The organism is Streptomyces sp. NPDC006544, from assembly GCF_040611715.1.
In the GTDB taxonomy this organism is placed as follows: domain Bacteria; phylum Actinomycetota; class Actinomycetes; order Streptomycetales; family Streptomycetaceae; genus Streptomyces.
Genome location: NZ_JBEXOV010000022.1, coordinates 1 through 93688 on the forward strand (window position 1 = coordinate 1; position 93688 = coordinate 93688).

The 93688-nt window shown below is 72.4% G+C and carries 70 protein-coding genes, 1 tRNA gene, 1 rRNA gene, 1 other RNA gene and 2 pseudogenes; 24 read left to right on the forward strand and 51 right to left on the reverse strand.

Translation table 11 applies throughout. From position 1 onward, the window contains the following. Positions 1 to 207: 207 nt before the first annotated feature. The gene (gene hppD / locus ABZY44_RS13165; RefSeq protein WP_356653014.1) at positions 208 to 1359 is read right to left on the reverse strand and encodes a 4-hydroxyphenylpyruvate dioxygenase; all 1152 of its coding nucleotides are present in this window, start codon (positions 1357 to 1359) and stop codon (positions 208 to 210) included. 133 nt (positions 1360 to 1492) lie between these two features. On the opposite strand from hppD, the gene ABZY44_RS13170 reads away from it, so the two are divergent. Continuing rightward, positions 1493 to 1960 carry an Lrp/AsnC family transcriptional regulator gene (locus ABZY44_RS13170; protein WP_356653016.1) on the forward strand — a complete coding sequence of 156 codons (468 nt, stop codon included), beginning with the start codon at positions 1493 to 1495 and terminating at the stop codon, positions 1958 to 1960. Between the two features lie 86 nt (positions 1961 to 2046). On the opposite strand, the gene ABZY44_RS13175 is transcribed toward ABZY44_RS13170, so the two are convergent. The 6 genes from ABZY44_RS13175 to ABZY44_RS13200 all read right to left on the reverse strand — a co-directional run bounded on the left by ABZY44_RS13175 (position 2047) and on the right by ABZY44_RS13200 (position 8848). Continuing rightward, positions 2047 to 2844: a S16 family serine protease gene (locus tag ABZY44_RS13175; RefSeq protein ID WP_356653018.1), complete on the reverse strand. Its 798-nt coding sequence runs from the start codon at positions 2842 to 2844 to the stop codon at positions 2047 to 2049. A gap of 108 nt (positions 2845 to 2952) precedes the next feature. Further along, positions 2953 to 3594 (reverse strand): helix-turn-helix domain-containing protein, encoded by a 642-nt coding sequence (locus ABZY44_RS13180; RefSeq protein ID WP_007264382.1) that lies wholly within the window; start codon positions 3592 to 3594, stop codon positions 2953 to 2955. A gap of 510 nt (positions 3595 to 4104) precedes the next feature. After that, positions 4105 to 5889, reverse strand: coding sequence for a DEAD/DEAH box helicase (locus ABZY44_RS13185; protein ID WP_356653020.1), 1785 nt, complete (start codon positions 5887 to 5889; stop codon positions 4105 to 4107). A gap of 157 nt (positions 5890 to 6046) precedes the next feature. After that, on the reverse strand, positions 6047 to 6511 hold the full coding sequence (locus tag ABZY44_RS13190; protein ID WP_356653022.1) for a type II toxin-antitoxin system death-on-curing family toxin: 465 nt from the start codon (positions 6509 to 6511) through the stop codon (positions 6047 to 6049). 140 nt (positions 6512 to 6651) lie between these two features. Further along, entirely contained in the window at positions 6652 to 6858 is a 207-nt protein-coding gene (locus ABZY44_RS13195; RefSeq protein ID WP_356653024.1) for a hypothetical protein, read from the reverse strand. A gap of 493 nt (positions 6859 to 7351) precedes the next feature. Further along, positions 7352 to 8848: an MFS transporter gene (locus tag ABZY44_RS13200; protein ID WP_356653026.1), complete on the reverse strand. Its 1497-nt coding sequence runs from the start codon at positions 8846 to 8848 to the stop codon at positions 7352 to 7354. A 319-nt stretch (positions 8849 to 9167) separates the two neighbouring features. On the opposite strand from ABZY44_RS13200, the gene ABZY44_RS13205 reads away from it, so the two are divergent. Beyond that, a tRNA-Cys gene (locus ABZY44_RS13205) sits at positions 9168 to 9242 on the forward strand. A 78-nt stretch (positions 9243 to 9320) separates the two neighbouring features. Here the strand turns inward: ABZY44_RS13205 and ABZY44_RS13210 are convergent. The 16 genes and pseudogenes from ABZY44_RS13210 to ABZY44_RS13285 form a co-directional block, all read right to left on the reverse strand. Beyond that, entirely contained in the window at positions 9321 to 9914 is a 594-nt protein-coding gene (locus tag ABZY44_RS13210) for a hypothetical protein (RefSeq protein WP_356653028.1), read from the reverse strand. A 94-nt stretch (positions 9915 to 10008) separates the two neighbouring features. After that, positions 10009 to 10323 (reverse strand): annotated as a pseudogene (locus ABZY44_RS13215) (site-specific integrase); the annotation flags it as partial. A gap of 13 nt (positions 10324 to 10336) precedes the next feature. Further along, positions 10337 to 10984 (reverse strand): hypothetical protein, encoded by a 648-nt coding sequence (locus ABZY44_RS13220; protein ID WP_356653145.1) that lies wholly within the window; start codon positions 10982 to 10984, stop codon positions 10337 to 10339. Positions 10985 to 11061: 77 nt separating this feature from the next. Next, entirely contained in the window at positions 11062 to 13395 is a 2334-nt protein-coding gene (locus ABZY44_RS13225) for a hypothetical protein (RefSeq protein WP_356653030.1), read from the reverse strand. A gap of 331 nt (positions 13396 to 13726) precedes the next feature. After that, positions 13727 to 14272, reverse strand: a complete 546-nt coding sequence (locus tag ABZY44_RS13230) for a hypothetical protein (protein WP_356653032.1) — start codon at positions 14270 to 14272, stop codon at positions 13727 to 13729. Further along, the gene (locus tag ABZY44_RS13235) at positions 14272 to 16413 is read right to left on the reverse strand and encodes a DUF6571 family protein (protein ID WP_356653034.1); all 2142 of its coding nucleotides are present in this window, start codon (positions 16411 to 16413) and stop codon (positions 14272 to 14274) included. Before ABZY44_RS13235 ends, ABZY44_RS13230 begins: the two co-directional genes overlap by 1 nt. A gap of 155 nt (positions 16414 to 16568) precedes the next feature. Then, a complete protein-coding gene (locus ABZY44_RS13240) occupies positions 16569 to 16997 on the reverse strand; it encodes a hypothetical protein (protein ID WP_356653036.1) in 429 nt (142 codons plus the stop codon). 74 nt (positions 16998 to 17071) lie between these two features. Continuing rightward, positions 17072 to 18154, reverse strand: coding sequence for a type VII secretion-associated serine protease mycosin (gene mycP / locus ABZY44_RS13245; protein WP_356653038.1), 1083 nt, complete (start codon positions 18152 to 18154; stop codon positions 17072 to 17074). A gap of 132 nt (positions 18155 to 18286) precedes the next feature. After that, a complete protein-coding gene (locus ABZY44_RS13250) occupies positions 18287 to 19777 on the reverse strand; it encodes a hypothetical protein (RefSeq protein ID WP_356653040.1) in 1491 nt (496 codons plus the stop codon). Further along, positions 19777 to 20277 carry a hypothetical protein gene (locus ABZY44_RS13255; protein ID WP_356653042.1) on the reverse strand — a complete coding sequence of 167 codons (501 nt, stop codon included), beginning with the start codon at positions 20275 to 20277 and terminating at the stop codon, positions 19777 to 19779. The genes ABZY44_RS13250 and ABZY44_RS13255 overlap by 1 nt, the downstream gene beginning before the upstream one ends. A 142-nt stretch (positions 20278 to 20419) precedes the next feature. Then, positions 20420 to 22660, reverse strand: coding sequence for a xanthine dehydrogenase family protein molybdopterin-binding subunit (locus ABZY44_RS13260; RefSeq protein WP_356653125.1), 2241 nt, complete (start codon positions 22658 to 22660; stop codon positions 20420 to 20422). Between the two features lie 116 nt (positions 22661 to 22776). Continuing rightward, positions 22777 to 24852 carry a 2Fe-2S iron-sulfur cluster-binding protein gene (locus ABZY44_RS13265; RefSeq protein WP_356653044.1) on the reverse strand — a complete coding sequence of 692 codons (2076 nt, stop codon included), beginning with the start codon at positions 24850 to 24852 and terminating at the stop codon, positions 22777 to 22779. Continuing rightward, positions 24849 to 25691, reverse strand: a complete 843-nt coding sequence (locus ABZY44_RS13270; protein ID WP_356653127.1) for an FAD binding domain-containing protein — start codon at positions 25689 to 25691, stop codon at positions 24849 to 24851. Before ABZY44_RS13270 ends, ABZY44_RS13265 begins: the two co-directional genes overlap by 4 nt. Positions 25692 to 26039: 348 nt before the next feature. After that, the gene (locus ABZY44_RS13275) at positions 26040 to 27692 is read right to left on the reverse strand and encodes a beta-N-acetylhexosaminidase (protein WP_356653046.1); all 1653 of its coding nucleotides are present in this window, start codon (positions 27690 to 27692) and stop codon (positions 26040 to 26042) included. 170 nt (positions 27693 to 27862) lie between these two features. After that, on the reverse strand, positions 27863 to 28147 hold the full coding sequence (locus tag ABZY44_RS13280; RefSeq protein WP_328298939.1) for a DUF3039 domain-containing protein: 285 nt from the start codon (positions 28145 to 28147) through the stop codon (positions 27863 to 27865). Between the two features lie 56 nt (positions 28148 to 28203). Then, positions 28204 to 28764: a YqgE/AlgH family protein gene (locus ABZY44_RS13285; protein ID WP_356653048.1), complete on the reverse strand. Its 561-nt coding sequence runs from the start codon at positions 28762 to 28764 to the stop codon at positions 28204 to 28206. A 274-nt stretch (positions 28765 to 29038) separates the two neighbouring features. Here ABZY44_RS13285 and murA point away from each other — a divergent pair, with 274 nt between their 5' ends. Continuing rightward, a complete protein-coding gene (gene murA / locus ABZY44_RS13290) occupies positions 29039 to 30382 on the forward strand; it encodes a UDP-N-acetylglucosamine 1-carboxyvinyltransferase (RefSeq protein WP_356653050.1) in 1344 nt (447 codons plus the stop codon). A gap of 193 nt (positions 30383 to 30575) precedes the next feature. Here murA and ABZY44_RS13295 read toward each other — a convergent pair whose 3' ends face one another. The 8 genes from ABZY44_RS13295 to ABZY44_RS13330 form a co-directional block, all read right to left on the reverse strand. Further along, entirely contained in the window at positions 30576 to 30857 is a 282-nt protein-coding gene (locus ABZY44_RS13295; RefSeq protein WP_007264399.1) for an HU family DNA-binding protein, read from the reverse strand. Positions 30858 to 31167: 310 nt separating this feature from the next. Continuing rightward, entirely contained in the window at positions 31168 to 32592 is a 1425-nt protein-coding gene (locus ABZY44_RS13300; protein ID WP_356653052.1) for an NAD-dependent malic enzyme, read from the reverse strand. 530 nt (positions 32593 to 33122) lie between these two features. Continuing rightward, positions 33123 to 35444: a UvrD-helicase domain-containing protein gene (locus ABZY44_RS13305; protein WP_356653054.1), complete on the reverse strand. Its 2322-nt coding sequence runs from the start codon at positions 35442 to 35444 to the stop codon at positions 33123 to 33125. 117 nt (positions 35445 to 35561) lie between these two features. After that, entirely contained in the window at positions 35562 to 36131 is a 570-nt protein-coding gene (locus ABZY44_RS13310) for an ABATE domain-containing protein (protein ID WP_356653129.1), read from the reverse strand. 60 nt (positions 36132 to 36191) lie between these two features. Next, complete coding sequence (locus ABZY44_RS13315) at positions 36192 to 36734, reverse strand: GNAT family protein (RefSeq protein ID WP_356653056.1); 543 nt, start codon at positions 36732 to 36734, stop codon at positions 36192 to 36194. 49 nt (positions 36735 to 36783) lie between these two features. Continuing rightward, positions 36784 to 37974: a uroporphyrinogen-III synthase gene (locus ABZY44_RS13320; protein WP_356653058.1), complete on the reverse strand. Its 1191-nt coding sequence runs from the start codon at positions 37972 to 37974 to the stop codon at positions 36784 to 36786. A gap of 177 nt (positions 37975 to 38151) precedes the next feature. After that, positions 38152 to 39522, reverse strand: coding sequence for a nitrate/nitrite transporter (locus ABZY44_RS13325; protein WP_356653060.1), 1371 nt, complete (start codon positions 39520 to 39522; stop codon positions 38152 to 38154). Positions 39523 to 39638: 116 nt separating this feature from the next. Then, entirely contained in the window at positions 39639 to 40661 is a 1023-nt protein-coding gene (locus tag ABZY44_RS13330) for a LysR family transcriptional regulator (RefSeq protein WP_356653131.1), read from the reverse strand. Positions 40662 to 40748: 87 nt separating this feature from the next. On the opposite strand from ABZY44_RS13330, the gene ABZY44_RS13335 reads away from it, so the two are divergent. Genes ABZY44_RS13335 through ABZY44_RS13345 form a run of 3 tightly spaced genes read left to right on the forward strand, consistent with a single transcriptional unit; the run spans position 40749 to position 42603 of the window. Beyond that, a complete protein-coding gene (locus ABZY44_RS13335; RefSeq protein WP_356653062.1) occupies positions 40749 to 42044 on the forward strand; it encodes an MFS transporter in 1296 nt (431 codons plus the stop codon). Between the two features lie 29 nt (positions 42045 to 42073). Then, positions 42074 to 42349 (forward strand): type II toxin-antitoxin system Phd/YefM family antitoxin, encoded by a 276-nt coding sequence (locus ABZY44_RS13340; protein ID WP_356653064.1) that lies wholly within the window; start codon positions 42074 to 42076, stop codon positions 42347 to 42349. Further along, positions 42346 to 42603, forward strand: a complete 258-nt coding sequence (locus ABZY44_RS13345; RefSeq protein ID WP_356653066.1) for a Txe/YoeB family addiction module toxin — start codon at positions 42346 to 42348, stop codon at positions 42601 to 42603. The genes ABZY44_RS13340 and ABZY44_RS13345 overlap by 4 nt, the downstream gene beginning before the upstream one ends. Before the next feature lie 59 nt (positions 42604 to 42662). Here the strand turns inward: ABZY44_RS13345 and ssrA are convergent. The 5 genes from ssrA to ftsE form a co-directional block, all read right to left on the reverse strand. Then, positions 42663 to 43051: a transfer-messenger RNA gene (gene ssrA / locus ABZY44_RS13350) on the reverse strand. 147 nt (positions 43052 to 43198) lie between these two features. After that, positions 43199 to 43684, reverse strand: coding sequence for an SsrA-binding protein SmpB (gene smpB, locus ABZY44_RS13355; RefSeq protein WP_356653068.1), 486 nt, complete (start codon positions 43682 to 43684; stop codon positions 43199 to 43201). Between the two features lie 18 nt (positions 43685 to 43702). Beyond that, positions 43703 to 44947, reverse strand: a complete 1245-nt coding sequence (locus ABZY44_RS13360) for a S41 family peptidase (protein ID WP_356653070.1) — start codon at positions 44945 to 44947, stop codon at positions 43703 to 43705. A gap of 67 nt (positions 44948 to 45014) precedes the next feature. After that, a complete protein-coding gene (gene ftsX, locus ABZY44_RS13365; RefSeq protein ID WP_356653072.1) occupies positions 45015 to 45938 on the reverse strand; it encodes a permease-like cell division protein FtsX in 924 nt (307 codons plus the stop codon). Positions 45939 to 45955: 17 nt separating this feature from the next. Beyond that, positions 45956 to 46645: a cell division ATP-binding protein FtsE gene (gene ftsE / locus ABZY44_RS13370; RefSeq protein ID WP_356653074.1), complete on the reverse strand. Its 690-nt coding sequence runs from the start codon at positions 46643 to 46645 to the stop codon at positions 45956 to 45958. Positions 46646 to 46870: 225 nt separating this feature from the next. Here ftsE and ABZY44_RS13375 point away from each other — a divergent pair, with 225 nt between their 5' ends. After that, positions 46871 to 47062 (forward strand): hypothetical protein, encoded by a 192-nt coding sequence (locus tag ABZY44_RS13375; RefSeq protein ID WP_356653076.1) that lies wholly within the window; start codon positions 46871 to 46873, stop codon positions 47060 to 47062. Positions 47063 to 47191: 129 nt separating this feature from the next. Here the strand turns inward: ABZY44_RS13375 and prfB are convergent, their stop codons facing one another. After that, positions 47192 to 48301 carry a peptide chain release factor 2 gene (prfB, locus tag ABZY44_RS13380; RefSeq protein ID WP_356653078.1) on the reverse strand — a complete coding sequence of 370 codons (1110 nt, stop codon included), beginning with the start codon at positions 48299 to 48301 and terminating at the stop codon, positions 47192 to 47194. Positions 48302 to 48617: 316 nt separating this feature from the next. On the opposite strand from prfB, the gene ABZY44_RS13385 reads away from it, so the two are divergent. Then, complete coding sequence (locus tag ABZY44_RS13385) at positions 48618 to 49676, forward strand: 2-oxoglutarate and iron-dependent oxygenase domain-containing protein (RefSeq protein WP_356653080.1); 1059 nt, start codon at positions 48618 to 48620, stop codon at positions 49674 to 49676. An 84-nt stretch (positions 49677 to 49760) separates the two neighbouring features. On the opposite strand, the gene ABZY44_RS13390 is transcribed toward ABZY44_RS13385, so the two are convergent. Then, entirely contained in the window at positions 49761 to 51017 is a 1257-nt protein-coding gene (locus ABZY44_RS13390) for a serine/threonine-protein kinase (protein ID WP_356653082.1), read from the reverse strand. 159 nt (positions 51018 to 51176) lie between these two features. After that, the gene (locus tag ABZY44_RS13395) at positions 51177 to 53012 is read right to left on the reverse strand and encodes a serine/threonine-protein kinase (protein WP_356653084.1); all 1836 of its coding nucleotides are present in this window, start codon (positions 53010 to 53012) and stop codon (positions 51177 to 51179) included. A 383-nt stretch (positions 53013 to 53395) separates the two neighbouring features. Here ABZY44_RS13395 and ABZY44_RS13400 point away from each other — a divergent pair, with 383 nt between their 5' ends. The 5 genes and pseudogenes from ABZY44_RS13400 (at position 53396) to ABZY44_RS13420 (ending at position 63758) form a co-directional block, all read left to right on the forward strand. Further along, positions 53396 to 57112 carry an FHA domain-containing protein gene (locus tag ABZY44_RS13400; protein WP_356653086.1) on the forward strand — a complete coding sequence of 1239 codons (3717 nt, stop codon included), beginning with the start codon at positions 53396 to 53398 and terminating at the stop codon, positions 57110 to 57112. A gap of 602 nt (positions 57113 to 57714) precedes the next feature. Then, complete coding sequence (locus ABZY44_RS13405; protein ID WP_356653088.1) at positions 57715 to 59154, forward strand: ABC transporter substrate-binding protein; 1440 nt, start codon at positions 57715 to 57717, stop codon at positions 59152 to 59154. A 109-nt stretch (positions 59155 to 59263) separates the two neighbouring features. Next, positions 59264 to 60529: an ABC transporter permease subunit gene (locus ABZY44_RS13410; protein WP_356653133.1), complete on the forward strand. Its 1266-nt coding sequence runs from the start codon at positions 59264 to 59266 to the stop codon at positions 60527 to 60529. Beyond that, complete coding sequence (locus ABZY44_RS13415) at positions 60526 to 61374, forward strand: carbohydrate ABC transporter permease (RefSeq protein ID WP_356653090.1); 849 nt, start codon at positions 60526 to 60528, stop codon at positions 61372 to 61374. The genes ABZY44_RS13410 and ABZY44_RS13415 overlap by 4 nt, the downstream gene beginning before the upstream one ends. 135 nt (positions 61375 to 61509) lie before the next feature. Continuing rightward, a pseudogene (locus tag ABZY44_RS13420) lies at positions 61510 to 63758 on the forward strand (bifunctional glycosyltransferase family 2 protein/CDP-glycerol:glycerophosphate glycerophosphotransferase). A gap of 96 nt (positions 63759 to 63854) precedes the next feature. On the opposite strand, the gene ABZY44_RS13425 reads toward ABZY44_RS13420, so the two are convergent. Continuing rightward, on the reverse strand, positions 63855 to 64508 hold the full coding sequence (locus ABZY44_RS13425) for a TetR/AcrR family transcriptional regulator (RefSeq protein ID WP_356653092.1): 654 nt from the start codon (positions 64506 to 64508) through the stop codon (positions 63855 to 63857). A 221-nt stretch (positions 64509 to 64729) separates the two neighbouring features. On the opposite strand from ABZY44_RS13425, the gene ABZY44_RS13430 reads away from it, so the two are divergent. After that, complete coding sequence (locus ABZY44_RS13430; RefSeq protein WP_356653135.1) at positions 64730 to 65590, forward strand: ABC transporter permease; 861 nt, start codon at positions 64730 to 64732, stop codon at positions 65588 to 65590. 112 nt (positions 65591 to 65702) lie between these two features. Next, complete coding sequence (locus tag ABZY44_RS13435) at positions 65703 to 66446, forward strand: ABC transporter ATP-binding protein (protein WP_356653137.1); 744 nt, start codon at positions 65703 to 65705, stop codon at positions 66444 to 66446. Positions 66447 to 66545: 99 nt separating this feature from the next. On the opposite strand, the gene ABZY44_RS13440 is transcribed toward ABZY44_RS13435, so the two are convergent. The 3 genes from ABZY44_RS13440 to ABZY44_RS13450 all read right to left on the reverse strand — a co-directional run bounded on the left by ABZY44_RS13440 (position 66546) and on the right by ABZY44_RS13450 (position 73107). Continuing rightward, positions 66546 to 71528, reverse strand: coding sequence for an NAD-glutamate dehydrogenase (locus ABZY44_RS13440; protein ID WP_356653094.1), 4983 nt, complete (start codon positions 71526 to 71528; stop codon positions 66546 to 66548). Positions 71529 to 71902: 374 nt separating this feature from the next. Further along, entirely contained in the window at positions 71903 to 72580 is a 678-nt protein-coding gene (locus ABZY44_RS13445; RefSeq protein WP_356653096.1) for an HAD family hydrolase, read from the reverse strand. Positions 72581 to 72606: 26 nt separating this feature from the next. Continuing rightward, entirely contained in the window at positions 72607 to 73107 is a 501-nt protein-coding gene (locus ABZY44_RS13450; RefSeq protein WP_356653098.1) for a hypothetical protein, read from the reverse strand. 472 nt (positions 73108 to 73579) lie between these two features. Between ABZY44_RS13450 and ABZY44_RS13455 the strand changes: the two genes are divergently transcribed. Then, complete coding sequence (locus ABZY44_RS13455) at positions 73580 to 74047, forward strand: Rv3235 family protein (protein ID WP_356653100.1); 468 nt, start codon at positions 73580 to 73582, stop codon at positions 74045 to 74047. Positions 74048 to 74157: 110 nt separating this feature from the next. Here ABZY44_RS13455 and secA read toward each other — a convergent pair whose 3' ends face one another. Then, complete coding sequence (gene secA, locus ABZY44_RS13460) at positions 74158 to 76932, reverse strand: preprotein translocase subunit SecA (RefSeq protein ID WP_356653102.1); 2775 nt, start codon at positions 76930 to 76932, stop codon at positions 74158 to 74160. A 240-nt stretch (positions 76933 to 77172) separates the two neighbouring features. Here secA and ABZY44_RS13465 point away from each other — a divergent pair, with 240 nt between their 5' ends. Both ABZY44_RS13465 and ABZY44_RS13470 read left to right on the forward strand, forming a co-directional pair. Beyond that, positions 77173 to 77808 (forward strand): GNAT family N-acetyltransferase, encoded by a 636-nt coding sequence (locus ABZY44_RS13465; RefSeq protein ID WP_356653104.1) that lies wholly within the window; start codon positions 77173 to 77175, stop codon positions 77806 to 77808. Positions 77809 to 77817: 9 nt separating this feature from the next. Continuing rightward, positions 77818 to 79008 carry a crosslink repair DNA glycosylase YcaQ family protein gene (locus ABZY44_RS13470; protein ID WP_356653106.1) on the forward strand — a complete coding sequence of 397 codons (1191 nt, stop codon included), beginning with the start codon at positions 77818 to 77820 and terminating at the stop codon, positions 79006 to 79008. Between the two features lie 63 nt (positions 79009 to 79071). Here ABZY44_RS13470 and ABZY44_RS13475 read toward each other — a convergent pair whose 3' ends face one another. The 6 genes from ABZY44_RS13475 to mtrA all read right to left on the reverse strand — a co-directional run bounded on the left by ABZY44_RS13475 (position 79072) and on the right by mtrA (position 86854). After that, a complete protein-coding gene (locus ABZY44_RS13475) occupies positions 79072 to 79800 on the reverse strand; it encodes a response regulator transcription factor (RefSeq protein WP_356653108.1) in 729 nt (242 codons plus the stop codon). 217 nt (positions 79801 to 80017) lie between these two features. Then, positions 80018 to 80749: a ribosome-associated translation inhibitor RaiA gene (gene raiA / locus ABZY44_RS13480; protein WP_356653139.1), complete on the reverse strand. Its 732-nt coding sequence runs from the start codon at positions 80747 to 80749 to the stop codon at positions 80018 to 80020. Positions 80750 to 81212: 463 nt separating this feature from the next. Further along, positions 81213 to 81989, reverse strand: a complete 777-nt coding sequence (locus ABZY44_RS13485; protein ID WP_356653110.1) for a ComF family protein — start codon at positions 81987 to 81989, stop codon at positions 81213 to 81215. A 174-nt stretch (positions 81990 to 82163) separates the two neighbouring features. After that, positions 82164 to 84059: an LpqB family beta-propeller domain-containing protein gene (locus tag ABZY44_RS13490; protein ID WP_356653112.1), complete on the reverse strand. Its 1896-nt coding sequence runs from the start codon at positions 84057 to 84059 to the stop codon at positions 82164 to 82166. Continuing rightward, entirely contained in the window at positions 84049 to 86121 is a 2073-nt protein-coding gene (mtrB, locus tag ABZY44_RS13495; protein ID WP_356653141.1) for an MtrAB system histidine kinase MtrB, read from the reverse strand. The genes ABZY44_RS13490 and mtrB overlap by 11 nt, the downstream gene beginning before the upstream one ends. 43 nt (positions 86122 to 86164) lie before the next feature. Then, entirely contained in the window at positions 86165 to 86854 is a 690-nt protein-coding gene (mtrA, locus tag ABZY44_RS13500; RefSeq protein ID WP_189747360.1) for a two-component system response regulator MtrA, read from the reverse strand. Between the two features lie 235 nt (positions 86855 to 87089). On the opposite strand from mtrA, the gene ABZY44_RS13505 reads away from it, so the two are divergent. The 6 genes from ABZY44_RS13505 to ABZY44_RS13530 all read left to right on the forward strand — a co-directional run bounded on the left by ABZY44_RS13505 (position 87090) and on the right by ABZY44_RS13530 (position 93339). Beyond that, positions 87090 to 88349 (forward strand): glycerophosphoryl diester phosphodiesterase membrane domain-containing protein, encoded by a 1260-nt coding sequence (locus ABZY44_RS13505; protein ID WP_356653115.1) that lies wholly within the window; start codon positions 87090 to 87092, stop codon positions 88347 to 88349. A 6-nt stretch (positions 88350 to 88355) separates the two neighbouring features. Then, positions 88356 to 89024, forward strand: coding sequence for a DUF4129 domain-containing protein (locus ABZY44_RS13510; RefSeq protein ID WP_356653117.1), 669 nt, complete (start codon positions 88356 to 88358; stop codon positions 89022 to 89024). A gap of 143 nt (positions 89025 to 89167) precedes the next feature. Next, positions 89168 to 90382, forward strand: coding sequence for a DUF4350 domain-containing protein (locus ABZY44_RS13515; protein ID WP_356653143.1), 1215 nt, complete (start codon positions 89168 to 89170; stop codon positions 90380 to 90382). Continuing rightward, positions 90379 to 91344, forward strand: a complete 966-nt coding sequence (locus tag ABZY44_RS13520) for a MoxR family ATPase (RefSeq protein WP_356653119.1) — start codon at positions 90379 to 90381, stop codon at positions 91342 to 91344. The genes ABZY44_RS13515 and ABZY44_RS13520 overlap by 4 nt, the downstream gene beginning before the upstream one ends. Beyond that, positions 91344 to 92654 carry a DUF58 domain-containing protein gene (locus ABZY44_RS13525; RefSeq protein ID WP_356653121.1) on the forward strand — a complete coding sequence of 437 codons (1311 nt, stop codon included), beginning with the start codon at positions 91344 to 91346 and terminating at the stop codon, positions 92652 to 92654. The genes ABZY44_RS13520 and ABZY44_RS13525 overlap by 1 nt, the downstream gene beginning before the upstream one ends. 88 nt (positions 92655 to 92742) lie before the next feature. Then, entirely contained in the window at positions 92743 to 93339 is a 597-nt protein-coding gene (locus ABZY44_RS13530) for a Uma2 family endonuclease (RefSeq protein ID WP_356653123.1), read from the forward strand. 94 nt (positions 93340 to 93433) lie between these two features. Here the strand turns inward: ABZY44_RS13530 and rrf are convergent. Then, positions 93434 to 93551, reverse strand: a 5S ribosomal RNA gene (gene rrf, locus ABZY44_RS13535). Positions 93552 to 93688: the final 137 nt, after the last annotated feature.

A 93688-nucleotide genomic window follows, 5' to 3' on the forward strand; every position in this document is an offset into this window, starting at 1 on the left:
CCGGAGAACATGCAGCCGACCACCCCGTGGGTGGCGCCGGAGCTCCCGAAGGCGAAGCCGGTGCCCGGGCCGAAGGCGCCCGCCCCGAAGCCGGCCGCGCCGAAGCCGGCCGTGCCGAAGCCGTCCGCTCCGGCTCGCTGACCCGCGGCGCGCGGCGGGGCCGGGGGCGCGTGGCGCCGTCGGCCCCGCCGGCGACGGGGGCGCGTCCTACAGGTTGCCGCGCTTCTCCTGCTCGCGCTCGATCGCCTCGAACAGGGCCTTGAAGTTGCCCTTGCCGAAGCCCATCGAGCCGTGGCGCTCGATCATCTCGAAGAAGACGGTCGGACGGTCCTGGACCGGCTTGGTGAAGATCTGGAGCAGGTAGCCGTCCTCGTCGCGGTCGACGAGGATCTTCAGCTCGCGCAGGGTCTCGACGGGCACCCGGGTCTCGCCGGCCCACTCGCCGAGCGTGTCGTAGTACGAGTCGGGGGTGTCGAGGAACTGCACGCCCGCGGCGCGCATCGCGCGCACGGAGGCGACGATGTCGTTGGTGGCGAGCGCGATGTGCTGGACGCCGGCGCCGCCGTAGAACTCCAGGTACTCGTCGATCTGCGACTTCTTCTTCGCGATCGCCGGCTCGTTGATCGGGAACTTCACCTTCAGGGTGCCGTCCGCGACGACCTTCGACATCAGTGCCGAGTACTCGGTGGCGATGTCGTCCCCCACGAACTCCTTCATGTTCGTGAAGCCCATGACCTTGTTGTAGAAGGCCACCCACTCGTTCATCCGGCCGAGCTCGACGTTGCCGACGCAGTGGTCGATCGCCTGGAAGGTGCGCTTGGCCGGGGGCTCGACCATCGGCGGGACGGCGACGTAACCCGGCAGGTACGGACCGGTGTAGTCGCCGCGCTCGACCAGGGTGTGGCGGGTCTGGCCGTAGGTGGCGATGGCGGCCAGGACCACCGTGCCGTGCTCGTCCTTGACCTCGTACGGCTCGTCCAGGCCGCGCGCGCCGTGCTCGACGGCGTACGCGTACGCCGCCCGCGCATCCGGGACCTCGATCGCGAGGTCGACCACGCCGTCGCCGTGGTCGGCGACGTGCTCGGCGAGGAAGCGGCCGCGGTCGGTGGACGCCTTGATGACCGAGGTGAGGACGAAGCGCGCGCCACCGTTGGTCAGGACGTAGCTGGCCGTCTCGCGCGTGCCGTTCTCCGGTCCGGAGTAGGCGACGAGCTTCATGCCGAAGGCCGTGGAGTAGTAGTGCGCGGCCTGCTTGGCGTTGCCTACGGCGAAGACGACCGCGTCCATGCCCTTCACGGGGAAGGGGTCGGCCTCACGGGCGGTGAGCGGAGTGGTCTCGAGCGGCTGGGTCTCAGTCATGACCGCAGAGTCCCGCCGTTCCACAAGCTGCGCAATAGTTTCTCTTTCCGCTGTACACAATGCACACTGACAGCCGAGGACGGCTGGAATATCTGCGCACTATGACTACCGACCGACCACCCCAGAGGTGATCATGGGAATCGACACACTCGACGGCCGGCTCATCGTGCTGCTCGCCCGCGAGCCCCGTATCGGCGTCCTGGAGGTGTCACGGCGGCTCGGCGTGGCCCGCGGCACCGCGCAGGCACGGCTGGACCGCCTCCAGTCGAACGGGGTCATCCGCGGGTTCGGTCCGCAGGTGGATCCGGCGGCCCTGGGATACCCGGTGACCGCCTTCGCCACGCTGGAGATCAAACAGGGCCAGGGGGCCGACGTACGGGCGCACTTGGACGGGGTGCCGGAGGTGCTGGAGCTGCACACCACGACCGGCCACGGGGACATGCTGTGCCGGCTGGTGGCCCGGTCCAACGCGGACCTCCAGCGGGTGATCGACCGGGTGGTCGGGTTCGACGGGATCGTCCGGGCCTCGACGGCGATCGTGATGGAGAATCCCGTACCCCTGCGGATCATCCCCCTGGTCGAGCAGGCGGCCGAGGACTGACGCGGCCGGCCCTTGTCCCGGCCCGCCCCTGAGGCGGCCCGGCCCTGGGGCGGCCCGCGCCTGACCCGGCCGGCGCCGGTCCCCGGTCAGCAGGACGGGACGGACTCGCCCTTCTGCAGCGCCCGGAGCGCGTCCACCGCGTCCGTCAGCGAGGTGACGGGGATCAGCCGGAGCCCTTCGGGGAGTTCGGACTGCGCGTCCGAGCACTCCGCCGCCGGTACGAGGAACACGCTCGCCCCGTCGCGCTGCGCGGCCTGGGTCTTCAGGGCCACCCCGCCGACCGCGCCGACCTCGCCGTCCGCGCTGATGGTGCCCGTGCCCGCGATGGTGCGGCCGCCGGTGAGATCGCCGCCGCTGCCGTTCCCGTCGAGCTTGTCGACGATGCCGAGGGAGAACAGCAGCCCGGCGCTCGGGCCGCCGACGTCCGCGAGGTTCAGTTCGACCTTCACCTCTTTGGGGTCCTTGTGGAGGAAGCCGAGCGCGGCCTCGGAGGCCGTCGACTGCGACTTGGTCATCTCCTCCAGGTTGTGCTCCTCGATCGCCTCGTCGCTTCCGCCCGACGGGTAGACGGCCTCGCGGGGCATGACCGAGCGGGTGGGGTCGAACCAGTCGTCGACCAGCTCGGGCAGGGTGACGGAGGTGGAGGGGCCGGTGGCCTGGATGGTGGTCATCCGCAGCTGGCCGGTGGTCTGCCGGGTCGGCGCCCCGGTGACGGCGATGACCTGCTTTCCGTCGCGGGAGCCGAGCACGTCGGCCGTGAGGCCCGGCTGCGCGATCACGAAGGGCAGCGGGGCGGCGGCCGCGACGGCGAACAGCGCGAGCACCGGCACGGCGCAGACGGCGAGGGCGGCGGGACGCGGCAGACGTGTGAGGCGAGAGAGCACCCGGTCAATCTAGCGCGGCCGTCCGGCAACGGGTCGAGCCGCGCCCCCGGCGGAGGGGACGCGGCCCGGTGTTCCGGTGCCCGGCGACCCCCGGGGGGAGCCGTCCGCTCAGCGCAGGGCGTCAGCCACCTCACGGGCGGCGTCCACCACGCGGGGGCCGACCCGCTCGGGCACGGCATCGGCGAGCATGACGACGCCCACGCTGCCCTCCAGGCCCGTGATGCCCACGAGCGGCGCGGCAGCCCCGCTGGCGCCCGCTTCGAGCTCTCCGTGGGTGAGCGTGTACCCGGGCTCGATGAGCGAACCCTGACGGGCGGCCAGGATGGCCCGGCCGGCCGCCCCGCGGTCGAGGGGGTGGCGGAAGCCGGCCCGGTAGGCCACGTGGTAGTCGGTCCAGGTCGGCTCGACGACGGCGACGGCGAGCGCCTCGGTGCCGTCCACGAGGGTCAGGTGCGCGGTGGCGCCTATGTCCTCGGCCAGCGAGCGCAACGCGGGCAGGGCCGCCTCGCGCACCAGCGGGTGCACCTGGCGGCCGAGGCGCAGCACACCGAGCCCGACGCGGGCGCGGCCGCCGAGGTCGCGGCGGACCAGGGCGTGCTGTTCGAGGGTGGCCAGGAGGCGGTAGACCACGGTGCGGTTCACACCGAGGCGGTTGGAGAGCTCGGTGACGGTCAGACCGTGGTCGGTGTCGGCGAGCAGTTTGAGGACTCGGAGTCCTCGGTCGAGAGTCTGGGAGGTTTCCGCGGTCACGACGCCTCTCCCTCTTTCGGTGAGCGGCGGTGACTCTCTGGGGATAGCGCCGCCGGTCCCTCGGCGACGCACGGAGAGGCCGCCGGTAGCGGCCATGGCACCGGCTGCGCTCCCGCGGCGGCGCTGCCACGGGGCGTTCGATGCGGGGACAGTAGCGAGCAGGTTCGCTGAGCGGAAGGGCTCGTCCAGAATCCGGGCGCGCACTGCCGGTTTATTCCGGTTGAAATCCCCTTTCGCCGTCGATTCGTGACCTGCCCGGCTCGTGGCCGGCCCACGGCCGCGACCGGCCCGGCCAGGGCCGCGGCGGCCCCGGGAACACCGGACCCCAACAGCGGTGCACGCCCGCGGACGTGACTCCCCGTAGCGGGCGGACCCACGCCGACGGGTCCACGCGGACGGGGTTCGTTCGGACGGGGTCCACGCCGACGGGGTTCGTTCGGACGGGGTCCACGCGGACGGGGTTCGTGCGAACCTCCGCACGAACCCCGTCCGACGTCCTGGAGGAAGGCCTCACCGCATCCGGGTCGCCCACTCCTGCACTTTCTTGATCCGCTCCCGCAGCTGCCCCGCCGTCGCCTCCGCGCTCGGCGGCCCGCCGCACACGCGGCGCAGCTCGGTGTGGAGCACGCCGTGAGGCTTGCCGCTCTGGTGGACGTACGCGCCGACCATCGTGTTCAGCGACTTGCGCAGTTCCAGCAGTTCCTTGTGCGAGACCACCGGCCGCCGGTCGGCGGGCAGCTCCAGCAGGTCCGCCTCCGCGTCCGGCTTGCGCCGGCTGTGGGCGATCTGCCGCGACTGCCGCTTCTGGAGCAGCATCTGCACCTGGTCCGGTTCGAGCAGCCCGGGGATGCCGAGGTAGTCCTGCTCCTCCTCGCTGCCCGGGTGCGCCTGCATGCCGAATTCGGCGCCGTCGTACAGGACGCGGTCGAAGACGGCGTCGGACTCCAGCGCCTCGAAGGACATCTGCTCGTCCTCGCCGGTGTCCTCGTCCTCCAGCTTGTTCGCCTCGTCCATTTCCTTTTCGGAGTCGGCGTACGGGTCTTCCTCGCCCTGCTTCTTCGGCTTGTCGAGGACGTGGTCGCGCTCGACTTCCATCTCGTTCGCGAAGCCCAGGAGATAAGGGATGGTCGGCAGGAACACCGACGCCGTCTCGCCCCGCCTGCGCGAGCGCACGAAACGCCCGACGGCCTGTGCGAAGAACAGCGGGGTCGAGATGGTGGTGGCGTACACGCCGACCGCGAGCCTCGGCACGTCGACGCCCTCGGACACCATGCGGACGGCGACCATCCAGCGGTCGTTGCTCGCGGCGAAGTCGTCGATCCGCTTCGAGGCGCCCGTGTCGTCGGACAGGACGACGGTGGCCTTCGTGCCCGTGATCTCGCGGATCAGCTTGGCGTAGGCGCGCGCCGAGTCCTGGTCGGCGGCGATGACGAGCCCGCCCGCGTCCGGGATGCCCTTGCGGACCTCGGTCAGCCGCTGGTCGGCGGCGCGCAGTACGTTCGGCATCCAGTCGCCGCGCGCGTCGAGCGCCGTGCGCCAGGCCTGCGAGATGGCGTCCTTGGTCATCGGCTCACCGAGGCGCGCGGCGATCTCGTCGCCCGCCTTGGTGCGCCAGCGCATGTTGCCGCTGTAGGAGAGGAAGATGACCGGCCGGACGACGCCGTCGCCGAGCGCGTTGCCGTAGCCGTAGGTGTAGTCGGCGGAGGACCGCCGGATCCCGTCGTTCCCCTCCTCGTACGTGACGAAGGGGATCGGATTCGTATCGGACCGGAACGGCGTACCGGTCAGGGCGAGCCGGCGGGTCGCCGGGTCGAAGGCCTCCAGGCACGCCTCGCCCCAGGACTTCGAGTCACCGGCGTGGTGGATCTCGTCGAGGATGACCAGGGTCTTGCGCTGCTCGCAGCGGTTGCGGTGCAGCATCGGCCGCACGCCCACACCCGCGTACGTGACCGCGACCCCGTGGTAGTCCTTGCTCAGCGGCCCGGCGGAGTACTCCGGGTCGAGCCGGATGCCTATCCGGGCGGCGGCTTCCGCCCACTGCTTCTTCAGGTGCTCGGTCGGGGCGACGACGGTCACCTGCTGCACCACGTGGTGGTGCAGCAGCCAGGACGCGAGGGTCAGCGCGAAGGTCGTCTTTCCGGCGCCGGGGGTCGCGACCGCGAGGAAGTCGCGCGGCTGGGTCTCCAGGTAGCGGTCCAGTGCACCCTGCTGCCAGGCTCGCAGGGCGCTGGCGGTACCCCAGGGCGCCCGGCCGGGAAAGGCGGGTGAGAGGTGGTGGGAGGCGGTAGTAGTCACGGTCTCCGGTTCGGGCTCTCGGCGGCGTATCCACTCACGGACAGCGGTACGTGCAGCGGTACGGGCAGTCGTACGTAGGACAACCGGGCCACCTTACCGGCCCGGACCCGCCCCTCGCGGAGGGACAGGCCCGTGACCTCGGCGCGTGCGGCGAGCGTCACATCGGGCGCGCGAGTGCGCGCAGGCGCTCCGCGATCCGCCCGATGCCGTCCTCTCCTCCGGACGCCACGTCGACGACCAGGCCGTACGCCGCGTCCTGGTCGGCGTCGCCGAGATCGACCCCGTTGAGGGCGAGGAAGGTGGCGGCGGCGAGCCAGGCGGTGCGCTTGTTCCCGTCGACGAGGGGGTGGTTGGCCGCGATGCCGTGCAACAGGGCGGCCGCCTGCTCGTAGGTGTCCGCGTACGCCGACGTCCCGAACATCCGCGCCCGCGGCCGGTGCACCGCGGACTCCAGCAGCCCGGGGGCGCGCAGCTCGACGGGCTGGTCCTGCGCGAGACAGGCACGGCGCGCGAGGTCGAGCACCTCGGGAAGGGTCAGGTGACGCGCCCCGGCGCCGGGCGCCGGCGCCGGTAGATCCCGTACCGGGTCCCGGCCCGGGTCCTGGCCGATGTCCCGAGTCATGTCCGGACCGGCTTCCCGAGCGGCTTCGGTACCGGCTTCGTGACCGCCTTCCCGGCTCATGTCCCCATCCCCTCCGTACCCGGCGGCCCGTCCCACTCCCCGACTCATCGGCTGATCCATCGCACGCTCCGTCGGCTGGCTCATTCGCCGAGCCTGCGCAGCAGCGCGGCGTGGCGACCGGCCAGGCGCCCGGCCTCGACGCCGGCGCGCGCCCGCTCGCCACGCACCCAGGCCCGTACGGCCTCCAGCACCGCCTCCTCGACAGCCTGCCCGGTGGCATCGGCCAGGTCGGCCAACTCCACCCATTCGCCCTCGGGCACCTCGATGATCAGCTGCTTGTCACTCATCTGCCGAGGGTAGCCACGCCGTGGATGGGCAACGCCCAACCATCGGGCAGAGGACGGCCCGGGGCTCGGGCCACGACAGTGGGCCGCCCCCTGGACCTGGACACGGTCCCGACCGGCGAGCCGACTCCGCTCGGGGGCGCCGACTGCAACCGGCCACCGACTCCACTCGGGCCACGGGCGACGACGGGGAACCGACCCTGCTCAGGCCACGGGCGACGACCGGGAACCGACCCCACTCGTCAACCGGCCACAACCGGGAGCTGGATCCGCCCGGGGCACCGGCTGCGACCGGGAGCCGACACAGGCTCGGGTTGGAGCGGGGCCTGCCCGGCGCGGCCACGGACCGGGCAGGCTCCACTCTGGCTCCACGCTGGCGGCAGCCCCCGTAGCCAGGGCTCGGCTGCGGCCGGCGGCCGACCCGGCGTTGGCCGCCGGAGCTCCCGCCGGCTCGGCTCGGGTCAGGGCTCGGGGAGCCCCGTCGGCTCGGCTCGGGTCAGACCTCGGCCGGCCCCGCCGGCTTGCGGGGGCCCCGCCACGCGCCCGGGACGAGGTCCACGCGGGTGCACACCCACGCGCCCACCAGCGCGACGCAGGCCATCGGCAGGAAGACCACCACGAAGGCAGCCGGGTGCGAGGCCCCGCCCCCCTCGGTCACGGAGTGCGCCGCGCCCACCGCTCCCCCGCCCAGCGCGGCGAACGCCGCGCCCCCCGCCGCCGGCAGCACGACATTGGCCAGCGCGTCCGAGATCTGCAGCGCGGCGGAATTCGCCCCCGCCTCCTCCGGCGCCGACAGCTTCATCAGCAGCACGCTCGTCGAGCCGATCACCAGCCCCATCCCCAGGCACCCCAGCGCCCACACCAACGCCAGCGTCCACACCGGCACCCACTCCACGAGCACCGCCGGCGCCCCGGCGACGGCCGCCGCGACGAGGACCATGCCCAGCACCATCAGCCGCTCCCGGTACGGCGCCACCCGCCCCTTCGACTGCACCCAGGAGCCCAGCGCCCACGTCACCCCGCCCAGCGCGAGCGAGAACCCGGCCAGCGTCGGGCTCAGCCCCCGCTGCGTGACCAGCATCAGCGGTACGAAGCTCTCCGCCGCGATGAACGAGCCCGCGGCCACCCCCCGCAGCAGCACCACCGAAGGCAGCCCGCGCCGCGCCCGGTAGGTCCCGCGCGGCAGCAGTCCCAGCACGGCGGGCACCAGCAGGGCCGCGCCCGCCAGGCCCGGCAGCAGCGACAGCCACCGCAGGTCCTGGGCGGCGTACTGGAGCAGCCCCGCGCCGGCCGAGATCCCGAGCGCGAGCCGGATCCGCCGCCGGTCGAACGCGACGGGCGGACCCTCGGGGTCCACCGGCCCGGACGCGGTCCGGCGTATCGCGGGCAACGCCACGATGAGGGGGACGACCACCAGGGCCGGTATCCCGAGGAAGACCCAGCGCCACCCGAGGTGCTCGGTCACCGTGCCCGAGGCCAGCGGTCCGACGATCGACGGCACCACCCAGCTCGCGGCGAAGGCCGCCATGATCGCGGGCCGCAGCCGCTCCTCGTAGGCCCGGCTGACGACGACGTAGAGCGCGACGATGACGAGCCCGCCGCCGAACCCCTGCACGGCCCGCCCGATCACGAACAGCCACATCGCCCCCGCCGTCCCGGAGAGCACCAGCCCGGCGGCGAAGGCCGCGATCCCGACGGTCAGCGGCCGCAGCGGCCCCTGCCGGTCGGCCCACTGCCCGGAGAGCACCATCCCGAACAGGCTCGTCGTGAAGTAGGAGGAGAAGGCGAACGCGTACAGCCCGATCCCGTCCAGCTCCCGGGCGGCCACCGGCATGGCGGTCCCGACGGCGGTGGCCTCGAAGGCGATCAGAAAGATGACGGAGATGATCCCGATGCTGAGCGTCCGGTAGGCCGGCCCGAGAATCCCGCCCTGCGAAGGGGGCGGGACGTCTATGTGGCCGGTGGTGGCGGCTTGCTCCGGAAGGACGCTCATCGCCCCAGAGTAAGGTCCGTCCCCCACTCTCGACCCTGTCCTTCCGCCCGATCCTCCGCTCGTCCCCGAGCCCTAGGCCAAAGGTCACCCCCCCCTGAGCCGGGCGGGCCGGTGGGCGGGTGGGCGGTGGCGAGTGGCCAGCGGTCGGGCGGGCGGTGGCGCGCGGGGATGGGCGGTAGCCCGTGGCACCGGCGGGCCTCCAGCGGCCGGGGGCCCGACCCCGTCTGTGAACGCGGCATGGCAGTCACATTGCGTCCCCCGCGTACCCCTTCCCCACCCCCGCACCCCGCTCGTACGGTCATACCCATCACCACCACCCAGCCGTGTGCCCGAGTGGTTGAGGGACTCGCCTGCAAAGCGAGTTACGCCGGTTCGATTCCGGTCACGGCTTCCACTGCCTTGAACAGGCAAAACGAGAGGGCGGCACCCCAAGAGGGTGCCGCCCTCTCGGTCATTCGTCTCAGTTTCCGTCTCAGTTGGGCCGTGGGGCGGAGTCATTTCCCTGCAATGACTCGCTCGCAGCATTGATCAGGTCGCTGTGCGCCCGTCCGAGTGCAGGCCTCTGTTGCTCCTCGCGCGCCTGCCACCCCACCCTGGTTTCGTCCGTAGCAGTCACGATGCCGTCGGCCCACTCCTTAATCCCTTCGTTGTACTCCTCGATCAACTGCCAGAGCACACGTGCCGCCTGATGCACCCGAGCGGGGCCGACGAGCCGCAGGGGGAAATAGGCCCTCCGAATCTCGTTCATGCTCGTGGCATAGGCGGCCCAGACATCGGGGGATGCCTCAATCTCCAGATCAAACATGCGCGTGACGTTGGATGCCGCAATGGTGAACCTGTCGTATGCCTCGAGCATGAGGACCGCCGCGCGTTTCCTCTCGTCCCTCAGCCAATGGTCGTGTTGAGCACGCTCTTGGGCCCGCGCCTGTTCGATCGTCGCGCGTGCTGTGGTCTCCGCCCCCATACGCGCTCCACGAACCGCAGCCAGTCCGCCCATGGCTGCGCCGCCAAGCCCCCCGACCAGGCCGACGCCCGCCGTAACTATCGCTACAAGTCCTTCGTCCATAGGGGCAGGATGTCGCGGCGAGAGACCGGACAGCACGAGGTTCGGCCGGATGGGCTGCACCTCTCACCTCGCGGAAGTGCAGCCCGGAACCGCCCTAACCAGCCGGCACAGACTTCCCAACGGCTGCTGCGTCACTGCCGTCCGGCCGGTCGGTGGCGGGCTTCCAGTCAGCCCATCGGCCTGCCGCGCCAACACGTTTCGCACCGCATCGACCATGTGCTGGTACCGCGCAGCCATGGCCGTGGTCGACCATTCCCTCAGGCCCATGACGGCCCCGTCGGGCACACCGAGGATGAGCAGCACCGTGCCAGCGGTGTGGCGCGCGTCGTGCAGACGCCCGTCACTGAACCTTGGCTTCAACCAGCAAGGCCTTCCACTCGGCCCGGTCCCGCCGGTGGGGTGCCTCCCCGGGGATCGTCGCCTCATGGATCGGTCCTGGCGGCCTTCTGCTTGAGGACCAGCGTCTGCGGAAGCCCCCCGTTGTCCTTGCACCCCAACTCCTCGCCCATCGCGAGAGCCGCGGAGTGCGCGAGGGCCAGGTTGGCTCCACGCAGTGCGGGTTCGTCCCCTTCCGAGCCGGCCGTGACGTAGACCTTCGCGGTGACCGGCACCGCCTTGTCGGGGCCGGCCAGCCGAGGACTCGCGCAGTCGAAGAAGAGAAAGGCCTGCCAAGAATGGGCGAGGGCGTTGCGGCCCAGGTCGTATTCCCAGTACGAGCCCTTCCCGCTCTCGCTCTGCTCCCCTGTCCGCATGAGTTCACTCTGGAGCTCGAACGACACCGACACGCGCCGCTTGTTGGCCGTGTCGGACGGCACCGCTTCACAGACCCGGCCACCCCGTGAGGAAGCGATCGCGGCGTAGCCACCGGCGAGATGTTCGGCCACCGCCGCCACGTCCTCGCTCCCTTTGCCCCGTGGATCGAATTCCTGTGCTCCTGTGAGCAGCTCGAGCGCCCGCACGGCGCCCGCATTGAGGAGCTCCCCGCCACAGACCTCGCCAGCCGTCAGCCGAACCGGTCGGGCCTCCCGCTCCGTACCGCCGCATCCGGCAACGAAAACAGCGGCGAGCACCGCCCCCACCGCGACAGCGCTCTGACGAACGGTCCCGGACCCCGTTCCTACGCGCCGACCACTCATCCGAGCCCCACCTACTTCCTCACCTGGGACTCATTGCCAGTGTGCCTCTCCAGACCCCAACCCCAGTTGTAACCGGTCATGGCCGACTGCCTCAGGGCCTCGTCCAGCGGGTCGTTCTCGCCGATCGGGTGCCGCTCCAGGAACCTGTCCACGGGCCCCGTGGCATGGAGCTCACCTTGCCGGTAGACGCTCGCCTTGTCCTCGTGGGCCTTGCCGTCCATCTTGTCCTTCTTGCGCTCGGACTCGTCTGCCGACCAGTCGCTGATGAGCCCGCTGGCAGCCTGCTCCAGCACCCCGCTGCCGGTGTCCACGGCGAGCGGCACGATCACCGCGGCCGCACCGACAGCCATCGCGGTGGCCGGCAGGAAGGCGACACCCGCCACGATGCCCGCCGTTGTGCCGAATTCGATCCAACCCGAGCGTTTCTCCATGGCCCGGTCATAGTCCTTGAGCCACTTCTCCGACTCGGCATCGATCTGCTTGGCTCGGGACTCGTCCAAAATGCCCTGGAACTCTCCGCCGGTCCGAGCCGCCTCCCTGAGACCACTCTCGTTGAGCCTTCCGTCCCCGCCCACCTGGGACTCCAGTACGGAAGCCTGAAAGATGGATTCCGCCCTCGACATCGTGATGTACGCATCAGGGTGCTGGCCCAGGCTGCTGAGGAACTTGCGGGCGTCCTCCTGCTCGAACTTCGCGTGTCCTTGAGCGAGCGCCTCGAAGACGTTCTTGTCGCGGTCGGCGTTCAGACCGGCGTTCAAGTCGTCGATGTATCCCGCCCCCATACGTCCGAGGCTGTCGGCCATCGACTCCTGGTTCTTCAGCAGCGCGGCGTCCCCTCCGTACTTGGAGACGACCTTTTCCATGATTCTCGACGAGACCTCGTCGCGCTCGAGCCGTGGTGTCGTGTCGTCCCAGGCGTGGCCGAGCGTCGCCGCCTCAAGAGCGTGGCCCAAGGCGTCCGGCATGTACTGCTGGACCTTCTTCAGGTCGTCCGGGTTCGTACTTTCCGTGTCGATCGTGCAGTCGTACTTCTCTTGTCCGAAGAAGTCGAGGTAGCTCGTGATCGGCTTCTTGTTCGAGCCCTTGCCCAGGTCCGCCGTGCCGGGCTTCTCCGTGCCGTCCTGGTCGTACGCGTGCGGGTCGCGTTCCGGGTCGAAGAACTGCTGCGCCGCCTCCGGGCTGTGTCCCAGGGCTTCGAGGAAGCTCACCACCGGGTCGTAGCCGGCGCCGTTGACGCCCGACGGGTTGAGCATGTTCCTGCCGTAGCCGTTGAGTTGGCGGGCCTGGTTGAAGAAGTCCGGGTCCTTGGCGTGGATCTGGGTGGCGTGCTCCGCGATCGGGACGAGGAACTTCGGGTCGTAGCTCCCGTACCGCATGATGCTGCCGAGCAACTGGTAGCCGTACGGAGGGTTCTGGTCCTGGCGTGCCAGCGGGATCCGCTCGGTGCCGAGCTTGCGCAGATCCAGGGCGAAGCCGTCCGACAGGTGAGGCTCGGTCGTGGAGTTCGTGGCCGTGGCGAGGTTGAGACCCAGGTTCTTCTGGAGCTCCTGTACGTCCTTGAGCCGCTGCGGATCCTGCTTCGCGTAGTCGAAGGTGTCCGTGGACATCGTCCCGAAGAACTCCAGCGCCCCCTTCGGGCCGAGTGCCCCGTAGAACTTCGTTGAGAACTCCGGCGCCTTGGCGTTGTCCGCCAGCAGCTCGTTGAGCTCGACGAGCTCCGCATGGGTCAGCCGGCGGCCCTTCTGCGCGAGCTCTACGGCGCGGCTCGCCTGTTCGGCGTCGAGGCTGCCGTACCTGGCCGGCGTGAAGTCGTTGTCGTCCGTGACGTTGGCGGCCAGCGCCCGGGACAGGGACTGGTCGATGTCGTCGCACCTGTCGACGGCCGCGTCCACCTTCGCCTGCCACAGCGGAAGGTTCACCCGAACGGACTCCATGTAGTCCGGGTCGTGGCGCGCGGCGCTGCGGTCCGCCTCGCTGGCGAAGGGCACCGCCTCGACCTTGCCCGTGGCGCTCACCCGGAAGCCGGCGGCCGGAGCCTCGACATCGCCGATCTTCCGCAGCTGCTCGCGGGAGGACTTGAAGGCCTCGTACCCCTCGGTCAGCGCCTTGTGGATGCCCTTGGCCTCCTGGGCCGCGTCGCCGAACTCCTTGGCCGTCTTGTCGACGAAGGAGCGGCCGACACCGGCCGTGACGCCGCTCCACTGAGCCTTGTCCGACTTGGCCTTCATGCCGCCCCGCGCCGACTCCGCCAGCTCGTCCAGCTTCTTGACCACCGCGGCCCAGTCGGTGATCGCGGTCTGGAGCTGCCCCAGGGGCGCGTTCATCACGTTCTCGTACGTCAGCACCTGCCGCCGCCCTACTTCAGCAGCAGGTCGACGGCGCGGCGCACGGACGCTTTGGCGGCGACCACTTCAGCCCGTACTGCGGAACATTCCTCGGCTAACCACATGGCGTGCGCCACTCCTTCTGCCTCTGCGTACATGCACGGACGCAACGGATGCAACGGATGCACTGCACTATGGGGCCTGCGGCACGTCAGCTGCGCAGGCGCCGGACGACGACTGCGGTGACGGCGGCGCCGATGATCACGCGGGCGCTCGGTCCGAGGGCGGATCGGCGAAGGCGGCGGGACAGGCACCCTCGGCGATCCGCGTGCGCAGGGGCCTCCGAGATCACCTAGACGCCGCAGCCGGTCTGCTGCTTGGCGACTTCCAGGTACTTCGTCATGAGTGACGTGAACAGGGGACGCCGGTCGGCGGGCTCCATGTGCTCCGTGGAGCCGCTGATCCCCAGCTCGAGCTCGAAGGAGTCCGCGGAGCCCTTGCAGGTGAGGGCGACGCGGGCGCCCGTGTTCCACACGATCCCCTTGTCCCCCAGCGCCAGCGGATCCGGTGCGGGCTGGCTCTGGTCCGGATGCCAGAGGAAACTTTGCCCGAGGGGCTGGCGCGTAGCCGTCACGAGGACACGGCCCTTGCCGTCGACGTCGACGGTGCACGTGGCACTGCGGTGATCCGCGGTCAGCCGGACATCGGTCGGCGAGGTCTCCTTGACTGTCTCACCACTACCCATCAGCGGTTCCAGGTCGGACCGCGCGAAGACGCCGAAGCAGCTCCGCTCGGGCAGCTGCGGGGTCGCTTCCTTCTGGCCGTCGGCACAACCCGTCATCAGCGCCCCCAGCGCGAACGTCGTGGCGCATACGAAGGGAATGCCGGTGTTGCGCATCAGGAGCCGCCGTTCGAAGTGACGACCTGGCCACGGCCCACCGCATGAGCATTCGCCGTCTCGGTGGAGGCAACTCCGGCGAGAGCATCGATGCTCCGCTGGTTCATGCCTGAGTCCTTCAATGCCCTGCGCACAGACTGCGCCGCGGATTCTCCGGCCTCCGTCTGCGCATTCGTGTAGTCGATCACCGCCTTGTGGTCGACTTCCCCGATCTTCTCCGCGTGGTCCTTCTTCGCCCGCTCGACCACGCCCTCGGTAATGTCCTCCTGCAGCCACTCCACCACGTCTCCGGCGAGAGGCATCAACTCCAGGTACTTTCCCCCTGCGGCATTGATGCCGCGGTTGATCCACTTGGCGTTGTCCTCGACGCCCTTGACGTATTCCTCCTGCTTGTGGCCGTTCTCCGTGAAGACCCCTTCGGCTCTGGCCTCGGACAGGATGCCCGCGATCTGGCCACCGGGGTGCACAGCACTCTTGATCCCCGCATCGACGTCCTCGTACTCGCTCCGGTGCGCGATCACGTCGTTGATGAGCGCCGTCGTGCACGCCCTCTGGGAGTTGGTGATGGCGCCGTACGCGTCCGGGTCCTGGCCCACAACACCGATGAAAGCCGCCATGTCGGCCTTGTGGAACGCGGCCATGTGGCCGTTGGCCTTGAGCATTCGGCTGCTGTTGTCCGCCGACGCCTGGATGTCCGGCATGTACTCCGCAGCCATCTGCCCGAAGTGGCCGGACAGCCCCTTCAACGGGCCGTCCGGATCGCCTGGTTTGGCCACTACCAGCTCCGGCTTGTCGCCGATCTTCTCGACGACCCGTTCCATGACCGCCGCCATCTCCTTGCTGTGCGCGACCGGCGGTGCATCCTCGTCGCCGGGGCCCCTGTGGGAGACCGCCGCCATCAGGGCGTCACCCACCGCCTTCTGCGCGGGGTGCAGGTCGCCCGTCTTCGTGACGTCGAAGCTGTCCATGTAGGGCTTCTTGTCGAGCATGTAGTCGACCGTGCCCTGCGCCTGTCCGTGCTGTCCCTTGACCGGCTTGTCGTCCTTGGTGACGATGCCGTCGTGGTTGCTGTCCTCGCGGACCGGCTCGTTGAAGAAGGCCGTCGCGGCGTCCGGGTTGTTGCCCAGCGCCTCCATGAGCCCAGTCAGCGGGTAGAAGCCCCGGCCGCCGTCCTTGCCCTGGTTGAGCACCGAGTCCAGGCCGTACGGGGTGTGGTACTCCCAGGCTTTCGGGTGCTTGCGGTCCATGGCGATCATGTCGCGACCGACCGAGGTCAGGAACTCCGTGTCGTACGTGCCCCCGCGCATCAGCGCACCGAGCGCCTGGTAGCCGTAGATGGTCGTCACACCGCCGGTGACCTGCATCTCCTTGTGGCCGGCCTTCATCAGCTGGGTCGTCCAGGCGGCGTCGAGGTGGTTCGGGACGTCCTTGTGCGTGGCCAGGCCCAGCATCGCGCCCATGTCGCTCTGGATGTTCGCGACCATCAGCGCGCGGTCCTTGCCGGCCTGGCCGAGGCCGGTCGCGTCCAGGGACATCGTGGAGTACATCTCCAACGTGCCCTCGGGGCCCACCGTGCGATAGAAGCCCGTCGCGAACTCCGGGTCCTCGCGGTTGTCGTCGAGCAGGTCCTCCAGCTCGCGCAGCGCCTCCGGGTTGCGGGCCGTGCCGCCTTCGCCGGTGACCTTCTTCATCAGCGCGGCAGCCCGGTCGACCTGTTCGGCGTCCAGGGTGGTGTACTTCGGCGCGGTGAAGTTGTTGTCGTCCGTGACGTTGGCCTGGAGCGCGCGGACGAGGGAGTCGTCGGCGTCCTGCGCGTTCTCGACGGCCCGGTCGACCCGTTCCTGCCAGAGGCCCTGGTTCTTGCGGACGGAGGCCTGGTAGTCCGGATCGTGCTGCGCCGCGTACCGGTCCTGCGGATCGGCGAGCGGGATGGCGGAAACCCGCCCTCTCTCGTCGATCCGGAATCCGGCGGCCGGGGCGTCCGCGACCAGCTTCTTGATCTCGTCCTGGGCCGCCTTGATGGTGGTGTGGCCGTCGCTGAGCAGCAGGTGGATGCCCTTGGCCGCCTGGGCCGCGTCGTCGAACCCTTGGCCGTCTTGTCGACGAAGGAGCGGCCGACACCGGCCGTGACGCCGCTCCACTGGGCCTTGTCGGACTTGGCCTTCATGCCGCCCCGCGCCGACTCCGCCAGCTCGTCCAGCTTCTTGACCACCGCGGCCCAGTCGGTGATCGCGGTCTGGAGCTGCCCCAGGGGCGCGTTCATCACGCTCTCGTACGTCAGCACGTGTCCGTCGCCTTACTTGAGAAGCTGGTCGATCTTGGAGGACGTGAAATCGGCGTGCAGCTGCTGCTCGTCCTTGTTGTGGGAGGAGAGGGAGTAGTTCAGGCCGTTGGAGATGTTCGCGCAGGCGGCGACGAGGGTCTTGAGCTGGCTCTCCCAGCGGGTGTTGACCTTCAGCAGGGCGGCGCCGCTCGCGAAGTTCTCGCGCGTGAGCGCGGCGGCCGCCTCGGCGGTGGCGGTGGCGGCGTGCTTGCCGTCGGTCGAGAGCCGGGTGTGGAGCTTGTAGGCCTCGGAGCCGATCTCACCGATGTGGTCCTGGTTGAGCTCGAGATCGCCGTTGCCGCCACCACCGGGACCGGGCTCCGTCGGGACGTGGTTGAGCCGCATGGACACATTGGCTGCGGCGGTGGTCCGGGCCGCGGACCATTCCTCGTCGAACGACATGGGTGCCCTACTCCTTCTGCCTCAGGTGCACTGCGCTACGGGGCCCTGCGTGGTCGGTGGTGGTGCCGGCCGGGTCAGCTGTTCCTGCGCCGGACGACGACCGCGGTGACGGCGCCCCCGATGATCACGCAGGCCCCGAGCCCGAGCGCGAGCCAGGGCAGCATGCTGCCGCCGTCCTTCTTCGCCTCGGCCTGGGGGGCGGGCGCGGGGGTGGAGGCTCCGGCCGACGGGGGCGTCTTGCCGTCTGCGGAGGGGGCGGGCGAGTTCTTCGCCCCTGAGCCGCCACCGGCTGCGGCGAGGTCGGGGAGGGGGTAGACGTCGGCCGGGCCGGGGTCGCCGGGGGTGACCACGGCGATGCGGGGACGAACCGCGCCGTAGCCGACGAAGTCACTGCGCTCGGCGCCGCCTACGGGTTTGCCCGCCGTGTTCATCATGACCCGGAGCACCTGATTGTTGGTCCACTCGGGATGGATCGACCAGATCAATGCCGCTGAGGCCGAGGCGAGAGCAGTTGCATCACTGGTGCCGTGGCTCGTGCACAGTCCGGTCTTGCCACCACAGGCTGAGACGATATCCATCCCGGGCGCGGACAGATCTACCTGGGCGCCGTGCTGCGACTCTGTCGTCGCCTTGCCGTCCTTATCAACAGCGCCGACGCCGACCACACCAGGCGTCCCGGCGGGGTAGAGGACATCGTTCGCTGCGTCTCCACGATTACCCACGCCCGCAAAGATCAGTTTCCCTTTCGAAAGGGCGTACTTGACTGCGTCAAGGCGGTCTGGATCGTCTGCACCCGAAGCCAAGGAGATATTGATGATCTTCGCTTCCGAGTCCGCTGCGTACCTAATCGCCGCAGTCCAGGCCGCGTTCTTGACGTCAACGCCCTCCGGAACACGGATCGGAAGGATCTTGGCCCCCGGTGCAAGCCCGAACGCCCCGTCACCACTGGGATGCTTACCAGTCGCGGCGATTAGCGCGGCCATGCTAGTGCCGTGGTGATTCGAGTCCGTTCGCTCATCTCCGCTGTAAGTGGTGGCGAAGTCCTTTCCTGGAACTACCTGCCCTTCCAGCTCAGGAATGGGTGCCACACCACCGTCGATGACAGCCACGGTGACGCCCATACCTGTGCTGGTCTTCCAAATGTCCTCGGCCTTCATAGACGTGAGATGCCACTGCTGCGACCGAATGGTCTCCGCATGTGCCGGGGTCGCGGCGACCCCGGCCAGCAGGAAACCCGCCAAAGCCGCGGTCGCCCTACGCATACGCATCCCGTGCAACGTCCGCTCCACTCAGTCGATCACCGGCGGAACGACACTAAGGTCGCCCTGCCACGTCTCTTCGTCTTCGGCCAGGTAGTCGGGGCGTTCGCCGCTCTGGTCCGCACCTCGCCGGCCCGGGGCATTGCCACCCGCCCCTCCGTGAGCCATGGGGCGACCAGCCGCGCTGGTACCCGATCCATCACGAACCAGCCCCGCCCCACCTTGAGTGAACGGCTGACCACCCGCGACCGAGCGACCGCCCGGAGCCGGCTGACGCCCGCCAACGACACCGCCCGGTTCCATCGCGAGGCGACGACCGGCCATGGAACCGCCGACACCGCCGTGCGCGCCACCGCCTCCAGCGCCCATACCACCGCCCATACCGCGGCCGGTCGCCTGGGCACCTTCAGCCCCGATGACCGTGCCCCGGGGAATGCTCGCATTCGGTCCAGCCGACGTCACGGGCCGGCCGCCCAAGATCCCGCTGTCGCGCGGGGGCAGCCCTGCGAGGGGCCCCGGACCTCCGGCCTTCCCCCCGATCCCGCCGGGACCGCTGGTACCAGGGACCGTGGGTACGAAATTGCCGGGGCCGAGACCGCCACCCGGCTTCGACAGGCCGCCGACGGGCGGAATCGTCGTAGGCGGAACGAAACTGCCAGGGCCGATGCCCGGAGTGCCGCCACTCGGTCCCACCGGATTTACGCTTCCGGGCAGACCCGTGGTCGGGGGCAGAGTCCTGTCCGGCAGGGTGGCGACGTTATCGAGGCCTACGCCGACTTCGCGGTCCGGGAGGAGCGAAACGGGGCCCGGCGTCGAGCCGGTCGGCGGGTGCGCCGTACCGACCGGCGACGGATGGGGTCCAGACGCGGAGCCGGATTCGTACGAAGAGCCACTGGGAGCCGGCGCCACGGATGCGTGCGAACCGCCCGATCCGGCACTTCCCGCGCTGCCGCCAGGCCGTGCGAGGTCCCCACCGCCAGCGATGGGCGGTGGAACGAACGGCTCAGGTAGCTTCGGGAAAGTCGGAATCTCCGCCATTTCCATGCCGGTAGCCGAAGCCTCGTACCCCTGCGCAAGCTTCGCCATCTGCTGGACAGCCAGCTCGTGGTCACCAACCAGCTTCGAGTTCGCCTGCTGCCCGATCTCCCGTGAGTCCGGGTCGTTGTGGAATTTGCGGGCCGCTTCCAGGTTGGCGGCCGCCCCGGTGTCGTACGAAGGCATGTTGGCCTTGACTTCGACCACCACCTGGCTGGCGTGGGTCATCTGCTTGCCGCCCGCGGCGCTGAACTCGCTCAGGCGCAGCGTGGCGTTGCCCGTCTGGTTGACCCACTCCTGGAAGGCGGTGGCCGACTCGCCCTCCCAGCCCGTCACCCGGTGGTCCTTGAGGCTTTCGCCGATCTCCTTGATTGCTGCTGCGGCATCCGTCAGTTGTGTACCACGCGTTTTGAGGGTGTCAGCATTGGCCGAGGCGAGCATGGCCAGCAGCTCCTGGTGCGTGTGCGCCTCAAAGTTGGTCGCCATCAGAGGCCCTCCACCTGCGTATCGGCCGGACCGGATCCCTGCGAAGCCGAACTGTGCGGGGGCGGCGGAGCCATCGGGTCCCGTTCGGGAACGTAGTGCACCTCGGCCTGCTTACTGATCGCCAGCATGCGCCGTTGGGTCTCCTCGTCCACGCCCCCGAACCCCTTGCCCGCCGTCTGGATCGCGATCCCCAGCGCCTCGATCTGGTCGGCGAGCCCCTTCGAGAGGGCCAGGAGCTGCGTGTGGGTGTTCGTGTACGCGGTGAACAGGCGCTTGGCCTCGGCGAAGCCCTCGCCCACCGACGCCGTCGGGAGCGTGCCGTCCGCCAGCTCCTTGTCGCTCGCCGGGGATTCGTTGAGCTTCGCGAGCAGCCCGTCGACGCGCTTCTTGTACGCGGTCATCGACTCGTACTCGACGGCCATCGCACCCACGGCCCCCGGCAGGGCCACGCCCACGCCGTAGTCCACGCCGAGCACACCCGGTCCGTAGTCAATTGCCATAACGACCTCCCCGCTCCCCGTCCCCGTTCACACCCCGTTCGCACCCGTTCGCACGCGTACGTCGCCGGTGTCCCCGGTCACCTTATCGAGAGAGTCCGACAGACCCAAGTTCCGGGTTGCAGGTGCAATCAGGGTCACAAGGTCATGAGTTGGGCACCGCGACCGCCGCCGATGGCCGGATCGGGAGCCTGTTCACCGGGCGGCCCGTGGCCGCGCGGACGGCCGAGGCCACTGCCGCCGGGGAGGTGACCACCGGGACCGCGCTGGCCGGTTTCGCCCCGAAGGGGGCCACCACGTCGCGCTCCTCGACGAGTTTGACGATGCGGACCGTCGGGGCGTCCAGCGAGGTGGGCAGGGCGTAGCCCGTCAGGTCGGGGTGGCGGATCAGGCCCGACGCCGTGCGGAGGTTCTCCGTCAGGGAGGCGCCGACGCCCTGGATGACGCCCGCCTCGATACGGGCTTCCAGCTGCCGGGGGTTGAGGATGCGGCCGACGTCCTGCGCGACCGCGAGCTCCACCACCCGTACCGAGCCCAGCTCGATGTCCACGTCCACCACCGCGCGGATCGCGCAGAAGGCGAGGCCGACGAAGGCGTCGCCCTGGCCGTCCGCGTCCAGCGGCTCCGTCGGGTGGGGGCGGCACTGGGCCGTCGCCCAGAGCTCCTTGCCCTCCATCGCCTCCGCGACGGTCGTCGAGAACGCCCCGTCGTACGACGTGATTCGGCCATCCGAGATCTGCAGGAGCTCCGTGGACATGCCGAGTTTGTGGGCCATCGGCTGGAGGAGCTGGGTCCGGACCATCTTCGCGGCCCGTTCCACCGCGCCGCCCGACACCCACGTGTGGCGCCCGTGCGCCGCCGCGCCCGCCGGCGGCTGGTCGGTGTCGACCGGGGCCACGACCACCTCGTCCACGCCCAGGACCTCCTGGACGATCTGGCGGGCGAGCGTGGAGAAGCCCTGGCCGGTGTCGACCGCCGCGCAGATGACCGTCGCGGAACCGCCGACGATCTTCACCGTGGCCGTGGAGACCTCGTCCGTGCCTTCCGCGCCGAGCATGTGCACCATGCCGACGCCGTACCCGACCCCGCGCCGCACCGCGCCCGGTTCACCCGCGCCCTCCAGGCCGCCCGGGAGCAGCCACTCCTCCTCCGGGGTGTCCTTGGGGAGGGCGGGCAGCGGGTAGTCCCGTACGGAGCGCAGGAGTTCGGCGACCGGGGCGGGGCAGGTCACCGTCTGGCCCGTGGGCAGGAGGTCGCCGGTGGCGAGGACGTTGCGCAGGCGCAGCTCGGCCCCGTCGAGGCCGAGGGCGGCGGCGAGCTTGTCCATCTGGCCCTCGTAGGCCGCGCAGACCTGCAGGGCGCCTTCGCCGCGTACGTGGCCCGACGGCGGGTTGTTCGTACGGACCGCCCAGCCTTCGACGAAGGCGTGCGGGACCACGTACGGGCCGCAGGCGAAGGCCACCGCCGCGGCGAGGGATTGCGAGGAGTCGTCGGCGTAGGCGCCGGCGTCCATCAGGATCTGGGCCTCGACCTTGACCAGGCGGCCCTCCGCGTCCGCGTGGTGGCGGTAGCGCAGCAGGGTCGGGTGGCGGTGGGTGTGGCCGAGGAAGGACTCCTCCCGGGTGGCCACGAGTTTGACGGGGCAGCCGGTACGGAGCGCCAGGAGGCCGAGCGGGAGCTGGAACGCCGCGTCCTCGCGGTCGGCGGTGGCTCCCGGAACGCCGGTGACGACCACGCGCACCCGGTCCGGGTCGAGCCCGAAGCAGGCGGCGGCGAGGTCGCGGTCGGTGTGCGGGTCGGTGGAGGCGGTGTAGATCTCCACGCCGCCGTCGGGGCGGGGCACGGCCAGCCCGGCTTCGGCGCCGATGGGAGCCGGGTCCTGGCGGCCGATGCGGTAGAGGCCCTCCACGACGATCTCGCCGGTGGCCTCCGGGTCGCCGTAGCGCAGCGGGATGTGCCGGATCAGGTTGCCGTCGGGGTGCAGGGCGGGTGCGCCGAAGGCCTGCTCGGGGTCGGTGACCGGGTCGAGGAGCTCGTACTCGACCATGATCGCGGCGGCCGCGAGGCGCGCGGTGTCGGGGTGGTCGGCGGCGACGGCGGCGATGGGCTCGCCGTGGTGGCGGACCACGTCGTGCGCGAACACCGGCCGGTCCGCGACGCGGCGGCCGTGCGTGGTGGCGCCGGGGATGTCGGCGTGGGTGACGACGGCGCGCACGCCGGGCATGTCCACGGCGGCGGAGGTGTCGATGGAGACGATGCGGGCGTGGGCGTGCGGGGAGCGCAGCACGGCGGCCCAGAGGAGGCCCTCGGCCCACAGGTCGGCGGCGTAGGGGAAGGTCCCCTCGGTCTTGGAGCGGGTGTCGGCGGACGGGACGGACGCGCCGATGCCGCGCGGGACGTCCCGCTCCGGCCCCTCGGCCTGGCCCGGCCCGTCGGAGAGTGCCGAGGAGGGGGCGGCGCCCGCCGCGCTGCCCGTCGGTACCGTCGCCGCGTCGTGGGCGCTCACGCCGTGTCTCCCTGGTCGTTGCCGTCGGTGCCCTGACGGCCCGGGCTGTCGCCCTGGCCTCCGTAGCTGCTGTGCCCGCCGTCCTGGAAGCCGTGGCCGCCCAGCGTGCCCTGGCCTCCGTGCGGGCCGTGGACACCGCCCTCGCCGGGCGGGGCCTGGTGCGGGATCCGTGCCTCGGCGGAGGCCGCGGCGGCCGCCTCGGACGCCGCCTCGCGCTCGGCCGAGACCTCGCGCACCGCGTCGATGACCCCCGCGTAGCCCGAGCAGCGGCAGAGGTTGCCGCAGAGTGCCTGTCGCGTCTCCAGCTCGCTGGGGGCGTGGTTGCCTTCCAGCAGGTCGTGGATGGTCATGGCCATGCCGGGCACGCAGAACCCGCACTGCACCGCGCCCGACCTGCACAACGCCTGCTGCACGTCCGACAGTTCCCCGTCGGTCGCCAGGCCTTCCACCGTCCGGACCTCGCTGCCCGCCGCCGTCGCGGCCGGGACCAGGCAGGACGCCACGAGCCGGCCGTCGACCTGCACGGCGCACGCACCGCATTCGCCCTGCGAGCAGCCGTCCTTGGCGCCGGCGAGGCCGAGGCGTTCGCGCAGCACGTAGAGGAGGGACTCGCCGATCCACGCGCCGGTGACGGGCCGGTCGGCGCCGTTGACGCGCAGTACGTAGGAGGCCGGCGGGTGCTCGTGATGGGCCACGGCGCCAGCGTCGGCGTCGGCGTCGGCGGCCGCGTCATCGGCGGTGGCGCCCCGCCCGCCGGGCTGGTCGGCGCTCACTTCTCCGTACGCCGCCTCCCCGGCCGGGATCCCTTCGCCCGGTTCCGCCGAGGCCGCCGCCACGGCACTGTCGGCGGTGCCCTCACCCGGCACGGGCACGTCCCCGGCTCCGCCGGAGGTCCGCACGCCGTCGCCCGGCGCCGTCCGCCCCGCGTCGGGCTCCAGCGCCCGCTCGGGCTCCCGGTCCCGCTCGGGCTCCCGCGCCCGCTCAGGCTCCTCCGCCTCCGCGTGCGCCTGCTCGGGCTCCGTCGCACCCGGGTGCGGCCGCTCCCCCGTCGTCGGGGTCCGGGCCGGCCCGTGGGCGGCCTCGATGTCCTGCGGAGCCGGGTAGGCCGGCTCGCCCTCGGGCTCGGCGTACTCCCCCGGGAGCGGTGTGCCGACACCCGGGCCGCCCAGCACCCGGGGCCCGCGCCCCGGCATCGTGCCGAAGGCACCGCCGAAGGAGCCCGCCGCTCCGGTCCCGCTTCCGGGAGCGTCCGGAAGCACTCCGGACGCCGACCCCGGACCCGCTTCGAAGCCCGGGCCGGAGTCCGTACCGAAGTCCGTGCCGGAGCCCGGGCCGGAGTCCGTACCGAAGTCCGTGCCGGAGCCCGGGCCGGCGTCCCTGCCCGTGGCCGGTCCCGCCTGCTGCGCCGCGCGATCGCGCCCGGCCTCGAAGTCCGGGTGGCTCGCCCACGGGGCCGCGGCCCCGCCCGGCAGCGTGGCGGGGGCCCGGCTCCAGTCGGCGGACGCCGCGAGCTGTCCGAAGCTGCCCGTGTCACCCGTGCCGCCCGAAACCCACACGTCGGACGCGGCGGCCTCGGGGAAGCGCCACTCGGCGGTCTCGCCCGACTCGCCCGCGCGCCCGTCCCCGTCCGCGGCGGGCTCGGCGTACGACTCGGTGAGCTGCTCCGCGTACGGCTCGGCGGGGTACGGCTCCCCGTACGGTTCCGCGAACGCCGCCGCCACCGACGCCGGCATCGGCACCGAAGCGGGGATCGGCGCCCGCGCCCCGGCCTGGGATCCGCCGCCCGCGGTCGCGCCCGTGTCCGCCGTACCGGCCTCCGGCCACTGCACCGGGATCGACCACGTCCCCGTGGCCGCCGGATCCGTGCTCACCGTGCCCAGCGGCACGATCATCGGCGGCGGCACGTACCCGTGGCCCGGCGCCGCGAGCGGCTCGCCGGTGCCGAGCGCGTCCAGCATGTCCTGCGGCAGCTTCACGAAAGCCGTCGCCTCGGAGTCGTACTCGCCGCCGTGCGGCACCGGCTCCCAGCCCCAGGCGGGACCCGCGGGCCCCGTGTTCTCGTTCTCACTCATGAGCTCAGCGCCCTCCCCAGGGCCCTCCGTGCCAGCACGGCCACCGTCCGCCGCAAATGCAGTACTGCGGGAGCCACCGGCTCCCCCTGGTCGGGCACGCAGGCGGCCGCGACGTACTCGCCGAAGGCCTCCAGCGCCTCGGGGGCCAGACTGCGGTCCCCGTCCCAGTCGATCAACGAAGCCACCCACTGCTCGGCTTCCAGCGGTCGCAGCGGCATCGGGGCGACCGCGCCGATCGCGCAGCGCACGCCCCGGCGCGCGGGATCGAGCACGAGCCCGACGGACGCCACCGCGCGCCCGGGCCCCGTACGCCCCGTGGCCTTGAGGAACACCTGCGGCGCGTGCAGCAACGGCACCCGCACGAAGCCGATCAGCTCTCCGGGGCGGAGCATGTCCCGCCCGGCCAGCAGGTGGGAGACGGGGATCTCGCGGCGCGCTCCGCCCGGTCCGACGATGACGAGCACGGCTTCCAGCGCGGCGAGCACGGGCAACGCGTCGCCCGTGGGCGCGCCGGTGGCGATGTTGCCGCCCAGCGTGCCGGCGTTGCGGATCTGCGGCGGCCCGGCGGCGCGCGCGGCGGCCGCCAGGGCCGGGATCAGGGCGGCGAAGTCCGGCCGTCCCATCCGGGCGTGCGTGAGGCCGGCTCCGAGCAGCGCGTGGCCGTCCTGGTACTGCCAGCCGCGGATCTCGTTGATCCGGCCGAGGCCCACGAGGGCGGCGGGGCGCAGCAGTCCGGCGTTGACGGCCGCCATGAGGTCGGTGCCGCCCGCGACGGGGACGGCGGCGGGCATGGCGGCGAGCGCCGCCACGGCCTCGTCGAGCGAGGTCGGCAGCGTCACGGACTGCGTCGCGGACTGCGCCGCGGCGCGCGTCGCGGGCTGCGCCGCGTTCCCCGCCTGCGGGTCGCCGCCGGGACCCTGAGAATCCCGTGCCTGCGGTGTGTGCGGTGCGTGCGTGGTCAACCCAGCTGCCCCTTCCCGATGTCCCGGTACCGGCCCTCGCGCCTGTCCGCCGTACGGTACGTGCTCACCGCCGGGACGTGGCAACTCTGGCACATCTTCCGGAGCACCGGACGCGAGGGTCGGCCGCCCGCGCCCTCACCGCCCGGGCGGTGTCACCGCGACGTCCGCGACGCCGCTCCGCGGCCCGCGGACCCCGGTCCCGGTCCCGTCCGCGGGGGCCCGTCGTCACACGTTCGGGGGCGCTCCCTCGATCGGGCGTCCGAGCACTCCGGGGCGGAGCTGCCGGGGCAACGGGCCGCCGGGCGCCCGGTAGTCGACCCCGAGCGCGTCCAGGCGGCGGTAGTGCGTCCCCATACGCCCCTCGAAGTCCGCATAGTCCCGCTCCGCCGGATCCGGCAGCGGCGACCAGACCACCTCGGCGAAGGCCGCGAGCCGCGGGAACACCTGGTAGTCGACCCGGCTCTGGTTCTCCATCACCTCGGTCCACACGTTGGCCTGCGCCCCCAGCACGTGGGCCGCGGCTTCGTCCGACAGCTTCGGCGGAACCGGCTCGAACCGGTACACATCCTCCAAGGTGCGGACGTACCCGATCGGCATCGGCTCGTCCTCGCCGCCCGCCTGACGGTGGTCCAGGTACACCTGCTGCTCGGGGCACATCACCACGTCGTGGCCGGCCTCGGCGGCGGCGATTCCGCCCGCGTACCCGCGCCAGGAGGACACGGCCGCCCCGGGGGCCAGCCCGCCCTCGAGGATCTCGTCCCATCCGATGAGCCGCCGGCCGCGCTGCGCGAGCCATCCGTCGAAGTGCCGGACGAACCAGGACTGCAGCCCGTCCTCCCCGTCCACCCCCAGCTCGCGGATCCGCTCCTGTGCGGCCGCGGAGGCCTTCCACTGCGCCTTGGGGCATTCGTCGCCGCCGATGTGCACGAACGGCGAGACCTCGGCGGGGAACAGCTCGAGCAGCTCCTCGAAGACGCCTTCGTAGAAGCGCAGTACGGCCTCGGTGGGCGCGAGCACGTTCTCGTTGACGCCCCAGTCGTCCCACACCTCCAGGGCGGCCGTGTCCACCACGTCCGTGTTGCCCAGCTCCGGGTACGCGGCGATCGCGGCCTGCGAGTGGCCCGGTACGTCGATCTCGGGGACCACCCGTACGTGCCGCTCTGCGGCGTACGCGACGATCTCGCGGATGTCGTCCCGGGTGTAGAAGCCGCCGTGCGGGGTCTCGTTCCACAGCGGCGAGGCCCGGTGGCCCCACCGGCTGCGGGCCCGCCAGGCCCCGGTCCCGGTGAGCTTCGGGTAGCGCTCGATCTCGATGCGCCAGCCCTGGTCGTCCGTCAGGTGCAGGTGCAGCACGTTGAGCTTGTGGGCGGCGAGCAGGTCGATGTAGCGCAGCACGCCGTCCTTGGGCATGAAGTGCCGGGCGACGTCGAGCATCAGGCCGCGCCAGCCGAAGCGGGGGCCGTCCTGGACACCTCCCACCGGCACCCGCCAGACGTGGCCCGGCGCGACGGGTGCGCGCCGGAAGGCCTCCGGGCCGAGCAGCTGACGCAGCGTCTGCGCGGCGTAGAAGAGGCCCGCCGGGTCGGCGCCCTCGAGCAGCACCCACGCCCGCGTGACGTGCAGCTCGTACGACTCCGCGCCCGCGCTCAGCGCCAGGTCGGGGCGGATCGCCAGCCGGATCACCGTGCGCCCCCCGTCCGCCTGCCCGGCCACCGCCCCGGGCAGTTCCCAGCCGGTGGCCGCGCCGAGCTCCCGGCGCAGCCAGCGGGCGGCGCCTTCGGCGCCGGGGCCGACGGCGAGCAGTGGATCGTCCAGCACGCACGCGCCGGCGCCGCGGGGGAACCGCGCGTACCGCGGCTCCGGAATCAACTCGGGCATGGCCTCGACCCCTCCAGCGTCCAGCCGTTGCACGATGTGCAACGCACGTTTCACGTGGTGCTTTCGCGGGCGACCCTAGCCCGCCCCGGGGGCACGCAAAAGGCCCCCGGCCGCGCACGGGCGCGACCGGGGACCTCCGTCCCGCGTGGCCTGCGGGGAGCGGGCCGGACCTACTGGTCCTTGCCGCCCTTGTCCTTGTCCCCGCCGGGGCCCATGGACTCGTAGATCTCCTTGCACATGGGGCAGACCGGGTACTTCTTCGGGTCCCGGCCCGGAACCCAGACCTTGCCGCAGAGCGCGACGACGGGGGTGCCCCCGAGCGCGCTCTCCATGATCTTGTCCTTCTGGACGTAGTGGGCGAAGCGCTCGTGGTCGCCGTCACCGTGGGACACCTGGGGTGTCGGCTCTACGAGGGTTCCCGTACCAGTCCCGCGATCGGGCTCAAGAGTGCTCATAACTGCCAGGGTACCGACCCCCGCGCGCGAGGGACGGGCAGCGGGTCGGCCGCGGGTCAGTTCAGCGACGGGTCGTCCGGATACGTGGCCACCATGGCCAAGTCGCTGCGCTGGCGCCGCAGCACCGCGCGCCACAGCCGCTCCGGATCCGGGAAGGACACGTCCCCCGGCTCGGAATCGACCACGTACCAGGCGCCCTCGCCGAGTTCGGCCTCCAGCTGCCCGGGCCCCCAGCCCGAGTACCCGGCGAAGATGCGCAGGCCCCCCAGCGCCGCCGCCAGCAGTTCGGGCGGGGCCTCCAGGTCCACCAGGCCGATCGCCCCGTGCACCCGGCGCCAGCCGAGCGGCCCCTCCTCGCCCGGGATGACCGCCAGCCCCAGCGCGGAGTCCAGAGCCACCGGGCCGCCCTGGAAGACCACTCCGGGGGCGCCGGCCAGCGGGGCCCAGGGCAGCAGGACGTCGCCGACACCCACCGGGGTGGGCCGGTTGAGGACGACGCCGAGCGAGCCCTGCTCGTCGTGGTCGAGCAGCAGCACGACCGCGCGGTCGAAATTCGGGTCCGCGAGGGCGGGGGTGGCCACGAGCAGCCGCCCTGTGAGGGAGGACACCTCGGTCATGCCGCCATGATCCCCCACATTCGCCCGGGAGGGGGAGCCGACGGCGCATCCGGAGCGAACGCAGCTCAGGGCGCACGGCGACGACGGGCGGGGCGCACGGTCCGGCGGGCCGCGGCGGCCGCGGAAGGAGACGCTCCGCCACCTGGCGGACACCCAGGGTGTTGTGGCGAATTCATGACAGTCCTACGGCCCCGTCAGCCACACGAGCAGGGGGGTGCTGCCCCTTACCCTTTTCACTGGCCCCCCGCCCATCCCTCTCCGGAACGCGAGATTCATGACCGGCATCAGTGACGATGTACTGCTTGTCCACGGCGGAACCCCGCTCGAGGGCGAGATCCGTGTCCGCGGCGCGAAGAACCTCGTACCCAAGGCCATGGTGGCGGCGCTGCTCGGCAGCGGGCCCAGCCGACTGCGCAACGTTCCGGACATCCGTGACGTCCGCGTCGTCCGCGGGCTGCTCCAGCTGCACGGGGTGACCGTCCGCCCGGGTGAGGAACCGGGCGAGCTGGTGCTCGACCCCACGCACGTGGAGAGCGCGAACGTCGCCGACATCGACGCGCACGCGGGCTCCTCGCGCATCCCGATCCTGTTCTGCGGCCCCCTGCTGCACCGCCTCGGCCACGCGTTCATCCCGGGCCTGGGCGGCTGCGACATCGGCGGCCGGCCGATCGACTTCCACTTCGACGTGCTGCGCCAGTTCGGCGCGACCATCGAGAAGCGCGAGGGCGGCCAGTACCTGGAGGCCCCCCAGCGCCTGCGCGGCTGCAAGATCCGTCTGCCCTACCCGTCGGTCGGCTCGACCGAGCAGGTGCTGCTGACGGCCGTCCTGGCCGAGGGCGTCACGGAGCTCAGCAACGCCGCCGTCGAGCCGGAGATCGAGGACCTCATCTGCGTCCTGCAGAAGATGGGCGCCATCATCTCCCTCGACACCGACCGGACCATCCGGATCACCGGCGTCGACCGCCTGGGCGGCTACAACCACAAGGCGCTCCCGGACCGCCTGGAGGCCGCCTCCTGGGCGTCCGCGGCGCTGGCCACCGGCGGCAACATCTACGTGCGCGGCGCCCAGCAGCGTTCGATGATGACCTTCCTGAACACCTTCCGCCGGGTCGGCGGCGCCTTCGAGATCGACGACGACGGCATCCGCTTCTGGCACCCGGGCGGCCCGCTCAACGCCATCGCGCTGGAGACGGACGTCCACCCCGGCTTCCAGACCGACTGGCAGCAGCCGCTGGTCGTGGCGCTGACGCAGGCGGCCGGCCTCTCGATCGTCCACGAGACGGTCTACGAGTCCCGCCTCGGCTTCACCTCGGCGCTCAACCAGATGGGCGCGCACATCCAGCTCTACCGGGAGTGCCTGGGCGGCAGCGCCTGCCGCTTCGGCCAGCGCAACTTCCTGCACTCGGCGGTCGTCTCCGGGCCCACCAAGCTCCAGGGCGCCGATCTGGTCATCCCCGACCTGCGCGGCGGCTTCTCGTACCTGATCGCGGCGCTCGCCGCCGAGGGCACCTCGCGGGTCCACGGCATCGACCTGATCAACCGCGGCTACGAGAACTTCATGGACAAGCTCGTGGAACTGGGCGCCAAGGTCGAGCTGCCGGGCGGCGACCTCGTCTAGAAGATCGACACAGACCGCCCCAGAACGCCCCCACGGGCCCCGTACAGGGCCTGTGGGGGCGTTCTGGCTCCCGGAGGCCACCAGGGGGCCGGGGAACGCGGAGAGGCGGCCACCCGGTGCCGGGTGGCCGCCTCTCGCGTACTACGTACTACTGCCGTCCCGGGAGCCTGTACGGCCCCGGCACAAGGACGTACTACTTGCCCTTGGCGGCTTCCTTGAGCTTGGAGCCCGCGGAGACCTTCACGCTGTAGCCGGCCGGGATCTGGATGGGGTCGCCGGTCTGCGGGTTGCGCGCGGTGCGAGCGGCACGGTGGGTGCGCTCGAAGGTCAGGAAGCCGGGGATGGTGACCTTCTCGTCGCCCTTGGCGACGATCTCGCCGACGGTCTCGGCGAGCGCGGCCAGAACGGCGTCGGCGTCCTTGCGGGTCACCTCGGCGCGCTCGGAAAGAGCGGCCACCAGCTCACTGCGGTTCATGTTGTACTCCCGTGTTCAACGTGCCTTAGAGGCGTGAGATCGAAGCCGATGCTGCCAGGGCCCTAGGACAGTCCCCGGACCCGGGTCTGACGTCAGACCCTCTCGCCCGGTTACGCATCCTGCCCCCACCAGCGGCGGGAAAGCCAATCCGGCACCCGCCGGGGTCACACGAAAAGCGCCACAGTCACGCCGCGGTGACGCTCCGTCCGCACCGGAAGGGTCTCCGGCCGATGCGGACCGCGGACCACGCGGGCATCCCCGCAACCCTAGAGGCGGCCCGGCGGGCCCGCATCCCGCGACGCGCCGGGGATCAGACCGACGTGGGGGCCGCCGCGGCGCCCGAGGCGGCCTTGCGGACGGCTCCGGCGACCGCGCCCGCGACCTTGTCGTTGAAGACCGAGGGGATGATGTAGTTCGCGTTGAGCTCGTCCTCGCCGACCACGTCGGCCAGGGCGGTCGCGGCGGCCAGCATCATGTCGGTGTTCACCGTGCGGGACTGGGCGTCCAGCAGGCCGCGGAAGACGCCGGGGAAGACCAGCACGTTGTTGATCTGGTTCGGGAAGTCGGAGCGGCCCGTGGCCACGACGGCGGCGGTCTGGCGGGCGACCGCGGGGTCCACCTCGGGGTCCGGGTTCGCGAGCGCGAACACGATCGCGCCCTCCGCCATGGCGGCCACGTCCTCGCCGTTCAGGACGTTCGGGGCCGAGACGCCGATGAACACGTCGGCGCCGACCACGGCCTCCTTCAGGGTGCCCGTGTAGCCCTCGGGGTTGGTGTTGTCGGCGATCCAGCGCAGCGGGGAGTCCGCGGCCGCGTCGACGAGATCGGGGCGGTCCGCGTGCACGACGCCGTGGATGTCGGCGCTGACCGCGTTCTTGACGCCCGCCGCGAGCAGCAGCTTGAGGATCGCGGTGCCGGCCGCGCCGGCACCCGACATGACCACCTTGACGTCGCCAACTGCCTTGCCCACCACGCGCAGTGCGTTGGTGAGGGCCGCGAGGACGACGATGGCGGTGCCGTGCTGGTCGTCGTGGAAGACGGGGATGTCGAGGGCCTCGCGCAGGCGGGCCTCGATCTCGAAGCAGCGCGGCGCGGAGATGTCCTCCAGGTTGATGCCGGCGAAGCCCGGGGCGATCGCCTTGACGATCGCGACGATCTCGTCGCTGTCCTGGGTGTCCAGGCAGATCGGCCACGCGTCGATGCCCGCGAAGCGCTTGAAGAGGGCCGCCTTGCCCTCCATCACGGGCAGCGCGGCCATCGGGCCGATGTTGCCGAGGCCCAGTACGGCGCTGCCGTCCGTCACGACTGCGACGGAGTTGCGCTTGATGGTCAGACGGCGGGCGTCCTCGGGGTTCTCGGCGATCGCCATGCACACGCGGGCCACGCCCGGGGTGTAGATCATCGAGAGGTCGTCGCGGTTGCGGATGGGGTGCTTGGACGCCATCTCGATCTTGCCGCCGAGGTGCATCAGGAAGGTGCGGTCGGAGACCTTGCCGAGGCTGACGCCCTCGATCCCGCGCAGCTTCTCGACGATCTCGTCCGCGTGCGCCGTGGAGGTCGCGGCGATGGTGACGTCGATACGGAGCTTCTCGTGGCCGGATGCGGTCACGTCGAGGCCGGTGACCGACCCGCCGGAGGACTCCACGGCGGTGGTGAGCTGGGAGACCGCGGTTCCGCTCGCGGGCACTTCCAGGCGGACCGTCATCGAGTACGAGACGCTGGGCGCCGTTGCCATGGCCGTGTTCCTCTTCTGTTCCTGGTTCCTCTGTACACACAGGGTCCCGCCCCGCGGTGGCCGGAAGCCCGGCAGGCGCGGCAGGACCTGTTGTCCGATCGTCCCACCTACCAGCCGGTACAAGGTAACCAGCTACAAATTTCGGAAAGACACTTCCACCATACGAGATTTGACGATCTCACGGAACCCTCTCGGGCCACGCAAAACAGGTCTGCCCCCACCGCTTCCGCGAAGGGGGCAGACCTGCTGCGAACGTCTGTGACACCGACCCGCCATGCTCGCCTCGCGGCAAGTGGTCGCTCTAGGCGACGAAGGTTGGGCCCGGGGGCTTGGATCGAGTCGGTGCCGTAACCCAGGCTAACAAAGGTTCGCCGGAAGCGAGCCCCCTCCCGGCACCTGGTTCCGCGGGACCACGCCCTTGGCCGCCGCCCATCCGGCCGTACGAGGCCCCGGGCGGCCCGGGGCCTGCGGTGGACAGCCCCCGGACCGCGCTCCACGCCGGCCCCCGCTCCGCCCCGGCCGCGGCTCCGCTACGGCCGCAGCAGGGCCGCGACACCCTCCGCGTCCGGGGCGTCGAGCGCCGTGGACACCACCGTGAGCTGCTGCGTCGCACGCGTCAGGGCCACGTAGAGCACCCGCAGGCCCGCCGGGGACTCGTCCGCGATCTCCGCCGGGGAGACGACCACCGTGGCGTCGTACTCCAGGCCCTTCGCCTCCAGGCTGCCCAGCGCGACCGCCCGCTCCCCCAGGTCCGCCAGCCAGTCCGCGGCCTGGGCCCTGCGGTCCATGGCCACGACCACGCCGACCGTGCCGTCGACCTGCTCCAGCAGCCGCCGGGTCTCCTCCCGGACGGTCTCGCCCAGGTCCTCCAGGGCCGCCGCGAACCGGGGCCGAAGCCCCGTGGAGCGCACCGCCGTCGGCGGCTCCGTGCCCGGCGCCGCCAGCTTCAGGACCCGCGACGCGACCTCGGCGACCTCGGCCGGGTTGCGGTAGTTCACGGTGAGGGTGAAACGCCGGCGCGGCCGGGAGCCCAGCGCCTCGTCCCGCGCGGCCGCCGCCTCCTCCGGGTCCGTCCACGAGGACTGCGCCGGGTCGCCGACCACCGTCCAGGTGCCCATCCGGCCCCGGCGGCCGACCATCCGCCACTGCATCGGCGTCAGGTCCTGCGCCTCGTCGACGATGACGTGCGCGTACTCCGTGCGCTCCGCCGCGAGCCGCTCGGCCCGCTCCCACTGGGTCTCCTCGCGGGTCGGCATCAGCTCCTCCAGCCCGCTCAGCTGGTCCAGCGGGCTCTGCTCGCGCTTGCGCTTGGGCCGCGCGAGCGCGCCGAGCAGCTGGTGGAGTTCGTCCAGCAGCGCCACGTCGTGGACCGACAGCGGGCCCTTGCCGTCCGGGCCCACCCGGCGCAGCGAACGCGCCAGCTGGCGGGTCTCGCGCGGGTTCAGGTCCCGGCGCGACCAGCGTCCCAGGCGGCGCTCGTCGGCCATGGAGGCGAGCACCCCGCGCGGGGTCAGCTCGGGCCACCAGGCGTCGAGGAACTCGATGAAGGCGTCCTCCGTCGAGATGTCCTCGTCGAAGGCCGAGCGCAGTTCGGCGGCGAGCTCCGGGTCGCTGTGCCGGCCGGCCCCGCCGGACTTGGAGTACAGGGCGTCCAGCAGGAGCTTGCGGGCGCGCGGGCGCAGCAGGTTCACGGGCGCGGTGCCGGACAGGACGTTCTGCCGGATCCGGTCGAGGTCGCCGGCCTCCAGCTCCTGGCGGCGTCCGAAGGCCACCACGCGCAGCCGGTCCGGGGCGGGGGCGCCGCCCCTGCCACCGAGCTCCAGGGCGCCCCGTACCGCCTTGCGCAGCACCTTCAGCATCCGGGACGAGCCCTTGATCCGGGCCGTGGAGGGATCGTCGTACGTGGTCGCCTCGGCCCCGTCGACGAGGGAGCCGAGCGCCCGGATGGCGACCTGGCCCTCTTCGCCGAGGGAGGGCAGGACGCCCTCGGTGTAGGCGACGAGCAGCGGGGTCGGGGAGACGATGAGGATGCCGCCGGAGTAGCGGCGCCGGTCCTGGTAGAGCAGGTAGGCGGCGCGGTGCAGGGCGACGGCGGTCTTGCCGGTGCCCGGTCCGCCCGCGACCTCGGCGACCGAGGCCGCGGGGGCCCGGATGACGAGGTCCTGCTCGGCCTGGATGGAGGAGACGATGTCCCGCATCGAGTGCGTGCGGGCCCGTCCGAGGGCGGCCATGAGGGCGCCGTCGCCGATGACGGGCAGTTCCCGCCCGTCGAGGAAGGCGGTGACCTCGGGACGCATCAGGTCGTCCTCGACGCCGAGCACCCTGCGGCCCTTGGAGCGGATGACGCGGCGGCGTACGACGCGTCCGGGGTCCTTGGGGGTGGAGCGGTAGAACGGCGCGGCCGCGGGGGCCCGCCAGTCGATGACGAGCGGCGCGTAGTCGGAGTCGAGGACTCCGATGCGGCCGATGTGGAGCGTTTCGGCGATGTCGGCCGTGAGGTCGGCGCGGATCGCGTCGTCGGCGGGGTCGACGGAGGTGAACGCGCCGTCCGGGCCCCGCTCCCCGTCCTTGCCGAGGACCAGGTCGACGCGGCCGAAGAGGAAGTCCTCGAACTCGTTGTTGAGACGGTTGAGATGGATTCCGGCGCGGAAGACCTGTGCGTCCCGCTCGGCGAGCGCGCCGGGCGTGCCGACCTGGCCACGCTTGGCGGCATCGTTCATCAGGAACTCCGCCTCGTGGATCTTCTCCTCAAGGCGTCGGTACACGTGATCGAGATGCGTCTGCTCGACCGCGATCTCCCGATCGCGGACGGAATCCGCCGTGCTGTCGACAGCGGCATTCTGCGCGGCCACCAAGGCCCCTTTCTGACGTGCATGGGCGACCGTCAACCGTACGCGAAGGGGCCCCCGTGCGCACGCCCCGTTCCGGGAAGGCTCGCGGAACAAGACGAAGATCACTCGCGGACGGGGCTAACCGGGGCGCGCTTCGAGCACGCGGCGGCGGTGGCGGGCCACGCGCTCGCGGTTGCCGCACAGCTCGCTGGAGCACCAGCGGCGCCGGTGGCCGCGCGAGGTGTCGAGGTAGACGCGGGCGCATCCGTCGCCCTCGCAGGCCCGCAGCAGCGCGCGGTCGCCGGGGTCGGTGAGCAGTTCCACGGCGTCCCGGGCCACGGCGGCGAGCAGCCCCGCGCATTCGACTCCGCCGCACAACTCCCGCACGAGGTGACCTTCTTGGTCCTGTACGGCACACAGTCCCGGGGGTGGACCGGCGGCCGCCGCGTTGACCCGGGCCAGCGCGGAACCGGGCGGCGCGGCTCCGGCGAGCTCGGCGCGTACGAGGCCGTCGACGTCGGCGCGCAGCGCCCGGAAGGCCGGTACCCAGTCGGCGCCGACCCGCGCGATCGGCGTCCGGTCGGGCACCAGCCCGGCTCCGGCGAGCCACAGGCGCAGCGCGTCGCCGTCCCGGAGCCCCTCAGTCCTCCCGTGGGGTTCGAAGGTGGCCACCAGGTCCAGACAGATCCGTCCGGAGTCGAACCACATGCCCGTCACCGCCTCACTCTCGGGGCGTGCCCCCAGAGTGCCCGTCCGCTCCGCGCAGCACTAGGGGGCGGGCGGCTCGTCGTGCAGGAGCAGCTGGAAGAGGCGGTGGTCCTGCCAGGCCCCGCCGACGTGGAGGTAGCGGGGCGCGAGCCCGTACTGCTCGAAGCCCGCCTTGGCCAGCACCCGTTGCGAGGCGAGGTTCCCGACCCGGGTCCCGGCCTCGATCCGGTGCAGTCCGACCTCGTCGCGGGCGATCCGGCAGACCTCCTCCAGCGCGGCCGTGGCCAGGCCCTTGCCGGTCCATGCCTGATCCATCCAGTAGCCGACGCCGCCGCTGCACAGCGGCCCGAGCGCGATGGAACCGAGGTTGATCGCCCCGATGGGCGTGCCGTCGGCGACGAGGACGTACGGGCGGACCCGTCCGCCGTCCCGCTCCGCGAGGAGTTCCCCGATCCGCGCCCGCTGCCCGGCCTCGGTGTAGAACGCCTCGGTCCTGAGGGGTTCGTAGGGCGCCATGTACGCCCGGTTGCGCACCAGCACCTCGGCGAGCCCGGCGGCGTCCTCCAGGCGAACGGCCCGCATTTCCACACCGTTGATGAACATCCGGGCACATTAACGGACCGCGGGGCCGCGCGGACGGCGTCGTTCGCCCTCAGTCCGCGCAGGGCCCCGCGTCCAGCGACAACCGGTAGCCGCGCTTGACGACCGTCTGGATCAGGTTCGGCGCGCCGAGCGCGACGCGCAGGCGGGCCATCGCCGTTTCCACCGCGTGTTCGTCGCGGCCCGACCCGGGAAGGGCGCGCAGGAGCTCGGAGCGGGCCACGACCCAGCCCGGGCGGCGGGCCAGCGCCCGCAGCAGGGCCATGCCGGCCGGCGGGACCGGTCGGAGCCCCTCGTCGACGAGGACCGCGTGGCCGCGCAGCTCCAGCCGGTGTCCCGCCACCGGGAGCACCCGCGCCCGGCCGGGGAGTTCCTGGCACAGCAGCTGTACGAGGGGTCCGAGCCGGAACCGCTCCGGCTGGACCGTGTCGATCCCCTCGGCCTGCAACGGCAGGGCCGTCACCGGGCCCACGCACGCCGACAGCACCGGGCCGCCGGTCAGCGCCGCGAGCAGCGGTTCGCGCACGCCCCGGTCCGCGGCCCGCGACAGCAGGGACGCCGCCGCCGGCGCGGAGGTGAAGCTCACCGCGTCGACCGCGCCCGCGATCACCGCGTCGAGCAGCCGGTCCAGCGGTCCGAGGTCCTCGGGGGGCATCCACCGGTACACCGGTACGCCGACCACCTCGGCGCCTCCCGCGCGCAGTGCCTCGACGAACCCGGGCAGAGGCTCCCCGTGCAGCTGGAGGGCGATGCGCCGGCCGGCCACCCCGGCGCTCAGCAGCCGGTCCAGTACTTCGGCGAGCGATTCCGAGCCCGGGGACCAGGTCTCCACCAGCCCGGCGGCCCGGATCGCCCCCTTGACCTTCGGCCCGCGCGCCAGCAGTTCGGTCTCGCGCAGCCGCCCGAGCAGTTCCTCGCCGAGTCCCCAGCCGTCCGCGGCCTCGATCCAGCCGCGGAAGCCGATGGCGGTCGTGGCCACCACCACGTCGGGTGCGCAGCCGATCAGTTCCTTCGTCGCGGCGAGCAGTTCGGCGTCGTCGGCGAGCGGGACGATCCGCAGGGCGGGCGCGTGCAGGACGGTGGCCCCGCGGCGGCGCAGCAGGGCGATCAGGTCGTCGGCCCGGCGGGCGGCGGTGACACCGATGGTGAAGCCCGCGAGCGGGCCGGTGGGCGGCGCCGGGTCCGGGTCCGGGTCGGGAGCCGTGTCCGTGTCCGCGGCCGTCCCGGTGGGGGTGTCGTGCATGGTGGCCTGCCTCGCGCAGTGGTCGGGGTCCGGGATCGTGTCCGGTCTCGGAGTCGGGTCCGGAGCCGGCCCGGAACCGGCGCCGGGATCGCGTTCGCGTGAACCGAGCCTGCCCTGGGGGCGTATCAGGCTCGGTTCACGCGTATTTCGGTGCCGTTAACCGCTGGCCGGCTCGCGTTACACCGAGGTGAGCTGCGGCTGCGCCTCCGTGCCTGCCGTACTGATCATCGCGCGGGAGGGCCTGCGGAGGTATACCGCCCAGGTGAGCGCGCAGCACACCGCGTAGAAGGCGAGGAAGGTGACGAAGGCGGCGGTGCCGGAGCCGGCGTCGAGGAAGGCCTCGCGGAAGACCAGGTTGATGCCGAGTCCGCCGAGGGCGCCGACCGCTCCGATGAGGCCCATGGAGGCCCCGGACAGCCGCCGCCCGTAGGCGGCCGCGTCCACGCCGCTCATGCCGCGCGCCAGGGCCTTGGCCTGGAAGATGCCGGGGATCATCTTGTACGTGGAGCCGTTGCCGAGCCCGCTGAGGACGAAGAGCGCCACGAAGCCGACGAGGAACACCGTCAGGGACTCCCGTACGGAGGCCAGGATCACGACCGTGGTGGCCGCCGCCATCGCCACGAACGTGCCCAGGGTGATCCGCGCCCCGCCGAACCGGTCCGCGAGGGCTCCGCCGACCGGTCGGATCAGCGAGCCGAGCAGCGGTCCGATGAAGGTGAGCGAGGCCGCCTGGAGCGGCGTGCGGCCGAACTGCGTCTGCAGGACCAGCCCGAAGGCGAAGCTGTAGCCGATGAAGGACCCGAAGGTGCCGATGTACAGGAACGCCATGATCCAGGTGTGGGCGTCGCGGACGGCCTCGCGCACGGCGCCGGTGTCGTTGCGCACGGGTGCCAGGTTGTCCATCCGCAGCGCGGCGAGCGTGGCCGCGATCACGATGAGCGGGAGGTAGGCGCCGAGCAGGAGCCTGGGGTGGCCGGCTCCGGCCACGGCGATGACCAGCAGGGCGGCGAGCTGGACGACGGGGACGCCGATGTTGCCGCCGCCCGCGTTGAGGCCGAGCGCCCAGCCCTTCTTGCGCAGCGGGAAGAACGCGTTGATGTTCGTCATCGAGGAGGCGAAGTTACCGCCGCCGACGCCGGTCAGCGCGGCCACCAGCAGGAAGGTGCCGTACGAGGTCCCGGGCTCCATGACCAGCCACGCGGCGGAGGTCGGTGCGAGAAGCAGCAGGGCGCTGACGACCGTCCAGTTGCGGCCGCCGAAGCGGGCCACGGCGAAGGTGTAGGGGATCCGGACCAGGGCGCCGACGCAGGTGGCGGTCGCGATGAGGAAGAACTTCCCCGCGGGGTCGATCCCGTAGGCGGGGCCCATGAAGAGGACCATCACCGACCACAGGGACCAGATCGAGAAACCTATGTGCTCGGAGAGCACGGAGTAGACCAGGTTGCGCCGGGCGGTCTTCTCGCCCGTCTCCTTCCAGAAGGTCTCGTCCTCGGGTTCCCACCGCTCGATCCAGCGGCCCCCTTTGCGCGGTGCGGTCCTCCTGGTCATCACACGCCTCCCCATCTGCTGATCGCGTCACATCACGTCTCGTCCGTGGTCACGACGGTAGGAACAGCTCGTTTCGGTCCGGGTCCCCGGCTGATGACCACCGGGAAACCTTGCACTCACCCACCGCCGGGGCCCGGTGTGAGCGCGGCCCCCGGGGCGGACGGGCGTGCGGGCGCCGGCGGGAGCGGGGAGGCGCCGCCGGGGAGCCAGCCGTCCGGGGGCACCTCCAGCCAGCCGTGGCCGGCCGCGAGCTGGGCCGCGGCGGCGCGCAGCGCGTCCAGGCCGGGGTGGCGCAGGCCCTTGCGCCAGACCATCGCGAGGGGTGACAGCGGTACCGGGCCGGTCAGCGGCCGCTTCACGCAGCCGGGCAGATCGGCGAAGTCCACCGTGGCGAGGACCGGGTTGCCGGTCTTCACCATGACCCGGCGGAACTCGTCCTTGCCGACCGCCACCGGCGCGGGCGGCGCCACCCGGATCCCCCGTCCGGCGAACAGCTCGAGCGCGAGCCCGGTCCACTCCAGGGTCCGCGGATTGCCGGCCCCCGCGTACACGGTCTCCCCGGCGAGCGCGTCCAGCGGTACGCGTTCCCGCGCGGCCAGCGCGTGGCCGTCGGGCAGCAGCACCGCGAGCGGCTCGTACCGTACGGGCATCTGGGCGAGGCCGGCCCGCAGCGCCGGGCCGAGGCCGTCGGCGTAGCCGAAGGAGACGTCGAGGCGGCCGGCGGCGATCTCGGCGGCGGCGTGGGTGAGCCCGGATTCGAAGCGGGCCATCAGCTCGCAGTCGGGGGCGAGTTCGCGGGCCCGCTCCAGGACGTCGCGGGCGGTGCCGGGGCCGTCGGTGTTGAGGTCGACGAGCAGCGGGCGGGATCCGGCGTCCGCGGCGAAGGCGGCGGCCAGCTCCTCGTGGGCGGCCAGGACCCGGCGGGCCAGCGGCAGCAGCCGCTCCCCGTCGGGGGTTAGCTCGACGGCCCGGGTGGTGCGGGCCAGCAGGGTCGCGCCCAGGGCCTGTTCGAGCCGGCGCACGTCGCGGCTGAGGGCCTGCTGGGCGATGTACAGCCGGGCGGCGGCGCGGGTGAAGTGCAGGTCCTGCGCCACGGCGAGGAAGGAGCGCAGCAGCCGGGGGTCGAGGTCTCGGGGCATCACCCGGGGAGACTAACAACGCGGAGCGGTGAATCGTGCGGGAACAGGTGTTGGACCGCGAGGCCCGCCGGGCGGAAGCCTGGTGTCATGCCCACCACGCCCATCACGCCCGCTCGGATGACCGTCACCGGCGCCACCCTGGTCCTCGCCGCCGATCCGGCGCTCCGCCCGTCCCGTGCCCCGCGCCCGGTCCGGTCCGTCCGCTCCCCCGGCCCGTACGGGCGGCTCTTCGCCGTCCCCGGCACCCGCGGGTTCACCACGGGGAACCTGATCGCCCGCCTCCCCATGGGCATGTTCGGGATCAGCGCCGTCATGATGATCGCGGGCCAGCGCGGCTCGTACGCCCTGGCCGGCGCGGTCGTGGCCGCCGGCCTGGCCGCCACGGCCGTCGTGGCCCCCTGGACGGCCCGGCTGGTCGACCGGCACGGGCAGGCGCGCGTCGCCGTCCCCGCCACCCTGGTCGCCGTGCTCGGCTCGCTCTCCCTCGTGGTGTGCGTCCGCACCCAGGCCCCCGCCTGGACCCTCTTCGCGTCCTACGCCGCCACCGCGACCACGCCCAACATCGGCGGCATGTCCCGCGCCCGCTGGACCCACCTGCTCAAGGGCTCCCCCGCCGAACACCACACGGCGATGTCCTTCGAACAGGCCGCCGACGAGCTGGCGTACATGCTCGGCCCGGTGGTCGCCGCGTTCCTCTGCTCCGCCGCGTTCCCGGAGGCGGGCACGCTCGCGGGCGCCTTGCTGCTGCTCACCGGGGTGCTGGTGTTCACGGCCCACCGGGCGACGGAACCCCCGCCGTCGCCCGCGGTCCGGGGAGCCTCCCCGCTGCGGACCCTGAAGTGGCTGCTGCCGCTGTTCTTCGTCCTCGGCACGATGTTCGGCTCGCTGGAGATCACTTCCGTCGCCCACCTCGGCTCCCACGGCCTCGGTGCGCTCTCGGGCCCGGTCCTCGCCCTCCAGGCGGCCGGTTCCTGCGCGGCCGGCCTGCTCTACGGAACCCTCCGCCCGCGCGGACTCCCCACCTGCCTGGCCGCCCTGGCCGCCGCCATGACCCTGCCCTGGGCCGCCGCGGCCACCGGCTCGCTGGTCCCGCTGGCCCTGGCGCTGCTGCTGGCCGGCATGGCCACGGCTCCGGTCATGGTCACCGCGATGTCCCGGATCCACGCGGTGACCCCGCCCGGCCGGCTCAACGAGGGCATGACGCTGGCCGTGACCGCGATCTTCGCCGGTATCGCCGCCGGCTCCGCGACGGCCGGCTCGGCGATCGACCACCTCGGCACGACCGCCCCGTACGCCCTCCCGGCGGCGGCGGCGCTGCTGGCGCTCCTCCTCGGCGCGAGAAGAGTACTCGTACCAGTTTCCTGTACGAGAGTGGTACCGTAAATGAGTACCGTCGAGAATGGAGTGACGCCATGTCCATAAGCGCCAGCGAAGCCAGGGCGACCCTCTTCCCGCTCATCGAGCGTGTCAACACCGACCACACTCCGGTGCGCATCACCTCCAAGAGCGGCGACGCCGTCCTCATGGCCGCCGACGACTACGACTCGTGGCAGGAGACCGTCTATCTGCTCCGCTCCCCGGAGAACGCGAAGCGCCTGATGGAGGCGGTCGCCCGCGACCGCGAGGGCGCGCCCATGGTCACCAGGACACTGGACGAGCTGAGGGAGATGGCCGGGGGCGAGGAGTGAGGAGCATCCACTTCGACCCCGCGGCCTGGGACGACTTCCTCTTCTGGCTGTCCGCGGACCGGAAGATGGCCCGCAGGATCACCCGCCTGATCGGTGAGATCCAGCGCGACCCCTTCGGTGGCATCGGCAAGCCCGAGCCCCTGAAGGGCGAGCTGTCGGGCTACTGGTCCCGCCGGATCGACGACGAACACCGGCTCGTCTACCGGGCGGACGAGAAGGAAGTGAAGATCCTGAAGGCCCGCTACCACTACTGACAGGACACGACAAAGGCCCCGCAGCCTGACGGCCGCGGGGCCTTTGCCCAACATGGGGGTTGTGGAGATGGCGGGAATCGAACCCGCGTCCAACGGTGCAGAAGTAGGGCTTCTCCGAGCGCATTCCGCTGCGCTTTTCTCGGCCCCGGAGATCACACGGACAAGTCTCCGACGGGCTCAGTCACTGTTTGATTTCCCTCTATCCCCCGTGACCGGAGTTAGAGGTTTAGATCCCTAATTGACGCCAGGATCCGGACCGGGACCACTTCCGGGCTGACGCTCCTCACAGAGGCTTCAGCTCACTGTTATTAGGCAGCGAGGGTGAAGCGGGAGTTATCGCTCTTGGAGTTGGCGATTATTGTTTGCGACATATGGTTAACGAGATCATTGCCGCTTCCTCGGCTCGCTTCCCCTACATCGACATCCGCTGTCGAAACCGATCATCCCCATGTTTCACGCTATTCAGTTAGGCAGCAGATCCTGGCGGCTCCACCGGTCGTACCGGTCTCGTCAGGTCCTGCTCTCGCAGCCACCACCCGCAAGCGCGTGGTGCTGACGCCATCGTACGCGAAGTGGACCGCGGTGTGCCAGAAGATTAAAGCTGGCCGCGCTCCTTGCGCTTGACGGCCGAGATCACCCGGTTCGTCTCGCGCGTGTCCTGCTTCTCGCGCAGGGACTGCCGCTTGTCGTACTCCTTCTTGCCCTTCGCCAGCGCGATCTCGATCTTCGCCCGGCCGTCCTTGAAGTACAGGGAGAGCGGCACGATCGTGTTGCCCGTCTCCCCGGTCTTCGAGTCCAGCTTGTCGATCTCCTCGCGGTGCAGGAGGAGCTTGCGCTTGCGCCGCGCGCTGTGGTTGGTCCAGGTGCCCTGGCTGTACTCCGGCACGTGCACGTTGTAGAGCCAGGCCTCGCCGCTCTCCACCGACACGAACCCGTCCACCAGCGAGGCACGGCCCTGGCGCAGGGACTTGACCTCGGTACCTGTGAGCACGAGACCGCACTCGTAGGTGTCGATGATCGTGTAGTCGTGCCGCGCCTTCTTGTTCTGGGCGATCAGCTTGCGCCCTGTTTCCTTAGCCATAGTGCGGTCATTTTCGCACTACGGACCCACCCCGAGGCCACTCAATACCCTGCGGGCCCGGTCCTCGGCCCCGTCCGCCGCCGTCAGGTCCGGGGCGATGCCGCCGCCGTCCGGGCTCCGGCCGCCCGGAGTCCGGTACGTACCCACCGTCAGCTCCGCCACCGAACCGTCCGCGAGCTCCGTCGGCATCTGCACCGAGCCCTTGCCGAAGGTGCGGGTGCCGACCGCCACCGCGCGGCCCCGGTCCTGGAGGGCGCCGGTCACCAGCTCGGCCGCGCTCATCGTGCCGCCGTCGATCAGCGCCACCAGCGGCCGGGCCGTGTCGCCGCCCGGGGCGGCGTACAGGGCGTGCTGGTCGCCCCGCACGTCGTACGTCGCCACGAGCCCGCCGTCCAGGAAGGCGGAGGCGGCCGTCACCGCCTCGGTCACCAGACCGCCGGTGTTCCCGCGCAGGTCGAGCATGAAGCCGCCGCCGGGCGGGGCGGCGCGGACGGCGGCGCGGACCCGTTCCCCGGAGCCCCGGGTGAAGGAGGCCACCTTGATGACGGTGATGCCGCCCGGGATCTCCCGGACGCTCACCGGTTCGGTGCGCAGTTCCTCGCGCCGCACGGTCTCGGTGAGGCCGGCCCCGTCCCGGGCCAGCTCCAGCACGACGGGGGTGCCGGCCGCCCCGCGCAGCAGGGCCACCACCTGGGCGACCCGCAGCCCGGTCACGCCCTGCCCGTCGATGCGCAGCAGCCGGTCCCCGGCGCGCAGGCCGGCCCGGTCGGCGGGGCCGCCGGGCTGGACCCGGTCGATCGCGATGCGGTCGTCGCGCGTCCGCACGGCCCACAGGCCCACCCCGGTCCAGCGGCCGTCGAGCTCCTCGGAGAAGGCCTCGTACTCGCTCTGGTCGTACACCATGCCCCAGCGGTCCCCGCTGCGGCTGACCACGTCCTCGGCGGCCTCCTTGCCGGACTTGCCCTCGGCGGCGGCCTCCGCGGCGGCCCGGGCCACCGCGTCCCGGTCGGCGGTGCCCGCCCCGGCAGGCGCCCCGGACGCCCCCTCCCCGCCCCGCCCGGAGGCCGTCCCGCGGGAGCCCTGGCCCGTGAGGGGTCCCGTACGGGCCGACAGGACGGACGAGGAGGCGGCCCCGTCACCGCGGCCGGGGACCCAGCTGCCCGTGCAGGCCCCGGCGCCGACGGCCGCGCAGAAGGCCAACGTCAATGCGGCCCCGCGACGCAGGTCGCGGGGCCGGAGACAGAGGGCGGGCAGAGCCGGCATGGCGCCGAGTCTAGGACAAGCCCCGCGGCGGCACGGAGGGTTGACCGTTCCGCCCGCGGGGCACTCGTCACACCTTCAGGTACTTGCGCAGAGCGATGAAGGCGGCCAGCGAGGGCATCAGCACGCCGATGACGAGCACCAGCGGCAGCTTGGTCAGGACCGAGTCCCAGCCGATGAAGTTGATGAGCTCCATCTTGTCGCGCAGCGCGGCACCGTGGTCGATCACGAAGTACTGCCCCGCGCCGAGCATGCCGCAGGCGAGCAGGGCCCCGATGAGGCCGGCGAAGGCGGCCTCCATGATGAACGGCACCTGGATGTAGAAGCTGGACGCGCCCACGAGCCGCATGATCCCGGTCTCACGCCGACGGCTGAAGGCCGAGACGCGCACCGTGTTGACGATCAGCAGCAATGCCACGATCAGCATGATCAGCATGATGCCGAGGGCGGCCACGTTGAGGTAGCCGAGGAGTCGGAAGAGGTTGTCCAGGACGGTGCGCTGGTCCTCGACCGACTGGACGCCGTCGCGGCCGGAGAAGGAGGTGGTGATCACCTTGTACTTCTCGGGCTGCTTGAGCTTCACCCGGAAGGACTCGGGCATCTGGTCCGGGGTGATGGACGCGGCCAGGGCGGTGTGCCCGAACTGCTCCTTGTAGTGCTTGAAGGCCTCGTCGGAGGATTCGTAGATGACGTTCTCGACGAGGTCCATGCCCTTGAGCTCGGTCTCCAGGGCCTGCTTCTGCTCCGGCGTCACCGCGCCCTTGGAGCAGGAGGCGCCGTTGGTGGCCTCGGCGTCGTTCTTGTTGCAGAGGTAGATCGAGACGTTGACCTTGTCGTACCAGTACCCCTTCATCTTGCTCACCTGGTCGCGCATGAGCAGGGAGCCGCCGAAGAGGGCCAGCGACAGGGACACGGAGATGATGACCGCGAAGGTCATGGTCAAGTTGCGGCGGAGACCGACCCCGATCTCCGACATGACGAACTGGGCGCGCATCGCGTCTCAGGAGCCTTTCAGTGCTGGTAGCCGTAGACGCCGCGCGACTGGTCGCGGACGAGACGGCCCTGCTCGAGTTCGATGACGCGCTTGCGCATCTGGTCGACGATCTGCTGGTCGTGGGTCGCCATGATCACGGTGGTGCCGGTCCGGTTGATCCGGTCCAGCAGCTTCATGATGCCGACGGAGGTCTGGGGGTCCAGGTTGCCGGTGGGCTCGTCCGCGATCAGCAGGGCCGGGCGGTTGACGAAGGCGCGGGCGATGGCCACGCGCTGCTGCTCACCACCGGAGAGCTCGCCGGGCATCCGGTCCTCCTTGCCGCCGAGGCCGACGAGTTCCAGGACCTGGGGGACGGCCTTCTTGATCTCTCCGCGCGGCCGGCCGATGACCTCCTGCGCGAAGGCCACGTTGTCGGCCACCGTCTTGTTGGGCAGGAGCCTGAAGTCCTGGAAGACGGTCCCCAACTGGCGCCGCATGTGCGGGACCTTCCAGTTGGAGAGTCTGGCGAGGTCCTTGCCCAGGACGTGGACCTGGCCCTGGCTCGCCCGCTCCTCACGCAGGATGAGCCGCATGAAGGTGGACTTGCCGGAGCCGGAGGACCCGACCAGGAAGACGAACTCGCCCTTCGCGATGTCCAGCGAGACATCTCTGAGTGCGGGACGGCTCTGCTTCGGGTAGGACTTGGAGACGTTGTCGAATCGGATCACGGTGTGCACCACGGTCGCCGGGAGTAGGTGAGCGTGACCATACGCGAACGGGCGCGAGGTGTGGACCCGAGGTCCGGAGTTGCCCGATATATCCCCTGGTCCGAGGGGTGCGCGACCGCGATTGTACGGACGGGCCGCGCCTAATGTCGGCGGAGCTGGCACAGTGGGAGGGGAACGGACCCGTTCCGCCTGTCGTTGTAACCGAGGGGACGAAAGGAGGAGCGCATGACATTTGACCGGCTCGTGTGCGCGAACTGCGCCGCACCCGTCAGCCAGGGCCGCTGCCCGGTGTGCCGGGCGAGCAGGCAGCGCCTCCAGCAGGAGGGCCCCTCCGGCGGCCTGAACCCGGCGGCGCTCATCGCCCTGCTGGTGATCCTGGTGGCCGCTGTGGCACTGGTGGCCCAGCACACGGTGTAGTTCCTGGAACCGCCACGTCCCGATCGAAGAGCACCCGGCTCAGCAGAAGGGCCCGGACACCTGCGCGCAGGTGTCCGGGCCCTTCGTGTCCGCTCGCGCGGGGCGTCCGACCAGCGGTCGCCGTCCCGCTTACGCGGTCTGTTCCTGCTGCTTGCGCCAGCGGATGCCCGCCTCGAGGAAGCCGTCGATCTCCCCGTCGAGCACCGCCTGCGGGTTGCCGACCTCGAACTCCGTCCGCAGGTCCTTGACCATCTGGTACGGGTGCAGGACGTAGGACCGCATCTGGTTGCCCCAGGAGCTGCCGCCGTCCTTGAGGGCGTCCATCTTGTCCTTCTCCTCCTGGCGGCGCCGCTCGAGCAGCTTGGCCTGGAGGACGTTCATGGCGCTGGCCTTGTTCTGGATCTGCGAGCGCTCGTTCTGGCAGGACACCACGATGCCGGTCGGCAGGTGCGTGATGCGCACCGCCGAGTCGGTGGTGTTGACGCCCTGGCCGCCGGGGCCCGAGGCGCGGTAGACGTCGACGCGCAGCTCGCCCTCGTCGATCTCGACGTGGTCGCTGGACTCGACGACCGGCAGCACCTCGACGCCCGCGAAGGAGGTCTGGCGGCGGCCCTGGTTGTCGAAGGGTGAGATCCGGACGAGGCGGTGGGTGCCCTGCTCCACGGAGAGGGTGCCGTACGCGTACGGGGCCTTGACCACGAAGGTGGTCGACTTGATGCCGGCCTCCTCCGCGTACGAGGTCTCGTAGACCTCGGTCGGGTAGCCGTGGCGCTCGGCCCAGCGCAGGTACATGCGCTGCAGGCGCTCGGCGAAGTCGGAGGCGTCCACGCCGCCGGCCTCGGCACGGATGTTGACCAGTGCCTCGCGCTCGGAGTACTCGCCGGAGAGCAGGGTGCGGACCTCCATCTCGTCCAGCGCCTTGCGCACGGAGACCAGCTCGGCCTCCGCCTCCGTAAGGGTGTCCGCGTCGTCCATCTCCTGGGCGAGCTCGAACAGCACCGCGAGGTCGTCGATGCGTCCCCGCAGGTTCTCGGTCTTGCGGACCTCGGCCTGGAGGTGCGAAAGCTTGCTCGTGATCTTCTGGGCGGCTTCCGGGTCGTCCCACAGGGACGGCACGGCGGCCTGCTCCTCGAGCACGGCGATCTCCGCCCTCAGCTTGTCGAGGTCCAGGACGGCCTCGATCGACCCCATGGTCGAGGAGAGGGACTTCAGCTCTTCGGAAACATCGACGACTGCCACGGGTCCAGCGTAGCCGGTCCCCGGGGGCCGCTCTCCGGGCAGGCCGAATCACCCGTTCTGATGGCGAGGCGAACGGGCGTACGCTCACCGTATGACCGTCCTCCTCGTCAAGCGCCGCCATGTGGACCACATGCGCGTCACGACGACGAGCTGTCTGCCGCCGGACCTGCTCCAAGCCTGATCCACCCCGATCCGACTTGGTCCTGCTACGCGGCCCCAGCGGTCCCCGGCGCCAACCCTGCCGGCGGCCCCTCCCCAGCCGCGGCCCCCGCCACCCCTGGGGACAGGACCCCGTGACATCCGAAACGGAGCCGTCATGCAGTCCGCGCCTTCCTCCGACTCCTCGTCGTCCTTCCCGTCCTCCGCCGCGCCGTCCGCGCCGCACCCCTCGCTTCCGGTGCTGGACCTCTCCCGGGCCGACGATCCCGCCCTGCGCGACTCCTTCCGCGAGCAGCTGCACGCGGCCGCCCGGGACAGCGGCTTCCTGCACCTGACCGGGCACGGCGTCACCGCCGCCGAGACCTCCCGCATCCTGGACATGACCAGGGCCTTCTTCGCGCTCCCGGAGGCCGACCGGCTGGCCGTGAGCAATCTGAACTCCCCGCACTTCCGCGGGTACACCCGCATCGGGCACGAGCTGACGGGCGGCTCCTCCGACTGGCGGGACCAGCTGGACGTGGGCGCCGAGCGGCCGGCGCCGGCGGTGGGGCCGGACGACCCGGCGTACCTGTGGCTGGAGGGCCCGAACCAGTGGCCGGCGGCGCTGCCGGAGCTGCGGGCCGTGGTGCTGGAGTGGCAGTCCCGGCTGGCGGCGGTCGCCCACCGCCTGCTCCGGGAGCTGCTGGCCTCGATCGGCGCGCCCTGCGACTTCTTCGACGCGGCCTTCGCCGACCGCCCCCACCTGCACACGAAGCTGATCCGGTATCCGGGATCCGCGCCCACGGGCGCCGACCAGGGGGTCGGGGCCCACAAGGACTACGGCTTCCTGACCCTGCTCCTGCAGGACTCGGTGGGCGGGCTCCAGGTGGTACGGGACGGGGCCTACGTCGACGTACCGCCGCTGCCGGGGGCCTTCGTGGTCAACCTGGGCGAGCTGTTGGAGATCGCGACCGAGGGGTACCTGACGGCGACGGACCACCGGGTCGTCAGCCCGCAGGGATCGGTGGAGCGGTACTCGGTGCCGTTCTTCTACAACCCGCGGCTGGACGCGGTGGTGGAGACGGTCCCGGGCGACTACCTGCGGTCGGCGCCGGGGGTCGCGCACGACGCGTCGAACCCGCTGCACGCGGAGTACGGCCGCAACGAGCTGAAGGGCTGGGTCCGCGCCCACCCGAAGGTGGCGCGGCGCTGGCATCCGGAGCTGGTGGGCGCGTAGGCCCGCGCCCACGCGCTCCCGCCGGACATCACCGGGCACCACACCACGGAGCCGAGGGGATACGGGGCTACGGGGCCACGGCGGCTACGGGGCGGTCGAGCTCGACTGCTTGCCGTCCTGGGGCGGCGGGGACTTCGAGTCCGAGGAGGCCGCGAGCCAGCCGCCCACACCGAGGGCGGCGGCCAGTGCGACGGCCGCCACCGACAGCGCGAGCCGCCGCTTGCGCACCGTCTCGGCCCGGTGCCGCGCGGAGCCCGGCCGGTGGCCGCCCGCGGGCCGCGGGACCCGGGCGGTCCCGAGCGCGCCGCCCGCCAGCTCGTCCGGCCCCGGCACCCGCATGGACGTGTGGGTGTCGCGGTTGGAGTCGGTCGAGGAACCGGAGCCGGGCACGAGCGGGACCACGCCCCGCCGCCGGACCGGATCGCCCGCGGACTCCGGCTCCGGCGACTCGGCCGGCTCCGGCTCGTCCGGCTCGTCCACGTCCAGCGGCGGCATCCCGGCCAGCAGCGGCTGCAGGTCCCGCAGGCGCAGCGAGAGCTCCGAGGCGCGCAGCCGCGAAGCGGGGGCCTTCGCCAGGCACTGCACCATCAGCTGCCACAGCTCGTCGGGGATCCCCGGCAGCGGGACCACGGTCTCGGTCACGTGGCGGCGCAGGACCGCCCCGGGGTGCCCGCCGCCGAACGGCGTGAAACCCGCCAGCAGCTCGTAGAGGACGGTGGCGAGGGCGTATATGTCCACCGCCGCGCGCGGGGGCAGCCCCTCCACGATCTCGGGCGCCAGGTAGTCGGGCGTCCCGATAATCCGCGTGGTGGGGGCGGACACCCGTCCGCCGGAGGTCCGCCGCGGGGAATCGATGAGCTTCGCCACGCCGAAGTCGGTGAGCAGTGCCGGATGCGCGCCGCCGGGCCCGAGCGGGCCCTGCATGTCGAGCAGGACGTTCTCCGGTTTGACGTCCCGGTGCACGACCCCGGCCGCGTGCGCCGCGGCCAGCGCGTCCGCGACGTCCGCGACGATGGCGACGGCCGCCTCGGGGGCGAGCCGCCGCTCGCGGTCGAGGCGCGTGCGCAGGTCCGTACCGCGCACGAGGTCCATGACGAGGGCGAGGTCGTTTCCGTCCACGACGAGGTCGCGGACGGAGACGACGTGCGGGTGCTCCAGGCCGAGCAGCGCGCTGCGCTCCTGGACGAACCGTCCGACGAGTTCCTGGTCGGACGCGAGGTCCTCGCGCAGCAGTTTGACGGCGACGGGGCCGTCCGGCCCCTCGCCCAGCCATACCGTGCCCGCGCTGCCGCGCCCCAGGATCTGGTGCGCGGTGTACCGGCTGCCGATCTTCCGTGCCAAGACTGCTCCCTCAGCGGCTGGCGTACGTGCCAAAGCTACGCGGCCGGGTGGGGGTTGGAGTCCACGGATCGCGGCGACCTTCACTTCTGCGGGCGAAATCACGTCCCAGAAGTCGACAAATCCACGAAGTCAGTGCTTCGGGGTCCGGTTCGGGCCGGTTCAGGGGGTCGTACCGCCCGTGGAGTCGCCGATCGTGCCGACCCAGTCCGCGACGTCCGAGCCCCAGGTCCACACCTGGTCCCACCAGCCCCGGCCGGTGCCGACCCACTCCTGGAGCGGGGTCAGCTCCCAGACCAGCCAGCCGGCGACGAAGAACACGAGGATCAGCACCAGGCAGCCCTTCAGGCAGCCCAGACCCGGGATCTTGACCGGGTTCGCGCTGCGGCGACGGGGTTCGCGCGGTTCCCGCTCGACCGGCTGCTGCCGCGGCGGCGGGCCCTGCGGCGGCTGCTGCTGCGGCTGGCGGTACTGCGGCTGCCCCTGTTGCTGCGGCTGCTGGTACTGCTGGGGCTGGTGCTGCTGCGGCTGGTAGTGCTGCGGCGGGGGCGGTGGCGCGTACTGCTGCTGACCGTACTGCGGGGGCTGGCCCTGCTGGGGCCGCTGCTGCTGCCCGTACTGCTGCTGCCCGTACTGCTGCTGTTGGGGCGGCGGCCCCTGCCGGTACGGCTGCTGCTGCTGAGGCTGCTGGGGCCGCTGCTGGGGAGCCTGCGACGGGGGTGCCTGGCGCTGCGGCCGCCTGCGCAGCGGGTCCTCGCTCGGGTCGAGGTACTGCATCTGCGTCTGCTCGTTGCGGTCGCGGGCCGCCCGCATCTGCGATTCCCACGGGTGCGGCTGGTCCGGCCGCTGCACGGGCGGCATCACCGAGGTGGGATCCGCGCCCGGTGCGCCGCCCGGGCCGCCCGGGCCGCCCGACCCGCCGGTGGAGGGCAGCACGGACGTGGCGTCGGCCGCGCCGACCGGCGGCAGCACGCTGGTCATGCCGTTGGGGTCGTAGGCCCCCATCGGGGAGGCCCCGGCGCCGGGCAGCACCTGCGTCGCGTCAGAGGAGGCGTGCCCGCCCGGGGTCGCGGGGACCGGCGCGGGCGAGGTGTCCGGCGCGAGCAGCGCGCCGACGCCGAGGGCCGCCTCGACCTCGGCGACCGTGGAGTGCACGCCGATGCCGGAGGCCACGACGCGCAGGCCGCGCGCCAGGCTCTGCGCGCTCGGGCGCTCGTCCGGCTCCTTGCGCAGGCAGCGCTCGATGACCGTCCACAGCGGCTCGGGCACGTTCGCCGGCCGCCGCGGCTCCTCGCTGAGGTGGCGGTGCAGGACCTCCAGCGCGGTGCCGCCGGCGAAGGGCGGGCGCCCGGTGAGGAGCTCGTAGAGCAGGATGCCGGCGCCGTAGATGTCGACGGCGGAGGTCTGCGGACGGCCCTCGGCGGACTCGGGGGCCACGTACGCCGGGGTGCCGACGAACTCGTGCGTGCGCGTCAGGCCCGGGGAGTCGGCCAGCCGCGCGATGCCGAAGTCGGTGAGCATCGGCTTCATCTGGCCATCGCGCTCGTCGAGCAGGACGTTGGCGGGCTTCAGGTCGCGGTGGACCACGCCGTCGGCGTGGCTGGCGGCGAGCGCGTCCGCGATCTGGGCGGTCAGCAGGCTCGCGGCGACCGGGGTGAAGGGCCCGTTCTCGCGGAGGTACTTGTGCAGGTCGGGACCGTCGATCAGGTCCATGACCAGGGCGAGGAGATCGCCCTCGACGACGAGGTCGCGGGTGCGGACGATGTTCGGGTGGGTCAGTCGCAGCAGGACGGAGCGCTCGCGCAGGAACCGCATGACGATGTCCGCGTCCTGGGCCAGCTCCTCCTTGAGGACCTTGATGGCCACGGTCTCGCCGGGGTGGCCGGCGACTGCCGCCTCCGCGCCGGCGGCCTCCCGCTGGCGGGCACGCCAGACGGTGCCCGTGGCGCCGCGTCCGAGCGGCTCCTCGAGCAGGTATTTACTGCCGACTGGCCGCACGTCGCGCGCTCCCTGCTGTAGTCGATTTCGGCGATGGTTTTTCCGGCCCACTCTAGGGGGTGTCCCGGAGGAAGACGCCGGGCATCGAAGGTTGGTTGCCGCACATATGCGCGAAGGATGACGATTGCGGCGTATGCCAGGGGCGATTTTGAGCACCCCGGTGTCCGTATCCGATCGGCCCGGTTGCGGGTCCGGTGCGGGACGCCGACCGATCAAGATCACTTGTCGGTGGGCGCCGGGCGTGTCGTCCGCGACAGGTGCGAGGATGCACCCGTACGGAACGGCCGGGACGGGAGCCCCGCCTTCCGGGCAGACCTGACCGGACGACGCGTCCGTGCCGGGTGGGGGCGGACGGGCACGCACGGCATCCATGCCGTCGTCCCGTGGATCCCTGCCGGGCGCACGCACCGCGCACCGCGCAGAAGGGACCGCTGACGGCGATGCAGATCCGGCTGACCGTCCTTGGCTCGGGGTCGCGCAGCGGCCACCACACGGCCGCCACCTCCACCACCTCCGCCGCCGCGCCGGCGAGCTGCGACGTGCTCGTCACCGCGCCCGCCGGCACCGCGCTGTCCGCGGTGGCCTCCGGGCTCGCGGCGACCGTCGGCGGCCCGGACACCGGGGGCACGGTCGTGCTGTACGCCGGTACGGAGCGGCTCGATCCCGCCCGGTGCGCACTCGGGGAACCGCCGCTCGTGGACGGGGCGGTGCTCTCGCTGCACCTGCCCGGTCCCGAGGTACTGGCGGACGCCGGACCCGGGGACGTGCCCCGGCTGCACGTCGTGGCCGGACCCGACGCGGGCGGGGTGCACCTGCTGCACCCGGGGGCGATCCGGATCGGCCGCTCGGCCGACGCGGACGTCCCGCTGGACGATCCGGACGTCTCGCGGCTGCACTGCGCCGTCACCGTCCTGCCCGACGGGCGGGTGGCGGTGGCCGACCTCGGGTCGACGAACGGCACGACGCTCGACGCCGCGGTGGTCGGCGCGGCGCCGGTGGCGCTGGCCCCCGGCGCGCTCCTGCGGATCGGCGAATCCACCCTGCGCCTGGCGGCGGGTCCGACGCCCCCGTCCCTCCCGCTCACCCCGGACCTGGAGGGACACCTCTCCCTCGGCCTGCCGGGCGACGCCCGGACTGCCTCCCCGGGCAGCGGGGACGACGGATCCCGCACCGACGCCACGGCGCACGGCGGGCCCGGGACGGGCCCCGACACGGGAGCCGGCCGGCCCCCGGCCGGCCCGCCCGGCGCGGGGACCGGGGGATCCGGGCCCGGATCCCGTCCGGCGCCCGGCCCCCGGCCGGGCGCGAGCCAGGGCGGTCACGACGGCTCCCCCGGCGAGGGCCCGGGCACCGCCCGGGGATCCGGCGCCCGGCCGGAGGCGAGCCGGGGCCGCACCTCGGGGTCCTCCGGCGGAGGAGCCGGCGGACCCGGGACGGGGACCGGGAGCGGCGATGCCGGCACCTGGCCCGGTAGGGACAACGGCGGCGGCAACGCGGCGGCGGGCCCGTGGTCCGGTACGGACACCCGCGGCGGCAGCGCGGGGACGGACCCCTGGTCCGGTAGGGACACCGGCGGGAGGGACGCGGCTCCCGGCGGATCCGGCGCGGGAGCCCACCTGGGAGCCCCGGGAGCCCCGGGAGCCGGCCCCTGGTCGGGCGCGAGCCGGGCCGGCGGCCCCGGAGGCGCGCCCGGCGGGGCCCACGGCGCCGGACCGACGCCACCGGGGTCCTTCCCCCACCAGGCTTCCCGGAGCGGGGGCCTCGCCCCCGACCCCGCACGGCCCGAGGCCCGGCACGGCGGGACGGACGGGGACACCCCCGACGCGGACCCGCGCGGCTCCGGCGCGGAACGGCCCGGCACCGGGCGGCACCACGCGCCCTCCACCGGGGTGGAACACCACGGCGACGGCGGATGGGCGGCGCCCGGCGCCGCCCCCGGCCTCGACCGGGGCGACGGGGGCGGTTCCCCCGAGCCCCGGCGGCCCCGGCGCGGGATCGGCGCCTGGGCGCGCAAGTGGGTGCGCGGGGAGGACTCCGCGCAGGGGGAGGCCGTCGGTGCGGCGGCGGCCCACGCGGGGGCAACCGCCTCCGTCGCCGCCCGTCCCGGCGCGGACGATCCGGCCGCGCTGCTGCTCGCCGCCCTCGGCCCGACGCCCCGCCTGTGGGCCGGGCCGCCCGGGCTCGACGTCACGCTCGGCGTCGGCAGCGGGGTCGCGCTCCTGGAGACCGGCGCCCTCGGCATCGCGGGCCCGCGGGCCCGGCTGACCGGAGTCGCCCGCTCCGTCATCGCCCAGCTCGCCGCCCTGCACGCCCCCGGCCAGCGGCTGGAGATCGTGCTGATCGCCGCCGACCGCGGCCGCCCCCTCGCCGAACGCCGCCGCGACTGGGGCTGGCTCGGCTGGCTGCCCCACGTACGGCCCGCGCACGGGCAGGACTGCCGGCTGCTGCTCGCCTACGACCGCGACCAGGCGGCGGCCCGCGTCGGCGAACTGACGCGCCGCATCGACGACGGCCCCCTCGGCACCCACTGGGCCGGCGCCGGTCCGGACGCGGTCCGCGAGGCCGCGCACGCCTATCGCGGCCCGTACACCCTCCTGGTCCTCGACGGGGACCCCGGCGCCGGCGCGCTCCGCGACCTCACCGGCCGCCTCGCCTCGCACGGGCCCGCCGCCGGGATCCACCTGCTCGCGCTCGCCGAGTCCCCGGCCGCGACCCCCGCCTCCCCCGTCGCGGAGACGTACGAGACGGCCTGCGCGGCCACCCCCGCCTTCCGGGACTGTGGCGCGGTCGCCCTCCTCAGCGGCGACGTGGCCACGGCCGTACGAACCTTCGCGGTCCGCGGCGGCAAGCCCGTGCCGCCCGGCGAGACGGCCGTCGCCGACGCCGTGTCGGTCGCCTGGGCCGAGCGGTTCGCCCGCGCCCTGGCCCCGCTGAAGGCCGACTCCCCGCCCACGGAGGGATACCGGCCCACCGCCGCCACCCTCCCCGCGACCTCCCGGCTGCTCGACGAGTTGGGGCTGGCCCGGGCCACCCCGGCCTCCCTGATGGCCCGCTGGGCCGCCGCCACCGACCAGGGGCAGCGCGTCGGCGGCCTCGCCGAGATCGTGCTCGGCACGGGCCGGCGCGGACCGGTGGGAGCCGAACTCGTCACCGACGGACCTCACTTGTTGATCGAGGGACCCGCCGGCAGCGGCCGTACCGAGTTGCTGCGCTCGGTGGCCGCGTCCCTGTCGGCCGCCGCCCGCCCCGACCGGCTCGGCCTGGTCCTCCTCGACGGGGCCGGCGGCGAGCGCGGCGACGGGCTGCTCGCCTGCACCGAGCTGCCCCACGTCTCGGCCCATCTCGTCGCCTCGGACCCGCTGCGCATGCGGGCGTTCGCGCAAGCACTGGGCGCCGAGCTGAAGCGGCGCGCCGAGCTGCTGGACGGGGTGCCGTTCCCCGAGTGGCACGCGCGGCGCGGCGTGTCCGACCGGATGGTCTCGCCCCGCCAGCCCACCCCCGGCGAGCTGCGCGGCGATCTCGAACCCCAGCGCACCGGCACCCTGCGGCTGCGTGCCTCGGCCGTACGCAGCGATCCGGCCGCGGGGCCGAGCCCGCTGCCGCGCCTGGTCGTCCTGGTGGACGACTTCGACGCTCTGGTCGCACCGGGCCTGGGCAGTACGGGCCGTCCCGCCGCCGGGTCGGTGGTGCGCGCGCTGGAGGCGGTGGCCCGCGAGGGAGCCCGGCTGGGTGTGCACCTGGTGGCCACCAGCGCCCGTCCGGACCGGACGGCCGACACCGAACTGGCCCGGCTCACCACCCTGCGCGTGGAGCTCGATGCCCCGGACCAGCCGGCCCCCGGGCGCGGCGTGCTCCGGTACGCCGACGGCCGCACGGTCCCGTTCCAGGGCGGCCGGGTCACCGGCCGGATCCCCCGGACCGCGACGCAGCGCCCGACGGTCGTACCGGTGGAGTGGGAGCGGATGGGCGATCCGCCCGCCCGCCGCCCCGTGCGCGAGCTGGGCAACGGCCCGACCGACCTGGCGCTGCTGGCCAGCGCCCTGGACCGGGCCTCACACCTGGTTTCGGCCGTACCCGTGCTCTTCCCGCCCGCCCCCTGACCGGGCGGGCGGTCCCGCCGGAGGAACAGTAAGCGCGGAGGGCGCGGGAGCGCCGGGAACGCCGGGAGCCCCGGCAGCAGCCTGCCTCGCGTGACGATCGACCGCGGGTCGCGCCCCCGCGCCGGGCCGTCCCGCGTCTCCCGCACCCGGAACGCCCCGCCGCGGGGGACACGTTCGGGTGGCGCGTCCGCGGGACGCCGTGCGGGTCCCCCGTGCGGACCCGGGCGCGCGCCGCTCCGCCCTGCCGGGCCCAGGGGTCCGCGCCGTCCGCGACGGCCGGTTCCCGCGGCGCCCCTCACCAGGGCCTCTCCGCGCAGCCGCGCGGGCCCGGGCCGGCCCGTGCGGACGAACTCGCCGGAGGCCGGGGCCCCTTCGGGGCGCGGCTCGACGTCCGTCCGGGCCCCGCCGTACGAGGAGCGGGAGGCCGCCCGACGGCTGTCGGGAGCGTGCCGCCGCCCCCCGTACGGGGCCGTCGGATCCGGTGGAAGGCGAGGCGTGCACGAGCTCGGCTCGAGCGGGGCGCTATTGCGAGGGTGGTCGGGTCGGCGTAGACCTTGTGGCACGGGACACACCAGAGCCACACAGGCATCGGGGGCAGAGCCATGCACGGCACGAACACCCGCACCACGACCGGCGCGACGACCGGTACGACGACCGGCGCGAGCGGGACGAGAGCCCGCACGCCGGGCACGAAGGCCCGTACGAGGGCTGCCGCTTGGGCGGCGCTCGCCGCCACCGCCGCGCTCGCCCTCTCCGCGTGCGGCAGCGACAAGGAGCCCGCGAAGGGCACCGACGGCCCCGACACCTCCGCCGGGCCCGCCGTCGCGTTACCTCGTCTGGACGGCGAGAAGCTGGAGGTCGCGGCGGTCTGGACCGGCCCCGAACAGGCGAACTTCACCAAGGTGCTGAAGGAGTTCGAGCAGCGCACCGGCGCCACCGTCACCTTCGTTCCGGCGCAGGACCCGATCGTCACCTTCCTCGGCTCCAAGATCGCGGGCGGCGCCCCGCCGGACGTGGCGCTGCTCCCCCAGGTCGGCGCACTGGTCTCCGCGGTGAAGAACAAGTGGGCGCAGCCGGTCGGCGCCGAGGCGCAGGCCCAGCTCGACAAGAACTACTCGAACGGCTGGAAGTCGCTGGGCGCGGTCGACGGAACCCAGTACGGCGTGTATTACAAGGCCGCCAACAAGTCGTTGATCTGGTACAACGCGAAGGCCTTCGAGGCGGCGGGCGTGACGCCCCCCAAGACCTGGAAGGACCTCGTCACCGCGGCCGACACCCTGTCCGCGTCCGGCACACCGGCGGTGTCGGTGGCCGGCGCCGACGGCTGGACCCTGACCGACTGGTTCGAGAACGTCTACCTCTCCCAGGCCGGTCCGGAGAAGTACGACCAGCTCGCCAAGCACCAGATCAAGTGGACGGACGACAGCGTCAAGCAGGCGCTGACCTCGCTCGCCGAGCTGTTCGGCCGCAAGGACTTCCTGGCGGGCGGCCAGAGCGGGGCGCTCTCGACGGAGTTCCCGAAGTCGGTGACGCAGACCTTCACCGGCGGCGACCGGCCGGCGGCCGCGATGGTCTACGAGGGTGACTTCGTGGCGGTGAACATCGCGCAGACGGAGGCGAAGGTCGGCGAGGACGCCCTGGTCTTCCCCTTCCCCGCGGTCGGCTCCAAGGCCCCGGTGGTCTCGGGCGGCGACGTGGCGGTCGCGCTCAAGCCGTCGAAGGGCGCGCAGGCGCTGCTGACGTTCCTGGCCTCGACGGACGCGGCGAGGGTCCATGCCCGCGAGGGCGGCTTCCTCTCCCCGAACAAGACGCTGGAGCTGAGCGCCTATCCGAACGACATCCAGCGCGACATGGCGAAAGCCCTGATCGCGGCGGGCGACGACTTCCGCTTCGACATGTCGGACCAGGCTCCGGCGGCCTTCGGCGGGACCCCCGGCGCGGGCGAGTGGAAGGCGCTCCAGGACTTCCTGGCGAACCCGTCGGACGTGGCGGGAGCCCAGGCGAAGCTGGAGGCGGACGCGGCCAAGGCTTACGGGAACTGACGTGGCCCCCACCAGAGCCACCGAAGCCACCGAACCCGCCCAGGCCGCCGGTGCGAGCGCCCGGGCCACGGGCACGCCCACCAGGGCGGCCGAGGCCCGGCGCCGCCGGCTGACCGCCGCGGCGTTCCTCCTGCCCTGCCTCGTGCTGCTCGGCGCGCTCGTCGTGCACCCCATCGGCTACTCGCTCTACCGCAGCTTCTTCGACCGCTCGGGCGACGCGTTCGTCGGCGCCGACAACTACCGGGAGATCCTGCACGACGACACCATCCGCACCGCCCTGAAGAACACGGCGGTGTGGGTGGTGCTCGCCCCGACCACGGCGACCGCGCTCGGCCTCGTCTTCGCCGTGCTCACCGAACGGGTCCGCTGGGGAACGGCGTTCAAGCTGCTCGTCTTCATGCCCATGGCCATCTCCATGCTCGCGGCGGGCATCATCTTCCGGCTCGTCTACGACCACGACCCCGACCGGGGCGTCGCGAACGCCGTCTGGGTGGGGGTCCACGACACCTTCGCCGAGTCCTCCGCCTTCCCGAAGGCCCGTCCGGGCCGGGACTCCCCGCTGCTCCCGTCGGACGGGGGCGCGTACGTGACCCGCGATCCGGTACGGGCGGGCGTGCCCGCGGTGATCCCGCTGGTCGGCATCGCCCCGGAGGCCCTGCCCGCCGGGACGCGCCCGGCGAAGGCGGCCGCCGCCGAGCCCGGGAAGGTCACCGGCACCGCCTGGCAGGACTTCACCCGGGGCGGGGGCGGCGCGACGAACGCGGTCGACCCCACCGAGTCGGCGCTCGCCGGGCTGCGGATCGAGGCGGTCAAGGACGGCCGGGTGGTCGACTCGGCGACGGCCCGCGCCGACGGCACCTTCACCCTGTCGGCGAAGGCCGACGGCGCGCGGCTGCGGCTGCCCGCCTCGAACTTCCGCGAGGCGTACGCGGGGGTCGAGTGGCTCGGCCCGTCCCTCGTCACCCCGGCGGTGATCGGGGCGTACGTATGGATGTGGGCCGGGTTCGCGATGGTGCTGATCGGGGCCGGACTGGCGGCCCTGCCGCGCGAGCTGCTGGAGGCGGCGCGCGTGGACGGGGCGAGCGAGTGGCAGGTGTTCCGGCGGATCACCGTGCCGCTGCTGGGTCCCGTCCTGGCGGTCGTCCTCGTCACCCTGGTCATCAACGTCATGAAGGTCTTCGACCTGGTCTTCGTGATCGCGCCGGGCGCCGTGCAGGACGACGCCAACGTCCTCGCGCTCCAGCTGTACCGGACCTCCTTCGGTACGGACGCCGATCCGGGGCTCGGATCCGCCATCGCCGTCCTGCTGCTGGTGCTGGTGGTCCCCGTCATGGCCTACAACATCCGCCGGATACGCCGGGAGGCCCGCCGATGAACACCCTGCGAGGCATCACCTCCCGCGCGGCCGGCGGTGCGCTGCGCGTCTTCCTGGTCCTGGCGGGGCTGTTCTGGCTGCTGCCCACCCTCGGCCTGCTGATCTCCTCCTTCCTCGCCCCCACCGACCTGAACCGGGGCGGCTGGTGGCAGGTGCTGAGTGCACCCTCGCGCCTGACGGCGGACAACTACGGGCGGCTGCTGGCCAACGACACCATCACCGGCTCCCTGCTGAGCACGGCGGCCATCGCCGTCCCCGCCACGCTCCTGGTCCTGGCCCTGGGCGCGTTCGCCGGATACGCCTTCGCCTGGCTGGAGTTCCCCGGCCGGGACGGGCTGTTCCTGCTGGTGGTCGCGCTGCTGGTCGTACCCGTCCAGGTGGCGCTGATCCCCGTCTCCGAACTCTTCGGTTCCATCGGGCTGTTCGAGACGACCGCCGGGGTGGTGCTGTTCCACACGGCGTTCGGGCTGCCGTTCGCGGTGTTCCTGCTGCGCAACTTCTTCGCGGAGATCCCGCGCGAGCTGCTGGAGGCGGCCCGCCTCGACGGGGCGGGCGAACTGCGGCTCTTCGCCCGGGTGGTGCTGCCGCTGGGCGGTCCGGCGATCGCCTCGCTCGGCATCTTCCAGTTCCTGTGGGTGTGGAACGACATGCTCGTCGCGCTGGTCTTCGCGGACTCGGCGCACCCGCCCGTCACCGTCGCGCTGCAGCAGCAGGTACGGCAGTTCGGCAACAACATCGACGTGCTCGCGCCCGGCGCGTTCCTGTCGATGCTCGTGCCGCTGATCGTCTTCTTCGCCTTCCAGCGGCAGTTCGTCTCGGGGGTGATGGCGGGAGCGGTCAAATAGCGCCGCAGGGACCCTGGATCATGCGGCTGACGTGCGGCCTCGACGCCGCGCAACCCGAATGCCGCACCCTGCGTAACCCGATCGCCACGCCGGGGGTTCCTGGGCCATATGCCCGCGCCGACCCCTGGATGTGCCGTGCCCCGGTTCAGCGTCATCGTGCCCGCGTACAAGGTCCAGGCGTACCTCCAGGAGAGTCTGGACTCGGTCCTGACCCAGTCGTACCCGGACCTCGAACTGATCGCGGTCGACGACGCCTCCCCGGACGCCTGCGGTTCGATCATCGACGACTACGCCGCCCGGGACCCCCGGGTGACCGCCGTGCACCTGGCGCACAACCTCGGCCTCGGGCCGGCCCGCAACGCGGGCCTGGCCCGGGCGACGGTGACTACCTGATCTTCCTGGACGGGGACGACACCCTCGCCCCGGGCGCACTCCAGGCCGTCACCGACCGGCTGAAGGCCGCCGGCTCCCCGGACGTCCTCGTCTACGACTACGCGCGCACCTTCTGGACCGGGGAGCTGGTGCGCAACCGGCTCTCCCGCCGCCTCTGCGAGGACGGCCCGGCCAGCTTCCGGCTCGCCGACCGCCCGGCGCTGCTCGGCATGCTGATGGTGGTGTGGAACAAGGCCTACCGCCGCGAGTACGTGGAGCGCGAGGGCCTCACCTTCCCGCCCGGGTTCTACGAGGACACCCCCTGGACCTATCCCGCGCTCCTCGCGGCGGAGTCCGTCGCCGTCCTGGACCGGGTGTGCGTCCACTACCGCCAGCGCCGCACCGGCTCGATCCTGACCACCAGCAGCAGGCGCCACCTGGACGTCTTCGACCAGTACGACCGCGTCTTCGGCTACCTCGCCACCCGCCCCGAGCTGGAGCGCTGGCGGCCCGCCGTGCACCGGCGGATGGCCGAGCACTTCTGCACCCTGTACGCCGACCCGCGCCGGCTGCCGCGCACGGCCCGCGCCGAGTTCTTCGCCCGCGCCTCGGCCCTGCTGCGCCGCTACCGCGTCCCGGGCCCCCGCCCGCTGTCCCTGAGCCGCACGGACCGGACCCGCCACCTCCTGATGCGCCTGGGCACGCGGCGCACGTACCGCCTGCTGTCCCTGCTGCGCTCGGCCTCGCTCACCGCGGGCCGCGCGGGCGCCGCCCTGGGACAGGGCCTGCGCGAAGCGGCCCTGCGCCTGTACTACCGCGCGCAGCGCCTGCTCCCGCTCCGCCCGGAACTGGCGGTCTTCTCCGCGTACTGGCACGGCGGTTACGCCTGCAACCCGGCGGCGATCGAGGCCAAGCTCCGCGAACTCGCCCCGCGCATGCGCACCGCCTGGATCTGCGATCCCGCGCACGCCTCGACCCTGCCCCGTGAGACGGCCCTGCTGCGCCCCGGCTCGGCGGCGTACTGGACGGCCCTGGCCCGCGCCACGTACCTGGTCACGAACGTCAACTTCGAACGCACGCTGGTCAAGCGCCCCGGCCAGATCCTCGTCCAGACCCAGCACGGCACCCCGCTCAAGCGGGTCGGCCTCGACCTCCAGGACCGGCCGGCGGCGACCCCGACCACGGACTTCGCGGGCCTGCTGCGCGGCGCCGACCAGTGGGACTACCTGCTCTCGGCGAACCGCCACTCCACGCTCGTCTGGGAGAAGGCGGTCCCGTCCTCGTACACCACCCTCGAGTACGGCTACCCCCGCAACGACGTCTTCCACCGGGCCACCCGGGCGGACGTCCTCGAGCTGCGCGAACGCCTCGGCATCCCGCCGGGTTCCGTCGCGGTCCTGTACGCGCCGACCCACCGCGACTACCGGCGCAGCCGGCCGGAGCACCTGGACTTCGAGCGGATCCTGCGCGACCTGGGCCCGCGCTACACGATCCTGACCCGCACGCACCTGACGTACGCGGGCTCGCCGTCCCCCGACCCGCACCCCCGCCTGCTGGACGTCTCGGCCCACCCCTCGGTGGAGGAACTCTGCCTGGCCTCGGACGCCTTGGTGACGGACTACTCGTCACTGATGTTCGACTACGCCTCGCTGGACCGCCCGATCGTGATCCACGCGGACGACTGGGAGGCGTACGAGGCCTCCCGCGGCACCTACTTCGACCTGCGGGCCTTCCCGCCGGGTGCGATCGCCCGGACCGAGGACGAGCTGGTGGACATCTTCGCGACGGGCCACTGGCAGGGCTCGCGCTCGGCGCAGCTGCGGGCGTCGTTCCGGGCGCGCTTCTGCGCGTACGACGACGGCCACGCGGCGGAGAGGGTGGTGCGCCGCGTCTTCCTGAGCCAGCCGGCGTCCCCCGTCGTCCCCCTGGAGGACCGCCGCCCCGCCCCCGCGGCTCCTTCGGCCGCCCCGGAGCCCACCCTGGCCCACCTCACCGCGGGCCGCTGGCCGTAGGCCGCCGGAGCCCCCCGACGCGCGGGCGGGGACGGGCGGGGACGGGCCCGGCCCGTCGGCGCGGCGGCGGCGTGGCTCGTGCCCTGCCCCTGCCCGTCAGGAAGGCGTGTCGGCCGTCAGGCCCGCGACGACGGACCGCGCCAGGCCGTCGAGGTACCCCGCCGGCACGGCGTCCCGCACGACCACCTGCCGCCAGTACAGCGGCCCGATCGCCAGGTCCAGCGCCCGGTCCGCGTCCACCCCCTCGGGCAGCTCGCCCCGCGCGACCGCCTCGGAGACGATTCCCTCCGCCATCCGGCGCTGCCCCTCGAGCAGGGCCCCCCGTACCGCGTCCGCGATCTCCGGGTTGCGGGCCGCCTCCACCAGCAGGTCCGGGATCACCGCCGAGGCCACCGGGTGCCGCAGCACGTGGGACATCACTTCCAGCAGCGCCCGCACGTCCCCGTACAGCGTTCCCGTCGCCGGGACCGGCAGGCCGTCCACGGCGAACGCCCCCACCAGGTCCAGGACCAGGTGGAGCTTCGACTTCCAGCGGCGGTAGACCGCCGTCTTGCCGACCCCCGCCCGCCGCGCGACGCCCTCGATCGACATCCGCGCGAAGCCCACGGTGGCCAGCTCCTCGACCACGGCCGCCCGGATCGCCTCGGTCACGTCCTCGCGCAGGACCGCGGCCCCGGCGGGGGCCCGGCGCGTGGCGGAAGCGGCGGCGGGCGGGGCGGCGGCGGGGGCCGTGGCGGGGTCGGTCGTCATGAGACGAGCATAACCGGTGACGACGATACGGTTGCGTTCCGACGTAGCACGTCCTACCCTCAGCGTAGCGACGATACGGACCCGTTCCGTCCTACGCGCCCACCGGGAAGTGCCCCCGGCGACGCCCCGATCCCGTCGAAAGCGAGCCCGTGACAGTGACCACCGCGCCCCCGGCCCCCGCCGGGGCCCCCGCCGAGGCCCGGGGCCGCACCCCGGACCCGATCGCCGAACTGGCGGCGGCCCACGGCCTGACGCTCAGCGGGGCCCGCCCCACGCTCCCCCGCTACCTCGGACAGCTCTGGGGGCGGCGCCACTTCGTGACCGCCCACGCCACCGCCCGGATGCACGCCCAGTACAGCCAGGCCGGCCTCGGCCAGATCTGGCACCTGGTGACCCCGCTGCTCAACGCGGCCGTCTACTACTTCATCTTCGGCGTGGTCATGCAGGCGAGCCACGGCGTGCCGGACTACCTGCCGTTCCTGCTCACCGGCGTCTTCGTCTGGGACTTCATCGGGAGCTGCGTCAACGCCGCCACCCGCTCCGTACAGGGCAACCTCGGCCTGGTGCGCGCCCTGCACTTCCCCCGCGCCTCGCTGCCCCTGTCCACCGTCGTCCAGCTCTTCCAGCAGCTGCTCGTCACCATGGGCGCACTGATCGTCCTGCTCCTCGCCTTCGGCCAGACCCCCACCCTGAACTGGCTGCTCGTCTTCCCGGCCCTGCTGCTGACGGCCGCCTTCTGCGCCGGCTGCGCCATGATCATGGCCCGGGTCGGGGCGAAGAGCCCGGACGTCAGCCAGCTGATGCCGTTCGTCCTGCGGACCTGGATGTACGCCTCGGGCGTCATGTGGTCCATCGACTCGATGCTCAGGACGGCCGACCTGCCGCGCTGGGTCTCGACGGCCCTCCAGCTCAACCCCGCGGCCGTGTTCATCGACCTGATGCGCTTCGCCCTCATCGACACGTACGGCGCGGACCGGCTCCCGCACCACGTATGGCCGATCGCGCTCGGCTGGGCGCTGATCGTGGGCGTGGGCGGGTTCGTCTTCTTCTGGAAGGCCGAGGAGGAGTACGGCCGTGGCTGACACCGCAAGCGCACCGGCGACCGCGTACGACCCCGCGTCCACGACGGGGACCGCCACCGCGACCGGCACCCGCACCGCCCCGCAGGTCCCTGACACCCGCGTCCCGACCGTCATCGCCGACGGGGTCCACGTGATCTACAAGGTGCACGGCACCGGAGGCCGCAAGGGCGGCGCCTCCGCCGCCCTGAGCCGGCTCTTCTCCCGCAAGGCCGCCCCCGGCATCCGCGAGGTGCACGCCGTGAAGGGCGTCAGCTTCACCGCGTACAAGGGCGAGGCCATCGGCCTGATCGGCAGCAACGGCTCCGGCAAGTCCACCCTGCTGTCCGCCGTCGCCGGCCTCCAGCCGGTGGCCCGCGGCAGGATCTTCTCGCACGGCCAGCCGTCCCTGCTCGGCGTGAACGCCGCCCTGATGAACGATCTGACGGGCGAGCGCAACGTCGTCCTCGGCGGTCTGGCGATGGGCATGACCAAGCAGCAGATCCGCGAGCGCTACCAGGGCATCGTCGACTTCTCGGGGATCAACGAGAAGGGCGACTTCATCTCGCTCCCCATGCGCACGTACTCCTCCGGCATGGGCGCCCGGCTCCGCTTCTCCATCGCCGCCGCCAAGGACCACGACGTCCTGATGATCGACGAGGCCCTGGCCACCGGGGACGCGGCCTTCCAGCGCCGCAGCCAGGCCCGCATCGAGGAGCTGCGCGAACAGGCCGGCACCGTCTTCCTCGTCTCCCACGGCATCGGCACGGTCCGCGAGACCTGCGACCGGGCGATCTGGCTGGAGGCGGGCGTCTTGCGCATGGACGGCCCCTCCGGGGAAGTCTGCGACGCCTACGAGGAGTTCACCCGCGCCCGGTGACCTCGCGCGAACGGGCCGGGCCCGGGACCACGAAGGTCCCGGGCCCGGCCTGTTCGTCGCGCGGGTGCGTCGCAGGTGCGCGCACGGAGCCCCGCGGGGCTACGTGTGCGTCCGCAGCAGCGACCTCATCGTCCGCATCGCGACCGACAGGTTCGCCAGGTCGAAGTCGTCCGACCCCTGGATCTCCTCCAGGGTCGACCGGGCGCGCCCGATGATCGCCGTGTTCTTCTCCTCCCACGCCTTGAAGCGTTCCTCGGGAGTCGAGGCGCCGTTGCCTACCGCCAGCACGTCGGCGGTCAGGGCAGCGTGCGCCGAGAACAGGTCCTCCCGGATGGAGGCACGGGCCATGGACTGCCAGCGGTCCGCCCGCGGCAGCTCGATGATCCGGTCCATGAGCTTGGTGATGTCCAGGCGGTCGGCGAGGTCGTAGTACACCTCGGCGACGGCCAGCGGCTCCACGCCCGTACGGTCCGAGATCGCGACGATGTCCAGCGTCGGGAAGGCCGACGAGAAGCCGGCCACCTTGGCCGCCAGCTCTTCCGGGACGCCCTCGCCGATCAGCTCGGCCATGACGGCCTCGTACCACTCCAGGTCCGCGCCGCGCACCAGCTTCGCCAGCTCCGACCAGACCCGCTCCACGCGGTCGGCGAAGAACTCGATGGTCCCGGTGATCTCGAGCGGCTGCGGCCGGTTGTTCAGCAGCCAGCGCGTGCCGCGCTCGACCAGGCGCCGCGAGTGCAGCCGCACCCGGGTCTGGACGTCCGCGGCGACCTTGTTGTCGAGGGCCTCCACGTCGTCCCACACCCCGGCCAGCCCGAAGATCTCGCGGGCCGCGAGCTGCGCCCGGACGATCTCCTCCAGGGAGGCCCCGGTCTCCTCGCGCAGACGGTGCAGGAAGGTCGAGCCACCGCTGTTGACGGTGTCGTTGACCAGCACCGTGGTGATGATCTCGCGGCGCAGCGCGTGCCCGTCGACCTGCTCGGGGAACTTCGTGAGCAGCGCGGCGGGGAAGTAGGCGTGCAGCAGGCGGGCGAGGTACGGGTCGTCCGGCAGCTCGGTGTGGATGAGCTCGTCCGCCACCGTGATCTTGGTGTAGGCGAACAGGACGGCCAGCTCCGGCTGGGTCAGGCCCCGGCCGGTGTTGAGCAGTTCGCGGATCTGCCGGTCGTTGGGCAGGAACTCCAGCGCGCGGTCCAGCAGGCCGTCACGGCCCAGGCGGCGCATGAAGCGCTGCTGGGCGTGGAGCAGGCTGGGGGCCTGGGCCGCGCCGTTGGCCAGCGCCACGTTCTGCGCGTAGTTGTTGCGCAGGACGAGCCGGCCGACCTCGTCGGTCATCTCGGCGAGGAACTTGTTGCGCTGCTTGACGGTCAGGTCGCCGTCGGTGACCACCGAGTTCAGCAGGATCTTGATGTTCACCTCGTGGTCGGAGGTGTCCACGCCCGCGCTGTTGTCGATGGCGTCGGTGTTGACCTTGCCGCCCTCGCCGCCGGCGCCGCTGCGGGCGAACTCGATGCGGCCGAGCTGGGTCAGACCCAGGTTGCCGCCCTCGCCGATGACCTGGGCGCGCACATCGGAGCCGTTGACGCGGATGGCGTCGTTGGCCTTGTCGCCGACGTCCGCGTGGGTCTCGGCCGTCGCCTTGACGTACGTGCCGATGCCGCCGTTCCACAGCAGGTCCACCGGGGACTGCAGGATCGCCTTCATCAGGTCGGCCGGGGTCATCTTCGTGACGCCCGCCTCGATGCCCAGGGCCTCGCGGACGTGGGCGTTGACCGGGATGGCCTTCGCGCTGCGCGGGTGGATGCCGCCGCCCGCGGACAGCAGCGAGGTGTCGTAGTCGGCCCACGAGGAGCGCGGCAGCTCGAACAGGCGCCGGCGCTCGGCGTACGAGGTGGCCGCGTCCGGGTCCGGGTCGATGAAGATGTGCCGGTGGTCGAAGGCGGCGACCAGGCGGATGTGCTCGGAGAGCAGCATGCCGTTGCCGAAGACGTCGCCGGACATGTCGCCGACGCCGACGACGGTGAAGTCCTGCGTCTGGGTGTCATGCCCGAGCTCGCGGAAGTGCCGCTTGACGGACTCCCAGGCGCCGCGGGCGGTGATGCCCATGCCCTTGTGGTCGTAGCCGGCCGAGCCGCCGGAGGCGAAGGCGTCGCCGAGCCAGAACCCGTAGGACTCCGCGACGCCGTTGGCGATGTCGGAGAACGTCGCGGTGCCCTTGTCGGCGGCGACGACGAGGTAGGTGTCGTCCTCGTCGTGGCGGACCACGGCCTTGGGGTGGACGACCTCGCCGCCGACCAGGTTGTCGGTGATGTCGAGCAGCGCCGAGATGAAGATCTTGTAAGAGGCGATGCCCTCGGCGAGCCACGCGTCGCGGTCCACCGACGGGTCGGGGAGGTTCTTCGCGACGAAGCCGCCCTTGGCGCCGACGGGCACGATGACGGTGTTCTTCACCATCTGCGCCTTGACCAGGCCGAGGATCTCCGTACGGAAGTCCTCGCGCCGGTCGGACCAGCGCAGACCGCCTCGGGCGACCTTGCCGAAGCGCAGGTGGACGCCCTCGACGCGCGGGGAGTACACCCAGATCTCGAAGGCGGGGCGCGGGGCCGGCAGGTCCGGGATGGCCTGCGGGTCGAACTTCATCGACACGTACGCGTGCTGCTCGCCCACACGGTTGAGCTGGAAGAAGTTGGTCCGCAGCGTCGCCTTGATGAGCGTGAGGAAGGACCGCAGGATCCGGTCCTCGTCGAGCGAGGCGACCTGGTCCAGGGCCCCGTCCAGCTCCTCGAGCATCGCGTCGACGAGCTCGCTGCCGGCCGACTGGCGGCCGGGCGACATCCGCGCCTCGAAGAGCGAGATCAGCAGCCGCGTGGTGTGGACGTTGTTGCGGAGGGTGTCCTCCATGTAGTCCTGGCTGAAGGTGGCTCCGGCCTGGCGCAGGTACTTGGCGTACGCGCGCAGGACGACCGCCTGGCGCCAGGTCAGCCCGGCGCTCAGGACCAGGGTGTTGAAGTTGTCGTTCTCGGCATCGCCCCGCCAGACCGCCGCGAAGGCTTCCTGGAACCGCTCGCGGGCGTCGTCGCCGAGGTACCCGGCGGCGCTGTCGCCGCTGGCGGAGAGCGGCATCCGCAGACCGAAGTCGTAGATCCACGCGTTGCTGCGGTCGCTGCACCGCAGCTCGTACGGCCGCTCGTCGGTGACCTCGACGCCCAGGCGCTGCAGGACCGGCAGGACGGCGGACAGGGAGACCTGCTCACCCGTCCGGTAGATCTTGAACCGGCGCTCGCCGGGGCCCGCGCCGACCGGCTCGTACAGCGACAGCGCGAACTCGCGGTCGCTGGCGGACAGCCGCTCCAGGTGGCACAGGTCGGCCACGGCCGCGCGCGGCGAGTGGTCGGCCTTGTAGCCCTCGGGGAAGGAGGTCCCGTACTTGCGCAGCAGCTCGGCGGCGCGCTCCTCGCCCAGCTCGGCGACCAGGGCCTCGCCGAAGCCGTCGGCCCAGGAGCGGGCGGCCTCCACGAGGCGGGCCTCGATGCGCTCGACGTCGGCGTCGGTCAGCTTGGGCAGCTCGGTGCCCTGCGGGACGCGGACGACGAAGTGGATGCGGGAGAGGATCGACTCGGTGTTCCAGGCGGTGAAGTCGACGCTGATGCCGTCGAGCTCCTCCTGCAGGATCGCGATCAGGCGCAGCCGCACGCCGGTGGTGTAGCGGTCGCGCGGCAGGTAGACCAGCGCCGAGTAGTAGCGCCCGTACTCGTCCTGGCGCAGGTACAGCCGCAGCCGGCGGCGCTCCTGGAGGTAGAGGACGGAGGTGGCGATGGCCTGGAGCTGGTCGACCGGGGTCTGGAACAGCTCGTCGCGCGGGTAGGTCTCCAGGATCTGCAGCAGGTCGCGGCCGTCGTGGCTGGAGGGCGCGAAGCCGGCGCCGTCGAGGACCTCGACGACCTTGCGGCGGATGACCGGGACGCGGCGCACCGACTCGGTGTACGCGGCGGAGGAGAACAGGCCGAGGAAGCGGCGTTCGCCGATGACGTTGCCGTCGGCGTCGAACTTCTTGACGCCCACGTAGTCGAGGTACGAGGGGCGGTGCACCGTGGAGCGGCTGTTGGCCTTGGTCAGCACCAGCAGGCGGTGCTCGCGGGCCTTGGCGCGGGCGTCGGCCGGCAGCCGGTTGAAGGACGGCGAGACGGGGTGGCCGTCGTCCTTGCCGCTGTGGTGCGGGTCGGCGCGCAGGATGCCGAGGCCGGTGCCGGGCACGGCGGCCAGGGAGTCGCCGTCGACGAGGTTGTACTCGCGGTAGCCCAGGAAGGTGAAGTGGTCGTCGGCGAGCCAGCGCAGCAGCTCGCGGGCCTCTTCGAGCTCGTACTCGCGCAGATCGGGCGCGGTCGGCTCCTTCGGCAGGTCCTCCGCGATGCGCAGCGCCGCGTCGCGCATCTTCTCCCAGTCCTCGACGGACTCCCGTACGTCGGACAGGACGCGCTGCAGGTCGGTGGTGATCTGCTTGAGGTCGGCCTTGTCGGTCTCGCGGTCGATCTCGACGTGGATCCAGGACTCGACGAGGGAGTCGTGGGGGCGCGCGGTGCGCGGACCGTGCGCGTCGCAGTCGGGGCCGAGGATCTCGATCAGCTTGCCGGTGACGTCACGGCGGACGACGACCTGCGGGTGGATCACGAGGTGGATGCCGCGTCCGTGGCGGGACAGCTCGTTGGTGACGCTGTCGACCAGGAAGGGCATGTCGTCCGTGACCACCTCGACGACGGAGTGGCTGGAGGTCCAGCCGTTCTCCTCCACCGTGGGGGTGTGCACGCGGACGCTCGCCTTGCCCTGCGGGCGCGTCTCCGCGATCCGGTAGTGCGAGAGCGCTGCCCCGAACACGTCGACCGGGTCCCGGTCGAGGAGGTCCTCGGGGGCGGTGTGCAGGTAGTAGCGCTGGAGGTAGGCGAGCATCGCGTCCTGATCCGGACGGTCGGGACGCTCTCCTTGCTCTGACCCAGTCGGAAGTAGCCCCCCGGCCGGGCTGTTCTCAGCTACCCGGGCCGCCCGCGCGAGCAGCTCGGCCTTTGCTTCGTCCAGCTTGGTCTGCATGTCCTCTGGCTCCTGTCGCGCGCCATTGCGTGACGTAGGTGAAGGAAGGAATGACGTAGCGCCGCGAGGCGGTGTGTCGGAATCCGTTCGGGATCGACGCTATGTCGTCGAGAGCGCCGCCTGGGAGGAAATCGGCCATGATCGGCAAGAGGTCCCGGCAGCGGGGATCAGCGAAGGCCCGGGCACGGTCGTGCGCCGGGCGCGGGGCGGAGGCTTCGGTGCCTCCGAGAACTATCGCGCTGATCACGGGTACCAGGCTATCTCGCCCCACCCCCGACTCGTCATGAGCTGTATGTGTACAAAACCAGGGGGGGAACTTTGACACTCTGGACAGCGACGCGCCCGCGCGGCCGTGCCGGTCGCCGCGTACGCCGCTATCCGGCCAGCTCGCGAGCAGTGCGTACGGCCTCCGCCAGGGTGTCCACGACGGGCACACCGGCTGATTCCAGACTGCTGCGGCTGTGCGAGCCGCCCGTGTAGAGAACGGCCCGCGCGCCCACGTGCGCGGCCGCCAGGGCGTCGTCCACGGCGTCTCCGATGAGGACCGTACGGGCGGCCGTCACCCCCGTCCCCTCCAGGGCCTGCAGGTGGCGTACGAGATGTCCCGCCTTCGTGGTGTGCGAGGGCCCGATGCGCCCGTCGACCCGCAGGAAGTGCCCGTCGATGCCGTGCGCCCGGACGAGCGGGACCAGCTTGTCGTGGGGCGCGAGGGACAGCAGGGACTGCGTGAGCCCTGCCGCCTGCCAGTCGCGCAGCAGCTCCCGGGCCCCTTCGGCGAGTCCGGCGGCGTCGGCGGCGGCCCAGTAGTGGCGGTGGAACGCCTCGTCCATGACGAGCCACTCCGCGTCCGTGGGCAGCCGCCCCATGAGGCGCTCGTAGAACTTCGGCACCGGCACGACGTACAGCTCGCGGTACCTCTCCAGCGTGATCGCCGCGAGGCCGAGCTCGGCGAACGAGGCGTTCGTGGCCGTCATCACGGCGTCGATGTCGTGGAGCAGGGTGCCGTTCCAGTCCCAGACGATGTGGGGGCTGACCGGCGTCACGAGCGTCATCTCGGGAAACGTCCCTTCGGGCGCCGTCACTTCAGCAGCCCCGGGATCTCCTGGACGCCGAACCACAGCAGCTCGTGGTCCTCGGCTCCGTCGACGGTGGACTGCGCGTCCTCGTCCCCCCGGCCGGCCGCCGGGACGGCGCGCACGGCCGCCTCCACGTCCTCCAGGGCGTCCTGCGCGTCCATGTGGACGGCGGCGGCCACCGCGAGCCGTACGGTCCCGGCGAGGGCCACCCGGCCGAGCGCGGCCTCCTCGTCGCCGGGGGCCGCGGTGGCGGCCGCGTCGTCCACGTCCACGGCCACGACGACCCGCTTGCGGGGCGCGGAGTCGTCCTCGGCGAGCATCCGCAGGGAGGCGGCGGCGGCCCGGCCCAGGGCGGCGTACTCGAGTTCCTCCATGTCGTCCGACACGTACCACTCGCGCAGGCCGGGCGTGACGGCGTACGCCCGCAACGGAGCCGGCCCCAGCTCACCCGCCTCGTGCGCCTCGGCGAGCCCGGGAAGGGTCAGGGGGACGTACACACGCATGGCCGGCCGCTTTCGGTAGTCGGAAACGCCCTCAGGATACGGCCCCCACCGGTTCGGGGTGCGGGGTCCCGACGGTCGGCGCCGCGGTCTCCCGAGCCCGCGGGCAGCCGGCCTCCGGGCACGGGCACGGCCGGCCTCCGAGCCTGCGGGCAGTCGGCCTCCGGGTGGGGGGCGCAGCCGGCTTCCGCGCGTGGGCGCGGCCGGCCTCCCGCGGGGGACGCGCACTGCGTCCGGTGACGGCTCCGGTCCCCCTTCGGGGTGCCGGGCCGGGACCGCGCGGCGTCCACCCGGCTCCCGTGGGGAGCGCGGCGGGGGCCCCGGGGCACCGGGCGCCCGAACCGGATAGGTGAAGGCGGATCCCGCCGCGGGGGCGGTTCCGGGCCGTTGCGGAGCGTGTTCGCGGGACCGTAGAAGTCCCCTACCAAGTTACCGCCCGGTACCGCTCCGGGCCCGGACTTCTCGGGGGCAGCGCATGACCACCAGGACCGCCCAGGCCAAGAACGCGACCCGGCCCGCCGGCCGCCACGACCAGCGCCGCCCGCCCGCCGTGATCCACCGCGGCCCGCACCACTGGTTCGCCGACCGGCTGCTCGCCGTGCTCAGCGGCCGCCGCCCGGTGCACTCCCTGATGGGCCACACCGTCGGCCCCGCCTACGACCAGCTGATCGGCCTGGCCCCCGCCGGCCCCACGGGCCCCGCGGACACCCCGGGCCCCGCGGACCCCCTCCCCCGCCCCGCGAGCCCCCCGGAGCCCGTACGCGACCGCCCGCGCCCCGTCGTCCGCCAGTGCGGCCGCTTCGTCCCCGGGCCGGGGGTCATCGAGGCGTTCGCCCGCATCGCGACGGGAGACCGCCTGACCGCGCTGGCGTTCCGCCTCGAACAGGGCGCCGACCTCCGCTGGCGCTGCGCCGCCGTCGAACTGCGCGGACCCCGCCCGTGACCCACCCCTGCCGCGGTGCACGACACGGCGCGGCGCAGCACGCCGCCGGGGCCGGACCCCACGTACGACGTGGTGTCCGGCCCCGGCGGGGGCGCCGCGCGCGGCGGCGGCTACTTCTTGCGGCGACGGCCGCCCGTGGCCTTCGCGGCCTTGCGGCGCTCCGCACGCGTCATCCCGGCGTCGTCCCCGGCGTCGGCGTCGAAGTCGCCCTCGACGACCCCGCCCTCGCCGTCCACCGTCGGCGCGGAGAAGTGCAGCCGGTCCGGACGCTGCGGAGCGTCCAGGCCCTTCGCCCGGATCTCCGGCTTGGTCAGCGACGGGCCCGCGTCCTGCACCGGGACCTCCTCGACCTGCTGCTCGACCTGGACCTCCAGGTTGAACAGGTAGCCGACGGACTCCTCCTTGATGCCCTCCTGCATGGCGTTGAACATGTCGAAGCCCTCGCGCTGGTACTCGACCAGCGGGTCCTTCTGGGCCATCGCCCGCAGGCCGATGCCCTCCTGCAGGTAGTCCATCTCGTACAGGTGCTCACGCCACTTGCGGTCCAGCACCGACAGCACCACGCGCCGCTCCAGCTCGCGCATGATGTCGGAACCGAGGGTGGCCTCGCGCGCCTCGTACTGCTCGTGGATGTCGTCCTTGACGGACTCCGCGATGAACTCGGCGGTGATGCCCGCGCGGTCGCCCGCCGCCTCCTCGAGCTCCTCGACCGTGACCTTGATCGGGTAGAGCTGCCCGAAGGCGTTCCACAGCCGGTCCAGGTCCCACTCCTCCGCGAACCCCTCGACCGTCTCGGCCGTGATGTACGCGTCGATCGTGTCGTCCATCATGTGCCGGATCTGCTCCTGGAGGTCTTCGCCCTCCAGGACCCGCCGGCGCTCCGCGTAGATGACCGTGCGCTGGTTGTTGAGGACCTCGTCGTACTTCAGGACGTTCTTGCGCGTCTCGAAGTTCTGGGTCTCGACCTGCGACTGGGCCGACGCGATGGCCCGCGTGACCATCTTGTTCTCGATCGGCACGTCGTCCGGCACGTTCGCCATCGACATGACCCGCTCGACCATCTGCGCCTTGAACAGGCGCATCAGGTCGTCGCCGAGCGAGAGGTAGAAGCGGGACTCGCCCGGGTCGCCCTGTCGGCCGGAGCGGCCGCGCAGCTGGTTGTCGATACGGCGCGACTCGTGGCGCTCGGTGCCCAGCACGTACAGCCCGCCGAGCTCCTTGACCTCCTCGAACTCCGCCTTCACGGCCGCCTCGGCCCGCGTGAGCGCCTCGGGAAGGGCGTGCGCCCACTCCTCGATGTGCTCCTCCGGGTCCAGGCCGCGCTGGCGCAGCTCTGCCTCGGCCAGGTCGTCCGGGTTGCCGCCGAGCTTGATGTCGGTACCGCGGCCGGCCATGTTCGTGGCGACCGTGACGGCGCCGCGGCGGCCCGCCTGGGCGACGATCGAGGCCTCGCGCTCGTGCTGCTTCGCGTTCAGCACCTCGTGCGGGATGCCGCGCTTGGACAACTGCTGCGAGAGGTACTCGGACTTCTCGACCGACGTCGTACCGACGAGGATCGGCTGGCCCTTCTCGTGCTTCTCCGCGATGTCGTCGACGACGGCGGCGAACTTCGCGACCTCGGTGCGGTAGATCAGGTCCGCCTGGTCCTTGCGGACCATGTCCCGGTTGGTCGGGATCGGGACGACACCGAGCTTGTAGATCTGGTGGAACTCGGCGGCCTCGGTCATGGCCGTACCGGTCATGCCCGACAGCTTCGAGTACAGGCGGAAGAAGTTCTGGAGGGTGATCGTGGCGAGGGTCTGGTTCTCGTCCTTGATGTCCACCCCTTCCTTCGCCTCGATCGCCTGGTGCATGCCCTCGTTGTAGCGGCGCCCGGCGAGGATGCGGCCGGTGTGCTCGTCGACGATCATGACCTCGCCGTCGATGACGACGTAGTCCTTGTCGGCCTTGAACAGTTCCTTCGCCTTGATGGCGTTGTTCAGGTAGCCGACGAGCGGGGTGTTCACCGACTCGTAGAGGTTCTCGATGCCGAGCCAGTCCTCGACCTTCGCGACACCGGACTCGTGGATGGCGACGGTGCGCTTCTTCTCGTCGACCTCGTAGTCGCCGGTCTCCTCGATGCCCTTGAGGGGCTGGCCGGGCTCGCCCTTGGTCAGGCGGGTGACCAGCTTCGCGAAGTCCGCGTACCACTTGGTGGCCTGGTCGGCCGGGCCGGAGATGATCAGCGGGGTACGGGCCTCGTCGACGAGGATCGAGTCGACCTCGTCGACCACGGCGAAGTTGTGGCCACGCTGGACCAGCTCGTCCTGCGACCACGCCATGTTGTCGCGGAGGTAGTCGAAGCCGAACTCGTTGTTCGTCCCGTACGTGATGTCGTACCCGTACTGCTCACGGCGCTGCGCCGGAGACATGTTCGCCAGGATGCACCCGACCTCCAGGCCGAGGAACTTGTGCACCCGGCCCATCATCTCGGAGTCGCGCTCGGCGAGGTAGTCGTTCACCGTGATCAGGTGGACGCCCTTGCCGGACAGCGCGTTCAGGTACGCCGGGAGCGTGCCGACGAGGGTCTTGCCCTCACCGGTCTTCATCTCGGCCACGTAGCCGAGGTGCAGAGCGGCGCCGCCCATGATCTGGACGTCGTAGTGACGCTGGCCGAGGACGCGCTTGGCGGCCTCGCGGACGGTCGCGAAGGCCTCGGGCAGCAGGTCGTCCAGGCTCTCGCCGTCCTGGAAGCGCTGCTTGTACTCGTCCGTGAGCGCACGCAAGTCGGCGTCGGAGAGGTTGACGAAGTCCTCTTCGATGGAGTTGACCTGGTCCGCGATGCGGTGCAGTTTTTTGAGGATCTTGCCTTCGCCTGCACGCATGAGCTTGTTGAAGACGGACACCGAGGTTTGTCTCCTTGCCGGTCGGGCCTGGCACTGGTTCGTGCGCGGGCACGGAGGGTGGGCCCCACCGCAACGGCCATCGTAAGCGAGGACGCGGCCGCGTCGGGAGGCCCGCACCACCTGCGGGACAGGACTGCCCGGAAAGAGAACGTGCGGGGGGCGCCGAAGGTGCCGGTGCGAAGGCACCCTCTTCCCCGAATCCGTTCGGCGCGGGGCGGCCCCCGCCACCAGAATCCCCTCATGGAAACGATCACCCTCACCACGGAACGCCTCGTACTGCGCCCCCTGCGCCCCTCGGACACGGACGAGGTCCACGCGGCGCTCCAGGACCCCGCCATCCAGCGCTGGATCCCCGTACCCGTCCCGTACGAGCGCACGCACGCCGAGGCCTACGTGGCGCGGGTCCCGGGCGGCTGGGAGGACGGCTCCGAATACAACTTCGCGGTCCGCCTCGGCGCCGACGGCCCGCTGGTCGCCTGCATCGGGGTCGTCCCGAGCGGCTCGTTCGCGCACGAGGTCGGCTACTGGACCGTCGGCGCGCACCGGGGCCGCGGCTACCTGCCCGAGGCGCTCCCCGCCGTACTGCGCTGGGCCTTCGCCGAACTCGGCTGCGTACGGATGATCTGGCGCGCCGGGGTCGGCAACGACGCCTCCCGCTCGGTCGCCGAGAAGACCGGCTTCGTCATCGAGGGCGTCCTGCGCGCGGGCATGGAGCACCGCGAGACCCTGCGGGACTGCTGGACCGGCTCCCTGCTCCCCTCCGACCTGGCCCTGCCCTCCCGCCTCCCCTACCTGCCCTCGCCCGCGCGGCCGCCGGTCCCGGGGCCGGCCGGGTCACCGCCGGGCTCGCCGCCGCCTGTCAGTGGCCGCCTCTAGGGTGCGGTCATGACGACCGCCACCCCCCTCCCGCGACCGGCCCCGTCCTCGACCCTGTCCGCCGACGAGGCGCGCCGCACCGCGCTGCGCGCGCAGGGCTTCCTGGGCGCACCCGACCGGCGGGGCGGGGTACGCGGGGTCCTGCGGCACCTGGGCGCCGTCCAGCTCGACACCATCTCCGTGCTGGCCCGCTCCCACGAGCTCGTCCCGTACGCGCGCCTGGGCGCGGTCGGCCGCCCCGGCGTCGAGGCCGCGTACTGGTCGCGGCAGCACGCCTTCGAGTACTGGTCGCACGCCGCCTGCATCCTGCCCATCGAGGAGTGGCCGCACTTCGCCTTCCGCCGCCGGGCCCGCAAGGCACGCGGCCACCGCTGGCACGTCCTCGCGGACAAGGACCGCTCGACGAAGACCGTCCTGGACCGCCTGCGGGCCGAGGGGCCGCTCACCTCCACCGAGCTGGGCGGCGCCAAGAACGGCGGCGAATGGTTCGAATGGTCCGAGACGAAGATCGCGGTGGAGTGGCTCCTCGACATCGGCGAGGTGGTCTGCACCGAGCGGCGGGGCTGGAAGCGGGTCTACGACCTCCCCGAGCGGGCGGTTCCCGAGGCGTTGCTCCACGACGGGCTGGACGACCACGAGTGCGTGCGCCGGCTGGTGGCCCTGGCCGGCCGGTCCCTGGGCGTCGGCACCCGGTCCGACATCGCGGACTACCACCGCCTGACCGGGGCGCAGTTCGACGCGGTGATCGCCGACTCGGGCCTGGTCCCGGTGGAGGTGGAGGGCTGGGGCAAGCCCGCGTGGGCGGACCCGGCGGCCCTGTCGACGCCGCCCCGCGGCCGCCACCGCACCACCCTGCTGTCGCCCTTCGACTCCCTGATCTGGGAGCGCCCGCGCACGGAGCGGATCTTCGGCTTCACGCACCGGCTCGAGGCGTACGTCCCCAAACCGCAGCGGGTCCACGGCTACTTCGCCATGCCGCTGCTGGCCGCGGGACACCTCCAGGGGCGGGTGGACCCGGCCCGCGAGGGCACGACCCTGGTGGCCCGCCAGCTTTCCCTGACCACCCCGCAGGCGGCCCGTCCCATGGCGCAGGCCCTCCGCGAGGCGGCCTCCTGGGTCGGCTGCGACGCGGTCCGCATCGACCGGGCCGGCTCCCCCGCGGAGGCGGCAGCGGTGACGTCCGAGCTCGCGTCGCTCTGAGGCTCCCGGACTTCCGGACTTCCGGACTCCCGGACTCCCGGGGGTCCGGGAGTCCGGACCCCGCTAGCGGATCTCGAGGATCTTCTCGCGCATCGCGTACACCACCGCCTCCATCCTGGAGTGCAGCTGCAGCTTCTCCAGGATGTTCCGGACGTGGTTCTTCACCGTGTTCTCGGAGATGAACAACTCCTTCGCGATGTCGCGGTTGTTCATCCCGGTGGCGACCAGCTTCAGGACCTCCAGCTCCCGGTCCGTCAGCCGGGGCGCCGGCACCAGACGCCGCTCGTCCGTCCGCTGGATCATCGACTTGAACTCCGTGAGCAGTTTCGACGCCATCGACGGACTGATCTGCGACTGCCCGTCCGCCACCGCACGGATCGCGGTGGCGACCTCGTCCGTGGAGATCTCCTTCAGGAGGTACCCCGTGGCACCGGCCTTGATCGCGTCGTAGAGGTCCGCCTCCTCGTCGCTGATCGTCAGCATGATGATCTTCGCGGAGGGGGCCACCTCCTTGATCGACGTGCAGGCCTCGATGCCGCCGCGCCGGGGCATCCGTACGTCCATCAGCACGATGTCCGGCAGCAGGTCCGCCGCCTTGTCCACGGCCTCCGCGCCGTCCCCGGCCTCGCCGACGACCTGGATGTCCTCCTCCTGCGCGAGCACGATCTCCAGCCCGCGCCGGAACAGCGCGTGGTCGTCGACCACGAGCACCCTGATCGGTTCGGCGGGCCGTTCTTCCTCACGGCAGCCCGCACCGTCGTCGTCACGCACCGGCCCGAAGCTGTCCGCCATCGTTCCTCCCCCTGCACCGCATGTGCTGAGCTGCTGGGTCAATCCGACGGGAGCGGCCGCCGGCTGACTGCCCGACATGATTCCATGCCCGCGTGACGGGGCGGGTGCAGACGATTACAGGCCGACCGATACCGGCCATCTCCTCGTGCGGGTGCCCCCGCGCCCGCCGAAGCGGACGCGGGGGCACCACACGGACATCCGGCCGTGCCGCGCGGCCTCAGCCGCCGAGCGCGCCACCCGCGCCCGCGCCGTCGAGCTCACCGGAGCTCGAGGCGCCGTCGGCGTTGAGGTGGATCACGCCGTAGTCGTAGCCGTGGCGCCGGTAGACGACGCTCGGCATCTTGGTGTCGGAGTCGACGAACAGGTAGAAGTCGTGGCCGACCAGTTCCATCTCGTAAAGTGCCTGGTCGAGCGACATGGGTGCGGCCGAGTGGGTCTTCTCGCGGACGATGAGGGGGCCTTCGCCCTGCACTTCCAACGATCCGATCCGGGTCGTCGGAATCGAGTCCGCCGTCTCGGCGCTGACCGGTTCGCCGTTTCCGTTCAGTGTCGCCGCGTTCGGTACGACGTCGGCGACCTCGGCCGCCGAAAGCCGTCCGTTGCCGCGACGGGTGTGGCGCTTGTCGTGCTGCTTGCGCAGCCGGGCCTCCAGCTTGTCCTGAGCGAGGTCGAGCGCCGCGTACGGGTCGGCGGCCGCGGCCTCGGCACGGATCACCGGTCCACGCGAATGCAGGGTGATCTCCACGCGGTCGGAACGGTCGGCCTGGCGCGGGTTGTGCTCCTTGGACACCTCGACGTCCAAGCTGATCACCTTCGCGTCGAGCTTCTGGATCCGCTCCGGATTCAGCTTCTCGGCCACGTGCTTGCGGAACCGGTCGGGCACCTCGGTCTTACGGCCCTTGACGACGATGTCCACGCAGAACTCCGTTCCCGGATAGCCACGCCCCAGGGGCGAAGCGTCTCCCTTTCGCACCAGACCCCGGTGAACACCGGAGCCTCGGACTTGGCGACTTCCACCTCCTCCTCCCCCATCGGCAAGATCTACACCCCACCGACTTCGGAGTCGAGAGACAGCCTCTGACACGGAGATCCCGAAGCGTGCGTACGAACGCTCGAAAAGTGCGGTCCGATGCGTGGGGCCCAAGGCTCGCCAATTCCTTACAACCGAACATATCCCTCTATGCCGGTTGTCGGCACCCGCTACCGGAACGTACCTCCGTTCAAGTGGCCGTTCCCTCTTACTACCTGCAACGATGCGACTTCCCCACCAGTTCCAAATCTATTCACGAGTTTCTTGCTCCGTATGCGCTGCCGACCGGATCCGCCCGGCCCCGGCCCCTCCGATCAGGCCCCCGGCCGCCCGTTCCCGACCGCTGCCCGCCCCCTGCGCCGACCGCTGCCCCCGGCCCGGCTCAGCCCCGCACCGGGAACGCGTCCGCCGGGGCGGCCACCACGGCCGCCGTCAGCCGGGCCCCGTCCGCAGGGCCGCCCCCTCCGCCGCCCCCGTGGCCGAACCCGGCACCGCGCAGCGCCCGCGCCGCCTCCGCCAGGGTCGATCCCGTGGTCATGACGTCGTCCACGAGCACGATCGCGGCCGCGCCCGCCATCACCCGCCCGGCTCCGTGGCAGGCCTCCAGCGCCCCCGCGAGGTTCTCCCGGCGCTCCGACGCCCCGAGGCCCGCCTGGTCCGCCACCGCCCGCCGCAGCCGCAGCACGGGCGCCACGCGTGCGGGCACGCCCGCCCGCCGCAGTGATGCCGAGGCCGCCAGCGCGATCCTGCGCGCCGGGTCGTGGCCGCGCGCCCGGATCCGGCGCCGGGCGGAGGGGACGGGAACCAGGGCCACCTCCCCCTCCCTCCCCACCCCGCCCCTCGCCTCGGCGCCCGCCCGGACCGCCGCCGCCAGGGCACCGCCGAGGACACCGGCCAGCGGGAGCGCGCCGCGCTCCTTGTGGGCCAGCACGACGGCCCGTACGGCCTCCTCGTACGCGGCGGCCGCATGCACCACGGGTAACCCCGCGGGGCGCGGAGAGGGGCGTACACGGGCCGCCCCGGCCCCACTGAGCGCCGAGCGGCAGGCTCCGCACAGCGCCACCCGGACGGCCCCGCAGCCGGCGCAGTCGACGGGCAGGACCAGCCCGGCGAGCTCCGCGGTCAGCCCGCCGGCCAGTGCCCGCCACCGCTCCCGCATGGAGTCCACCTTGCCGAGCGCGGACCCGCAGCCGCCACCCCTGTGGACAACCGGGGAAAGGGCGGACCGGCGCAGCCCGGCTCGGCTCCGCCCAGACCGGCCCAGCCCAGCCCGGCCCGGGTAGACCGGCCCAGCCCAGCTCGGCCCGGCTCAGCCCGGCCCGCCCGGCCCGGCTCAGCCCGGGTAGACCGGAGCCCGGCCGCCCGCCGCCACCGTGCGCCACTGCGCACCCGGCGGCAGCCACACGATCCCGTCCTCCCCCGAGTACGCGACCACCGGCTTCTTCTCGTCCTCGCTCGCCGCGACGTCCTCCAGCCCGGTCGCCCCGGGCAGCCCGGCGCCGACCATCGAGCCGTCGGCCAGCATGTAGCGGGCCTGCACCACCCCGCCGCTCTCGCGGCCCACCACCAGCAGCCGGCCCCGCGGCGCCCAGCTCATCGCCGTCACGTCCGCCAGCTGCGGTGCGGCCGGGCGCAGTTCCCGCACCGAGACCGCCGAGGCGTCGCCCTTGTCGTCGGGCCGTTCGATCCGCCCGACGAACAGCTCCTTGCGGCTCTCGCTCTGCTGGAGCAGCAGCGCGATCCGCACCCCGTCGGGCGAGGTCCTCAGCCCCGTGATCCGGCGGCCGTCGAGCCCCGACACCTCCACCCGCTCGGGGGTCCCCGAGCCGCCGGGCACCCGCCACAGCACCGGGTCCTGAGGGTCCTGGTCCGCGACCCACAGGTCGCCCGCCGTGTCCCACGACGGGGCCGTGAACCCGGCCGGCTTGCTTCCCTTGGCGAGCAGCAGCGGCTGCGGCATCGGTCCGGCGGTGGTCAGGTTGACGACGTACAGCCCGTGCATGTCCTCGGAGACGACCGCGGCGCGCTTCTCGTCGTAGGAGACGGCGGCGGACCCGACCTTGAAGGGCGGGTTCCCGGACAGCGGCCCGGGAACCGGGCTCGCCTCCTCCTGCTGCTGCTCCTGCCGGTTGGGGTCGAGGCTCATCCGCTGGAGCCGGCTCTCCTTGTCCACGTAGTACTGGTGGCCGGGCGAGGGCGGCCGGTTCGCGATCACGGCCGCGGCCGCCTCGGTGACCTCGCACAGCGAGGACTTGCCGTCGGCGCGCACGAGTTCGACGCGGTCCACCCGGGAGCCCGTCAGATCCTTGACCGTGTACAGGAGTTGGGTGGCCATCTTCTGGCACTGCGGCTGCGCGACGTTCTCGACCTTGTCGTTCAGCGGCACGCGCAGCGTGTTCTGGCCGTCGTACGAAAGGGACTTGGTTCCTTCGCGCAGCTCCGTACCCGTGGGGAAGTGGGAGGTGACGACCGGTCCGAGCCACTTGGACGGGCCGGACAGCAGCGATTTCACGGTCTGGGTGGTGGGGTCCATCCGCGAGTCGGGGTCGCTGCGCTGGCGTACGTAGACGGGATCGGCGACGAGCGTGCCGCCGGCGAAGTAGTACTTGTTGACCGGCATGTAGATGCGCTGGAAGTCGGACTCGCTGAGGACGAGGCTGCTGGGCGGGGTCGCGATCCGCCACTCCTTGTTCTCCTGCGTGAGCTGGAGGAACTCCTCGTAGCGGCCGCCGCTGGTCTCCGGCTGGTACGCGCTGCGCTCGTCCACCGTGGCCAGCATGCGGCCCGTGACCTTGAAGCGGGGGGCGGCGGGGTCCTTCTCGCCCTGTACCGAGGACCGGTCGAGGCCGGCCGAGAGCACCGTGACGGCCGCGCCGGGCTTCCAGTTCTTCGCCGCCTCCTCGGTGAGGTACTTGCGGGCGGTCTGGAGCTGCGGGTCGTCGCTGGTCATGGCCTCCAGGAAGCCGTCGACGACCTCCTGCGGGCTGGCCCGCTCGGACGGCGGGACGCCGAAGACGCGGACCTGGGAGTCGACGCCCTGCGAGGCCTCCACGGGCCGGATCTCCCCGTGGTCGGGCATGGAGGCGCAGCCGGCCAGCAGCAGCCCGGCCGCGCCGAAGGCGTAGGCTCGCAGCGTGCCCAGCGTGCCCAGGGTGCGCGGCGTGCGCCCCGTCCCCGTCCGCCCCTCGGGCCCGGTGCGGGGCAGCGAGCGGCCCGGTTCAGCGTTCATACGATCCGCCGCCTCCACCCGCTCCACCCGCTTCGCCCGGTCCGCCCGGTTCGCCCGGTCCGTCCGCTCCCGCCTGTCCAGCCGCTCCGTCGGCTCCGTCCGCCCCACCCGATGCATCCGTTCCGTCCTCCCGGTCGGCCGCTCCGGCCGCTCCGGCCGCCCCGCCCGTCGTCTGCTCGGCGGGCCTGGTGACGACCCGGGCCCCGTTGCCCGGCAGCGCCGTCGGGTCGGCCGGTACCGGCACCGCTCCGGCGACCGCCGAGCGCGGCGGTATCGGCGAGCGGTCGGGCCGTCCCACCACGGGCTCCCCCGACGGCCGGGGCGGCACCCCGCGCTCCGCCGCGGCCCTGGCCCGGTTGGCCCGGGAGTCCTCGGGTTCCAGCGGTATCGGCGAGCCCCGCAGCGGCTCGTCGGCGGTGCGCGGCAGGGTCAGGCGGAACTGCGAGCCGCCGCCCGGCTCGCCCCACGCCTGGAGCCAGCCGCCGTGCAGCCGGGCGTCCTCGACGGCGATGGACAGGCCGAGGCCGGTCCCGCCGGTCGTGCGCGCCCGCGCCGGGTCCGCCCGCCAGAAGCGGTTGAAGACGCGGGTGGCCTCGCCGGGCTTGAGCCCGACCCCGTAGTCCCGTACGGCGACGGCGACGGCGCCGCCCGCGGAGGCGAGCCGGACCACCACGTCGCGGCCCTCGCCGTGCTCGACGGCGTTGACGACGAGATTGCGCAGGACCCGCTCCACGCGCCGGGCGTCGGCCTCGGCTATCACCGGCTGGGTGTCGCCGAGGACGCGGATGCGGGTGCTCTTGTGTTCGGCGAGCGGTTCCGCGGCGTCGATGACCCGCCGTACGACGTCCCGCAGGTCGATGGGCTCCGCTTCCAGCGCGGCGGCGCCCGCGTCGAACCGGCTGATCTCCAGCAGGTCGGCGAGGAGCGACTCGAAGCGGTCGAGCTGTCCGGCGAGGAGTTCGGCGGACCGCGCGGTGACCGGATCGAAGTCGGCGCGGGCGTCGTGAATGACGTCCGCGGCCATCCGTACCGTCGTGAGCGGGGTGCGCAGCTCGTGGGAGACGTCGGAGACGAAGCGGCGCTGCAGCCGGGAGAGGTCCTCCAGCTGCTGGATCTTGTTCTGGAGGGTCTGGGCCATTTTGTTGAAGGCTTCACCCAGACGGGCGATGTCGTCCTCGCCGGTGACCTTCATCCGCTCCTGGAGCCGCCCGGCGGACAGCCGCTCGGCGATCCCGGCGGCCATCCGGACGGGGGTGACGACCTGCCGTACGACGAGCCAGGCGATGGCCCCGAGGAGGACGACGACGAAGAGCCCGGCGGTGGCGATGGTGACCTTGACCAGGTTGAGCGACTCCTCCTCCTGGGTGAGGGGGAAGAGGTAGTACAGGTCGTACGGGTCGCCGTTGATGTCCGTGAGCCGCTTGCCGATGACGAGCGCGGGCTCGGGCGCCTTGTCCCCGGCGCCGGCGGTGTAGCGGACCTCGGAGAACGTCTTGAAGGCGCCCGTGGCGTGGTTGACCTCCCGGCGCAGCCGCTGCGGGACGGAGGCGTTCGGGTCGACGTTGCCGGAGGCGCGGGCGCCTCGGACGCCGAGGGCGCCCCGGCCGGGCGGCTGTTCCTCGCCGGTACCGGTGCCGGCGCCCAGCGCGGCCACCTCGAAGGCGCTCTGCCCGCCACTGGCGAGCTGTTTGACGAGGGAGTTCATCCAGGTGCTGGCGTCGCGGCCGACCTTGCTGTCGGAGCCGTCGGACCCGTCCACCGTGTAGGGGGTGTTGGCCTTCTCCTGTGCGACCGCGAACCCTCCCGCGGCCTGGCTCTGCGCGGCCTCCTCCTTGGCGTCGAGGAGGCCCTTGCTGACCTGTGCGATGACCACGAAGCCGAGGGCGAGGACCACGGCGAGCGAGATCAGCAGGGTGGCGGCGACCACCCGGAGCTGGATGTTGCGCCGCCAGAGCCGGACGGCCGGGAGCAGCGGCCGGCGTACGAGGCGTACGCACAGCCGCAGCACGGGGCCGCCGGGCGCTCCGACCGCGTCGAGACGGACCTTCCGGCCGCCCCACAGCGCTCCCCGGCGGGAACCGCTGCGGGGCTTGCCGGGCGGCACGTCAGCTCGGTCCGGCCTTGTAGCCGACACCGCGCACCGTCACGACGATCTCGGGGCGCTCGGGGTCCTTCTCGACCTTGGAGCGCAGTCGCTGGACGTGCACGTTGACCAGGCGGGTGTCGGCCGCGTGGCGGTAGCCCCAGACCTGCTCCAGCAGCACCTCTCGGGTGAAGACCTGCCAGGGCTTGCGGGCGAGTGCGACCAGCAGGTCGAATTCGAGCGGGGTCAGCGCGATGGAGGCGCCGTCCCGCTTGACCGAGTGCCCCGCCACGTCGATGACGAGGTCACCGATGGCCAGCTGCTCGGGGGCCGGTTCTTCCGAGCGGCGCAGGCGGGCGCGGATGCGGGCCACCAGCTCCTTCGGCTTGAACGGCTTGACGATGTAGTCGTCGGCGCCGGACTCCAGGCCCACCACCACGTCCACGGTGTCGCTCTTGGCGGTGAGCATGACGATCGGTACGCCGGACTCGGCACGGATCAGCCTGCACACCTCTATGCCGTCCCTTCCGGGCAGCATGAGGTCGAGCAGCACAAGATCCGGCTTCGCCTCGCGGAAGGCAGCCAGTGCCTTGTCACCGTCCGCTACGAACGACGGCTCGAAACCTTCTCCCCGCAGCACAATGCCGAGCATCTCGGCCAGCGCGGTGTCGTCGTCGACGACAAGGACGCGTCCCTTCATGGTTGACATCATCCCATTAGCTAATCGTTACCTGGCGGTGAGCTGTCCCACAGCCTCAGGGGCTGGAAATCGCCCCTCGGACCTGCGTGGAGATCAAGGCGCCCAGTGTGCCCCGGATCCGCCTGACAAATGAAGGTGCGGGCGGCCCGGGATCCAGGGGACGCCTGGTCCGTTCGAGGTTGTCACATGGCACGATGGCAGCCGGACCAAGCGCCCCGCACTCTGCAGTGCACGTGAAGGAGCGACGATGAACGACTCTCCGGGCTGGGCTACGCCCGGATCCTCCCCGTCCGACGGTGAGGGCTCCCACGGTACGCAGCCGCCCGCCCCGGCGGCGCGGCCCTCCGGCGACGGCCCCAAGTGGTCCGCCGAGCAGCCGCCGCCCGGGCAGTGGTCGAGCCCCACCGCCGGCCAGACCCCGCCCTCCGCGCCGGGGCAGCCGCCCGCGGGACCGCAGCAGGGCTGGGGCTCGTACGGCGGGCAGCAGGCCGGGTACGGCGGTTACCCGGCCCCTCCGGGCGGGCCGGGCGCGGGGTACCGGGGCGCGGCGGTGAAGCCGGGTGTGATCCCGCTGCGTCCCCTGGGTCTCGGTGAGATCCTCGACGGGGCGGTCGCCACCATGCGCAAGCACTGGCGGTCGGTGCTGCCGATCACCCTGGCCGTGGCCGTCGTCGTGCAGCTGGCCTCGGTGCTCATGCAGAAGTTCGCGTTCGGCGACGTCGTGCTCGACCAGTCGGACACGGCCTCCCTCGACGATCAGATCAACGCCCTGGGCGCAACGGCTTCGATGACTTTGGCTGAAATGTTCATCCAGCTCGTCGGCACCCTCGTGGCCACCGCGATGCTCACGATGATCTTCAGCCGCGCCGTACTCGGCCAGGCCTCCACCATCGGCGGGGCCTGGCGCGAGTCCCGCTCTCAGCTGCCGCGGCTGTTCGCCCTGACCCTGCTCCTGGGCGTCGGCACGGCGCTCCTGATCGGCGTCCTGCTCCTGCCCGCCATCCTCGCGGGCAGCGTCGGCCTGGGCGTCCTCGGCGGTTTCGCCGCCTTCGGACTCGTCCTGTGGCTGTGGATCAAGTTCTCCCTGGCCTCGCCCGCCCTGATGCTGGAGAAGGCCACGCTCCCGAAGGCGTTCTCCCGCTCCTGGAAGCTGGTCAAGGGCTCCTGGTGGCGCATCTTCGGCATCACCTTCCTCACCAACCTCATCACCGGCTTCGTCGCGGGGATCATCGTCCTCCCGCTGACGTTCCTAGGCGCGACCCTGTTCGGCGGCGGCATCGACGGCCTCGCCGAGGGCACCGGAAGCGCCAGCTGGGGCCTCCTGATCCTCACCGGCATCGGCGGGATCATCGGCCTGACCATCACCATGCCCATGCAGTCGGGCGTCACCGTCCTGCTCTACGTCGACCAGCGCATCCGGCGCGAGGCCCTCGACCTGGAGCTCGCGCGGGCGGCCGGCATCGAGAACTACGGCACGGGCGCCACGGCGCCGCCCACCGGAGGCTGACGCGGGATGAAGGGCATGGGGGGCCTGCTCGCACGGACGGGATCAGACGCACCACCGGTCACGATCGGCCGTGACGCCGCCCGCGCGGCGGCGCGCGGGGAACTGTCGAAGCCGGAGTACCACCGCAACGACCCCGGGCTGCTCCAGCGCGCCCTGAACCGCTTCTGGGACTGGGTCGGGGAGCTCTTCGACCACGCCTCCGGCACGACCCCCGGCGGAGCCCTGGGCCTGCTGGCCGTCGCCGTGTTCGTCGTCCTCGTCGTCGCCGCGCTGTGGTGGCGGCTCGGCGCCCCGCGCCGGGCCGTGCGCGGCGCGGCGGGCGCCCTCTTCGACGACGGCATCCGCAGCGCCGCCGACCACCGCACGGCCGCCGACGCACTGGCCGCCGAAGGCCGCTGGAACGAAGCCGTCCAGGAGCGCATGCGGGCCGTGGTCCGCTCCCTGGAGGAGCGCGCCCTCCTCGACCCCCGCCCGGGCCGCACGGCCGACGAGGCCGCGGGCGAAGCCTCGGCGTCCCTCCCCTCCCAGGCCGGCGCGCTGCGCGCGGCGGCCCGCACCTTCGACGACGTCACCTACGGAGCCCGCCCGGCCAACGAGGCCATGTACGCCTCCCTCCGCGACCTGGACCACGCCCTGACCCGCACCAAGCCGCTCCTGACGGGCGCCGCCCAGTGACCCGGCCCCCCGCCCCCGAACCGGGCGACCCGACCGCCGCCCCCGCCCCCGCGACCGCGGAAGCGGCCGCCGCGACCGGCGTGGCCGCCCCGGCCCGTCCGGCCGACGGAGCGGCCCCCGGGGCGACCGGCGGGGCGACCGGTGTGCCCGCCCCCACCGTCGGCGCGCTCTGGAAGCGCGCCCGCGGGTTCCTCGTCGCGCTCGCCGTGCTCCTCGCCGCCGGCCTCGCGCTCGCCGCCCTGAACTCCGGTGCCCGGCACGGGTACCTCGACCCCCGCTCCGCCGATCCCTACGGCAGCCGGGCCGTCGCCGAACTCCTCCGGGCCCGCGGCGTCGACACCCGCGTCGTGACCACCGCCGACGAGGCCGCCCGCGCGGCCGGACCCGACACGACCCTGCTCGTGGCCTACCCCGACCGGCTCGGCGACGGACAGCTCCGCGCGATCCGCTCCGCCATCGACCTCTCCGGCGGGCGTACCGTTCTGCTCGCCCCGAGCACCCTCAGCCTCCCCGGCCTGGCCCCCGGCACCCGCGCCCTGAGCCCCGGCTCCGGCGGCGCCGCCGGCACGGACGGCAACCTCGACCCGGGGAGCTCCTGCGAGCTCCCCGCCGCCACCTCCGCCGGCCGGGCCGCGACCGGCGGCGGGTACCGCTACGCCGACGACACCCCCGGGGCCACCGCCTGCTACGCCAGCGCCGGCCGCCCCACCCTGCTGGTCCTGCCCACCGGCACGCGCGGCGGCGACACCGTCCTCCTCGGCTCCGAGGCCGTCTTCCTCAACAAGACCCTCGCCAAGGAAGGCAACGCCTCCCTCGCGCTCCAACTCCTCGGCTCCCGGCCCCACCTCGTCTGGTACCTGCCGTCCCTCGCCGACGCCGACCCGGCCGACGCCGACGCCCAGGACAAGGACTTCCTCGAACTGATCCCCGCCGGGTGGAGCTGGGCCCTGCTCCAGCTCTTCGTCGCCGCCGCGGTCGCGGCCCTGTGGCGGGCCCGCCGCCTCGGCCCGCTCGTCACCGAACGGCTTCCCGTCCTCGTCCGCGCCTCCGAGGCCACCGAGGGCCGCGCCCGCCTGTACCGCAAGGCCGGCGCCCGCGACCGCGCGGCCACCGTGCTGCGCGCCGCCGCCCGTGAGCGACTGGCCGCCCTGGTCGGCGTACCGGCCGCCCTGGCCCACGACCCGGCGTCCCTCGTCCCGGCCGTCTCCGCCCGCCTCACCGGCTCCGGCCCGGACGCGGCCTCCGGCGCCCGCGACCTGAGCGCCCTCCTCTTCGGCACGCCCCCCGACACCGACGCGGCACTCGTCGCGCTCACCGACCAACTCGACGCCCTCGAAAGAGAGGTCCGCTCCTCATGACGGCCACCACGGACAGCAGCGCCCGCTCCGCCCTGGAGGCGCTCCGCACCGAGATCGGCAAGGCCGTGGTCGGCCAGGACTCCGCCGTCACCGGTCTCGTCGTAGCCCTCCTGTGCCGCGGCCACGTCCTCCTCGAAGGCGTCCCCGGCGTCGCGAAGACCCTCCTCGTACGAGCCCTCGCGGCCTCCCTCGCACTCGACACCAAGCGCGTCCAGTTCACCCCCGACCTGATGCCGAGCGACGTCACGGGATCGCTCGTCTACGACGCCCGCACCGCCGAGTTCTCCTTCCAGAACGGCCCGGTCTTCACCCATCTCCTCCTCGCCGACGAGATCAACCGCACGCCCCCCAAGACCCAGTCCTCCCTCCTCGAAGCGATGGAGGAGCGCCAGGTCACCGTCGACGGCACCCCCCGCCCGCTCCCGGAACCGTTCCTCGTGGCCGCCACGATGAACCCCGTCGAGTACGAAGGCACGTACCCGCTCCCCGAGGCCCAGCTCGACCGCTTCCTCCTCAAGCTCACCGTGCCCCTCCCCTCCCGCGAGGACGAGATCGGCGTACTGGCCCGCCACGCCGCCGGGTTCGACCCCCGCGACCTGCACGCCGCCGGCATCCGCCCGGTCGCCGGGCCGGCCGAACTCGAAGCCGCCCGCAAGGCCGTCGAGGCCACCAGCGTCTCCCCCGAGATCACCGCGTACGTCGTCGACATCTGCCGCGCCACCCGCGAGTCTCCGTCGCTCACCCTCGGCGTCTCCCCGCGCGGCGCGACCGCTCTGCTGGCCACCGCCCGCGCCTGGGCCTGGCTGGTCGGCCGCGACTACGTCACCCCGGACGACGTCAAGGCCCTCGCCCTGCCCACCCTGCGCCATCGCGTCCAACTGCGCCCCGAGGCCGAGATGGAGGGCGTCACGGCCGACGCGGTCATCACCGCGATCCTCTCCCACGTCCCCGTCCCGCGCTGATGGCGTTCACCGGACGCGCCGCCCTGCTGGCGGCCCTCGGCAGCATCCCCGTCGGCATCCTCGAACCGAGCTGGACGGGGATGCTCGCGGTCAACGCCCCCCTCGCGCTGGCCTGCGCCGTCGACCACGCCCTCGCGGCGCCCGTCCGCACGCTCAGGCTGGAGCGCTCCGGCGACACCTCGGTGCGCCTCGGCGGGACCGCTGACGTCCACCTCACCGTCACCAACACCTCCACCCGCACCCTGCGCGCCCGCGTCCGCGACGCCTGGCCCCCCAGCAGTTGGGTCGCCGGCACCGAAGTGGCGTCTTCGCGCCACGCGTTCACCGTTCCCGCCGGCGAACGCCGCCGCCTCACCACCCGGTTGCGGCCCACCCGCCGGGGCGACCGCCAGGCGGCCCGCGTCACCATCCGCTCGTACGGCCCGCTCGGTCTCCTGACCCGCCAGGGCCACCACACCGTCCCGTGGACGGTGCGCGTCCTGCCGCCCTTCGCGAGCCGCAAGCACCTTCCGTCCCGCCTCGCCCGGCTGCGCGAACTCGACGGCCGTACCAGCGTGCTGACGCGCGGTGAGGGCACGGAGTTCGACAGCCTGCGCGACTACGTGCCGGGCGACGACACCCGCTCCGTCGACTGGCGGGCCACCGCCCGCCAGAACAAGGTCGCCGTCCGCACCTGGCGCCCCGAACGCGACCGCCACATCCTCATCTGCCTCGACACCGGCCGCACCTCGGCCGGCCGCGTCGCAGACGCCCCCCGCCTGGACGCCGCGATGGACGCGGCCCTGCTCCTGACCGCCCTGGCCACCCGCGCCGGCGACCGCGTGGACCTCCTGGCCCACGACCGCCGCCCCCGTGCCCAGGTCCAGGCCCGCTCGGCCGCCGACACCCTCCCGGCCTTCGTCAACGCCATGGCCACCCTGGAACCGGAGCTCGTCGAAACCGACTCCCGCACCCTGGTCTCCACCATCCTGCGCAGCGCCCCGCGCCGCTCCCTGGTGGTCCTCCTGACCGGCCTGGACGCGGCCCCGATCGAGGAGGGCCTCCTGCCGCTCCTCCCCCGCCTCACCCAGCGCCACACGGTCCTCCTGGCCTCGGTCGCGGACCCCCACATCGCGCAGATGACCGCGTCCCGCGGCACCGTGGAAGCGGTCTACGAAGCCGCCGCCGGCACCCAGTCCCAGTCCGCCCGCCGCCGCACGGCCGAGCAGCTCACCCGCCACGGCGTCCACGTCGTCGACGCCACCCCGGACACCCTGGCGCCCGCCCTCGCCGACGCCTACCTCGCCCTCAAGGCCGCCGGCCGCCTGTAGGCCCCCGCCGGAGCTGTTCACACGGTGGGGGCGTAGGCCCTGTCCGGCTGGATAGGCTGGCCGGGGCACCCACCAGGAGGAGGACATCATGGCCGACCTCGACCCCGAGCAGATGCGCCGTTTGCATGATTTCGCGGAGCAGCTCGCGGAGCTGGCCGAGCACCAGGAAGACCAGTGGAAAGTACAGACCACCGACGGTCAGATCTTCCTCACGATGATGAGCCCCACGGCCCCCCACGGGCTGAACGTGGTGCGACTACGCCGCCAGATCGAGACCCAGACACCTGAGGTCATGGCCCTCAACGACACGAACATGGGCGATCCGATCACCGGACTGACCAAGGTCCCCGACCTCATGGTGATCGCCGAAGAGGACACCGACGACACGGCGAAGGTCGTCAACGCCCGCGACGTTCTGATGGTCGTGGAGGTCGTCTCCCGCACGAACTCCCTCACCGATATCCGCGACAAGCTGCACGACTACCCAAGGATGGGGGTCCCTCTGTATGTCGTCGTCGACCCCCGCAAGGACAAGAGGACCGTCACGGTGCACAGCGACCCCTCGGAAGGGCCCGACGGCGTCCGCTACCGCAAGAAGGTCCCCTACGCCTTCGGGGACACCGTTACCGCCGGCCGGTGGACGCTCGACACGAGCAGCCTCAAGAGCTATCCCGCCGATTGGTAGCAGCAAGGTGCGTGCCCGGGACCTGGCCCCAGAACGCAGAAAAGCCCCGCACCGTGCCCTGTAAGGGCTGGTGCGGGGCTTTCCCACAATAATTGTTCGGCGGCGTCCTACTCTCCCACAGGGTCCCCCCTGCAGTACCATCGGCGCTGAAAGGCTTAGCTTCCGGGTTCGGAATGTAAACCGGGCGTTTCCCTAACGCTATGACCACCGAAACACTATGAAGTTAACCAACCGGATATGAACACAGTTCGTTACTTCAGAACTAACACAGTGGACGCGAGCAACTGAGGACAAGCCCTCGGCCTATTAGTACCAGTCAGCTCCACCCGTTACCGGGCTTCCACATCTG

Coding starts and splice junctions, on each gene's coding strand:
- ABZY44_RS13445 (WP_356653096.1), bottom strand. CDS start 72,580: ATGACGCTCGTGACGCCGGTCAGCCCCCACATCGTCTGGGACTGGAAC.
- ABZY44_RS13330 (WP_356653131.1), bottom strand. CDS start 40,661: ATGCCCCGAGACCTCGACCCCCGGCTGCTGCGCTCCTTCCTCGCCGTG.
- ABZY44_RS13475 (WP_356653108.1), bottom strand. CDS start 79,800: ATGGCGGACAGCTTCGGGCCGGTGCGTGACGACGACGGTGCGGGCTGC.
- ABZY44_RS13310 (WP_356653129.1), bottom strand. CDS start 36,131: ATGTGGTTCGACTCCGGACGGATCTGTCTGGACCTGGTGGCCACCTTC.
- ABZY44_RS13510 (WP_356653117.1), top strand. CDS start 88,356: ATGAAGGGCATGGGGGGCCTGCTCGCACGGACGGGATCAGACGCACCA.
- ABZY44_RS13385 (WP_356653080.1), top strand. CDS start 48,618: ATGCAGTCCGCGCCTTCCTCCGACTCCTCGTCGTCCTTCCCGTCCTCC.
- ABZY44_RS13325 (WP_356653060.1), bottom strand. CDS start 39,522: ATGACCAGGAGGACCGCACCGCGCAAAGGGGGCCGCTGGATCGAGCGG.
- ABZY44_RS13415 (WP_356653090.1), top strand. CDS start 60,526: ATGAACACCCTGCGAGGCATCACCTCCCGCGCGGCCGGCGGTGCGCTG.
- ABZY44_RS13485 (WP_356653110.1), bottom strand. CDS start 81,989: ATGCGGGAGCGGTGGCGGGCACTGGCCGGCGGGCTGACCGCGGAGCTC.
- ABZY44_RS13455 (WP_356653100.1), top strand. CDS start 73,580: ATGACCACCAGGACCGCCCAGGCCAAGAACGCGACCCGGCCCGCCGGC.
- ABZY44_RS13190 (WP_356653022.1), bottom strand. CDS start 6,511: ATGACTCGGGACATCGGCCAGGACCCGGGCCGGGACCCGGTACGGGAT.
- ABZY44_RS13275 (WP_356653046.1), bottom strand. CDS start 27,692: ATGCCCGAGTTGATTCCGGAGCCGCGGTACGCGCGGTTCCCCCGCGGC.
- murA (WP_356653050.1), top strand. CDS start 29,039: ATGACCGGCATCAGTGACGATGTACTGCTTGTCCACGGCGGAACCCCG.
- ABZY44_RS13340 (WP_356653064.1), top strand. CDS start 42,074: ATGTCCATAAGCGCCAGCGAAGCCAGGGCGACCCTCTTCCCGCTCATC.
- ABZY44_RS13250 (WP_356653040.1), bottom strand. CDS start 19,777: ATGGCGACCAACTTTGAGGCGCACACGCACCAGGAGCTGCTGGCCATG.
- hppD (WP_356653014.1), bottom strand. CDS start 1,359: ATGACTGAGACCCAGCCGCTCGAGACCACTCCGCTCACCGCCCGTGAG.
- ABZY44_RS13195 (WP_356653024.1), bottom strand. CDS start 6,858: ATGAGTGACAAGCAGCTGATCATCGAGGTGCCCGAGGGCGAATGGGTG.
- ABZY44_RS13170 (WP_356653016.1), top strand. CDS start 1,493: ATGGGAATCGACACACTCGACGGCCGGCTCATCGTGCTGCTCGCCCGC.
- ABZY44_RS13375 (WP_356653076.1), top strand. CDS start 46,871: ATGACATTTGACCGGCTCGTGTGCGCGAACTGCGCCGCACCCGTCAGC.
- ABZY44_RS13255 (WP_356653042.1), bottom strand. CDS start 20,277: ATGGCAATTGACTACGGACCGGGTGTGCTCGGCGTGGACTACGGCGTG.
- ABZY44_RS13530 (WP_356653123.1), top strand. CDS start 92,743: ATGGCCGACCTCGACCCCGAGCAGATGCGCCGTTTGCATGATTTCGCG.
- ABZY44_RS13280 (WP_328298939.1), bottom strand. CDS start 28,147: ATGAGCACTCTTGAGCCCGATCGCGGGACTGGTACGGGAACCCTCGTA.
- ABZY44_RS13405 (WP_356653088.1), top strand. CDS start 57,715: ATGCACGGCACGAACACCCGCACCACGACCGGCGCGACGACCGGTACG.
- ABZY44_RS13300 (WP_356653052.1), bottom strand. CDS start 32,592: ATGGCAACGGCGCCCAGCGTCTCGTACTCGATGACGGTCCGCCTGGAA.
- ABZY44_RS13210 (WP_356653028.1), bottom strand. CDS start 9,914: ATGGACGAAGGACTTGTAGCGATAGTTACGGCGGGCGTCGGCCTGGTC.
- ABZY44_RS13200 (WP_356653026.1), bottom strand. CDS start 8,848: ATGAGCGTCCTTCCGGAGCAAGCCGCCACCACCGGCCACATAGACGTC.
- ABZY44_RS13360 (WP_356653070.1), bottom strand. CDS start 44,947: ATGCCGGCTCTGCCCGCCCTCTGTCTCCGGCCCCGCGACCTGCGTCGC.
- ABZY44_RS13320 (WP_356653058.1), bottom strand. CDS start 37,974: ATGCACGACACCCCCACCGGGACGGCCGCGGACACGGACACGGCTCCC.
- ABZY44_RS13315 (WP_356653056.1), bottom strand. CDS start 36,734: ATGTTCATCAACGGTGTGGAAATGCGGGCCGTTCGCCTGGAGGACGCC.
- ABZY44_RS13425 (WP_356653092.1), bottom strand. CDS start 64,508: ATGACGACCGACCCCGCCACGGCCCCCGCCGCCGCCCCGCCCGCCGCC.
- ABZY44_RS13450 (WP_356653098.1), bottom strand. CDS start 73,107: ATGCGTGTGTACGTCCCCCTGACCCTTCCCGGGCTCGCCGAGGCGCAC.
- mycP (WP_356653038.1), bottom strand. CDS start 18,154: ATGAAGGCCGAGGACATTTGGAAGACCAGCACAGGTATGGGCGTCACC.
- ftsX (WP_356653072.1), bottom strand. CDS start 45,938: ATGCGCGCCCAGTTCGTCATGTCGGAGATCGGGGTCGGTCTCCGCCGC.
- ABZY44_RS13470 (WP_356653106.1), top strand. CDS start 77,818: ATGACGACCGCCACCCCCCTCCCGCGACCGGCCCCGTCCTCGACCCTG.
- ABZY44_RS13295 (WP_007264399.1), bottom strand. CDS start 30,857: ATGAACCGCAGTGAGCTGGTGGCCGCTCTTTCCGAGCGCGCCGAGGTG.
- ABZY44_RS13525 (WP_356653121.1), top strand. CDS start 91,344: ATGGCGTTCACCGGACGCGCCGCCCTGCTGGCGGCCCTCGGCAGCATC.
- ABZY44_RS13230 (WP_356653032.1), bottom strand. CDS start 14,272: ATGCGCAACACCGGCATTCCCTTCGTATGCGCCACGACGTTCGCGCTG.
- mtrA (WP_189747360.1), bottom strand. CDS start 86,854: ATGATGTCAACCATGAAGGGACGCGTCCTTGTCGTCGACGACGACACC.
- ABZY44_RS13465 (WP_356653104.1), top strand. CDS start 77,173: ATGGAAACGATCACCCTCACCACGGAACGCCTCGTACTGCGCCCCCTG.
- ABZY44_RS13490 (WP_356653112.1), bottom strand. CDS start 84,059: ATGAACGCTGAACCGGGCCGCTCGCTGCCCCGCACCGGGCCCGAGGGG.
- ABZY44_RS13505 (WP_356653115.1), top strand. CDS start 87,090: ATGAACGACTCTCCGGGCTGGGCTACGCCCGGATCCTCCCCGTCCGAC.
- ABZY44_RS13240 (WP_356653036.1), bottom strand. CDS start 16,997: ATGTCGTTCGACGAGGAATGGTCCGCGGCCCGGACCACCGCCGCAGCC.
- smpB (WP_356653068.1), bottom strand. CDS start 43,684: ATGGCTAAGGAAACAGGGCGCAAGCTGATCGCCCAGAACAAGAAGGCG.
- ABZY44_RS13265 (WP_356653044.1), bottom strand. CDS start 24,852: ATGAGTGAGAACGAGAACACGGGGCCCGCGGGTCCCGCCTGGGGCTGG.
- ABZY44_RS13520 (WP_356653119.1), top strand. CDS start 90,379: ATGACGGCCACCACGGACAGCAGCGCCCGCTCCGCCCTGGAGGCGCTC.
- ABZY44_RS13285 (WP_356653048.1), bottom strand. CDS start 28,764: ATGACCGAGGTGTCCTCCCTCACAGGGCGGCTGCTCGTGGCCACCCCC.
- ABZY44_RS13440 (WP_356653094.1), bottom strand. CDS start 71,528: ATGCAGACCAAGCTGGACGAAGCAAAGGCCGAGCTGCTCGCGCGGGCG.
- ABZY44_RS13335 (WP_356653062.1), top strand. CDS start 40,749: ATGCCCACCACGCCCATCACGCCCGCTCGGATGACCGTCACCGGCGCC.